This window comes from Lysinibacillus sp. NPDC097868 (assembly GCF_044761135.1).
Lineage (GTDB): Bacteria > Bacillota > Bacilli > Bacillales_A > Planococcaceae > Lysinibacillus.
This window is the reverse complement of the sequence record NZ_JBIWBS010000003.1, coordinates 274,922-389,065: the sequence shown is the minus strand read 5'-3', so window position 1 is coordinate 389,065 and position 114,144 is coordinate 274,922. Positions and strand designations below refer to the sequence as shown.

Here is a 114,144-nt window from a genome sequence, read left to right as displayed (position 1 = left end):
CCCACGAATGGACGGCTACATACTATTTAAATGTTAGCAAAAAGATTAGGCTTTCGATTTTTTAATGGATTCGTTTGTTCAATCGCATAGCCTACGTTTAGGATACGGCCTTCGTTAAATGCTGGTCCAATAATTTGTAAGCCGATTGGCAAATTCCCTTTAAATCCACATGGAACAGAAAGTGCTGGTAATCCAGTTAAGTTACTTGGTCCAGTGAAGCGAATAATATTGTCAATTAAGTCGACCTTTTCGCCGTTTAGCTCTGCAAAGTTATCACCAATTGTATTCGCAACAATTGGTAATGTCGGTGAAATTAAGACATCAACTTGATTGAATATTTGCGTAAACTCTTGTTTAATTTGTCTACGTACTTGTTGAGCTTGTAAATAATCAACAGCTGAAGGTAATTCACCTAGCTCAAATAACAGACGAATATCATCACCGAAATCTTGTGGTCTCTTTTGTAAATCTGAGTGATGGATAGCAGACGCTTCAGATAGGGAAGTAACGAGCTCTGCCCATTCTGCATATTGCAAGGATGGGATTTTGACTACCTCCACCTTTGCTCCTTGGTCTACTAGATTTTGAATACTTGCGCGAACCGCACGTTCAACGTCTGAGTCAACGCGGTTAAAGAAATAATCCTCATTAACACCAATGACTAAATCTTTCACATTGCCAGAAAGCTGATTTAAATAATTATCTACGGGTACATCTACACATGTAGGGTCTCGATGATCGAAGCCTGAAATAATCTCGAGCATAGCTGCGGCGTCTTTTACCGTTTTTGTCATAGGTCCAATATGATCTAAACTCCAAGCAAGCGGGTAACAACCAAATTTACTTACACGACCATGAGTAGGTTTTAAGCCAACAATACCACACGCTGAAGAAGGGATGCGGATAGAACCTGCTGTATCTGTTCCTAATGAAGCTACACTTGCACCTGCCGCTACGGCTGCTCCTGAACCACCACTTGAGCCGCCAGGAATTTTATCAAGATCCCATGGGTTACGTACAGGTCCGTAATGAGGATTATTATTTGTAATGCCCCATGCGTATTCATGCATACTTAATTTCCCTGTGAAAATAACACCTGCATCCCGAAGCTTTTCAACAACGGTCGCATCATAATTTGAGACGAAATCTTTATGGATTTTTGAAGACATCGTCGTTATTTTATCTTTAAAGTATAAATTATCTTTTAGTGCCATCGGAATTCCATGGTACATTCCTCGGTAATCTCCATTTAAAATTTCCTGCTCTGCCAATTTGGCATTCTCGATAGCCTCTTCGTGGTAAAAGGCCATGTAAGAATTAATTTTTGGCTGGCTTTCTTCAGCAAAGTTTAAAATTTCTTTCGTCAATTCGACAGGAGAAAGTGTTTTATTTTCGATTAATGGCGCCAGTTCTTCTACAGATTTTAAATGTAAATCAGTTTTCAATGTGGTCACCTCCAGGTATATTGCGAATAGCAATATCCGCATCGTCAATTGCAATTCCTTCTAAATTGCTGCGAAGTGATTGCATACTTTCCCACCGTGTTTTTAGTAGTTCAAGGTGTTCAGATTTTGCTGTAATTCCTTTGTTCTCCAATAGTTGTTGAATAGACAAGCTCATTAACATGATCCTCCCTTGAAAAATAATTTATCTTAATAGGTTGTCCTATAAAGACCTAAGAAAAAAATCTACTAGCAAACTATAATTTTCAGAAAAGAAAGAAAAATGCTGCTACTATAATCATAAATTATCAAAAAAATTTGTCAATTAAAAAGAGGGTGCCAGTCACTCAAACAATTCAGAATTTTGACAGTGCGAAAGTGCCAGTCACTCAAACAATTTGCCCGCGGAAAGCGAAGTCCATTTTTACGATGCCTGAAAATCAACTTTGTTCTTTTTACAACAACTTCACAGCACATTTACAAAGAAAGCTTACAATAGAACTAATAACCAATTTAAGAGGTGTGAAATGGAGTCTGCTGTGAGACAAAACGTAAAAACAAACAGTTTCTTTTTATATTTAAATCATTTATATGAACAGCATCAAAACAATACTTTATATATAAAACGTTTAAAAACATTGAAAAAAATTATAGAGACAAAAGATTTACATACCTATTTTCAACCAATTCTGAACTTACAAACGAAAGAAACAATGGGATTTGAGGCGCTGAATCGTCCGACGCCTTCCAACTTATTTAGTAGTGTCGACCAATTTTATGAATTTGTAGGGCAAACAGATTGCGTGTTTTTATTTGAATGCTTTTGTCGTAACCTTTCATTGCAACGTTTCAAAGAGCGTCTTCATGGAGAAATGCTGAATAAAGATTTTATGCTCTTTCTCAATATCCATCCGAACGTATTACTAGATAAGAAATATAATAGTGGTGAGACATTACAATTATTAAAAGAACTAGGCATTAAGCCGCAGCAAGTAGTGTTTGAGTTAACAGAGCGCAGTGCTGTGTTAGATTTTGTGGAGTTTGAACGAGTATTATCACATTATCGTTCACAGGGCTATCGTATTGCGGTGGATGATATGGGTTCTGGCTACAATAGCTTAAAAACACTTATTTATTTAAAGCCCGAATTTATTAAGTTGGATCGCTCATTAATTCAATTTATCGATAAAAACAGTGAGCAACAACAGCTTGTTACCTTACTTATGACATACGCTGAGCAAGCAGAAACGAAAATTATTGCAGAAGGCATTGAACGGCAAGAGGAGCTCGATTATTTACAAGACATTGGCATCCATTATGCACAGGGATATGCAATAGGGAAGCCATCAAAAGACATACATTTTGGGGAAATAAGGGTGGATGACTATGCAGATAGGGGAAGTCATAGAAAACGTTCTTAGTATTGATGAATTTGTAAAAAACAAAGAAGTAGATCTACTTTTTACGAGCAATCCATCATTGCGCAGTGTTGTTGTTGTAAGAGATGGCAAACCAATTGGACATATTACACGCACACATTTCTATCAAAAAATTGGTACACGTTATGGTTATAATTTATTTATGGGTCGGCAAAATCAACTTATTATGAAAGAAAATCCGTTAATTGTAGATTGTAGTACACCTATTATTGAAGTGAGTACAGAGGCGATGGACCGACGAGCAGAAGACCTATATGATGATGTCATTGTTATTCAAAAAGGTTTATATTTGGGTGTTGTTAGTATTAGAGAACTACTGTTAAAGCTGGTAGAGACACAAGTAGCTATTGCAAGCTTTTTAAATCCTCTTACAAGCTTACCTGGCAATAAATTAATTGAAGAAAAACTAGAAAAGGCACTACAGCTTGAAAAATATAGCCTAATTTATTTTGATTTGGATCATTTTAAAACTTATAATGACACCTATGGTTTTAATAGAGGAGATAAGATTTTGCTCTATTTAACAGATATCCTTAATAGAAACATTACAGGAATAGAAGATTTTTTAGGACATATAGGTGGCGATGATTTTGTTGCAATTCTCCCACATTATGAAGTAGCAAGCATTTGCCAAACGATTATTGAAGAGTTTGATGCCCAAATAATTGACTTTTATGAGCTTGAAGATTTGTTGCAATTACAAGTCCCGAACAGAGTTGGGAAATTAGAGCGTTTTACATGTACATCGTTGTCCATTGCTATTATTACAAATGAGTATCAGCAATTTATTTCAGTTGATCAATTGTCAGATGCAGTAACACGTTTAAAAAAAGAATGTAAAAAAATATATGGAAGCTGTTATTTAATGAATGATAAAAAAACCTACCTCGTTCACTAAACGAAGTAGGTTTTTATTATGAGGTACTATTTTAATAGAAATCTTAATAAGCGCTCCAACCAGCATCAGCAGCTAAAGCCACACCATTAATAAGAGCAGAATCTTCAGAAGCTAAAAATAGAGCAATATTTGCAATGTCTGAAACCTGACCTGCTTTAGGCATAAGTTGAACGCCACGCACAGATTGTTGCATACCAAATGGGTCTACATTAGTCATCGTTGCTGCAAAACCTGTTTCTACATGTGCTGGTGCAATCGCGTTGCAACGGATGTTTTGTGATCCGTAGTGAGAAGCAATATTTTTTGTCATACCAACAACTGCATGTTTAGCAGTTGTATATGCTAGTCCACCGCGACCGCCCGTTAATCCAGCGATAGAAGCCATATTAACAATCGTTCCTCCACCATTTTCAATAAAAGTTGGTAATACATGTCGAATTGCACGCATTACACCGCTCACATTAATATCCATGACACGTTGCCATACAGCATCTTCAACATTTGCTGCTGCCTGCATATTGTCACCAACTCCAGCGTTATTGACTAAAATATCTATACGACCAAAATGAGCTACGGTATTAGTAATCATTTTTTGGATATCCTCTTCTATAGCAACATTTACTTTGACACCAAATGCCTCAAACCCAGCATGATTAAATTCCGTAACGGTTGCATTTAATGCATCCTCATTGAAGTCAGCAATAACAACCTTTGCACCTTCTTGTGCATATTTACGCGCTATTTCTTTACCGATTCCTGCTCCACTACCTGTAATAATCGCCACTTTACCTTGTAATTTTCCCATGAATATTATCCTCCCGGAAATCAGTTTACTTTTAAACTAATTTGATTGTATTCCTTTTCAGCCGTTTAATCAAAATAAATAAACCGCTTACATTTATAAAATTATTAATCTTAATAAAACATACTTGAATAATAGGGATTATAGGTATATAATTCGGTTTACATTATTATAAAACATCTTAGGAGGCCTTCTATTGTCAACTTTACAAGTTATTCTTAACGTAGCGCTGTTACTTGTGTGCGTTGGGATTTTAGTTATTATGAACAAAAAACACGTGAAATTTTCAAATCGTGTTTTTGCTGGTCTAGGTTTAGGTATTGCACTTGGTCTAGGACTTCAATTATTTTATGGTATTGATTCGGAAGTTTTAGCCGAAACAACGCCATGGTACAACATCATCGGTACGGGTTATGTAAAACTGCTACAAATGGTGGCAATGCCATTAGTGTTTATTTCTATTTTGATTGCCTTTACGAAAATGACAATCGGCAAAAACTTTGGGAAAATGGCTGCATTAATTTTAGCAATTTTAATTGGTACTACAGCTGTATCTGCAGCAGTAGGGATTCTTTCGGCAACAATATTTGATTTAGATGCTACTCAAATTATGCAAGGGGATGCTGAAACAGAGCGTGGAGCATACCTAGAAGAAAAAACAACGGGAATGGCTGCACCAGATTTACCAACACAAATTATTGAATTATTCCCAGCGAATCCATTCCTTGATTTAACGGGTGCTCGTTCTACATCTACAATTGCAGTTGTAATATTCGCAGCATTTTTAGGTTTTGCCTATTTACGTGTCGCGCGCAAAGATGGAGAGATGGCAGCTACCATTAAAAAAGGTATAGATGCTATACACGCGTTAATAATGGGTGTTGTTACAATTGTTTTACGTTTAACACCTTATGGTATTTTAGCAATTATGGCACGTACAGTAGCAACATCGGATTTTGGGGCAATTTACAACTTAGGTAAATTTGTTATTGCTTCTTATGTTGCATTAATTATTATGTTCCTTGTTCATTTACTAATTCTTTCATTAAGTGGTTTAAATCCATTTACGTACTTAAAAAAATCGCTTGAAACATTATTATTTGCCTTCACTTCACGTTCAAGTGCGGGAACTTTACCGATGAATATTAAAACGCAAACAGGTAGACTTGGTGTGCCAGAAGGTATAGCGAACTTCGCAGGCTCATTCGGTTTATCGATTGGTCAAAATGGCTGTGCGGGTGTTTATCCAGCAATGTTAGCTATAATGATTGCACCAACTGTTGGCATTAATCCACTAGATCCTGTTTTCATCATTACTGTAATTGCAGTAGTAGCGATTAGCTCGTTCGGTGTAGCAGGTGTTGGTGGTGGTGCGACATTTGCAGCGATTCTTGTGCTATCAGCGCTTCACTTACCCGTTGCACTTGCAGGTATTTTAATTTCAGTTGAGCCATTAATCGATATGGGTCGTACTGCACTAAATGTAAGTGGTTCAATGACGGCAGGTGTCACTACTGCGCGAGTAACGAAAGAATTAGATACAGAAGTGTATAATAATAAAGCAGTTAGTGCACAAGTTGCTGATTTATAGTTTTTTATAAGTGGAAAAAGTATGCTAAGTTGATTCTTAGCATACTTTTTTTTGTAGAATTAAATTGCAAGGAAAGTAGGGAGGGGCTTAAGCAATTTCTATAATGCGAACCGTCTAAAGATATTTGTGGTTTTCTAAAGCGTAAAAATCCACTGCGCTGTCCGCGGGCAAGTTGTAAGACGCAACCGTCGCTGTTGCGCAGTCTGATTCGTCTTATGTTACGTGCGTTCTCGAAGGAGTCTTCGTGGATTTTTACTTAGTTATGACCTAGCTGTGCTATAAGATTCTAAATTGTTTGAGTGACTGGCACTATAGTATAGACACCTAACAGAATATCGGCTTCTCAAAGCGTAAAAATACATAAAATTGTGTGAGTGACTGGCACTTGTAAGGCGCTAGGTGCGTTTCTGTGGCATTCTCCATACGCACCCGATAAAAAGTATCATTATTGCCTTATAAAGCGTCCCTGGGCTTGAAATTAACAGCTAGGTAAGAAAAGAGAGTACGGGAACGTTATTACGTTCTCGTACTCTCTATTTTTTCAAAACACCTTAATAAGTATTTTTTATATTTTCGGTGCTCTTAGCTGTATCATTAATGTATTTTGCGATGCTATGGTTATCAGCTGTGATGTTTTCAATCGATGCATTCATTTGTTGTAATGTTGCAGTTGCTTCCTCGATAATCGCAGCAAAATCATTTGTCGACGTGTCGACATTTTGGCTGTTAACAGCTACCTCGTTTGATAAATGCTCAAATTCATTAAATTTAGTTTTTAATGAATGTAAAATTTCACTTAATTGTATAAAGTTTGTGTTTACTAGCTTTGTAGACTCTACACTTTGATGTAATGTATCACTACTTTTATTCATGTTTATTTGAGCTAATTTATTCGTTGTATTGACATCAGTTAAATTCTCTGTGATTTTGACAGTAATATTATTCGTTAAATCTGCTAAATTTCTTATTTCTTGGGCTACAACAGAGAATCCTTTTCCAGCATCCCCGGCCCGAGCCGCCTCGATAGAAGCATTCAAGGCTAATAAATTTGTTTGTTCAGTTATTTGTTGAATATCATTGGCAAACTGATTTGTTTCTTCTATTTTCCCAGTTAAAGTTTTGAAGTTATCACTTAAGTTCGAAATAACATCTTGAAGACTATTCATTTCAGTTGTAAGATGATTGATTTTATTTTGGCCTTCATCTGCTAGGGTGCTAGATTGAACAGAGTCATCTATTAAACGGGCAGTTATTTCATTCATTGAATGGATTGCCGTTAAGTTATTTTGTGCACTGTCTGCTATTTTAGAAATTTGTTCACTTTGTATCATACTACCTGTTGAAACTTCATTCATAGCTATTTGAATTTCTTCTTGCGATCTTAAATTTAACTGAACTTTATCGTTAATTTTACTAATACTTTCAGCAATCACGCCAATTTCACGTTCCAAATGAATTTTATGTTCTTCTTTTGTTTTAGCATCAGCTTCTGCAATTTCACTGTACTCTTGTAGTTTTTTAAACTGGTTTTGATTCATACGAATTAATATTGTTAACAAGAAACCAGTGAAGAGATAAATGATAACAAATGAACTTATATTTCCAGAATAATACTCAAAGGAAGGAGAAGGGAAAAGATAAACTAAAATAAGCGTTACTAACCCTAAAATATACCCAATACCAAAGATTTTGTTATTAAATTGAACAGCAGAAAATACAGCAAAGAAAAATATAGAAAGAGCAGTGGATAGGTCCCCACCATAAATCATTACTAAACATATGTTAAAGATATTCATAATGATAACTATTAAATACGGGAAAGCAATTTCTTTCTTATAACGGTTACTAACTATGTATATCAAAGGATAAAAAATGATTTGCACGCTATAAAAAAGGATAATCCAAAAATCAGGTTTTAAAGATATTGAGCCTACTAAACCTAGAATCGTGGAAGCTAAATAAGTGAAAAGCATTAGTTTATTTTTATTTTTCAAGTCCATTAACTTTAATTGCTCAATCATGTTGCACTAAAGACCTCCTATAAATTTATTATTTTAAAATAGTTATTAATCACTAATAAAGGAAATGATTTCCCGTTAAACTAATGATTAAGATTGATTATATTAATTTTAGTAGGAAGTAGTAAAGACTTATTTTTGAATTTCGCTGATGTTAGTTAGAACTACCTAGTAAAAAATAGCAAAAAAAAGGGCGGAAAATAAAACCTAAAAAATTCAAAAAAAGGTTTTGTCAAGTGTTTTTTAATTAATAAATAAATATTCTGTGAAATTAATTAATTTAATATTAAACAGTTTAGTGTTAAAATAAATTGCAGGTCACAAAAGTTTCACAATTATTGGAGGTGTTTATGTGGGGAGAAAGCAAGATAAAGTCTAATGTAGCGCGGTTTTAAAGGTTAAATGATCGACTGCGAAATTGCTTGCAGAAATGTCAAAAGTAAGCTACCGCAGATCTAAATAAAAAGAGTGTAGGAGCATTTTGAGATAGTCAGTGCGCAAGGATTCCACTTCATTTAATCAATTTAAAGGAAGCCGTAAATTCTTTTTATAAAGTAGATCTTACTTAAATGTTGTGCATATAGCTTAGTCTAATGGTACAAGTTAAGTAATGTAAATATACAACAAATTATCTATCGTATCATTGCATAAACGCCAAATTATAACCGAAAGGCGAAATTTGTAGTTTTATGTAAAATAAAGTCTTTTAAATAAAAGGAGAAATAGGGAAATGAGTGCTAATAAGAAAAAGTTTCACTTTGCATGGCTAGTTTTACTAGGTTTATGTATTACAGTTGGTTTAGCTAAGTCTGGACTAAACAGTTCAGCAGGACTATTCTTACCATCAGTATCGGAAGACATTGGTGTAGGTCTAGGAAATTTAACGTTATATCTAAGTATTTCATCAATCGTGACGATGATCTTCTTACCAATTGGCGGGAAGTTAATGGCCAAGTATGATACTCGTATTTTACTTGTTGTTGCGATTATTTTACAAGCAGGTTCATTTGCTCTATTCGGTATGATGAGCTCTGTGTGGGGCTGGTATATCCTTGCGATTCCTCTAGCTGTTGGTGGTGTATTAATCACAGTTTTAGCAGGTCCGGTATTAATCAATCAATGGTTTAAACAACGCAGTGGATTAGCTTTAGGTATTATTACTGCGTCAGGTGGTTTAATTGGAGCTTTCTCATCTCCGATAATTGGTAACTTAATTGCTAATCAAGGGTGGAGAAGTGCTTATATTATGGTAGGTGTTGCAGCTATCGTAATTATTGTTCCGACAATTATTTTCTTTTTAAGAAAATCACCTCAAGAAAAAGGTTTATTACCTTATGGTGCTGATGACAATATCAATAGTGAGAAAAAAGTAGAAAAAGATACTAGCAATTCTGGTATTTCATTCGCAGATGCTAAAAAATCATTATCATTTGCATTATTACTTTTGTTCTTCTTTATTATTACGTCTGTTGCAAGTTTTTCAATTCACATTCCAACATACCTTGTGAATCAAGGATTTAGTGTGAAATTTGCTGGTAATGTTATGTCTGCTTTAATGGTCGGCGTACTTTTAGGTTCTATTCTCTTTGGTTATTTAATTGATAAAATTGGTGCTAAAAGCACGACAATTATCGCTATGTTAATCGGATTAGTTGCTATGTTATTATTACTATTCTTTGTACAAAGTACAATTGCAATTGTGGCAGCTGTTGGCCTATTTGGTTTCGTATCAGCTTGTATCGGAACATTAGCTCCTGCTATTACTTCTGCATTATTTGGTAATAAAGATTACAGTCAAATCTATTCTACAGTTTCTATCGGCTTGGCAGTAGCAGGTATTATCGCACTACCAGCATATGGCTATATTTTTGACTTTACAGGAAGCTACACACCTGTGTTATACATCATTGTAGTCATGTTAATTATTAATATTATTGCTGTATTAGTTGCTTTCGGTAATAAAGAAAAAATGGTGAAAGCCGGCTTGTGGAAATAAGTTCTATCATCATTAAGTGAATAAATTGTTCTAAAACTACACCTCACTTGTTGGACAAGGAGAGGTGTAGTTTTTACTTTTGGAAGACTAGTTTTAAGAAAAATTGACTCATAGGTTACTTTTTATGCATAGCATAGGACTACGACTTCCTATATAGTAAAACTTCGCTATGTTTTCCGCTGGAACAGTGTAAGCCGCAGGAGTTTACGTAGATGTTTACTTGGAGAATTCAAAATTGTTTGAGTGCCTGGCACTTAAAAGGCACTTAAATAATTTTTACGTAAAAATCTTTACCATTTATAATGTCCGTTAATTCAATATCGTAATGAGCTTTATAGTAGTCATAAATATTACGTGCTAAACCGGAGTGTCCATTTAAATAAGTTCCCTTTTTAATCTCTTTACGTGGATTATGGAAATCAAAATATAAGCGTGAATCGTGGCACATTGCATTTAAAATGGCGTTGAACTCTTGTTCCTCAATATGAATCCCCCGCGTATATTGGCACTCGCGACGATACGTATCGTGTGAAATATTCACAGGAGAAGGCTCTAGAATCATTTCGATTTTTCTATTCAAATGTCAACAGCTCCTTTCATAATTACAAGTACTATTCCTTCTATTATAAAATTGTCAGAAAATTATATCAATATTTATTATATTAAAGGTTTTTGTATATCTAACTTGTAGGGGGAGATATTCGATTATCTACCAATCCTGCTGTTGCTGTTGTATTTCCTCTGCTATTACCTGAAGATCGAAGGAGTTGATTGTTAGAATAGTATAGTCGTGATTTTCCATATATTTTTCGGCTAAACGCTTCATATATTTCGGAGAGCCCTCATTTTCTTCATCATAAACTAGTAGCAAGCCGTCTGTGTTTTGAATAATAAATTTATCTTTTTCAGTAAACTGCCAAGGAGCCTCATACGGCTTTTTTGTCACACTTGTTACAAAGTCTGCCTGAGCAACTAGTGACTGGTATTTTTCTTGTTTTATTTCTTGCCAGTTCTTTTCTTGTTCTAAAAATGGTGTGATGATTGCATATTTTAAATTAGGAAATTCCTCTTTTAACGTTAAGACAACCTCTGCACCCCATGTTTCAACACCTTGCTGACCACTAATAATGACCCATTCCAAACCTTCATCCAATAAGGCTCTTAAGCGGCTTTCTAAAGCTTTTTTAATAATGGGGATACCGGGATGCTTGTCGTTAAAAATACCAAGTTCGTGTGGTTTATAGCCTGTAATAATAATTCGCTGTAACACTAAAACGCCCCCTAAGCTTTTTTATGTATCAACAGTATACAGCAGAGGGCGAATGAAAACGAATAGAATAAGGCAATGAAACGCGATAGATTATTACGAATAGTATTAGTGTACAAATACAAAAAAATGCGAAAAAATTTATTGAATTTGCATAATGGAACAGTTAATGTCAGTTCGCATGTGCGAATGGTTCCGTCTTTGTTTTCAATTTTAAAACCAATAAAAGAGTTTAAGGTATTTGTAGAAGGGGTCATGTTTATTGCATTTAACCGTTGCGATTTTAGCGACTTATTTATCTATGCTTTGCAGAAACCTCTGGAAATGCCCAATGTAAAACCCCGATTAGTTATACTAATCGGGGTTTTTATATGGTTATTTTATTTTTTGCATTGTTCTGATGGCTGACCCATTTTCACATAGCGCCACAGATTATTGGCAATATCGCGTGCTTCAGCTGCATGTTCGGTTCCGACAAAAGCTTTTCTGAAAGGAGTAAGAAGAGATTCAATAATAAAAAGTTTTGGCTTCGGATTTTGAAGTTCTTCTAGAAGGAATGTTGCAAATTCAAAACCTTCCATCGTTTCTTCCTCTGTTAGCCCCTTTGTAAAGCCTAACAATTGCTCAATCACGACATCTTTACTTATTTGTTGATAATTTATTACGTTTTGTATAGCGTTAAACATTTCAGCGGTAATAATGACTTCTTTTGATTCAAGCATGGCAGGTATAATTATGCTTATATTGCGTAATGCTACCCGTACAATTGCTTCGCGGTTTATATATTTATAGTCAGCTATTAAAACTGCACGTAAGGAAAGGTTAACCATCCCGAGTGTTTGTACAGCACATTCATAGCTCATCGGTCTAATTTCTTCACCAAAAACCTGTACAAGTCGATTTGCAAGCCATTCCAATTCTTGTAAGTGATAATTCAAAAGGATTTTCTTAAGTTCACTGTCACGTGAATGGAAAATTGATTCGAAAATTTGTACTAGGTTATGCTCACGGTTAACATGCATCAATACAGCAACTTGCTGTGTTAATATTTCTAAATCGGTAGGGTCTTTTCCATAAAGAAGCTCATGTCGACGATTGCTAGCTTCTTCACGCCCCTCATCTAAAATGGCAATTAAGCAGTCATTTTTGGAAATAAAATGATTATAAAAAGTCCCCTTTGAAACTTTGGCTGCACTAATAATATCGTTAATGGATGTATCTAAAAATCCTTTTTCTATAAAAAGCTCCCGAGCTGCAGTGATAATTTGTCGTTTTTTTTTGTTCATGACCTCACCTTTTTAAATTATTATACTCGTATTCTACAATGTAAACGCTTATATATCAACGTTTTAAAATTTTTTAATCTTAATTCTTGAAAAAAGTAGACTGCGAGTATAAAATAAGTTTTATCGCAAAACAACAAGAAAGAATAGAGGGATATAAATGAATAATGACTTAACAATGAAAAAGCCCCCTTATGGCATGATTGCTATTTTGTTCGTGGGTGCTTTTGTTGCTTTTCTTAACAACACATTGTTAAATGTTGCGTTGCCAACAATCATGAAAGATTTTGGTATTACGTATGCAAAGGTACAATGGCTTGCAACTGGTTATATGCTTGTAAGTGGTATTTTAGTACCTGCTTCAGCATTCTTTGTGACACGCTTTAAAAATAGACATTTATTTATTACTGCCATGTCTATTTTTACAATAGGTACTATTATGGCTGGCTTTGCTCCAAACTTTAGTATGTTACTTGCAGGACGTATGGTGCAAGCAGCAGGGGCTGCTAGTATGTCACCATTATTAATGAACGTAATGCTGACTAGCTTCCCGAAAGAAAAACGTGGAGCAGCAATGGGTATTTTCGGTTTAGTTATGATTGCTGCACCGGCGATTGGCCCGACTTTATCGGGTTATATCGTGGAACATCATGATTGGCGTATGCTGTTCCAAATGATTATACCATTTGCGATTATTAGTCTGCTATTTGGTATTTGGAAATTAGATAATGTTATGGAAACACGTAAAGTGCACTTAGATGTTCCTTCCGTACTATTATCAACAGTAGCATTTGGTGGTATTTTATACGGTTTCAGTACTGCAGGTGACAAAGGATGGTCTAGTCCTTGGGTTTACGGTACGATTTCAGTCGGGTTTATTTCCTTACTTATCTTCATCTTTAAACAATTACGTATGGATCAGCCTTTACTAGAGTTACGTATTTACAAATATCCGATGTTTGCATTAGGTTCTGCTATCTCAGTAATCATTTCAATGGCGATGTTCTCTGGGATGATTTTAACACCTGCGTATGTGCAATCAATTCGTGGTATTGAACCATTTGAAGCTGGTTTAATGATGCTTCCTGGGGCACTTGTAATGGGGATTATGTCACCTATTACTGGTAAACTTTTCGATAAATTCGGACCACGTATCTTGGCAATCATTGGTTTAACAATTACAACAATCGCAACATTTGGATTAACAAAATTAGCACTTGATTCTAGCTATACATTCATCGTATCGATGTATACAATTCGTATGTTCGGTATGTCAATGGTTATGATGCCTATTATGACAAATGGTTTAAATCAATTACCACAAATGATGAATCCACATGGTACTGCGATTAATAATACATTACAACAAGTAGCAGGAGCTATTGGTAGTGCTGTATTAGTTACATTTATGAATAACCGTACAAAATCAACAGCTGCAGACTTAATTGCAGATGCTAAGGCACAAGCAGCGCAATCAGGTGCTGTACCTACAGCAGAGCAAATGCAACAAATGCAAGATCAAATTATGCAAACAGCATTATTAGATGGTATTACACATTCGTTCTTAATCGCGGCATTCGTTACCGTTCTCGCATTAATACTTGCGTTCTTCTTAAAACGTGTAAAAGTTGAAAGTGCAGCTGCTACAATGGATTTAAAAAAACCAACAAACTCATAACATAAAAAAGAATCCCACCAATAAGCTATTCCAGAGCTTGTCGGTGGGATTTGTACTGTAGACTAAACTCAAATGTCTATAGTCTTTTTTTTATGAAAAATTAATATAGGTGACTGTTGCTATTCATTTCTTCTACATGCGGATATGCGGTCTACTGTCCGCGTAGCGTGCTGGGCGACCTTCCTAAAGCGGAAAAATCCACTGCGCTTTCTGGCGGGCACGTTGTAAGCCAAAACAATCTCTAGCGCGCCGTTTGTTGCGTATAACGTCCTGTGCGTCCCGCAGGAGTCTACGTGGATTTTTCCTTATGTCGTAGTAAACAGGAACGAGTTAATAGTTTTAGCAACTTGCAAGGAAAAGGTAGTATGCTATGGATAACGTTAAGAGGGCTAAAAATTTTTCAAGTAGGCAATGCAAATTGCAATTAACAAAAAAACGACTACTTGAATATGGCAAGTAGCTTAATAGAGAGGCAATGCCTGAAAAGTACATTTAATATAGTAGGGAATGCTCTTTTCTAATTATAAAAATAACAAAAGGCATCAAGATTGATGCCTTTTGTAAAATCATTTAAAGAGTTAATTCCCTTTTTTAAATAGGGCTCCTGGCCAAAATGCATATTTGCCAAGCACTGTTGTAATGGCTGGTACAAGTAAAGGTCGCACGATAAACGTATCGAGCAATATACCAATAGCCGTCACAACCCCAAACTGTACAAGTACTTGAATTGGTAGTGTAGCAAGCACTGCGAACGTACCTGCTAAAATAAGCCCTGCAGATGTAATGACACTACCTGTATGCACAACGCCTTCTTCTACCGCTGTTAAATGATCCTTCGTTTTTCGTTTCTTCCAAATCTCTGAAATCATGAAGATATTATAATCCTCACCAAGTGCTACTAAAAATACAAAGGCATATAGCGGAATAGAGCCTGCAATCGCATCTGCCCCCATGACATAATGCAAAATAAGCCAACCTGCACCAAGTGCACCGAAATAAGAAATAATGACTGTAGCAAGCAGATATACAGTTGCTGTTACTGAACGTAAATAGACAAATAATAATAAAGCTATTAAAGCAATCATTGTCGGCATGATGACAGATTCATCACGCTCAGTAACTTGTTTTGTATCATATTGACTTGCTGTTTCTCCACCAATCCATACGTGCGTATCAGCGTCTTTAATACCAGTGTCTTTAAGTAACTGAACTACTTCAGCCTTCAATTCTGGAATATGTTCTAAAGACTCTTTTGCATAAGGATTTGCATTTAATGATAATTCATATAATTGAATAGAGTTATTTTTCGTACCAATTTGTACATCAGAAACATTATCAATATATGAAATGTTTGCAAGCTGTTGTTGTAAATTGATATCAGCACCTTGCGTGTCGATGACTAGCTGAACAGGTGCCAGCTCACCAGGCGAAAAATTTTCTTCTATTAAAGTGAAGCCTTCACGTGACGGCATATCTTCTGGGAATGAAGACAATAAGTCAAATGTATATTGAATGCGTGGTACAAATGATGCTAATCCGCCAAGAAGCAGGAGAGTGATAGCAATAACAATCCATGGCTTATGTGTTACAAAACGTCCAATTTTATGACTAACTTTATGTGAAGATTTATGTTGTTTTTTGCCTTTTTTCTTTGCCATTTCCTCTGTGCGTGGAGTGAATGGGAAAAAGGCAACTCGCCCTATAACAACGAGAATCGCTGGCAATACAACAAGTGCAGCAATTCCCATTACTAACACGCCAAAGCTAAATGGAACTGCGAAGCGTTGGAAAGAGCCATAATGGGCAAGACTAAGGGTAGCTAAACCTATAACAACCGTTAGGGCACTCATCATAATAGCGCCACCCGATTCCTTAACAGCGAGCTTCATCGCTGCAGCTTTATCCTCAACTTCAAATAAAATTTCACGGTATTTTGAAATTAAAAATAAGCAATAATCTGTTCCTGCACCAAATAATAAAACTGTCATAATCGATACAGCTTGTGAATCTTTATCAATCCATCCTTGTTCTGCAAAGAAACCAAGTGTGGGGCTAATTACACCGTAAGCAAGCCCAACAACAATTAGTGGGATGATGGCAAGTAATGGAGAACGATAAATTAAAATTAGTAACACTAATACAAGAAGCACTGTCGCTATCATTAATTTCACATCAGCTTGTGAGAATAAACTAACAGCATCTGTTGCAATACCAACAGGACCAGAATAACGAACATGGAGAGCGTCACTTGTTAGGTCTTTATCCAATTGCACATTATTTGAGTCCATTGTTTTCGTTAAGGAATCTAGGCTCTCTTGTAACATATCTGTTGCAACACCTTTTTCAAAGAACACAGGTGTGACAATAGTGGAGCCATTGTCAGATGTAGATGCAGAAAAAGCCTGTGGAGGCATTGCATCATAAGGTGGTATGAGCGTTTGATGCTCTAAAGGATTTGTTTTAAGCTCTGCGTAAACCTTTTGGATAGCTGCAAAATCATCATTTGTTAGGCCGTTTTCTCTATGCCAAACGAGTAATAATGGTGTTCCTGCATCATTAGGAAATTCTTCAGCAATAATTGCTGCTGCTTGCTCAGACATCTCAGTATCAGGTAAATTTTTACCCGATTCACTTTCAATACTGTTGATTTGTGGCCAAGCAAACGAGAGGACAACAACAAGTAAAACCCAGCATCCGAGTGCTAAAAATCGCCCTTTTTTACTTGCTACCATTGAGCCCCATTGCTCAAGAGGGTGTTTTTTCATGAGAAAACCTCCGTTTCGTGTAATTGTTATTAATTATATATACTAGAAGGTTAATTAATCAATAAAGAAGTTTCGATATGTTATAATATGTTTAAAAGAACACATTATAAGGAGGCGATCTTGTTGAAACAATCACCGCGTGTTCTAGGAAGACCTCGCCATGATGATAAGTCTAAACCTACAAAAGATATTGTCTTAGAAACAGCAACGATGCTATTTATTAAAGAGGGATACAAAAATGTATCCATGGATGATGTTGCGAAAGCCTGTAATGTTACGAAAGCAACGATCTATTACTATTACCCAACTAAAGGGGATTTATATACATCGGCATTAGTTGAAATGATGCATAGAATTAGGCTGCATATTGAACGAATTTTAGAACAGCCGATTTCCTTCAAAATGCGATTAGAACAACTAATTGAAGTACATTTATCGGCAACTGTTGATATTGATATGAAGAATTTTATGCGCGAAGCTACAATTAATTTATCAAATACTCAATTAAAAGAGGTCCATACATCAGAAAATGAAATGTATAAAACGATTGAGCACTCGATGCAAAAGGAAATGGAAAAAGGGACGATTCGCAACGGGAATGCTGAATTTTTTGCTCATACATTTATGGCATTGATGTCAGTGGGCTATTTTAAAGATGGTGAAGGAAAAAGATTATTTCAAACTGTGCCTTTAGCTGCGAAAGAGATAATTGATTTCTTTTGGTTATCTGTCGAAAAGTGAGAATATTTGTAGGCAATAACATATTTTATAGGGTATTGGTTTTTAAAGGGGATTTATTTTTTGGATTTTTTTACTAAAACAAACAAATAAAGAGCGCGGATAACTAAAAATGGTTTACAAATAAACTATTTTTTAAAGATTGTGCTGTAGTTGATTGAAATAATGCGTAAACAGTCTTATAATGGATGTTGTAATATCACCAAGATAAGAGATAAGGATGGAATTGTGATGCGCTTTGTGCAAAATGCAGTAAATATTGTAATAATAGATCATGAAACTCGCTTTCCAGCCCTTGTGACTGGTGTGTAAGATATCCGCTGTAAGGACTGTTAAGAAGATCGCTTAATGGTCTTTTTTACATGGATGCAATATAAAAAAATAGTATTAGTGACGGCAAAGGAGAGTTCAAAATGTCAGAAACGAATAACCAAGCACAGTCTGAACAATTAACTGTGAGTCAAGAGCAACTAGATGTACTAGACCAACTATTAAAGCCTGAGGTGCAAGAATCTCTAACAACTTTAGTTGAGCAGTTACCAAAGCTAACTGAAATGATGACGTTATTAACTAAATCATATGAGTTTGCTCAAGCTGTTGCAACAGATGATGTACTAAAAAGTGATACTGTTGGCGCTGTAACAGAAATGGCTGCACCAGTAGTAGGATCAGCTAAACAACTTGCTGCAACTGCTATTGAAGCAAAAGATCGTGCTTCTGAAAGCAATGAAGTAATTGGTTTATTTGGTCTTGTAAAAATGATCAAAGACCCACAAGTTCAAAATGTTTTCCGTTTTGTAAATGCATTTTTACAAGTAAACGCTGAACGTAAATCTAAATAAGGCCGAGATATATTCAATTCGTAAGGACGGAGGATTAATTAATCATGTCAAAAGAAATCGTCATCTTAGGTGCTGGTTACGCGGGTGTATTAACTGCATTAACAGCACGTAAGTATTTATCAGCTGATGAAGCTAAAATCACTGTAGTAAACCAATTCCCAACTCACCAAATCATCACTGAACTTCACCGTTTAGCTGGTGGTACTATTGCAGAAGGTGCAGTAGCTTTACCGCTTAAAAAAATCTTTAAAGGTTTAGATATTGATTTACAAATCGCTAAAGTAACTAAATTCAATGTGGATACTAAAAAGGTTGATCTAGATAATGGTTACACTTTATCTTATGATACATTAGTTGTTTCTTTAGGTAGCCAAACAGGATTCTTCGGTATCCCAGGATTAGAAGAAAATTCAATGGTACTTAAATCAGTTAACGATGCAAACAAAATTAACCGACACATTGAAGATCGTATTAAAGCGTATTCACAGTCAAAAGACGAAGCAGATGCAACGATCGTTATCGGTGGCGGCGGTTTAACAGGTGTTGAGCTTGTTGGTGAAATCGTGGACAACTTCCCGAAAATCGCAGCTAAACACGGCGTAAACTTTGCAGATCTAAAAATTAAACTAGTTGAAGCTGGTCCTAAAATTTTACCAGTACTTCCAGATGTACTTATTGAACGTGCAACTGAAAGTTTAGCAAAACGTGGTGTTGAGTTCATTACTGGTACTCCAGTAACAGGTGTTGAAGGTAACGTTATTTCACTTAAAGACCGTGAGCCAATCGTTGCTAATACATTTATCTGGACTGGTGGAGTAGCTGCACTTCCAATGGTAGCTGAATCAGGTCTTGCTGCTGATCGTGGCAAAGCAACAATCAATGAATTCCTACAATCTACATCACATGAAGATGTATTTGTAATTGGGGATGCTTCTGTTGCATTACCAGGTGATGGTGGACGTCCACTTTACGCTCCAACTGCACAAGTTGCTTGGCAAATGGGCGAGTGCGCTGGTTACAACTTATTCGCACAATACAAAAACCAAGAGATGAAAACATTCTCTGCGGTTAACTCTGGTACTCTTGCAAGCTTAGGCCGTAAAGATGCAGTTGCTACTATCGGTGCTAGCAACACACAACTTAAAGGTCTTCCTGCAACACTTATGAAAGAAGCGTCTAACATTCGCTATCTTACACACATCAAAGCGCTATTCGGCTTAGTGTATTAATTTTCAATAAATAACTAAATTAATGCCCCGTAGATGTTAATGTGAAAACGAACATTTAACGGGGTGTTTTTATTGCTAAGTTTGCCCAAAAAGCTACTTTTAAACGAATGTCTCGTTTTAAAGTAGCTTTTTTTAAAATGGAAAAATGAAAGATTAGTTTTGAAGATAAGTTTTGAGAGCTGTTAATATAGTCTGACAGGTGAAAATGGATTCTAACGTATTGTTCGCTATTTCGAGTGAGTGGTTTGCATTTGCTGCTATAGTAAGCTGATGGGAAGGTAGCTGATTCAGCCTTTCATGGGTGAAATGTGGGTCATCAGTTCCGATAGCTATAAAGCTATGTCGATCTACTAAATTTTGCATGATATGTTCAAAGGATAGTGGAGGTGTTAATAGAATATAGCGAGAAGGAATAATGGCTTCCTGTTGCATATAATAGTCGATGATTGGAAATACTCCGAGTGACTTTCCAATGAAAACAGCTTCGTTGTAAGCATTTGAGCGTAAATAATATGTAACGATAGATTCAACACTGTTATAAACCATTTCTGAAATAGCTTCCGGTGGCTGATCGAACTGATGTTGCTCAAATGTATAACAAACTTGGACAACATCATAGCCTAAGTCAAGCATTAGTGAAGTAGCGTAATGTAGTAGCGGTTTATCATAGTTATAGCCTGTACCCGAGAACATAAAGCAAATTTTATTACTATTCATATCAAAAAAATTGTAAGCGATATCGTTGTAAGTTTCTTTACTAGGTTTGATTGACATCATAATCCCCCTTAAATAAGTAAAATGTAAATATGTAACTTTTTTATATGAAGTTAGTTATAATTTTACTATAACAGGAAGGAGGTAAATTATGAAGGTTGTTACAATAAATGAATTTGGGCCGCCATCCGTACTAACACTTGTGGACTGTCCAAAACCGATGATTGCAAAAGGGGAAGTTCTAATACGTACATCTTATACAAGTGTAAATTTTGCTGATGTTAAAAACAGAACTGGAAATAAAGCGAAAGCTAATTTTCCTATGATACTTGGTTTAGATGTAGCTGGTATTATAGAAGAGGTTTTTGATAATAGCAGTGATTTTAAAAAAGGAGACCACGTTATTGCTTTTCCAAAGAACGGTGCATATGCACAATATGTTGTAGCAAATGAACAGCTAGTCTTTCGCATTCCGAATGGTGTACCTCTTGAAAAGGTAGCCGCTATACCGACTGTTTTATTTTTATCCTATATGTTAACACATCAAATTACACAAATAGGGACAGAGGATAGCGTTTTAATTCATGCCACGTCAGGTGGAGTAGGGACAATGCTTATACAAATGGCAAAGAAGTGTGGCGTCAAAAAAATTATAGGTACTGTTAGCTCTATCGAAAAGGCAACCATTGCTTATGAGTTAGGCGCACATCATGTTGTGACATATGAAAAATTTAGTGCCGAAGTTAATGAATTTACGGACGGACTTGGTGTCGATGTTGTTTTCGACTCGATTGCAGGAACGATTACAGAAGAAAGTTTAAAATGTTTAGCGCCATACGGTACTCTTGTGCAGTTTGGTAATAGTAGCGGTAAAGCAGGCAATATTAAAACATCTGATTTACATAGTAGTTGCCGCAATGTAAAAGGCTTTAGCTTAGGAACGACTCGGGCGTTAAAGCCGGAACTATTACAACAAGTAGCTCCAGATATTTTTACAATATTACAGGATGAAAGTTTCCAAGTGCCGATTGCAGCAGTGTTTGACTTAGAGGACATAGAAAAGGCGCATGAGTTGATGGAGAGCCGCCAGCATCAAGGGAAGATATTAATTAAAATTGTGTGAGTGACTGGCACTTAGCTACGCAGCACATTGTAAGCCGCAACCGTCGCTGTCGCGCCGCCTGTTGCGGCTTACATTACGTGCGTTTCCTCAGGTGAATATAAATTGTTTGAGAATTGTGTGAGTGACTGGCACTACTTTAGTTTTTCGTATATTCTTCTTTTTCGGTAAAGCATGATTCCTGTTTCTGCTACATCTTGCATCATGCCTTTGTTAGCGTATGCTCCGAAAATCATACCTGCTATCGGAACCATTTGGAAAAGCTTTTTCCAGCCCATTTGATCACGATATGTGAAGAAAACTTCCTGCCAACCTTGAAGCTGTGAAATCATCTTTTCCGATACGTTATTATTGTCGTGCATGGATGAAATTTCTTCTAAAATAGCTTCTTTACCTACAATATCAGCGGAGGTAAATTGTAGGCACTTCACAATGAAAATACGTTCCATTTTATCATTAGGATCAAAACCATGAATAATTGCAATTTCTTGCAGCGTTTTTAAAGCCATTCCTAATATAATTGGGATATCAATCGCCAATGTGAAAATACCTCCAAAACCAGTAGAAGCACCTTGAACTGTTGCCAATTTCACGCGTTCTTTTTGAAGCTTATCACTTAGAGCAATCATCTCCTCTAAAGGAATGTTACCGATATCTGAGATGGCAAAAATATTTTGATACGAAGAATGGTTACGGATTTTTTGAATCATCGTTTGCTCATTGATTAAATATTTACCACCTGATTGAACATAGCTCCCAAGCTCATCAACAAGTAAAGCTAGTTTTTGTTGAATAAAGGTAGGGGTCATCTTATCTAAAATTTTAAAAGGAATACGCCCTAATCTTTCCCAAAACCATAATCCTTTTTGGTCTTTTTCCCACGCTTCAATTTCTTGTAAATAAGTTTGTAATTGCTCCTGATTCTCCATTTATCTATTCCCCTTGTGAGTGCATTTAGTTACAATACGTAAACTAATTTAAAAAGTTTCAAGTTCATACATGTCTATTGCCACACAGAAGCAAGTAAGGTAATGCCCTCATCAATTTGATCCAGTGATAATCCTCCATAACCAATGATAATCATGCCATGTTCAGTTGGGTGTTGAAATGAAGTAGAACAAGGATAGACATTGACTCCTACTGCATGAGCAAGCTGGATAGCATCATGCTCTGACAATCTTTTTGGTAATTTCACAATAATATGTAGTCCTGCATTTTCGCCGATAATTTCAAATTCCTCAGAGAAATGACTACGAATAGCTGCTAGTAGTGTTTGTTGCTTTTTTCGATAAATGGTGCGCATCTTTGCTAAATGTTTATCGAACAATCCTTGCGCAAGAAAGTCTGCTAACACAAGCTGCTGCATTTTTGAGACGACTGATTTTTGTTCCTGATGAAAGAAAGTAAAATCCTCCACTAGTGACTTAGGCAAAATCATATAGCTAACACGTAGAGAAGAAAGCAATGTTTTTGAAAAGGTACCAAAATAAATAACCCGCTGTAACTGATCTATGTTCGCAAGAGAGGGGATGGGGAGGCCCTTATAACGAAACTCTGAATCATAATCATCCTCTATAATAAATGCCTCACTTAAGGCCGCCCATTGTAACAGTGCTGCACGACGTTCAATCGACATTACCATTCCAAGTGGAAATTGATGTGCTGGTGTTGTGTATAACATGTGAATAGCTTTTTTAGGTATGGTAACACCTGAGTTATCAACAGGAATAGGGTGGGATGGTAAACCGCATTGCTGTAACGTAGCCCTTACTCGTTTAAAGCCTGGTTCTTCTAAACCAACTTGAGTTTGTGGCCCGAAGTAATGGCATAGAGCTTGCAGCTGACTTTGTGTACCGCTATAGACAAATACTTGGGATGCGTCACATTTTACCCCTCGAGAGCGTCCTACATACTTGGCAATTTCCTGCCGTAAAGCAACCTCTCCCTGCCATGGACTTGTTGATAAAATGTTTATAGTAAAATGCTTTTTCATCAACTTATGAAAGGTTTGAAGTGGGAAAGTAGCTTTATCCACATGACCGATGTAAAAATCAATTTTCACCGTATGGTCGTTCGTGGGAAAGGAAATTGTATCTTCTGTTTGAACCTGCTGCAGCCATTCAAACTCAAATGGCGCAATATAGTAGCCTGAGCGTTCTTTACTATAAATATAACCTTCTGCAAGCAATTGCTCATAGGCTACTTTAATTGTATGAACGCTGACATTTAATGTTGTTGCAAGCAGACGTTTTGAAGGTAATTGTTCATGTGCTAAAAGTTTCTGCAAAAGGATAGCTTGTTTAATGCTTTCATAAACCTGTACATATTTAGGAATATGTCCTGTGAACGAAATTGCAAGTTCCATCATTCATCAACTCCTTGGTATGGTCTAAATTTTAGAAATTGGTTATGTTCATCATATCAAAATTACCGTTTAATAATGAAAAAGGAGTGAAGGTCAATGAATTTCAGTGCTTTAGAAAATGAAGTCGTATTATTAAAACCACTAGAAAAAGAGGATGTACAAGGGCTACTTGCAGCAGGTAGTTATCCAGAGATTTGGGCGTATCTGTCCACAACGATTGAAGATGAAAGGGATGTGCATAACTTTGTGGAAAAGGCATTGTCTAGCAAAATGCAAAAGGAGGAGTTTCCATTTGTCATTGTGGATAAACGTTCGGGACAGATTATAGGCTCAACAAGGTATATGGACATTGAAAGCAAGCATAAACGTCTAGAAATAGGCAATACATGGCTTACCCCTACCTTTTGGCGTACTGCTGTGAATACAAATTGTAAATATTTGTTACTTAGCTATTGTTTTGAAGTAATCGGTCTACAACGGGTCCAAATTAAAACAGATCATGAAAATACACGCTCTCAAAAGGCAATCGAACGTATAGGGGCAACAAAAGAGGGAGTTCTACGCAATCATATGGTACGTAAAGACGGTTCTACTCGTCATACGGTGATGTATAGTATTACGATAGAAGAATGGCCCGAAGTAAAAGCTCGAATCGAACAGTTATTGGTATTGGACTAATTAAAGGTTTCTCTCCATTAGCTTTACTTACTAAAAACAAGTAAAAAAATGGTTATTTTTTAGTCTTATAATCTAGTTTTTGTCAAATTATGTGTGATTACTGGCATTCAGGGGTAGATAACTTAAAATCTATTTTTGAAAAGTGGGGGAAAAGTATGTTAAAGCCGAAATTAACATTACGACAAATTTACGGAGATAATGCTGTGTATACACCTCGTACACCATATAGCGATAACCCGTGGATGATGGATGACTGTCATAAACTAGATGCATTAACCGCAAGGGAAGTCGCCATCGCGGATATTCCTGTTTTAGTGCACCGTGCGACACAAACGGCGAAGGCTAAAAAAATACATGAATTAGCGGGTTTAACATGGGTAGAGCAGCCGTATACGTATGAAACACAAGAAGAATATTTAGCGCAACTAGATGCATGGTGTGAAGAAGGGAAAACGATTGTTTGTCAGTATTTACATGACGCAGAGCATATGAACCGTAACTGCTATTGGATGGATGCCGCCAAATTTAATGAGCTAAATACAAAAGCATATATTGATCATTTAATTGATAGTAAATATGTACCAAGCCGTTTGAATATCGAACTATATAGATTATCGGATGCAATGAAAAATTGGAAGCCACCTGTTGTCCTCAAGCCTGGAGATGATTCGCCCACTTCTGGTGGATATGGCGTCATCATATGCCAAAATCAAGATGAGTTAACAGAGGGTTTACGTCAATTTCGTATGAATGGAACGGAAAGTATTATTATTGAAGAGTTATTACAGGCAAAAGATAATTATAGTTGTCAGTTCGTTTATTCTGAAGAGCTTGGTATACAGTATTTAGGTGCTTCTCAACAAATGACAGATGACAATGGAATTTATGAGGGGAATGTCATTGTAGAAAAAGTACCTGATAAAGTGATTGAAGTAGGTCGCCATATAATGGAGCGTGGTGTGGCAGAAGGCTTTGTTGGTGTAGCGGGGTTTGATTTAATTGTAACAGAGGCAGGAGATGTGCAGGCGATTGATTTAAACTTCCGCCAAAACGGCTCTACCTCTATGTTAATGTTTCATGAAGCATTAGGTAAACCTGTTAATAAATTTGCTTCCTATGCATCAAAAGGTGTTGAGGATAATGAAGCATTTTATCAAAAGATTGAACAATTTATAAAACAAGAAGTTCTATTCCCATTAGCTTATTATGATGGGGAATATTTTGAAAACAAAGTAGCATCGCGATTTGTTGGTATTTGGTATGCGGATACATTAGAAGAAATCGAAGAACTTGAACAACAATTGCTTTAATGTTAGGAAAGAGTGGTCGTTACTTTGCATTTAATTGTCGTTGATGTTCGCTTCGGGCGGGCGCTTTCCGTTGCAATCAACTAGTATAATTGTTTGAGTGCCTGTCACTTTTTAACTACGCTTTCTGCGGGCACTCTGTAAGCCGCAACCCTTGCTGTCGAAATGATCAAGTTGCGTCTTACTCTGCGTGCGTTTTAAGCAGGAGGCTATGGGGATTCTTCCATGACAAATTATAAACTGCATGACTTGTGTGGAAATTGTTTGAGTGCCTGTCACCCTGTACTACACTATATGCTTATTAATCTACCATTCTTTTTTTATAAACAAATCCAGTAACAATCCAAGCTGCTGCTGACCAAGCAATAATCGTAACGATAGGAATAATGTAATCCATAGCTGAGTAGTTACCTTCCAAAGCCTCTGCTAGAAGTACTAGTTGTGCGCTTGGAAGCCACTTTGCAATTTCTAACACTGGATAGACAGAAGCTAAAGTTAAGGCAAACGGTCCAAATGAGAAAATAAACATAACAGGCAACACGATAATAGATGCTTCCATAATTGTTTTTGCAAATAATCCACATAATGTTCCTAAGGCGATGTAGAATACGATAGAAAGTAATAGGGCGATAGCTAATATGAAAAGATTTGCTGGCTCGTAACCAACAAGGAAAATCGACAAACCTACCACAACAATCGTCACAATGGAGACGAACAAGCTTTTACCTATTAAAATATCTCCAAGTGAAGCAGGAGAAAGCATTAAACTCCGGAGTGTATTTTTCTCCTTTTCTTCTGCAATTAAACAACATTGTACATAGGCAGTAACAACTGCAAATACTAAATTTATTGGTAAAAAATAAGCGTCGATACTATTTGTTCCGATTTTATTATAAGCAAAAGCTAAAATAAGGGGTAAAAAAATCATAACAGATACTGCGTAATTTCTTGAAAATTCTTTGTAGTCCTTCATAAAAATAGCTTGAATACGTGTTATTGATATGTTCATATTAGATCACTCCCTGTTATTTGCATAAAAATATCGCCTAAAGTTGGCTCGTTTGTGTATATACGTGCAACTGCATTTTTTTGCATCCAATGAAATAGTTTCTGCGCATCCTGATCGCCATTTTGAATCGTTTCAGATTGGCCATTTTTCAATTCTACAGTAATCGTTTCATCTCCAAATTCTTTTTTTAATTGCTTCGGTGAACCGATTGCGCGAATTTTTCCTTGATGTAAAAAGGCAACACGATCACAAAGTATTTCTGCCTCACTCATATCGTGTGTTGTTAGAAAGATTGTTGTTCCCAGTTCATTTAATTTCCGTAAGCCGTTATAAATATGCTGCGTGTTCACTGGGTCAAGAGCAGATGTTGGCTCATCTAAAAATAACAATTCAGGTTTATGCATAATGGCACGAGCTAGTGTGACACGTTGAATCATGCCTTTAGATAGCTGACTAACTTTCTTTTTACGTTCTGCATAAAGATTAACAAAATCTAATGCCTCTTTTACTGCTGTATTAGGTAATTGATACAAATTACTGTATAGTAATAAATTCTCTTCAACTGAAAGCCGTGTATACAGCCCGCTATTATCCGTTAAGATACCAAAGCGCTGACGATTTTGGCTATATTTCATTTCACTGGCAGGACGATTAAATAATAATACATCTCCCGCAGTTTTTTCTGTTTGTGCGGTTAATATTTTAATAGTAGTTGTTTTACCCGAGCCGCTTGGACCAAGGAAACCAAATATTTCTCCTTTTTTAATAGTGAAGGAAACATCCTGTAATGCAGCCTCACTATTAAAGACCTTTTTTAAATGTTGAACATCAATTACTGTCTCCATGTGTAAACCTCCTGTGGTTGTTGATACCCTAACTTTAAAGCTCAATGGAGATGTAAACATTAAATTACAGGTGAATGGCGGAAAAATGAGCTTCAATGGAGTAATATTTAGCTGACAGGAGTCGTTTATTTCCTGGGAAATCTACTATATTCCGAGTATTTCTTTTAAATCTGCTAGTTTGTTTTTCGACAAGGGTACAATTGTTTTTTCATTGCTATTTAAAGCAAGACTGTAGCTATTACGGGTCCAAGTAATAATCTCACGTACTTTTTGCAGGTTAACGATATAAGAGCGATGACTTCTAAAAAAGCCGAATGGTGTCAATTTTTGTTCTAAATCATTCAGGGACAATGTGCATGGATAGGCTTCATTAGCAACATAAACGCTCACAACACCTTCCACACTTTCAATGTAATCTATTTCTGGTGGATTAAATAAAATGATTTTGTCATTTTTCTTTGTTGGGATTTTATCAAGTCGTATAGGTGCATTTTCGTTAGGTGTGGGAACTGTTTCGATTTCATCCTCTTTTACATCGAGTGCATGCAAACCTAATGCATCTAATCTATATATTTCGTCGCACGAAATAATTAAATCCTCTAAATTGTTTGAAAGTAAAACAACGGATTTTTCTTGTTTTTGAAGTGCCATCAAAAGCTTGAGAACATTTTGTTTTGAAAATTCATCTAAGTTTTGAAGGGGTTCTTCGATTATTTGAGTAGGTGCTAAATTTAGATATGTATGTAACAATTTTAAACGCTGTTTTTCCCCATGTTGAAGTTTAAGTATTTTATTATTCCTTTGATCAGACAAAGAAAACAGCTTTAAAATTTCCTCTTTATTGTGTAAAGGCGCTGTAAAAAGTTTCATAGAAAAATGGATATACTCGCCTACTGTCAGTCGTTCGTATAATGCACTTTCACGAATATGCGTATATGTCTTTTCTTGCTTTGTGAACCATTGCATCAAAGTATTGATCTTCGTTACATCTGTGTAGATGCCTATAATAGCTCCTATATTTAATGGAAGTTGAAAGCTTGGGTAAATGACATTTCCTGATTCCGTGTAAGGGTCGATTTCTAAAAGCTGTTGTTGATTCAAAGTGATAGCCTCCACCTCATAAAAGATTTATAAAAATTGTTTTATATACGTCTGCGCCAGCATAGCACTTTCTTGATGAAATGAAGCGTTATAACGATCCATAAATCCATGTTTCCCTGGAAATTGAATAGTTTGTACAAAGTATCGATGCTTTAGTGCATGATTCAATTCTTCGACATTGAAACTCACCTCATGAATAGGTAGAAGAATCAGTGTCGGGCAATTTGGTTGCAAGTCAAGATATTGGCGAATACGTGAGCCGTAAACGCAAACAACACGATATAACGGCAGCGTAGCAAGTCGCCAAGCAAGGGTTGCGCCTACACTATAACCGATTACAATAACTTTTTCATATTGTTGTATGGCAGCACTTAGTAGTGTGAAAAGTATTTCCAAAGGAGTATCGAAGCCAATTTCATTAGTGAAATACTGGTAAGCTTCTTTTTCCTGATGATAAGTAAAGCTTATTTCATCTCTGTAAAGTTGAACACATTCTACCTCGGTTTGCTTATCCATAAAGGCACATGCCTGTTCTCGAATAAAATCATTTACTCCATAAATTTCATGTAAAATAAATATTTTTCTATTTTTCCTATTCAATTGAGACTCCTTTTCTGCTTTTTCAAATAGTGTATCAAAAAGTAATTATATCGTACATTTAATCCATTAAAAGTAAATTAATGGTTTGGTAATTCATGTAATAAAAAATTTTATATCTATAAGTAAATTTCTCACATGACCTAAATGTTTATAGTTGGAAATGTAATTAATAGCAATTGTTTTAATGCATTTAGGGAATGGAAAATTGGGAAAAATAATGGATTTTAATTATTTCAAAATAATATTTTGTGATAAAAGTTAGAGAGTGTTTTTCAAATGCAGGTTTAAAAAAAGAGTAACGTAAGTGTTAGTATAAGAAAATTTTTTTGACTTTTTTGAAATAACAATGTAAAAATAACTTTATCTTTATTCGGCGAATGTTTAGGTGAGGAGATGGGTGAAAGTTCACCTTCACAACGGGATTCAGAACGCCGCATGATTTATATGAGGAGGATGATGGAAATGGAATACCAAACAATTGAAGTGAATGGTAGTGCATTACATTTTGCAGATTATCCAGGTGAGAAAGGGACTATTATTGCCGTACACGGTTTAACCGGCAACCATATGCAAATGCATTATTATGCTGAGCTTTTGAAAGGCGACTATCGTTTTATTTCGGTTGACTTAAAAGGGCGTGGTAATAGTGCACCAGCACCTGCAAATACAGGTATTGAGTTACATACACAAGATATATTAGCTTTGCTTGATGCGTTAAACATTGATAGCCCGATATTAATGGGTTACTCAATGGGGGCATTTATCATGGCAAATGTTGCTAGTAAACGAAACGATGTAAAAGGGGTTATTTTACTTGATGGAGCAGCAACTTGTACAGATCATCAACGCCAAATTGTTGAACCATCACTAGGTCGAATTAGCAAGCCGTATGAATCAGCAGACGCGTACATCGAGGAAATAAAAGCAATTTATGGTCGTCTAGGCGTTGAATGGACAGATCATTTAGCAGGTGTAGGTCGTTATGAAATTGCAATACAAGATGAGCATTGGGAAAATAAGTCTGACGAAGATAAAATTCGTTTGGATTTCCAAAGTTTTTATGACTACAAGCCTGCAGAGGTTTTTGAAAAAGTGGAATGTCCAATACTTTTAATTCATTCAACTGGTGGTATTGGAGCAATGCCCGCATTATTTTTAGCAGAATCTTATACAGAAACACTTAAATATGCCAAAAATATTTGGAAATTCACATCAAATAGTAATCATTACACTTTGGTTTTTGAAGAAAGAAAAGATGTTAACCGAGTAATACTGCGTTTTTTAGAGAGTTTCTAAAAAAAGAGTTGCAGTTTTTAAATTTTTATGCGAATAATTAAATAACAAATATTAAATGCCTATCAAGCAGCTTTAGAAAAACGACCTTTTTCTACTTTCCCTGCTTGACTGTTGGCTACACTTTTCTAAACGTACGGTACATGCCGTCTTTTGGGGAAGTGTGGCCTTTTTTTATTCAAATTTAACAAAAAGGGGATTTATTGGATGTCTACAGGATTAGAGTATTTTAAAAAAGTTTATGATGTAGTACCTGAATGGGTGCAAAAAATGCATGATTATAATCCAGCAATGCTAGACCACTATACAGCACTTCGTGGAGCAGCAATGGCACCCGGTGTACTTTCTGTAAAGGACAAGGACATATTGTTGGTTGGCATGAATGCTGCAAGACATTATGCACGTAGCATGGTGTACCATACAAAAGGCGCCATGGATGGTGGTGCTACACTCGAAGAATTGATTGAGTACTTACTCGTAGCATTTAACTATGGTGGGGAAAAAGCATTACAGATTGGCTTACAGTCTTTTGAATATGCGTTAGAGCTAACGAATACGAGTGCTGACAAAATTTCACATGATGCTTCAGCAAGTGATATTGTGCGCTATTACAGTACGTTTGCTTCGACCGATAAAAGTAAGGCGCATTTTGAGAAATTGTTAAGTTTCATTGATGCAAAAGATGAAAACGCTTTAAAAGTTGCTTTGCTTGATAGCAATGTTGTATCAACGCAAATGAAACATATCCTGATGACAGGAATTTACACAACAGTATTGAAAAATGAGGAAACAGATTATTGGGCTAAACAATCACGTGAAATAGGTGTTGCAGAAGCAGAATTGGCAGAGCTAGGCTATATTTGCCTATTAACAGCTGGCATTCCTTCTTGGTTTGAAATTAGCGATGCGCTTATCCAAAAATAATGGAGTGAATACAATGAAAATTTATGAATCTGTAGAACAGGCTTTATCTTGCGTTGAAAGTGGTCAAACGATAATGGTCGGTGGCTTTGGTTTAGTAGGGGGGCCACTCACTTTAATAGATGCACTAGTAGAGTTAGATGTTAATGACCTAACAATCATTAGCAATAACTTAGGAGAAAAAGGTAAGGGTCTTGGTAAATTGCTAGAGCAAAAGAAAGTAAAAAAGGCAATTGGCTCTTACTTTACTGGCAATCGAGATGTTGGCGAAGCATTTCAACGTGGAGAACTTGAAATTGAATTATTACCCCAAGGTACATTAGCTGAATCGATTCGAGCTGGTGGTGCAGGGATTGGTGGTTATTATACAAAAACTTCTTTTGGAACAGACTTGGCGAAAGGTAAAGAAACAAAAATTATTAATGGTGAAGAATACGTTTTTGAGGAAGCGTTAAAGGCAGATGTTGCAATTATTCGTGCATATAAAGCAGATAGACTTGGAAATTTAGTGTATTACAAAACTGCGCGGAATTTTAATCCGATTATGGCAACTGCGGCGAAGACAGTCATTGTTGAGGTAGATGAAATTGTAGAAGCAGGCGAGCTAAGCAGTGATGATATCATTACTCCGCATTTATTCATTGATCGAGTGATTGTAGCACAGAAGATTTTAACGAAAGAAGGCGTTGTGGATCATGGCTAATCCAATTCAGGAGCTAATAGCAAAAAGAGCTGCAAAAGAAGTTGCAAATGGACAAATTATTAATTTAGGAATTGGTATCCCTACACTTGTTGCAAAGTATGTAGAAAATGACAATGTTCACTTTCATACAGAGAACGGCATGCTCGGAGTAGTAGGTGTAGATGAGGAGGATATTGATCCGAATGTAGTGAATGCTGGAAAAATGCCAGTTGGAGAAGCCATTGGATCATCCTTTTTTAATAGTGCAGAATCATTTGGCATGATTCGAGGGGGTCATGTGGATGTAGCCATTTTAGGCGTACTACAAGTAGATGAGCAAGCGCGTATCGCCAATTGGGCAGTACCAGGGAAAAATATTATTGGTGTTGGCGGTGCAATGGATTTATTAATTGGTGCACAAAAGGTCATTGTCACGATGACGCATACATCAAAAGATGGAAAAAGTAAGATTATAAAAAATTGCACTTATCCAATTACCTCAACACGTAGCGTGGATACGATTATTACTGAATTGGCTGTTTTTAACTTTGTAGATGGACAGTTACATTTGGTTGAATTAATGCCTGAAGTTACATTACAGCAAGTAGAGGCTAGCACCGAAGCAAGTTTTGTCAATGCGTTGAAATAGGAGGGAAATAGCATGAAAGAAGTAGTTATTGTAGAAGGTGTTCGAACAGCTATAGGTAAGTTAGGGGGCTCATTAATCAATGAGACAGCAGATATTCTTGGTTCAACAGTTATACGTGAACTCCTAAATCGTACACAGCTGGATCCCACTCTAATTGATGAAGTGATTTTGGGACAAGCAAAACAAAGTGCAGATCAATCCAATGTTGCACGCCTTGCATCTCTACGTGCCGAGCTACCAATTACCGTTCCAGGTTATACAGTACATCGTCAATGTGGTTCGGGACTACAATCCATTAATAATGCGGCACAGCAAATTGCTCTTGGCTATAGCGATATTATTATCGCAGGGGGAACAGAATCCATGAGTACAGCCCCATATTACTTACGAAATGCTCGTTATGGATATGGCGTTGGAAATGCTGTCATGTTAGACCCGAATACAGAAAGTCAACCAGGTTCACAACCGTTTGAAGTTTATGGCATTTCAACGATGGGTGAAACAGCAGAAAATTTAGCCGAAAAATATTCAATTTCTCGTGAAGAGCAAGATGTATTTGCGCATCTTAGTCAAGAACGTACAGCAAAGGCCATACAAGAAGGTTATTTTGACAAACAAATTGTACCTTACGAAGTGAAAAAACGAAAATCAATAGAAATTTTTGAAAAAGATGAGCATCCATTTTTAACGAGTAAAGAGAAGTTAAGTACGTTAAAGCCTGTATTTCGTAAAGGTGGAACAGTAACAGCAGGCAATAGTAGTGGGCGTAATGACGGTGCGGCTGCATTGTTAGTCATGTCGAATGAAAAAGCTTTAGAACTAGGCTATAAGCCTAAGGTGAAAATACTTGCTCAAGCAGCCGCAGGTGTAGATCCATCTATAATGGGAATCGGTCCAGTTCCAGCTACATTAAAAGCATTGAAGCAGGCAAATTTATCAATTCAAGATATTGATGTTATTGAGCTAAATGAAGCCTTTGCAGCCCAATCTATCGCAGTTATCAATGAACTTGGGTTAGATATAAATCGAGTAAATCCAAACGGTGGTGCTATTGCAATGGGCCATCCTATTGGGGCAACTGGTGCCATTTTAATGACAAAACTTATTCATGAGCTTGAACGAACAGGCAAGCGTTATGGCTTAGTAACATTATGTATCGCAGGGGGACTTGGTGTTTCAACTATTGTTGAAAACTGCCAAGCATAGTGAACACCGAGTACATGACTCGGTGAAGGTGCTTAGCTATCTTTTTGAATTTTTTCAAGGTATCTTTTTTGCGCAGACTTTAGAGCTACTACGACTGAACCACTTGATGGGGCATAATAGTGCTCATCTACACGAGCAATTAATTCATCAATATTGGCCGTAAGATCAAAGCCAATCAGCATACGTTTAAAGAAATCTTGTGCAAGATCAGTAACGAATGTAAATTCTGCATCAATAATTTTATGACTTTGTTGATCGATTTCTAACACAATACCAGCATGTTTGTACATCTCGTACATAGACGTGCCTTGGGGTGCCTTAGCATAAGCGGTCACTAAAATACTAGTTAATTTTTGCAAGAAAATGCCCTCCAACATGTAAAGATTGTGATTATATTTTATCATGTTTACACGTTAAAGAGCTAATTCCAAAAATTACTTAGGAGAACACATCAAGGGGGAAATTGTATGGAAAAGTTAACGAATTTTTTCACAAATGTAATGAAAAAATATTTACCAGATCCATTTGTATTTGCAATTGGACTTACATTATTAACGTTTGTATTGGCTCTACTAATTGAAGATATTAGTTTTGTGGACCTAACAACTGCCTGGGGTGGTGGCTTTTGGGATTTACTAGCATTTACAACACAAATGGCCGTTATTCTTGCAATGGGTTATGTATTAGCTACAGCACCTATAACTGATAAGTTATTAAATAAAATAGCAAGTATGGTTCATACGCCAAAAATGGCAATTATCGTGGCAACACTTGTTGGGGGTATCGGTAGTTATTTAAACTGGGGATTTGGTTTAGTAATTGGTGGGATTATCGCCAAAAAACTAGCGTTAAAAGTTAAAGGGGTCCATTATCCGCTAATCATTGCAGCTGCATATTCTGGATTCACTTTTTATGGATTAGGTTTATCTGCTTCTATTCCAATTTTAATTTCAACTCCAGGTCACTTCTTAGAAGATGCTATGGGATTAGTTACATTATCAGAAACAATTTTTAGCTTACCAATGATTATTACAACAGTTGTTTTGTTAATTACATTACCTTTATTTAATGCGATGCTACATCCAAAAGATCCTAAAAATGTTGTGGAGATTGATCCAGCATTATATGCAGACAAACCAAAAGCAAAATTAAACCTTTTGGAAGACAATACATTAGCAAGTAAATTAAATAACAGCCGCATTCTAGCTTACGCAATTGGTGTGTTAGGGCTGATTTATATAGTAATCTATTTCACAAATGGTAATTCATTAAACTTAAATATTTTAAACTTTATTATTTTATTCGTAGGAATTATTTTACTAGGCACACCTGCACGTTATGCTGAGCACTTAGCTGACGGGGTTAAAACAATTTCAGGAATCATACTGCAATTTCCATTCTACGCGGGGATTATGGCTATCATGGCCGCTTCTGGTTTAGTGGACACAATTGCCAAAATATTCGTTGACTTATCAAACGAGCATACCCTACCGTTTTGGGGGTTAATTAGCTCCTTCTTCATTAACTTCTTTGCACCATCTGCAGGAGGACACTGGACAGTACAAGGTCCATTTATGATTGAGGCAGCAAAAGAATTAGGTGCTTCTTTATCAGAAACATCAATGTCCGTTATGTTAGGGAATGCCTGGAACGATTTAGTACAACCATTCTGGATTTTACCAGCTCTGGCACTCTCTCGCTTAAAGTTAAAAGATATTATGGGCTTCCTTGTTATGATCATGTTCTTCGTGGGTGTTATTTATATTATTGCAACATTAGCTTGGTCATTTTTACTTTAGAAATTAAAGAGTAAGGATTAAAGGATTTCAGCAAAAAATTCGCTAAACTTCTGTGGAAAAGCGAGCCAAGCGAGCCTCCGCAGATGCTTTAGCATTTGAGAGGATTGCGGTTCGTCCATAGAAAGAGAGCGAATTTTTTGCATTAATAGAAGCTCATGAATCACCGGTAAGACAGTGAAAATCGCCGGTAAACCTTCGGAAAGCACCCGCCATAGCGGACAGCAACGTATGTCAAATAGTCATCCTTTTATATACAAGGGGGAAATATAAATGTCCAGCATGTATCAAGCACTTCTAGCAGAAGGTACTTTAGCCAAAAGAGAAAAAACATTGTTACTTGTAGGTTTATTTGCAGCAAGACGTGAGGAAAAACAAATGCTTTATTTCGTAAGGCAAGCAGTTGAAGCGGGCAATTCCGTCGCAGAAATTGCAGAACTAATTGCATCAGCCATTATTTCTAGAGGTATTCCTACTTGGTTATCTGGGATAGAAGCTATTTCTTACGCAATTCAGCTATCAGGAGAAGCACAGGCCATTGAAATGGGGAAAGAGGTTGATACATTTTCTTCACAGCAGGAATGTATTGATTATTATCAAGGCGAGTTTGATGTATTACCTACATGGATTCAATATTTAGTAGATTATGCACCGGATACTTTATTAAAATATAGCAATTTGCGAACAACTTCTTTACGGGATGGGTCAGTGTCTAGATTACTAAAGGAATTATTACTGTATGCTATAAACGTTTGTGATGCCTATGAAAAAGGCATTCTAATTCATAAAGGAAATGCCATTTCACTTGGAGCAAGTGTTGATGTTTTAGTTGAGGTGAAAGCATTATGTATTTATGCAGTAGGCATACAAGTAATTTGGAATGATGAGGATGGTAAAGCTTAAAGAAGGAGAACTAACAATGCAAAAAGTACTAATAATAGGCGGAGGCTTTATGGGATCGGCTATCGCGAAATATTTAAACCAATATAACGTGAATGTCTATTTATATGAGCCTAATATAGAAAGATTACAGCAATTGAAGGAGCAATCAGATTTACAACAAATCACTTTTTTACAGCAACTAGAACAAATTGATGGTTTAACATTTGTCTTTGAAGCGATTGTTGAAAATTTGCAAGCTAAACAAGCTTTATTCGAACAACTGGATTCATTTTATGAAAAAGAAGTTACGTTTTGTACCAATACATCGAGTTATCTAATTAGCGATATTGCAGTAAAAATGTTGCATAAAGAACGCTTAATCGGGACACATTTCTTTTCTCCCGCACATATTACCCCTTTAATAGAAGTAGTTCCTAGCACTTTTACATCACAGGAACGAGCAAATGCTACTATGGAATTTTTACAAAGTGTTTGTAAAAAGCCTATCTTATTGAAACGGGAAATCGAGGGCTTTGTAGCAAACAGATTGCAAAGTGCACTTGCAAGAGAAGCGATGTCTTTAGTTGAGAAGGGAATTGTAACGGCTGAAGAGTTAGACTTTATTGCTAAAATGAGTCTAGGTGTGCGATTAGCCAATACAGGGCCACTTGAGCAACGGGATATAAATGGTTTAGATACGCATTATGCCATTGTCGATCATGTATACCCAACTTTAGAGAATGGTACGAAACCACTTGCGATACATCATGCGAAAATAGAAGCAAAACAATATGGTATGAAAACCAATCAAGGCTTTTACGATTGGTCATCCATCGATAAACAACAATATTTAGCGCAAAAAGAAAAGACTTTAATAGATATTATTAAATTGGTTCAGTAGAGGGTCAATTTAAAGGCAGCAAATATGAAATGAGAATAGGAGTAGATATAGCGATGGAATATCAAGCATTAGTAAAGTGTTCAACAAAGAAACACGATGTTCAGTTTAAAACCTATTCTGTCCCTGAGTTAAATAGTAATGAATGTTTACTAAAGGTAAATGCCGTTGGTATTTGTGGGAGCGACTTGCATATGTATGATGGGCATGGTGGCTATGACTGGGTCACTTACCCACTTGTGCTGGGGCATGAAGTAACTGGAACAGTAATAGCTATGGGGACTGCCGGTGATCAAGCATTTTTAAATAAAAGAGTGGTTATTAACCCATATAAAAGCTGTGGTGTATGTGATTATTGTCAACGTGGCGAAACGAATTGCTGTGATTTTAATGATTATAAATTGATAAAAACACCGACGGAGGCCCTTCGATATGGATTTCGTGAGGCCGGTGGCATGGCACAGTATATGGTAGTCGATGTTAATAATATTATTGAAATTGACGACGCCGTAAGTGATGAAGTGGCAGCTATTTCAGAAGCTTTAGCAGTGAGTTATACGGCAGTTTTAAAAGTAGCTGATTACAAGAAAAAGTCTATTTTAGTAATTGGGCCTGGACCAATAGGGTTAGGGGTAGCTGCAATCTTAGTAGGGGCAGGTAATGAAGAAACACATATGCTAGGAGTCCCACAAGATCAAAGTCGTTTGCAGTTAGCAAAAGAGATAGGTGTACATGCTACATTTGTTGCTACGGAGGAACTTATCCACGATAATTTTTCAGGCTATGATGCAATTATTGACTGCTCTGGACATCCAACTATTCCGAAAGAAGCTATTCGTTTACTGAAACGTGGTGGTCAGCTTGTATTAGTCGGTATCAATTCTGCTGAGTTTACTGTTCCAATGGATCAAATTGTACGTGGTGAAATAATGATTAAAGGCAGTTATGGCATTACACAGGCTAATTATGAAGCGGTTTTACAAATGGCTGCGGATACAAAATATCCATTTAATAAGTTAATCGCACATACGGTCCCATTTAAAGATAGTCTTCATGGTTTTGAAAGTGCGCTTAATAAAGTAAATGGAAAAGTTGTGATTCATTTTAAGGAGGAAAAATAAATGAAAATTATTGATTTAACATTAGAAATTTATGATGGCTTAGTTTCTTATACATCACATCCACCGATTGCTATACAAGAAGAATCCACTTTTGATAATTCCGGTCATCGTTACGTAGCACCATGTGAAGGATTTGAATCTCGCTTTTTACGTATGTCCGATCATAGCGGGACACATATTGACGCGCCACTTCACTTTATAAGAGGTGGGGAATCTACGGCTGAAATGGATTTAACAAAAACTTATGGAGATGCTGTCTTACTTGATGTATCCCCTTTCAAAGATCCGTTTGAACCTGTTACAGCAGAGATGCTTTCACTGGCTGAGCAAGGACAAGGAATCACTGTACAGCAAGGTGATATTGTATTAGTACGAACACGCACAGCAAAGTGGGGACAAGGGGACTTTTTTGAAGAGCACGCTTTTGCTACTTGTGCAGGTGATTGGTTATTTGAGAAACAAGTAAAATGCATTGGTCTTGATTTAGCGAATATAGATGTTCATGACAATATGAAACGCGAAGTGCATCTAAAGCTGCTAAGTGTTCCTATTTATATAGTAGAAAACCTAGTCAACCTTGAACAGCTACCTTTAAATGACCGTTTTACTTTTATGGCACTGCCGCTTAAATTGAAAAACTCCACTGCATCTCCAGTAAGAGCTGTCGCATATGTGAAGTAACGTGAATAACAGGAAGAGAGGGCATATAAGCCTTCTCTTTTTTTGTGTGATCTAAAACTATTCAAATTTCAAAAACTAGACTCCTGCTCCTAAAAAGCCTAAGCTGCGGTGAGTTTAATATCAATATTCCTGGTTTTAACCATAAAAATAGTAAAAGAACATTGCCTCGAAATTTCTTCTAGTGTTAAATTATTTGAGCAGTAAGAAGACATCTGCATGTCACTTAAAATATGTATATTTTTACATGAGCAAAATCTAACATAGCTTTTTCTTTTTTGGACAACCTAATTTAGAAATAATAGCATGAGGTGATGATCATGATTGTGGAGAGGTCGTCCGATTGGCAAGAAGGCTTTTTAAATAGGCTAGAAAATCATGAAAAATGGCATAGTTGGACTTTGTACAAAATGAACTATGAAATTGTAAAAATGAATTTAATTCCGGAATTTACTGGTTTACAAGCACCTAAAGTTTTACCGAAGCTAACACCACTTGCCCATCAGCTAGAAGCAGCGCAAACCGTTATAGAACGAATGAACGGGAAAGCGATACTTGCCGATGAGGTGGGGCTTGGTAAAACAATTGAAGCAGGCTTAATACTAAAGGAATACATGATAAGAGGGCTTGTGAAAAAAGCTCTGATTTTAGCACCTGCTTCTCTTATCAATCAATGGATTGAAGAATTGAATCAAAAATTTCACATTCCAGCTGTAGCGTATAAAAAAAATTGCCCGATAGAGCGTTACGATATTGTTATTATGAGCATGGATACGGCAAAAAAAAGCCCACATAAAGAACTAATTTATGCGCAAAATTATGACATGATTATTATTGACGAGGCACATAAATTAAAAAACCATAAAACACAAATTTATGAATTTGTGCAAGGACTAAAGAAGAAGTTTTGCTTATTATTAACGGCTACACCGATTCAAAATGATGTTTTTGAGCTTTATTATCTTATTTCTTTACTGAAGCCAGGTCACCTTGGCAATTATGAGACATTCCAATCTGCGTTTTCAGCAAGCAAGCACGATTTACAGCACGATGACTATTTAAAAGAACTAGTCAACCAGGTGATGGTAAGAAATCGAAGAGAGGACACAGGCATTGAGTGGACCAATAGACGTGTTCAAATTGTCCCTATCCATTTTAGCCCTGAGGAAATGGAGGTTTATCATTTACTTGGTTCGCTTACGTCTACAGGTTCCTTTTCATTAATTACTTTGCAAAAAGAAATGTGTAGCAGCAAAGAGGCAACGGCTTTAACACTGTCTAAAATGCTAGAAAATAGTTCGGAACGCGATGAGCTAGAAGCAATTCTAGCAAAGGTTATGGCTTTAGAAGTGAATTCTAAGGCTGAGAAGACGCTTGAAATTATTGAACAGGCTAAAGACAAAGTCATTATTTTTACTGAATACCGTGCAACTCAAATTTATTTACAATGGTATTTACATTCGCATGGTATTACGAGTGTTTTGTTTAATGGTAAGTTCAATAAAAATAAGCGCGATTACATGAAGCATATATTTAAGGAAAAAGCACAAGTATTGATTGCAACAGAGGCAGGCGGAGAAGGGATCAACCTTCAATTTTGCCATCATGTTATTAACTACGATTTGCCTTGGAATCCAATGAAGCTTGAGCAACGCATAGGTCGTGTTCACCGTTTAGGACAAGAACATGATGTTCATATTTATAATCTTGCTGTAGAAGATACGATTGAAAAGGATATTCTGGCACTACTGCATACAAAAATTGATGTCTTTGAAAAGGTAGTAGGAGACTTAGATGCAATCTTAACGAATTTCAAAAAATCTGTTTAACCTGCTTCAGTAAAAAACCTTAATTAAGTTAAATGTTGCAGCGGATGACACAGATTTTAAGAGGAGCTTTTCGAGCAGGCATGGAAAAATGTGGACGCCATTACGCTGAGGTGTAATTGATATTGAAAGGGGAGTGGGGCATGTATCCACAACAGGTTCACAGTTATTTACGACAATTTTTCTTTGAAAATGAATGCGATATAGTAGGTGATAGTGACCATTACCTAACAGTACAATTAACGATTGCTATTGATAAAAGAATTATGAATCGCCCCTTTTACTGGCAATACGTAGAAGCAACGAATGGCGAACCTAACCCTGCACAAGTTACCTTTATAACAGATCAAAGTGCACTATCAGAAAAAATAATCGGGGAGGTCGTGCATTTTGGTTCTCCAAGGCTAAATCAATTGTTTCAAGCTACGAGAGAGCTAGGAACTTTTGTTCAAATGTTTCAAAAAATAGATGCAGGTACAGGGCAAGTCATGCTTACGCCTTGGCTTGGGGTAAATTATAAAGTATCGTATTGTTGCGATCGAACGAAAGAAATGATGTACTCTTTTGGGATTAATTTACTGACAGGGACGATAAATGATAATTTCCATGAAACAATAAATCATATTGACTGGGATATTACGCAGTCAGAAGATGCCTTTTATGTACAATATATAATTAAGCCTTTACGGGCACTTCAACGCTTGGATGAAGCTATTGATGCAATTATCCAACAGGATGATCATACATGGGCTGAGCAAGCAAAAAAGAGATGGCAACGAGATCAACGTGTATTAGATTATTTTTATGAAGATGTGGAAGAAAAGCCAGAGTGTTATGAAGTTGAGAAAAAAGCTTTAGAAGAACAATACGATGCAAAAATTAAGATTGAAATTATAAATGGTGGATTATTTTATATGAGATAAGAAAGTAAGCCGCAACGATTGCTAATGCAAATTGTTGCGGCCTATTTTTGCTGCTGTCATAGAAATTGTGCTAGTCTTTTTCAATAATGTTTTGTAATTGTGCCAGCTTATTATCCCAAAATAAATGAAAGTATTGTAACCAATCTTCAATTTCTTTTAAGCGATTGATGTGTAAAGTGTAAATTTTTTCCCGGCCTTTCTTTTGGGCTGATACTAGCTTGGCTTGTTCTAATATGTGTAAATGTTTAACGACAGCAGTTCTGCTAATCGTAAAATGCTCTGAAATAACAGCAATTGGTTTATCGCTTTCGGCTAGCAGTTGTAGTACATGACGTCTTGTTGGATCAGCAATTGCTTGGAAAACATCATACTGTTCTGCAAGCTGTGTCATTGTGTTTCTACAATCTCTTTTAATTTTTTACCAACAAGCATTGTCCAACCGCCATCCATATTTTGACGAACAGCTTCCGCAGGCATATTAGCTTTTGGAATAATATGAGATGCTTCTTTCCAGCCACCATGAGTTAATGTAAATTCTGTTTGCTCCCCAGCTTGCTTTAACTCAAATGTGACAAACCAACCATCAGTATCCCATGCAAAACGTACAAAATGAGGTGCATCTACCTTTTCCACTTTACATGGCGATGGTCCAAATGGAGATTGTAGTGTAAATTCATGCCCTTCCACTGGTTTAAAATCATTTGGCATAAACCACGAGCCAAGCTTTTCGGCATTTGTAACCGTTTCCCATGCCTTCTCGATAGGCGCATTAAGTGTAACTGTTTTAACAATATTTTGTAATTGCTCAAGCATTTTATAGTCTCCTCTTTTTTAAAAATATAACCATAAGGTGTTATGAATATATAACACCTTATGGTTATATGTCAATCGTAAAGGATATGGAAAGTTTTTTTAAGTGGTATCTTTTTCAGACCGGTTACGTATGGTAGAATTATTTTTATAATTTTCAGACGAATTGGAGGCGATTGGCATGGAGAATATTCCGATGTTTTTATTGATGTGTATTTTATTAATCATTTTACCTGGACCCGATACTGCGATAGCGACGAAAAATACTTTAACAGTTAATAAAAAGGGTGGCTTACAAACAATACTTGGCTCATGCTGCGGATTATTTATTCATACATTAGCTGCGGTTATCGGACTCTCTGCAATTATTGTAAAGTCAGCCTATATATTTGCTATTTTAAAATACGTTGGAGCGGTGTATTTATGCTATTTAGGTGTGAAGACATTATGGACTTTAAAAACAATTCGCACGCAGTCTCCAGTCGTAAATGATGACACTCAAATTGACATTAAGTATGGGAATCAATCATGCTTTAAGCAAGGATTCTTAACAAATGTTTCAAATCCAAAGGTAGCAGTGTTTTTTTTAACGTTCTTACCACAATTTGTAGATGGCTCAAACAGTACATTTTTCCCTTTTCTGCTGATGGGACTTATTTATACCGCCTTAACGGCTTTATGGTTTATCTTCTATGTATATTTATTAGATAAAATTAGTGCTTTTATGAAGAAGCCTATGACGAAAGCAGTAATCGAGGGCCTAACAGGAACAGTTCTAATTGGCTTTGGCATTAAATTAGCGTTAGAGAAGGCTTAGGTGCCAGGCACTCAAACAATTTCCTACGCAAATGATGCATTCTATAACTATCCAAGGAAAAATCCACGAAGACTCCTGCGGGAACAGCACATTGTAAGACGCAACAGACCGCGCGATAGCGAGGGTTGCGGCTTACAATGTGCCCGCGGAAAGCGAAGTGGATTTTTCTGATTTAGGACCAGTATTATGCGAAGTATTTTTGCGAGGTGTCAGGCACTCAAACAATTTATTTAAAAAAAAGACTGCAGACAGTTCCAAATTTCTTTGGAGTTTATCTACAGCCTGAGACAACGAGAATATAAGTCTCGATATCTTTATTAACATTTTAATACTAATTGTACGTGCAAACCTTTTTAATCAGCTAAAAAGGTTATTATTTTTGTTGGTTTGCAGCCCAAACATTTGTATCTGCAATAGTTGGGTTAGCAATGTAATGGCCACCTTCAATTTGAAGAGTTTGACCAGTCATAAATTTAGATTCATCAGAAGCTAAGAATACTACTGCGTAACCGATATCATCTGCTTCACCATTGTATGGTAGGGCATTGTATTTTGTGAAAATTTCTAGTAAATCTTTTGGTAAATTGTTTTTAGCTGCAGGAGTTAAAATTAATCCTGGTGCTACAGCATTACAACGGATTTTATCTTTACCGTATTGAGTTGCAATATATTTAGTTAAGTGAACTACGCCAGCTTTTGTTGTACCGTAAGCTGTACGAATTTGGTCACTTGCAAATCCACCCATAGAAGCAGTGTTAATGATAGAACCACCACCAGCTTTTTGCATATGTGGAATAGCGAAACGGCTACCAAGTAATACTGATTTTAAGTTGATATTTACTAGGCGATCAAATTCTTCTAAATCCATGTTTACTACATCTAAATCTTTTTGTAAGTTTGTTGAACCTACATTGTTATATAGTACTGTTAAAGAACCGAATTGCTCAACAGTGAATTCTACTGCTGCTTTGATTGAATCAGCATCGCCAGCATCTAAAAATACTGCAGCTGCTTCATAGCCTTCTTTTACTAATGCTGCAGCAATCTCTTTTGCCCCTTCAAGATTATAGTCAGCAATAACAACTTTTGCTCCTTCTTTCGCTAACAAAGTTGCTGCTGATAAACCGATACCTGACGCTCCGCCAGTAACAAGTGCTACTTTATTTTCAACACGTTTCATAATAATATTCCTCCTAGTTTGAGTGATAAACTGAGTATTGACAGTTAAACATAAATCATACTCATTACTACTTCATTTAATTGACAATAGATAGTTTACCACTAAACTAAAAAGATTTGAAATAAAAAGCATAGATTGTTCTCTTTTTTTCGCTTATGTAGAAGGGCTAAAATTAGAATTAGGCCTAGCGCGAGTATCATCTTACGTTAAATTCCGCGTATGTTATGTAGTATAGAAATATTATTTTATAGTTGCTTAGAATTCGTAAAAATAAGCTTTTTTAATCGTTCCTCCATAATCTTTTTCTTTTCTAGGCGGTCCTTTCTGATATAAAACATTCTTCGTAACAAGAATACTCCTAATATAATGGCACAAAAAATAATTAAAAAAATTAGCATCCGTAAAATCCTTCTTTATTTTATTTAATAGAACAGTGGCGCTAGTGTGATAGCAGTTATCTCCTAACTTTTATGGAATTGCGACAAAATACTTATATGTTAATAGTAAGATAAAGTCTTAAAAGCGCCCAACTAGTCAAATATATAGATTTTTGAAGGAATTATCCATAAATAAATCTTTTGAATGAAACAAAATTCCTGCATTGATGTTTCCGATTTTCATTGCGAAATGCTAAAAGGCTATATCGGTTTGAAGGATTCATATGAAAACCTTCACGTTCTTAGTTTTATTGGGTTGCGTTTTCAAAGAAGGATTAAAGGATTATTAAGAGAATTTATTACTAATTAATACTTTAATGAATTTTTCCATAACAAATTAGAATAAATAAGGGGTTTTCATATGGAGCTACGAGATTTAAAGGCGTTTATGGCAGTAGTAGAACATGGAAGTTTTACGAAAGCAGCGAGTGAAAGTTTTGTATCACAGCCCTCATTAAGTAAAAGCATTAAAAAATTAGAAGATAATCTACATGTTGAGTTATTAAATCGTTCTACACGACATGTTGAGTTAACGGATGCTGGCAATATCGTTTATCAACAAGGTCAAAAAATTATGCGTTCTGTCCATGATTTGCACATATTGCTAGACGATTTAGTAAACATCAAAACGGGGTCTATTAAATTGGGCATCCCTCCGCTAATTGGCACTTTGTTTTTCCCTGAAATTGCCCGTAAGTTTCATCAACAATATCCAAATGTCCATTTAGAGCTAGTCGAGCGTGGAGCAAAATTAGTTGGTACTTTAGTGGAAAGTGGAGAAGTGGATATGGGCATAGTTGTGTTACCTACCGACGAGCGGAAATTTATTGTCCAATCTTTCGTTGAAGATCAATTTTTTGTTTTCATTAATGAACAACACCCATTAGCGAAGCAAGATCACATTTTATTGCAAGAGTTAAAAAATGAATCATTTATTATTTTTACAGAGGAATTTTCATTACATGATTATGTTATTAAATCATGTAAAAGTGCAGGGTTTACACCAATAATTGGTTACAAAAGCTCTCAATGGGATTTAATTGTTGAGCTAGTATCCTCAAATTTAGGCGTGACCCTTTTGCCTTATTCTATTGCAGCAAAGCAAACTAATCGGAATGTGAAGATTATTCCATTACTGAACTTTTATATGCCGTGGCGTCTCGGTGTAATTACGAAAAAAAATACATATCAATCTTATGCTTTAAAGCAATTATTAAAGACAATTCGAACGGAAGAAGATTAGCATCCTTTGATTTATGCAGAATAAGCATAAATGCCATTCCAATTAATTCCTTTACTTATAAAACAAGAATGATGTAGAATTTTCCTTAATAAACGAGCAATTTTAGGGGGTTTCGATATGAGGAACGGGAAAGTATGGAATTCGTTTGAGGAAGCCGTTGCGGATATAAATGATGGTGCTACGTTAGCAGTAGGGGGATTCGGTTTAAGTGGTATTCCTGAAAAGGCTATTGCCGCGTTACAACAAAAGGGAACAAAGGATTTAACCGTGATTAGTAATAACTGCGGTGTAGATAATTGGGGATTAGGGTTATTACTAGCGAATAAACAAATAAAAAAAATGATCGCTTCCTATGTTGGAGAAAATAAAATTTTTGAACAGCAATTTTTAAGTGGTGAGCTAGAAGTTGAACTTGCACCACAAGGAACATTGGCAGAGCGTTTGCGAGCTGGAGGAGCGGGTATTCCAGGTTTTTATACAGCTACAGGGGTTGGAACGCCAATTGCTGAAGGCAAAGAAGTAAAAGTTTTCGATGGCAAGGAATATATTTTAGAAGAAGGAATTGTTGCAGACTTTGCTCTTGTCAAAGCGTGGAAGGCAGACAAGCTAGGCAATTTAATTTATCGAAAAACATCGCGTAATTTTAATCCGTTAGCAGCAATGGCAGGCAAAATTACAATTGCGGAAGTGGAAGAAATTGTAGAAGTGGGCGAACTAGATCCAGATCATATCCACACACCAGGTGTCTTCGTGCAACGTGTTTTACTCGGTGAAAACTATGAAAAACGTATTGAACGTTTGACTGTTAAAAAGGAGGAAGCATGATGGTGGATACAAGATATAAAATTGTGAATAGAGCTGTCCGAGAAATTCAAAATGGCATGAATGTCAATTTAGGTATCGGTATTCCAACACTTATTGCGAATGCCATTCCTGCTAATTATGAGGTGCTTTTACAATCCGAAAATGGCCTCCTTGGAATTGGCCCTTATCCAGAGGAAAGCGCAGTAGATGCTGACCTCATAAATGCTGGGAAAGAAACAGTGACAGCTGTTCCAGGAGCATCCTTTTTTGATAGCGCTGAGTCCTTTGCAATGATTCGTGGTGGGCATATTGATCTTGCTATTTTAGGTGGTATGGAAGTTTCCGAAACAGGTGATCTTGCCAATTGGATGATTCCAGGGAAAATGGTGAAGGGCATGGGAGGCGCCATGGATCTTGTTGTCGGCGCGAAAAGAGTTATTGTTGTGATGGAGCATGTGAACAAAAACGGAGAGTCAAAAATTAAAAAGCAGTGTGAGTTACCGTTAACAGGTAAAGGTGTTGTGCACAGATTAATAACGGACTTAGCTGTTTTTGATTTTACAGCTACAGGAATGCAACTAATCGAATTAGCAGAGGGTGTAACATTGGAGGAAGTAAAGGCAAAAACTGCTGCTTCATTTGATGTTGCGTTATCCTAATAATTTAAAAGAGACCAGTTTACTTTGTGGGAAGTAAGCTGGTTACTTTTAATTTTACAGTATCGTTTAGGAGAGTGGGAAATTGCTTGGGATGCATCAGTTTTTAACCGAAATAATAAAACAGTTTAATAGTCCAGATAGAGAAGAAAGACCATTCATTGTTGCAATTGATGGATTAGGTGGGGCAGGAAAAACAACCTTTGTAAATAAGCTAGCTAGCGCATTGGAAAATGATTGCATGATTAATGTTCTGCAAATAGATGATTACATTGTAGAAAGTGAAAAACGATACAATACAGGCAATGAAGAATGGTTTGAATATTATTATTTACAATGGGATATAAAATTCATAAAACAATGCTTTTTAAAAATACATAATGGTCATCAAGAGTTAATACTCCCTTTTTATAATCGCGCAATGAATACAGTCATAAATATTAAAAAGCTACTTGTACCAAATAGTATTCTTTTAATAGAAGGAGTCTTTCTGCAGCGCAAAGAATGGAGGGGATTTTATGATTATACGATATTTTTAGAATGTCCAAGACATGTTAGGGAAGACAGAGTTTTAAAGCGTGATTCGTATATAGGGGATGTATCAGCAATAAGGAAGAAGTATGAAAACAGATATTGGGTAGCGGAAGAGTATTACTTAAAAAAGGAAGTACCATTACAAAAAGCGGATATAATATGGCACGCGCAATAGAACTCAGACTATTGACTGTTCTCCTCTCAGGTTTTCCCATTATATAATCGACCTAGAAGGAGAGATGGCGATGAAAGAACAATGGGCAAAGGAAGTTGTACAAGTTCGTATTGCAAGACCGACTCATCAATTAAAGGCAATAGAAAGGTTTTATTGTGAGGGTGTAGGTTTAGACAAAATAGGCTCATTTAAAGGGCATCGTGGCTACGATGGGATTATGATTGGTCTGCCGAATGCAAATTATCATTTGGAATTTACTGAGCACGTTGATGGAAGCCCATGTCCTGCACCGACAAAAGATAATCTTTTTGTGCTTTACATGCCAAACATTGAAGCAATCCAACGCATTGGGCAACGACTGTCGCAGATGGGCTATCCAGCAGTAGAGCCAGAAAATCTTTATTGGGCAGAAAAAGGTGTAACAATTGAAGACCCGGATGGCTGGCGTCTCGTATTAATGAATACTGAGGGCATATAAATTTTATATTGGTAAAGAACAACATGTGTCATCTTTACTTTAATATCGAGGGAAGCCATACATATATCGACTATTAAAAGAAGTTGGGACAGTAGGAAAAAGCGATAGATTGACTGCCATCAATCTATCGCTTTATGCTCTACCGTTGTTGTCCGCTCCGGCGGTCGCTTTCCGTGGGCACAACGTAAGCCGCAACCCTCGCTAACGCGCGGCCTGTTGCGTCTTACGTTTTGTGCGTTCCCGCAGGAGTCGCCGCCTCCGCTCCCAACAACTAGGGCTCTCTTCTAAATTTTAATTTTTGCAAAAGAAAGAAAATCTAGCTTTCATTTTACATGGCGAAAATTTACAAATACCTTTGTCCCAATATCTCTTTGATTTGTTAATCTCCTAAAGCTGGGTTTTCTTTATATTCAGTGGCAATGGATTCTATATTTAATTGTGAATAGTCGGCCCAATTGACGGTTCTAAAATCTTCTTCATCAAAATAAACGCTTAATACTTTCGTCATTTCTTCATTACTATTAGCACCTGTTAATGGGGCAAACCAAATAATCGAAGGTGTTTTCACATTTTTTAGTTTCGAAAGCTCAGCAAATATTCTCCCAGAATCTTTCAGCATCTGATTTTTCGACCCTTCTCGTACATCTGTATCTTGAATCGATATAGTAACAATTCCTTTTGTTTCTTCTACAGTGAATTTATTTTTAACCACTGCCCCCACGATATCCTTTATAGATGTGTCTTGATCGACTGCTACTTCCTTCGGTTCTGCATTTTTCCCACAGGCTGATAGTAATAATGTGAATAATACTAAGAAATAAAGTAGTTTTTTCATGTTCATGCCTCCCTTGTTACTCCATATATGTTCAAATTGCGTATGAATTATACAAGGGGAAAGGGAGTTAGATTATTTTTTCTAACGAATGAAAGAAAATCATCTTCCGTGCATTGCTAACTACCCGAAAGTGAAAGGCATGCGTAACGTATGTTATCCATTTCTTATTAATTGGACAATAAATAAAACAATAAATAATAAACACATCGCTATGCCCATATACAAACATTTGTAAAAAGCTTTATTGTCCGTTCCTTTGTAATCAAAACCACGATTTAATATGACGAGTCCAAAAAGGACCATGATTAAATTTAAAAATAGTGGATTGAATCCAGCAGGAACGACAAGTGAAAACATCGAAATTATTAACATGAGATGTATGTACTTTCTTATAGGATGGATAAATTTAATCTTTTTAAAAGGTTTCAAAATATCACTCCTTAAAAAACATAAGATTTAGCATAAATAGATAGAGATACAACAAAAATTATACAATATTATTTAACTCTTATACTAAAAACGAAAGACGAACTTCCTTTGTCCCATCTGCTGGAAACAGAGTAAATATAGATACCTTTTTCTTGAGGTGCAGAAAAAACATCGCCTTCTACTTTTACTAGTGGACTCTCGCTATTATTCATCCATTTTTCTACTTCTATTTCATCAATGGGTGGCTTTTTAAAATGGATTTTTATTTGGCTATTAGGGGGCACAGAAATGGGCGTGATTTTTTTATTTTCTAGTAGTTCTGGAGGCGAAATTTTATCAACACATTCATATCCAACGATCTTATTCCAACAATATGAACCTTGTACTAGTGTTATTTTTTTCCCCTCTGCCGATACAATTGGCTTAGCAGGACCGGAGTTAAGTGAAATAATCATTAATGTAATTCCAACAATAAATAGGATGCTTATTATTCCCTTTAAACTTCTAATAGTAATTCCTCCTGACTTGTATGGACATCTATTATGACAATCGGACATAAATAAAAATAATATCAACCGAAAACAAAAGGATGTTGTTTCTAGTTGATATTATTTCATCAAGTTCTATTTATTTGCTTACTACATCAAGGCACCAGGAGAAATTATCCCATGCTGAATACCAACCGTTGAAAACTTCTGATGAATCATCCCAACGAACTTCGAACTTTTTATGACCTTCGATATCTAGTAAATATAAAGCTAACGTATCATCCGCTTTAGAGACAGCTATTTTCATACCGTTTTGAAGTTCTTCTTCAGTGAATGGTACATCCGAAACCGAACGTAGTTGCGCTTGTTCAAATACTTGTTTGTTAATAATTCTGTAATTCATAATAAACCTCCAATAAAACTTTCTTGAATTTTAAATTTAAATTTTACGTGCCAATAACAGGACTATAAAAGTATATCCTATATTCATTCAGTAAAGAAAACAAAATAATAATTAACCAGGCTTTTTTTTGTCTAAATTGTTGCTTATAGTGTATCAGTGATTGAATGAAGAAACCTAAAAACAATTTGTTCTTAATCCAATGTTACAAGGAGCCAATAAAAAAGTCCAGAGACTCACAAAATCGAGCAGTCCTGGACTTATTTATCATATAAAGTTACTTTGAGATAGTATTTTGGTAAAAATCATTGAAAGGAACGGATACCTTACTTATTTTTTATTTGGATACGTACCCTTTAAAGTGTACTCTGCTAAAACGTGCCCATCAATAGCATGATACAGTTCATTCATTAAAAATCCATTTTTTAAATCGACGGTAGTATCCAATGCATAGACATGAATCTCATAAGTATGAGGTTTATCAGGAGGAGCCATTCCCCCATAAAAGCTAGAGAGTTCTACACTTTGACTGCCCCCTTGAGGACTTATCCAACTATTTACGCCTTGGACAAAATCAGTCGCTGTTTGACTTTCATTTTCTTTTAGCTCATCTTTTTGAATATTTGCTGCTGTCCAATGAATCCAAGAGAATCCTTGACTAATAGGGAAAGCGTCTTTATCTTCTAACACTAACGCATAGGATACAGTTCCTTCAGGTGCATGTTCAAATTTTAATGGCAATGAATAAGTAGGCATGCCATGCTCATTAAACGAATCTCCCAATTGCCCGTACTTATCTTGAATAACCCCATTTACTATACCTGTACTTGTTACGACAAATGTTTTTTCCTTTGTTGCTTTTGTAGTGTTTTCATTTTGATTACTACATCCTGCTATTACACCTATAGCTAGCAGTGAAATAATTGATAGGAATAATAAAAATTTTTTCTTCATAGTTATTACCTCCATCTTTTGTTCTTGAGGTCATAATAACATGGAGAAAAAATAATCGTAAATTACCCACTTTTTTGTAAGGGTACTACATTTGTTTTATTCCTATTATTTGTTTCTCCTCTATATATTGGATTCCTAATTGTTGCAAAATCTCTAAAGATTTCAGAACCTCTTTTCCCTTTGGACTAAGTCTATATTCTACTCGAAGTGGATATGTGGAAAGGTATTCTTCTTTATTTACTAATTGAAATTCCATTAGCTCTTTTAATTGTTCTAACAACATTTTTTCAGTTATTCCTTTAATATCACGTCTAAGTTTTGATGGAGATGTGGGACCAAGCCGTAATCGCCAAATTATAATACATTTCCATTTTCCTTTGATCATGTCTTGAACTAGCTCCAACGGACAAGTATATTCTTCTCGTAATTTGATGATAATCTCCTCCTGCTCTGGTCTTTTTTTAGTTTTATACCACAAACATAAAAAATGGACAACTGTTGTAGTTTTTCTAAATCGGAAGAATTAATTTATTCATCTATGCAGAATATGCCCCAAAAATAGAGATATAAAAGGGCGATTATTCAATGAGAGCAATCGTCTCTTTAAATTTTATTAAAATAAATGAAACGATTTTGAGAAATAAAAGTCAAATTTAGAAAAAGGAGGATGCACATTGAAAAAGTTATTTGTAATGGTTGTTGGCTTGATTGCGCTTTTAATAGCGGGTTGTTCGAATGATGTAAATAAAACTCACCACGAAGCAGAGCACAATAAGGAAAGTTTCCCTCCAACTTATGCAGGCTGGATTCATGTTAATGGGAAGAAGTATGAAATGGAAGCGGGCGGTTATCAATGGGAAAGGAAAAAAGGGCTAACAACTGAGACTGTTCAAACTGATCATGCATCTCCAAACCAAGTAGCTGAAAAACTACAGGCGATTCAGTTAGAACCAAATATGAACATGGGTATTAAGGTTGAAGAAAATCCAGAAATCTTTGTTTATCTTTGGAATGAACACGGAAGAGATAAGGAAATTATGTTAAAAAACAATGAGATGGCGGCGCCAACAAACAAAGGTCGATATATCTTTGAAGTATTAGCTCGATGGACAAATGGTGAGGTATCTTACACATTTGTAGTTGAAGTTAACTAATTGGTCAACGGCATTTCATTGTAGTGATTGAATCTAAGGTTGGGAAGTTAGATTAATTAAAAATTGACAACGTTCAAAAAGACTTTTATTATTATGTAGACCGTTCGTTATAATTTTTTTAAGGGAGGTAATCCTATGTCTAATAAAAAAACATCGCGAGAGAAAATCTTAGAAGCTGCAACAGAGCTTTTTCATTTAAAAGGATATCACGCTACAGGCTTGAGTCAAATAATTCAAGAGAGTGGCGCGCCAAAAGGTTCTTTATATTATCATTTTCCTGATGGTAAGGAACAATTAGCTGTTGAAGCGATCAACTTATCAGCAAATAGAATTGCAGCAGAAATTGAGCAAAATCTAGCGGCTTACGAAGATCCAGCTAAGGCATTCCAATATCATATAGAAAATATTTCGGGAATTTTTCATGACATAGATCCAATATCAAAATTAAAAAACGTTCCAATGGGATTACTCGCAATGGAAACAGCATTTGTAAATGAGAATTTACGTCAGGCTTGTGAAGAAACCTTTGAAATATGGGGAAATCTTTACTTTGAGAAATTAAGAATTAGTGGTTATAGTGAAGAACGAGCTTACTTAATTAGCAAAACAATAAGTGCATTAATTGAAGGTGGGATTACATTAAGTGTAACCAAAAAATCAAGTGAGCCTTTAATTCAAATTAACAAAATGATTCCTTTATTGCTTTCTAAGTAAATAGGGGCTTCATTTTTATGCTTATTATATAGACCGGTCTAATTAATCATAGAGAAAGAAAGGAAGTATTTTATTTATGGCTTCATCTTTGCAAGTTGTGCCAGTACGAAAACCTAAAAGCATGGCTTTTGTGCTTATGTTTGCAGCATTTATAGGGCTGTTTAGTGAGACTGCTTTAAATATGGCTCTGACAAATATTATGTCCGATTTCACTGTTTCAGCTGGGACAGCACAGTGGCTTACTACAGGCTATCTATTAACAATAGGTATTTTAGTGCCTGTTTCATCTCTTCTAATTCAATGGTTTACGACAAAACAGTTAGTTGTTGGATCATTAGTATTTTCGATTGTAGGAACGATTTTAGCAGCTTTAGCACCAAGCTTTCCGATTTTACTGCTAGGTCGTATCATTCAAGCGTTTGGAACGGGTATTATTTTACCGCTCATGATGAATGTAATTTTATTAATTTTCCCGATTCAAAAGCGTGGGGCGGTAATGGGGTTAATGGGGCTTGTTATTACGACAGCTCCTGCGATTGGGCCAACATTGGCAGGCTTAATAGTGGACTCGTTGGATTGGTCGTTTATTTTCTGGATAAGCCTTGTCTTTTATGCAGGATTAGTCGTAGCGGGGCTTAAACAAATCGATAATGTATCTACTATAACGAAGCCAGCTATTGATGTTGTTTCAATTATTTTATCGACGCTTGGCTTTGGCGGCTTTATTTACAGTTTAAGCACTATTGCCGAAAAATCCTTTGCTTCTGCAGGGGTATATATTCCATTTATTGTTGGCTTAGTTTCGATTGCGTTATTTGTAATTCGTCAATTTAAAATGGCGCAGCCTATGATTAATTTACGAACGTTTAAATATCCTATGTTTACGTTAGGGACGGTATTGTTATTTAGCGGTATGCTTTTAATTTTATCAACAGCTATACTATTACCTATGTACTTAAAAGGTTCTTTACTATTCAGTGCTACAGTTGCAGGTCTTATTCTTTTGCCTGGTAGTGCCATGAATGCTGTTTTATCACCAGTAGTAGGAAAGATGTTCGATCAATTTGGAGCAAAGAAATTTTTACCCCTGGGTTTTCTTTTTACATTAATTGCAAGTTTACTTTTTGTCTTTACGATTTCCGCACATACACCCGTTTGGCAGATTATTTTAGCTAACACAATATTCTTTATAGGGATTTCTATGATTATTATGCCTGCGCAAACAAATGGTTTAAATCAGTTGCCACGTGAATTATACGCAGATGGTGCAGCTGTTATGAGTACATTACAACAAATTGCAGGTGGGACAGGGACAGCATTGGCTATTACATTAATGGTCAGTGGACAAAACAAGCATTTCGAGAAATTCCAAAATGCTTTACCATTTGAGTTAATTGCTGAAGGAACAAAGTATGCATTCTTCTTTATTTCAGCCCTTGCTCTTATTGGGCTTGTGTTATCAGTTTTTGTTAACGGAAAACGTGTTGAGAACAATTAAGTTGGGTCTATTTAAATAGCTGAAACAACAAAATAATGACACCCCAATCGTTAGTGTTTAGACTACTTTTGGGGTGTCGTTTCATTTTTAGTGACTGTTCTTTTTTATTTAGTAATTTTTACATTATTAAATCTGTAATCAGTCCAGTTAGCACGAATTAAAATGTTTATTGAATCCGAATCAACAGGTGCATAGAAAATAACATCTTGCGCAGTGACACCAGGCTCAATATATGTATCAGCGTGAGGGACATTTTCTTTTTTATACCATCTTTTGAAATTAAAATCTGAACTATAGCTGTATTGTTTACCATTTGCCACTATTTTAGATAAATCGCTGCCGTTACTAATTTTATCATTTGTATTATTAATATATGTTACATAAATTTTTAGCGAATCAGAATCTTGCACTACTTTATCGATTGTAACAGTTACGTTTTTTATTGTTTTTGAAAGTTGATCCTCGGTTGTTTCTTTATTTTGATTCGTATTAGAGAGGGCCTTTACTTTTTCTTCTAATGATTTGATTTTTTCATTCAGTTCTTTAATCTTTTGGTCTTTTTCCTTTAATTGCTTTTTTAAAATAGTGACTTCATCTTCTTTAGTAGTTGCTATTGATACAGTTGGGCTATAAGAGTAGACGGATATTGCAAATATAGAAATTAAAAATACATAAAAGAGTTTCTTCATCGTGTTCCTCCATTCTTAATTTCCTTAATTATACTATTATTATATCGATTTGAAAGTTTTACATTTCGACACTAATCGACTAATACTGCAAATTAGTTTGATAAAAAAACTAGCCCTTTGCTGACTAGCATCGGTAAGAAGAAGAATTTTGGCCAGAGCATTACATCAAATATAGAAAAATTTTTGCGTATTAAGGAAAATGAAAAACTCGTATGTTGATTTATGTTTTATCAACATGCGAGTTTTCCCTTATCTATTGGATATTCTATATTCTCGGCAACAGTCGTTGTAATTTTGACTGTTAAATGTCATTTGAGCAATGTAAGAGTCGTTGCGATTGCATTGTCAATAAAAGAACGTTGAGGGCGAGATTTCATCATTACCGTTAGACCGATTAATGCGACAATAAGTGCTTGTGCTAAAGATTTTGCGTCTGTGTTGGCTTCCAGCTCACCTGATTGTATTCCCTGTTCAATCGTTTCTTGAAAGATGACAGTTAAATACATTTGATGTTCTCTAGTCAAGATTTCAAATCTCTCATCATGAGGTGCTAGTTCAACCATTGTATTAATACAAAAACAACCTTTACTAAGTTCTTCTGCGTATTCGTCATTGATGACATCCGTAAAGAAAATAGCAAATGCCTTTTTTACAGAGGCGTGTCTTTGAAGTCTAGTGCGAATATCGGATGCCCGAGACATTGTATATTTTCGAAGGGCAGCTTCGAATAATGCCTTCTTATCGCCAAAAGTTGAATAAATACTAGGGCGTTGAATACCCATTCTAGAAGTAAGATCACTCAACGAAGTAGCCTCATATCCCTTTTCCCAAAATAACTGCATTGCAGCATCTAAAACTTTATCCTCATCAAATTCACGGGTTCGAGCCATTAAGATTTCTCCCTTCAAATTTTAATTTTTATTAATTACATTATGACATGTATGTAGGTAATTGCAATTATTTTTTACTTATCGGTATTTAATTTTCATATTATTAGCCATTTTAGTAGTCAAAATGTAAAAGTTATTTCGTGTTAAATTTACAGTGATAAAAATATTAAGTTGACATTACAATTATTTTTAAGTTATATTTAGCAACAATTATAATGTACCATTCGGTATGTTATTATTAATAATCAAAGGGATTGGAGATTAAGATGTGTACAAAGCAGATTCGAATCTAGAAAATGACCCACTTTATTCTAAGGTGAATAGTCCATCTCCTGAAACTAAACCTCATGGGCATCAGCATTCATCCATGTCTCGCTCTTTGACATTATTGTTTGCGACTGCCTGTGGAATGTCAGTGGCCAATATTTATTTTGCCCAGCCATTGCTCGATCGATTATCGAATGATTTTGGTATTGATCATTCTGTTATTGGTGTAGTAATAACTATCACACAAATTTTTTATGGATTGGGTTTATTACTACTCGTTCCGCTTGGAGATTTATTAAATCAACGGCGTCTTATTGTCGGTCAGATGCTATTATCCACAATAGCTTTGATTATTGTGGGGACAGCTTTCTCTAGCGTTGTACTTTTCATAGGTATGGCTTTAGTAGGTCTTCTTGCAGTTGTGACCCAAACGCTTGTGGCTTTTGCAGCAAATATCGCTTCTCCTACAGAACGAGGGCGTGTAGTTGGTATTGTAACAAGTGGAATAGTTATCGGCATACTGCTCGCACGGACTTTTGCCGGTATACTAACTGATCTAGCAGGTTGGCGTTCCGTATATATTGTCTCTGCAGCACTCATGCTTTTGCTAGCTAGTTTGTTTTTTAAAGTACTGCCAGTTGTTGAGCGCGAGGTGAAATCAATAACTTATCTCCAGTTGATTAGGTCAACGCTTACATTATTTATTCAAGAGCGAACTTTACGCGTTCGTTCAGTTTTAGCACTCTTGATTTTTGCTGATTTTAGTATTTTATGGACTTCGCTAGTTTTACCACTTAGCGCACCCCCGTTTGCTTTATCTTATAGTGCAATTGGAGCTTTCGGTCTTGTTGGTGTAGCAGGAGCATTAGCTGCAGCAAGTGCAGGAAAACTTGCAGATCGAGGGTACGGGCAACGGACGACTGGTATTGCTTTATTATTATTGTTAATCTCATGGTTGTTTATCAGTTATCTACAACAAACATTTGTTGCATTAGTTGTCGGTATTGTTCTACTTGATTTGGCTGTACAGGCAATACATGTCACGAATCAAACGATGATTCTTCCGTTGCATCCAGAAGCAAGGAGTCGACTTACTGCTGGATATATGATGTTCTATTCTATCGGCAGTGCGAGTGGTTCAATTGCCTCGACTCAAATATATGCACATTTCGGCTGGGGAGGCGTTTCTTTGCTTGGCGCTTCGGTCAGTGCTTTTGCTCTGCTGTTTTGGGCTTTAAGTATTCGAGTAAAGATTTCAAAATAACTTCGTGATAGTACTACTACGAGTAACACCATATTTATTCTTATAATTTAATTGGACTAGGAGAGATTTAAATGGAAATAGGTAGTACATCTTTTGTAGAAACGAAACCGGATGTTTATAATGGCGAAGTGATTAGTCATGCCCAACGTCTACGTGAAGTGGTCGAAGAAATTATCCTTGCTGATCAAGTAGGGCTGGATGTGTTTGGAGTTGGTGAACATCATAGGAAGGATTATGCAGCATCATCTCCAGCGATGGTTCTCTCAGCGGCTGCACCCCAAACGAAAAGTATACGACTTACAAGCGCGGTAACTGTGCTTTCTTCAGCTGATCCTGTGCGCGTTTTTCAAGATTTTTCTACACTAGATGGGATTTCAAATGGACGTGCGGAAATAATGGCGGGGCGAGGTTCTTTTATCGAGTCATTTCCGTTGTTTGGCTATAATTTAAATGACTATGACGCACTGTTTGAAGAACATTTGGAGTTGCTGCTTAAAATTCGTCAATCGGAAAATGTAATGTGGGAGGGCAGACATCGACCAGCAATAAATAATTTAGGTGTCTATCCAAGACCTGTTCAAGATTCTTTACCTATATGGGTCGGTAGTGGTGGAAATCAGGATTCTGCTATTCGTGCAGGCCTGCTGGGATTGCCACTGATGCTGGCGATAATTGGTGGTAGCCCGATGCAATTTGCACCAATTGTACAGTTATATAAAAAAGCAGCGGCTCATGCAGGTCATGATGTCTCAAAACTGAAGGTGGGATCTCATTCGATAGGTTTTGTAGGGGAGAATAGGGAACTGGCAGCAGATACATTTTTCCCACCCACTCAAGCGGGTATGAATAAACTTGGCAAGGAGCGGGGCTGGGCTTATTATGATCGTTCAAGCTTTGATGCTGCAAGAAGTTTTGAAGGGGCATTGTATGTTGGTGATCCAGATACAGTCGCTGAAAAAATCATCCATTTGCGTAAGCATGTAGGGATTACACGTTTTATGTTGTATGTGCCGTTAAGTACAATGCCACATAATCAAGTGATGCGTGCCATTGAATTGCTTGGGAAAGAAGTTGCCCCTCGTGTTAGAGAGGAAATTGCTAAATGGGAAGCTAATGGTGAACGGGATATATGATGATTTAGGAACTAGAAATCTAGTTTAAGTTTCTTAATAAGGTGATATGACATATTTAATGAAAAAAGACTAGCTGTTTTAGCTAGTCTTTTTCTTCATCTTTATAGATAAGAAAAATCCCGATAATTATGAGATTAATACTGTTAAATGTTAAAAAATAGTTGGCACCATACCGCCATCCAAAAAAAGGCGTTTTGGAAGAGAAGCATTATTTCGATCTTGTATATAGACTAGCTGATGATATTTAGGAATTTATTGACCGAAATCCAAATCGTTAATACGTTAAGTTATAACGGTAATTAGCATTAATTTTTGCATCAAATTTGCATCAACGCTTGTTTTTAATAAAAAAACTCACCCTCCAATAAATGAAGGGTGAGTCGCTTTGAAGCCTTAAGGCTCTAATGTAAAATTTAAAAGCCGCGTATGCCGTATTTCTTATAGAAAGTTTTAAACCACCACTCCTCAAATGAGTTGTCGAAGGTAATTTATTTATAAATAATCACAATAAATGTTGTTATTCAAAGCTTTTGTAAATGTTATTATCATCCATTATCATTAATTGCTATTATTTATAAACAATTTTAACCCCAGTTTAACCCCAATTTGACCCCAGGGGTTAAGATTGTTTTTTCACTCTAAAGAACCCATCCAGCTTATCAGCAGCAGCACGATCAGCAGACTTGAAAGCATGACCATAAGTATTCATTGTTACTGATATATCAGAGTGTCCTAGACGTTCACTAATTAGTTTAGCATGTACGCCTTGTGCAATTAATAATGATGCTGATGTATGACGTAAATCATGAAGGCGAATGTATTTAAATTTATGTTCATTAATAAATTTGTGCCAATGTTTTGAAGGGCTTGTTGGATAGAGGTGTGTACCATCAAATGAATGGAATAACCATTCTCTATCTTGTTCAATCCATTTATCACCTTTTTTCAACTTCTCCTTAGCCCAATGTATACGATATGCTTTTAATTCTTCCATAACAGATTCAGGTAATGTTACATAGCGTTTCGATTTTCTTGTTTTTGTAGATTTAATATGTGGGCCTTGTTTAGTTAAAACGATTGATTGGTGAATGTATATTTGTTGGTTTTCAAAGTCTACATCTTTCCACTCTAAACCTAAAAGTTCGCCTTTTCTTAATCCAGCAGCTAATGCTAAAGTGAACATAATTCTCCATAACTCTGTTTCGCTTTGTAACATACGCATTAACGTTTCAATTTCATCTTCTTCATAGATTTGCATTTCCTTACCCACATCATCAGTATCACTTGGGCGTGGCTTTTCAATTCCGTCCATTGGATTGTTAGATAATACACCCCATTTTACAGCGTACTTAAATATACTTTTAAGAGTTCTATATACATCTTGCTTGCTATGATAAGTAACAGGATCGTCTTTGCCATCATAACGCTTCATATCACGTACGACAGTCATCAGATGGAATTGATTTATTTGATCCATACGCATGTGGCCAATAACAGGGATAATATGCAATTCCAACTTTCGTTGGTGATTCCCAAATGTCGTTAGGGCAAGAGTAGATGCAAAATCCTTTTCCCATTGTTCGGCAAAATCTTTAAAAAGTATTCTTTCAGTTTGCACATAGTTACCTGATAAGACTTCATCCTTAAATTTTAGATATTCACGATCCAAAAATTCCTTTAGTTGCTTTGGTGACATTTTTTCTTCAATAATTATTGATTTGCGTTTTTTAGGATATTTCCCTTGAGCATCTTTAGGTAAATAAACAGTAAAACGAAATGAATTTTCTCCACGCTTTTCAATGTTAGCCATTATAAACTTCTCCTTTCGATATGGAGGATTTCCACCGTCTAAATTTAACTATCACCACCTTTAATGGGAATGTATGTACTTTTTAGGGTAAAATTTTTTTACCATCTACGCTTTTTAAAGAAAGTAGCTCAATCGGAACTCCTTTTTCTTCTATAGCATCATAGATGGTAAAACCTGAACAACATTGTTCAGTAAATAATTCATCAGGTAACAATAACTCGACAGCGAATGTATTCGCTTCTATTTCTAACTTATCTGTAGAAAATAATGTATTTTTCTTTAGAAATACAGTATTCGCTTCTGGATGTTGAACAACGTGTCCGAGTTCATGAGCAGCGGTTAATAGTTGTTTTTTAGATGGTAAATTCTCATTGATATGAATTACTTTTGTACGGTGGGATCTACTATAATAGCCGTATATAGACCCTAATGGCTCGTAAATAATAACTACACCTAGTAGATCAGCCAACTTAAAAGGATCCCTTGTATCGTATTTTTCAACTAACTGTGCCACAATCTTTTTAATATCCACCACAAACACCACCGTACTTTAATCTCTATATTTTTTAGGTGTAAATTTCTGTTTCGCTATACGTTTAGTTAAGCGTAAAGTATTTTCCCATGAAGCGATTAATAACTCTCTGTCTTCTTCATCTAAATCTTCTAAAACTCTCCCATCAAAGGCTGCGAATGCATTATCTACGTCCTCACCATTAATTCTTTTTTTAAGTTCTCTTTGTATAGTAAGTTCGTCTTTTTCAGTTAGGTCATAGTAACGTCTTTTATCAGTACGACCTAATAGGTAGTCAGTGCTAACATCGAAATAATTAGCTACTTTTTCTACATTTTCTATTTTAGGTGAAGACGTATCCCATCTTCGGATTTGTCCATTAGAAATGCCAACTTTCCTTTCAACTTCAGCAAAAGTAATTTTTCTCTCATTACACAGATATTTTATTCTTTCCACTAAACTCACTTATATCAACCTTTCTGAAGCCTATGAAAAAATACTTTAGCATTTACGCTATTTTATAGTTGACTAATAGTGTAAATATTAATATACTGTGTTCATAAGCTAATTAATTGGCTAAAAAGACAATAAAAAATACGACCTATTTATAAACATTTTTCGTTGGGGAACGGTTTAAATGTTGGTTTAAAGGCTTTTAAAAAGTCTTATTTAGCTATGCGTTTATAATAGCATGTACGCTAATTTAGGTCAACATATTAGCGAATAATTTAGCTTAAATTTTTCCAATTCAGTAAAGTGCTGTGATACCGAGCCAATGACGGTATGGATTTTCAAAGAAATGAGGTGTCCTTATGGAAGGGGATTTAGCGGTAAGAGTTCGATCTGAGCTTTTTAAAAGAAAGATGAACCAAAAGAAATTAGCTGAAATGGTGGGGATTTCAAATGCCTATCTATCAGACATAATTCGTGGCCGAAAAGATGGTCCGAAAGCCCAGGAACATATAAAGCATATCCGAAAAATTTTAAATATTTAAGTTGAGGTGATTCATATGGCGAAAATGACAATGTCAGTAGATGAGGTTGCAAATGAATTAGGTGTTAGTAAAACAACTATTTACACAATGGCACGCCAGAAAGAAATTCCTCATACGAAAGTTAGAGGGCGCATTTTATTCCACCGACCTACAATTGAGCATTGGTTAATCACTAATACCGAAGGTGGTGAATTAAATTGAACATTAAACCAGTACCAGTTGTATTAGTTGGTGAAGCCTTAGCAAGTATTACGCCATTGTATGAGCTACACCAAATTGCTTGCGAGTTACCAATATCAGTTTTAGTAGATGTTAAGCAGCGTATAGGTGACTGGCTAGCATGTGGTGGGAAAGAAACTGATCCATACATTAAGCAACAATTAGCTTATGCTCAGAAAGTTTACGAGGCAATGAAAGATGGTGATAGAGGATGAAACTACAACCTGCAGATGAAATGAAAAAAGTTGCTGGAAGTAATTTTAGTAAGTTGAAAGCAGATGCATTGGAAAGCGAAGAATTTAAAAAACTTATTAAAGGAATTGAAACGCAAGCTGAAAAAGGGCTTTGTGAGTACACATATTACCACAACACAGACAAGCAAATTGTATCAATTTTCCAATCGGTGCTACTAGAGAATGGATATGATGCAAGAACACATTTATCAGGACTTGGATTAAATATTAAATGGTAGGAGGAAATCAAATGAAATCAACAGGTATTGTACGCAAAATTGACGATTTAGGTCGTGTAGTAATTCCAAAGGAAATACGTAGAACACTTGGTATCGAAGAAGGAGATTCATTAGAAATTTACACTAACGGTAATCAAGTGGTCCTTCAAAAATATCAGCCAAATACTGAAAAAGATGAGGTTGTTGCTTCTCTGAAAATGATGGCTGCTAGTGCTAAAAATCCTAATGTACTCGAGACAATTAATCGTGCAATTAAATTAATTCGGTAGGTGATTATTTCATAAAACACAACTTGGCCAATAAGGGTTGGCAATTTCACGAGTTTGTTGCTGAGTGGCAGCGCGGAACTATTGTAATGGAAAAGAGGTGAGTATCATGTCTAGAAATCCTTATGATTTTTACATTACAGATGAAGAATATGCATTGGCATTAAGTAATGGGATAAGTCGCAAAACTTTAGAATATCGCATTAGGAATTCAGGATGGCCGAAACTAAAAGCAATTACTGAACCAGTATTGAAACAACGTAAATATCCTGAATGGGCGCTTGAATTAGCTAATATGAATGGTATTTCCTACGGAACGTTTAAAGATCGTATTCATAGAGGATGGGATTTTAAGAAGGCTGCAACTGTGAGTGTAAAAAAAGGGCCTAAAAGAAAGCGGAAATATCCAATTGAAGTTATTCAAATGGCTCAAAAAAACGGGATACCTTACAAAACATTTCAAGCAAGAGTTACTCGTTCAAAATGGTGTTTAATTCAAGCAGCTACAACACCTCTTATTCCAAATGATGAAGTGTTAACAAGAGCACGTGAAAAAAGTTCTTTTAAGCTTGGGATTGAAACATTTTGGAAAATAAAAAAGGCCACTCTGCAAAGTGACCTAAATGTTAACCGAAATCTTATTTAAACCATTATAGCATGAAATTAATTAAACAGTAATGGAGGAAATGAAAAGTGGAAATTAAATTCAATCAATTAACCTTGCAGAATTTTAAAAGCCACAAGGATCTTGTAGTTAAGTTTGGCGACATGACTAAGATCCTCGCGGATAATGCAAAAGGTAAAAGCTCCATTGGTGAAGCAATTACATTCTTATTATATGGTACTGATCTGGTGGGGAGCAAACTTGATCCATCACCAGTAACGTACCAGGCAGAGAATACACTGGTGACATTGTTATTAAGTGTTGAAGATGGAGAGCTGCTACTTGGCCGTGAGATTGTTAAAGGGCGCAATAAGTTCTATGTAAATGAAGTACCTTCTAAAGCTACTGAGTTTAATGAGGTAATTGATAAGCTTTTTGATAAAGATTTATTCTTATCACTCTTTAATCCAAGCTATTTTTTCACATTGCATTGGGAAAAGCAGCGTCAAATGATTTTACAATATACAACTGCACCTGCTAATAAAGAGGTTTTAAAAGAGTTACCTAAACCACAATCGGACAAGTTGGCCACATTAGTTAAAAAACATTCTTTAGAGGATTTAGATAAAATCCATCGATCTAATAAAACCAAGCTTGATAAGCAGTATATAGCTGCTATGAGCCGCGCCAAGACGTTAAGAGAGCAGTTAGAACAAAATGCTCCAACAGTTCCATTAGACTCACTAAATGTGGAACTGAAACAGCTTGTTAAGGAAAGAAACGCTATAGAAGAAGTGACTGACAAAGCTCAAACGGTGAATGGAAGAATTAATATACTAAACAACCAAATTAATATTTTGTCACAAGAACGTGACGACATTAAAGACCATTTTAATCAGCTCAAAGGAGAGCAAATTCAAGACACTTGCCGCGTTTGTAATCAAACACTACAAAATGAAGCTATCGATGCTGTAAAGGCAGAAAAAGATCAGCGTATTCAACAGGTTAAAGTGAAGTTCCAACAAGCTGTAGATAAACGAATAATGTTAGAAGAAGAACTTAAAACGCTTGAATATGTGGACGTATCTGAACAACTGGATAAAGCGCGTTTACTTCAAGAAAAGATAAATCCAATAGAATATGAGATTTCAAAGCATAAGCAGTTTGAAGGATTGAGAGAGCAAGTTGTTGCTGCAGAAGCTAATGAAAAAGAAACACTTGAATCACTTAATGAATCAATCTTTATCCTGGATGCTATTAAGGATTTCAAGGCAAAAGAAGCAGAATTACAAGTCAAAAAGGTTCAAGACTTGTTCAAAAATTTATCAATAAAACTCTTTGAAGAAGTAAAAACAACAGGTGAAAGTAAACCAACTTTCATTGTCCAAATGGATGGTAAAGACTATATGAAACTTTCATTTAGTGAGCAAACTAGAGCAGGGCTTGAAATTCGTGATGTGTTGTCAGAGCAAAGTGATCTTATCGTTCCTTGTTTTGTGGACAATGCTGAAACAATTACTAAGTTTAAAGAACCTAATGGACAATTAATAATTAGCCGTGTTGTTGCAGATAAAGAATTGGAGGTTGTTGCTGAATGAGCGTTAAAGAAATCACAGTTGGTTACACATATACAAAAAATCTAGGAAACTTTGAAAACGTGAAAGTTGATGCTGCAGTAACTATATCTGTAGAGCCTGGGCAAAACGAAGAAGAACTATATAACAAAGCATTTGAAAGTATGAAAAAACAGGTCAAAAATGGCCTTAATAAATTTACGGAGGCACGTTAATTATGAATGGAAACCTACCAACTTTAACACCTGAAATTACAGAAGCTTTTCAACCTGCAGTATTAGAGGTCATTCGCAACTCAATTGCACCTACAGCTAATGACCAAGAATTTCTTTTATTCGCTCACAAGGCAGCATCTTATGGCTTAGATCCATTCAAAAATGAAATTTTCTTTATCAAATATGGTAGCCAGGCACGTATTCAATTTGCAGCTGAGGCTTATCTTTCAAAAGCGCGCGAACAAGAAGGCTTTATTCCACCAGATACACAAATGGTGCACGAAAATGATGAATTTAAAATAGCTATGAACAAAGAAACAAAGCAAATGGAAGTGGTACAACACGAAATAGGGTTCCCACGTGGAAAGATAATTGGAGCTTATTCAGTTGCATACCGCGAAGGCTATCCACCTGTAACAGTCATTATGGACATTGATGAAGTTGCTCATATGTTCACAGGGCAAAATAAGGATAACTGGAACAAATGGACAAGTGACATGTTCGGGAAACATGTTCAGCAACGTGCATTGAAAAAACAATACGGATTGTCATTTGATGATGAAACAATTACCCATCAACAGGGTGGTGTAGTTCCTGAGAATCAACCAAAGGAACGAAAAGACATAACACCACACCAAGAGACAATTGAGGCACCTAAACCAACTGATAATATGCAGCCGAGTCCTACAGATAAATTACGCAATGAAATAAATACAAAATTTAAGGCATTGGGCATTACTACTAGTGAAGCAGTTAAAGAGTACCTGATTAAAAATGCACCAAATATTGATCCTGCTACAGCAACCGAAGCTGAAATGATTGGCTTGATTGAGCTACTAAATATGAATATCGAAATGCTGGCTTCACAACCAATCAATGATGGCGATTCACTTGAATAACAACTATGAAACTACCACAAACAATAGTTTATGAGCGCAATAAGGACTGTGAGCTATGTGGAGAAGAAATGAACAGAAATGATTACAACTTATACCGTGGGTTAGAAATATGCCCACGGTGCCATAAGGAGTTGGAGGTTAGAAAATGAAAGTTGACATCTTAGCGAGTGGTTCAAGTGGAAACTGTATAGCTTTAACAACCAATGAAACTACCATCCTAATCGATGCAGGTATTGCTAAAACAAAAATAGAGAAACGGCTGTTGGAAGTTGGGATCACACCAAATAGCGTAAAAGCAATCTTTGTCACACATGCCCATAGTGACCACATTAAAGGTCTACCATTGGCCAATAAATACAAAATTCCTGTTTATGCTGGTGAACGTGAATGGAAAAACATCACCACCGTTGAAGATGAATTAATTAGACCAATTGGAGTTGGAGGCCTTTTCGGTTGTGGCCACTTCATAGTAAACGCCTTTAATGTTCATCACGACGCAATAGATCCGAGGGGTTATGTTGTAAGGACGTTAGACAATTTAAAAGTTTCCATCTGTTTAGACACTGGCCAGGTAGATAAAAGCATGTTAAATGAAATGAGGAATAGCAATATTTATATCATTGAAGCCAACCATGAACCACGAATGGTTGAAGCCTCTGATTATCCTAATAGCGTTAAGGCGAGAATATTGAGTCATGTTGGCCACTTATCAAATGAACAAACAGCAACAGCCCTAAAAGAGCTTGTAAGAGGCAAAGGCGAACGAATCTATCTAACTCATTTAAGCAGCAAAAACAACCTTCCTACGCTTGCAGAAATGACCGTTAAAAGAGAGTTATTGAAGAAAGGTTTCCATGCAGGTAATCACTATGAATTGGAGGTAGTTTAATGCATCCATATACTTTAATTTTAGCTGCTTTTGAATTGCTGAAAAAAGAAAACGCCGAGCTAAAACAACAGATAGAAATCATGAAGCTACAAAATATTTCACCTACTGTTGCAAATCAAATTGATGAATGGTTAAGCAGACCTTACCAGGGCGCAGATGAACGTCAGGACATTGAAATATTTGCAAAGGAAATTGTTAAGTACATCCACGGCCAAATGAAAGCATGAATAGGGTGAGTAATCATGGCAAGTCCACAACTCAAAAATGGGCATACACGGATTGCCAATGAAATCTTCGATCATATCATGAAGACCAATCTCAATGGCACACAATTCCGTATAGTGTTGGCCATTTGGAGATATACGTATGGTTTTCAGCGTAAAACGAATGAAATGTCTACAAGCTTTTTAACAAACGCAATTAATGCTAATAGGACTCAAATAAATAGAGAACTAACAACATTGATTGATAGAAACATAATCTCAGTTATTGGAATTGGTTCAAAAGGAGCGAAAATAATGGGGTTTAATAAAAATTACAAAGAGTGGGATGAACAGACGCCATCTAATGAGGTAGATTCTGAAATCTCTGCTCCAACTAAACAAGCAAAAAAACTAAAATACGACGAAGAAAACAGCTATTACAAAATGGCAGTCTACTTTCATGAAAAAGTTGCTGCAGTTGCAAATGAGGCTGGAATATCTCATTTAATTAAAAAGTCTAACATGCAAACATGGGCCGATTATATGCGAAAGCTAATTGAAATAGATCAGGTTGATAAGCACTTGGCCAAACAAGTTATGGATTGGGTAACACAGGATTCATTTTGGCGCACCAATGTTTTATCAGCAAAAAAACTTAGAGATAAGTTTATGGAATTGGCCATAAAAATGAATGCTGAAATGAAACCAGTACAACCAAAGCAAAAGCCACATTATGATCCAAGAGATAAAGAAATAGAGTTCCAACGTTGGGTACAAGATGGGAATGATCCAAATGGCTTTGATTGGAGCAACTAACTATGAACTTGATGCAGAAATGTCGGTTTTGGGTGCTATATTCCTTGAACCTGACGTAATTAATGACATTGTTTTTTTAGAAGCTAGAGACTTCATTAGTGCACGCCACCAACAAATTTTTAGAGTAATGAAATGGTTGGATGATAAAAACCAGCCAATAGACATTACAACAGTTATTGAGCTGTATATGCAGCATAACAAGATGGACGAGGTAAGCATTTCTTATTTAACCGAATTAGCTGTATCTTGTCCAACTGCATCTAATGTTGTGCATTATGCAAATATTGTTCGTTCAAGAGCCATTCGGAGACGGGGAACAGATATTGGGCAAAAAATTATGAATCTTGTACATGAGGATTATGAAACGGATGATGATTATTTTGCAGAAATTGAAAGACTAGCCTCAGAAGTAAGACCCCAAAATGATGGGAAAATGCAAAGTTTGAAAGACACAAGGCAAGGATATTTCGAACATCTATTAAAGCGCGCTGAATTTATTCCTACTGGATTTAATTCATATGACAAATGGGCTCATGGTCTTTGGAGAGGGTGGTTGTTTGTTAGTGCTGGACGTCCTAGCGTTGGTAAAACTGCTATGCTGCTTCAAAGGATTATGGGAGTTGCCAAAAGTGGGCCAGTGATTGTTTTCAGTCAGGAAATGGACAAATACCAGCTATATGATCGTATGATTGCAAGCTCAACAGGCATTGCTTATGGTCGTATAAAAAACAAAGAACTAAAAGTGGAAGAATTAGGGGTAATTGAGTATGCGTATAAAGAGCTGGAGAAGCTACCTATTTTCGTACAAGATTCAAGTGGTGTCACGATAGAGGAAGTGAGAGCCACAGCAAGACGCTTTAAAAAACGCTATGGACAAATAGCAATGATTGCTGTTGACTACTTACAAATTATGAGCATTCCACAACGTAAAAACGAGACAAGGGCGCAAGCAATCGGAAATGTAACTACCACAGCCAAGCAGATAGCACGCGACATGAATTGTTGTTTTATGATGTTATCGCAAATGACCAGGGAAAGCGACAATGTTAAAAAGCCGCAGCTATCACACTTGAAAGAATCATCATCCATCGAACAAGACGCAGATGTTGTTGAGTTTTTATGGCATGATCCAGCTGACAAAATGCAACAAGGCAAGGTCATACAGCAGTTTTTTGCAAAAGGCCGAGACATCGGCATGAATGAGTTTAAATTGCTTTTTATGGGGTGGAAACAGAAGTTTATTGAACTGGATAAACAGTAGGGGGATTTTGCTAAGAGAAGAAAGGTGGATGGCATGAAAATTCCTTGGCATAAAAGAATTTACGCTTTATATAAAGGTGAACAGTTTATTACAGAAGGAACGATACGAGAAATTAGTAAAGCAACAGGTAAAACAATTGATTTCTTGAAATATATGACTTATCCAATTTATGAGAAAAGAAGCGAAAACGGTAAACGTCGATTGAAAATGATTTCGCTAGATGATTGAAAAATTAGGCGAAACAAAAGATTTGGGGGGCATTATGAGATTCATCGGTTTAGATCCATCAACTAAAACAGGATTTGTTGCAATAGATGAAAATGGACAGGTGCTTAGAGCCAAAGAATTAACAGGCATAGGCGATAAAGATCCTTTTCGAATGATTACCCTTATTGATGAAGTGATGGCCCATATGCAAAAAGGTGACATCATTGTGATAGAAGGATTTGGATTTGCAACACAGCAAGGAATACAACTTGGTGGTATTGGTTGGGGTATGCGAATGTCTCTAACTAGACGAGGGTTTAAGTATTATGAAGTTGCACCTAATGCTGTTAAGAAGTTTGTAAATGTTACTGGCTTTACTGGTGAAGTAGGAAACAAAAATCGTCTTGCTGGTGCAGAAAAGAAAAAGGCTGTTATGAATGCAGTTAAAGATCATTATGGCTTTTCACATAAAAGCGACAACGTTGTTGATGCATATATATTAGCTCAAATTGCAAGAATCATGTACCAGTTTAATAGACCTGAATTTATTGGTTGTCCTGTCTATCAAGCAGAAGTAGTTAAATCGATATTAGGAAATAAAACAATTGAAATGGAGTGTGTGAAGAATGGGTAAAGTTGAATTAGATGTCCTTTTTAAAAAGATACAAAAGGATGATAAAAAGGAAGTTTTAGAGTTTCATATCCTGGGTGATGATGTTAAATATAAATCAGAATTAATCGGTATGGCAGGCAGCATTGTATTAATTGAAATTGGTGATGTTAAATTATCAGCAGAATTTAAATCTATTCAGCGTGATAGCAAGAAAGTCGTACTCAAATTTGAAGCTAAAGGCGATAGTGAAGAAAAAACTATTCAACTGTATCCAAAGGCTGGTTTTAACATCAAATTATTGCTTGAACAAAGCCAAATGAGTATTGAGGACCTTGATGATGGGGAAGGTCATGAGGGCGTTAAATATACCGTAAACGGTGACGGTACTACCGAAGTGGTAGAGCAATTGAACATGGAAGACATTGCTCAAGACAAAAATGGGGATGACCTACTAGATTAATATATACTGCCCTAGTTAATTCTAGGGCATTCCTTTTGAACAGAAGGAGGAAAGACTTTGGCATTTGAATTACCTGAATTAGATAGAAAAGCAACGCAAGCAGCTGTTGAGCGTGAACTAGTAAGATACCGTATATTTAAATACTTAACATTTGAGGAAAAGGAAGCTGCAACTACTTCCAAATTAGATGACATAGGTGGTGGCAAGAGCAATTTAACAAGTGACCAAACAGGTTCAGTTGCCATTTACAACGTGGATGAACAAAGTGAGAGACGCAAATATTGTGATCGTGTAGAACGTGCTGTAAAAAGATTGCCACCAATGGAACGCTTCTTAATTGAAACCAGGTACATGGCTGATGATGCCGAATACTTAACAGACATGAAAGTCTATTGCTTTAAGTTTCAACCACCAATCTCACCACCTACTTACGATAAAATACGGTGGAAAGCCTTTTACAAACTAGCTTTAGATTTAAATATTGCACGTACAATGTAGAAAATATTTTAAAAAGAATTTCAAAGTGTTTTCAAAGCATTTTTAAGCATTTGGTTTTATACATGTTAAAGTAATATCATCGGGAATTGATTAAGGGAAACCTTAGTTGATTCCTTTTTCATTTTCACGATGTAGACTGTCGCGGATTAGCGTCACCTCTTATGTCGCTAATTAGCGTCAGTTTTGTCGCGGATTAGCGTCTAGTAATGTCGCTAATTAGCGTCTAGTGAAACGAGTTCCTTCATATAATGCAAAATCTCTAAAGAAAACAATAAAGAAAACAATAAAGAAAACTAACTAGCAAATGCTTTTTGCTAGGAAGAAATCAATTTTTAAGATTAGAAAGATAAGAAAAGGTTTCTATAAAAGGAGAATGTTTGTTCCAGAATGTTTGTTTGTGTTAAAGTTGTTATATTAATGCAAATGGGGTGGGGCAATGAGTTTTGTTTCTTTATTTTTAACAAGGGATTTTATCGTTGTAACTAGCGATGGGCAATTAACTAATATGGAAACAATGAAAGCAGAAAACAATAATTTTAAAAAGTTTGAACAACTAACACCTTATCAGTATTTAGCATTTACAGGTGATCTGGCTTTAGCAAAAATAGTATTTAATCGTTGTAAAAAGAAAATTAGAAATAACAGTACCTATTGTAATCTTAAAGAATTATCAATATTTATTAAAAGAATTTTAGATAATTACAAAGAGGAAGCACAATGTTGTTTTGCATTATGTGGATTTGATAAAAAAAATAACCCAGAATATTATATTATTCATTCTTCTGCCAGTCATATTGATAGTCAAATTTTATATAATGATAAATTTATAGGTAGAGTTTTAACCAGCGACTATTTAAATATTGAAACGCATGAAATTTCGATGGATTTGTATACCTATTTTGAGAAGGAAGATTTCAAAAATCAAGAAATCGTAATCACAAAACTTAATGATACTAATTCTTTAGTATCTCAACATGATACTACCGTAAACGATACGTTTTACTATCATGTATTTAATAGAAAGTATAGTTTGAAAGAAGTTATTTTAGATCTAATCGACAAGTTAAGAAAAGATATAGCTAAGTCACGCTCATTCTGAGATGTGGCTTTTTATTATGGCCAAAAGGTGGTGAGTACATTGCTAAAGAGTTGCACTTATTGTGGTGGTATTCATAAGCGTGGTCAACGATGTACATCTAAGCCAGTAGCTAATAAGAATACTACATACATTGATAGATTCAGATGGAGTAGAGCATGGAAGAATAAGCGAGCACACATTGCAAATCGTGACAAACATCTATGCCAAGTATGTTTGCTTAACTTATACAATACTCAGATGCAATATAACTTCACAGACTTAGAGGTGCATCACATAGAACGTATAGCAGATGCCTGGGATAAGAGGCTAGATGATTGCAATCTCATATCATTGTGTCGTTATCATCATGAGCTAGCAGAGAAGGGGACAATACCTGCAAAAGAATTAAAAAATATTATTTTGGAGAGCACCCCCCTGGTATTCGGTGAAAAATCTTGAGATTCCTGTACACCGACTGCCCCCATTTGCTCTAAAAAAATTCCCTAAATGAAAATTTTTAAGGAGGTGAGGAAGTTGGCTAGACCGTCAAAAAGTGTGAAAACAATGAGTAAGAATTTAACGAAAGAAGAAATCTCTATTCGTTCTCAAACAGAAGAAAAATTAAAAGGTGCTGCCGATGAAATCTTGCCTCCTACACACTTGAATGCAAGGCAAAAGAAAATTTTCAATTTCATTGTGAAGGAGTTACAGGCAAGTGGGATTCTTGGGAATCTCGATATTTATATTCTAAGCACCTGTGCGGTAGCTATTGACCGCGTGCAACAAATTGAACGAATTATTAACAGGGATATTGAAAGGCTTTTAGATCGGAACTTATTGAGTGCTAAAGATAAGTATTCAAAAGAGTTTTTCCGTTGCTGTAATGAATTAAGCCTGTCGCCTCAAAGTCGAGCAAAGTTAGGAAATATTAATTTTCAAGTTCGAGTTGAAGAAGATGATCCGCTGTTAAAAGTATTGAGTGGTGGTAAAAAATGATATTTGAAAAGGCGGTAAATTACGCTGAAAGAGTTGTAAAAGGCAAAGAAATTACAACAAAAGAGGTCATTATTCAGTGTAATTGGTTTTTAAGAGACCTAGAAAAGCAGTATGAAGATGATTTTGATTACTATTTTGACATGGACGAAATAGAAAAGATCGAAGGACTATTGGAATTACTTAATTTTGCTACAGGTTTAGGTGTTTCAGGCAAAACAATATTAGAGGGCTTGGAAGGATTCCAGGCTTTTTTTCTTGTCAATATATTCGGTTGGCGCTTTAAAAACGATAAAGAAAAGTTTAGATACCGTGATATTACATTGTTCATTCCACGTAAGAATGCAAAGACGTTCATTTGTGCCTTAATCATCATTATCTTAATGCTTACAGAGGATGATTATTCAGAGTTTTATTCTATTTGTTTGGATCGTGAGCTTGCAGGTGAAGTTAAAAAGGCTATGACGCAAATTATCATGGCAAGCCCTGGTGTAGCTAAATACTTTGTTATTCCAAAAACATTGAGTGGCCGTATCGTCTGCACATTAACAAATAGTTTTTACCAGGCACGTACTGCAGAGGCAAATAGAAACAACTCAATTCGTCCATCTGCTTTTATCGCTGATGAAGTGGGAGCCTTTAAGGATTACAAGAATATAAACGCCATGAAATCAGGGCAATTAAATGTTAAAAATCCATTGCGTTTTAAATTAACAACTGCCTACGCTGAGGATAAATCGATTATGTTGGAAGAATTGGCGTATGCAAAGAAAGTCTTTAATGGATTTATTGAAGATGATCGCATGTTTGCGCTGCTTTATTATGCTGAGGACGAGCATTTATGGGATGATACAGGGCTATTACAAGCGAATCCGTTGAGAGTTGAGGAAAACTATAACGAGATACGAGACAGCCGTAAATCAGCCATAGAAAAGCCCTCAGAGCGTGAAGAATATCTTTGTAAACATATGAATCACTTTTTACCTTCTAATAGTGGTGAGGCTTATGTAAATGTGGAAAACTTGCGGAAATGTAAAATGGATAATTTCGATTGGTCGGGCCGTCAAGTATGGCTAGGTTTAGACTTGGCCATGACAAATGATAACTGTTCATTCTCGATGGTGACAGAGGAAGACATGCAAATATATGCTGATTCCTACGCGTTTGTACCGACTGAGCGTATCCCTGATAAAAACCGTGTGGAAAAGATTAATTACTACGATCACATTAAGTCAGGGAAATGTTTTTCTTGTGGTGATATGACTGTTGATTATGGCTTTATCGAACAAATGATATTGGAAGTAGAAGAAAAATTCGGTGTTATTGTAATGGGTGTAGCGTATGACCGTTATAACTGCCTTTCTACTGCTCAGAAACTAGAAAAAGAGGGTTTAGTCACAGTGGAAGTAAAACAGCATTCAAGCGTATTACACCCAGCTACAAAGCTATTACGTGAAAAGATTATGAACAAGGAATTTCACTATACCGAAAATGAATTGCTAGAAGAAAACTTTCAAAACGCCAAAGTCACTGAGGACACAAATAAAAACATTTACGTTAATAAGAAAAAATCAACTGGCAAGGTTGATATGGTTGTAAGTCTAATCAATGCAATCTATTTACTGCAGCATGATGTCATCTTTAATCCTGATGCTGATTGGGGCGCACAAGTCATTTAAGGAGGTGAGATTGTGGGATTAATTAAAGAATGGCGTGAATGGCGTGATTATAGACGTATTCAGGAGTTTCGCGAGAGCGGAATGGATGAATTGTTGCTGCAAGCAGGTTTAACAAGTGCAGTTTTAACAAAAGAAGAAGCGCTAAGTATACCTAGTGTTGGCACCTGTGTAGATTTGATTTCTGATATTATTGCAACTTTACCTATCAAATTGCACAAAGAAACCAACGGTAAAGTCGAAGAAGTAGAAGATGATAGACGTGTTTTTCTACTTAATGACGAGACACTAGATACGTTAGACGGCTTCCAGTTTAAAAAGGCCCTAGTAACTGATTACTTGATGGAGGGTGCAGGGTATGCATATATCAACCGAAGAAGAAACAATGTCGAAAGTATTCACTATGTAGAAAATCGAAACGTATCGGTGCTAGTTGGTATTGATCCGATATTTAAAAGCTATGATATATCCGTTAACGGTGTGAATTATCGAGAATTTGAGTTTATTAAAATTGCTAGAAATTCAAAGGATGGCGTAACAGGTAATGGAATCATAAAAGATCACAATAAAATTTTATCGGTTGCGTACAATACGCTTGTTTTTGAGGAATCACTTGTTAAAACTGGCGGTAATAAAAAAGGTTTCTTAAAGTCATTGGGCCGATTGTCAAAGGATGCGATTGCGGAATTAAAAACAGCCTGGAACAATTTATACAAGAACAATACAGAGAATATTGTTGTATTAAATAATGGCTTAGATTTCAAAGAGGCGTCGAGTACATCGGTTGAAATGCAGCTGAATGAAAACAAAAAGTCCAATTCAAGCGAAATAAATAAACTCTTTAAAGTACCTGATAGCATTTTGGATGGCTCGGCCAATGAAGAAGTGCATACAAACTTTATTAAAAATTGCATACTGCCGATTATTCGAGCAATTGAAACGGCATTGAACAAGGACTTGCTTCTTCCATCGGAAAAAGATCAGTCTTTTTATTTTGCTTTTGATATGAAGGAGCTAATCAAAGGTGACATTGAAAAACGCTATAAAGCTTATGAAATTGCCATTAAAACTGGTTGGATGCAGATAGACGAGGTTCGATATTTAGAAGATCAACCACCACTTGGTTTAGATTTCATTAAGCTGGGCTTGCAAGATGTCTTATATGATCCAAAAACTAAGACGATTTATACGCCAAATACAAATAAAACCGCTGATATTTCAGAAGGTGGCCAGGTATCCGAGAAAGGAGGTGAAGAAATTGAGGATTGAAATTAGAGAAAATCAAGTGTTGCTTGATGGTTATGTAAATGCTGTTGAGCGTGAAAGTCGTGTTTTACCTTCACCAAGAGGCCGTTTTAAAGAAAAAATTCGTGCTAAAACGTTCGAAAGAGCTTTGGATAAGGCTGAAAACGTTGATCTATTATTCAATCACGACAAAAACCGTAAGCTTGGATCATTACAAGAGGGCAATTTGCAACTGTATGAGGATAACATCGGTTTACGTGCTATTGCTCATGTATCTGATGAAGAAATCATTCAAAAGGCGAAAGACGGCAAACTAAAAGGCTGGTCATTTGGTTTTGTTGATAACAAACCATCGTGGGAAGACGGAGAAGATGGCATTCAGAAACGTACTTTAGAAGACATCGAGCTTTTAGAGGTGTCTATTTTAGATAAAACGCCAGCTTATGTTGCTACTTCAATTGAAGCTCGCGGGGAAGAACAGGCGATTTCAGAAACTCGCGGAGCAGATTTTAAAGCCGAAATTGAAAATCGTTCAGAAGAAACACGTTCTAAAAAAGATATTGATTACTCATTGTATGAAAAACAAATTGAGCTTTTAAAATTGAAAGGTGGAAACTAACATGAAAAAAGATATTAAGAAATTTATTGAAACGCGATCTATGCCAACACTAGTTGAGCAACGAAACAATTTGTTAGATGAAATGGACAATTTACTAAAGGGTGCTAAAGAAGAAACGCGCGCACTAACTGACCAAGAATCAACTCGTTTTGATGAAATCAAAAGCCAAATTGCAGGACTAGATAAAACAATCGCTGCATTGGATGAAGCACGTTCTTTAGATAAAAAATTACCTGCTAAACAGGCTGAAACGCGTACACAGGAAGAAGCTGAAACACGTGCATTTGATAATTATATCCGTGGGTTAGTGGAAGAACGAGCAGATGTAAATTTAACTGTAGGTGCAAACGGGGCCGTAATTCCTTCTAGTATCGCCAACAAGATCATTCAAAAGGTAAAAGATATTTCGCCGATTTATCAATTAGCAACTCGATATAATGTCGGTGGTACGTTAAATATTCCATACTATGACGAATCTGCAGGAACAATTGAAATGGCGTATGCTGATGAATTTGCAGAACTGGAATCTACTAGCGGTAAACTAGGTTCAATTGAGTTAAAAGGTTTCTTGGCTGGTGCATTAAGCAAAGTATCTAAATCACTTGTTAATAATTCACAATTCGATATAGTTTCATTCGTAGTTACTAAAATGGCAGAAGCAATTTCTACATGGATTGAAAGAGAATTATTAAATGGTACGTTAAATAAAGTCGAGGGGCTTTCTACTGTAAAACAAACTGTAATTGCAGCAGCGACAGAAGTTTTAACAGCTGATGAATTGATCGATGTACAAGAAGAAGTACCCGATGTTTTCCAGGGTAACGCCATTTGGATCATGAATAAAACAACACGTAAAGCTATTCGAAAATTAAAAGATGGACAAGGCAACTACCTATTAAACCGAGATGCAACAGCGCGTTGGGGCTACACGTTGTTAGGTAAAGATGTGTACACATCTGACAATATGTCAGGAATGAAGGCAGGTAAAACAGCTATTTATTATGGTGATATGTCTGGCCTTGCGGTAAAACTTGCAGAAGATGTTTCTATTCAAATTCTACGCGAAAAATTCGCTACTCAACACGCAATCGGTGTAGTTGGCTGGATTGAAATTGATTCTAAGATTGAAAATGCTCAAAAAATCTCTAAATTAGTAATGAAATCAGCGTAGGGGCTATACTCTACGCTTCTTTTATTGGAGGTGACAAGATGAAAGTAAAAGCACTTGTAAGCTTTTCGGGTAGCGTCACAATGTCTAAAGATGAAGTTAAAGTGTTATCTAAAGAAGTTGCTGAGGACTTGTTACAGGCTGGCCATGTTGAGGAAGTTGTTACGAAAAAGCAGGTGAAAACTGATGCAGGTTAGTGCAATTACACCAGGAGAACTGGCAAAATATGCGCGAGAGGATGAAACTGATTCAGATGTCCTTTCAACTTTTACACTTATTTTATCTGCTGTAAAAGCTTATATAAAAGGCTATACAGGGTTATCAGATGAACAACTGGACACCAAAGAGGATATTTCAATAGCTGTATTTGTTCTTGCGAATGAAATGTATGAAAATCGGATCTTTACGGTGAAGGATAACAACGTAAATAAGGTTGTTCAAACCATTTTAGATATGCACTCTATTAATTTAATTTGAGGTGGATTTATGAATCCTGGAGATTTAAGACACAGAATTGAAATCCTCAATAATCAAAAGGCAAAAAACGAATTGGAAGAAACCATTTATAAATTTCTACCTGTAAAAAAAGTATGGGCAGCAATCATTCCTCAAACTGGCTCATTACAAAAACAGGTTGCTGACACAATCCTAACTAATGTCACCCACAAAATCATGGTGCGATATAACGCTGGCAAAGACATCACGAAGGATATGCGTATCAAATATAAGGATCATGAATTTGAAATCAAATATGTTCTCAATCCTTACTTTAAGAATGAAACTCTTGAAATCTTTGTCCAGGAGGTGTTGAAGTGAGTATTCAAATGAATGGTTTAACCGACTTCCAACGTGATTTATTTGATGTAGCAACGAAAGATTTGCCTAATGAAGCTCCAAAACTGATGCGTAAAATTGGTTCAAAAGCAAGAACTAACGTAGCTAAGAAATCTCGAAGCCTGGTAAAAAAGAAAACAGGTGGGTATCACAAGAAGTGGAAACGAGGAAAAGTCTTTGTTGGTTTTCATGGTGAATTAGTTGTTCGTGTTTATAATTCTTCACCGCATGCACATTTAGTTGAGGATGGCCATTGGATGGTTGACAAAGATGGCAATAAAACAGGCGATTTTGTCCAAGGTAAAAAGCCATTAGATAAGGGGATGCGTGAATTTGAATCATCGGGAGATGTAGAAAAAGAAACGGTAAAATGGCTAGATGAATTGTTGAGGAAAAAGAAATTATGATTACGTTTAAGCAAATTAAAGCGACAATAAACAAGAAATTACAAACGAAATTTATTGATATTGATGTTTCTAGTAAATCAGCAAATGAAGGCTTTACAAGGCCGTCATTCAAAGTGGAATTAGATAATGTGAAGCGTGAGGGCTATTTAACACAAGTTGAAAAGTCGTGCACGGTTCGCATTTTTTATTTTCCTACAGATGAAAATGATAACGCGGTTGAATTGTTAGATGTTCAAGATGCACTAGGTAATTTATTTGATATTAAATTTCCTATAGAAGACCGCCACTTAGATGTAGTCGAACCAAATTTCGATGAAATAGATGGTGTGCTGCAATTTGAATTTGACCTTCAATTCTTTGATGGTCGTGAATATGGTGAAGGCAGTTCAGGCAATAACATCGAAGATGAAATTAAAAATGGCAAAGAATTTTATGAAAAATATCCAATTGAGCTTATGGGTGTATTGGATGACGAGGAAGGGGATTAAACAATGGGCCTACCGCAAATTATTATTGAGTTTAATGGGAAAGCAGTTACAGCTATTAAGCGAAGCCAGCTAGGTATTGTTGCATTGATTTTAAAGGATGATGTGCAAACGAATGATACAGTGATTTACAAAAGCATCGAGGATGTGCCAACAGATGGATGGTCACCTGCTAACTTAGATTATATTCAAAAAACGTTTATGGGTACACCAAGCAAAATCATTATTGAACGTTTGCCAAATGATACAGTTGATTACAATGCAGCATTAACACGCTTAAATAACAAGCGATTTAATTACTTGGCCATTCCAGGTATTGAAGATAAAGACACAACAATTATTGCATCCTGGATTAAGACTAAGCGTGACAATAATAAGAAAACATTTAAGGCAGTTTTACCAAACTGTGATGCAGATCATGAAGGAATCATTAATTTCACAACAACAGGAATTAAAGTTGGCGAGAAGGATTATAAAACTGCAGAATACACAGCGCGGATTGCTGGCATCCTGGCAGGGTTGCCGTTTACCCGTTCATCTACTTATTACGAGTTGAACGAGATTGATGCTATTACAGAAATTGAAGATCCTGACACAGCTGTTGATAATGGTGAACTAATCCTTATTAATGATGGTGAAAACATTAAAATTGGCCGTGGTGTTAACAGCTTAACGACAACAACAGGCAAAAAGACTGAGGACTTTAAATCAATTCGCATCATGGAAGTACAGGATATGATAAAAGACGATATTCGGACAACTTTTGATAAGCATTATATTGGTAAACACAACAATATCTATGATAATCAAGTTTTGTTTATACGATCAGTCAATGCTTACTTTGATGGTTTAGAAGATGAAGAAATACTTGATCCAAATTATGATAATAAATCGGAAATTAATGTCCGAAAACAACGATTAGCGTGGGAAGGTATCGGACAAGATACGTCAGATTGGGACGATCAAAAAGTAAAAGAAATGTCCTTTAAACGCAATGTTTTTGTAGGTGGCAACATTAAGATTGTTGATGCTATTGAGGACTTAGATATGGATATTGCAATTTAAGGAGGGATTGACACATGCCGAAATTAAAATCTAATCGAGTTATTAACGGCACTTATGGCAGCGTGTGGGTGAACAATGAAAAATGGCTAGATATTGAGGAATTCGAAGCTAAAGTAACCATTGATTATGAAGATGTAAATATGGCCGAAGATCCAGCGACACACAAAAAGCAGACAGGTTGGTCTGGTGAAGGAAATTTGAAAACAAAAAAAGTATATAGCCGAGGGGCAAAGCTATTAGCAGAAGCAGTTAAAAAGGGAATTACACCTGAAGTTAGTATTGTGGGAAAATTAGCCGATCCAGATGCATTTGGCGCTGAACGAATGGCTATTAGTGAAGTAACATTCAACGAATTTATGTTAATGCAATTCGCACAAAAGACTATTGGAACAGAGGAATTACCATTCAATTTTGCTGATTATGATTTCATCGATTATATTTCAGCCTAAAACTTATAATATGGAGGGAAATTTAAATGGCTAATAAAGAAACTAAACGTTTATCAGTTGCAGATTTAATGAAAGAGAAAGAAAAATATCAGGTGAAAGATGATGTCACTGAGTCAGTGATTGTAGAGAGATTAAATGCTGAGGTTGTTATTCGTAAACCTGAAAAATCTCTTTGTGTAGATACAATGAAAATGGCACGTGATGAAAATAACGATACTGATGCAGATGAATATATGGTTTATAACACGGTTGTTGAACCAAATTTAAAAGATAAAGAATTACAAAAAGAATTTGGCTGTAAATTACCAACAGACATTGTAGCGAAAATTTTTGAGCCTGGTGAAATTGCTCAATTATCCGAAGTAGCATTCGAGCTTGCTGGATATAAAAAAGGCGGAGTTAAGGCTATAAAAAACTAATTGATAGTGATGATGATTTTTACTTGCTTCATCACTATATTCAACGTGGTTTTAATCCTGAATATCTTCTTAATCTTGACTATGATACAAAGCTATTAATGATGGCCAGCATAGAAAAATATTTTGAGGAAAAAGATAAAGAAATGGAAATGAAAGCTAGAGCGCGAATGCTTTAGCTTTTTTCTTTTGTATAGGCGGTGAGGAGTTGGGAAAACGGGTTATATCCGCAGTCTTATCATTACAAGATCGTGATTTTTCGCGCAATTTAAGGCGTGCTGGTGAACGTTCAGATGATTTTGGCCGAGGCATTGTTAGAGTAGGAAATCAGATAGAACGATTTGGAAAAGGTGCTACTAGAGTCTTTAAATCGGTTGCAAAAGGTGTTGGTGCAATAGGTGCTGTAGGCGTGGCTGCCTTAGGTGCAGGAGTTGCGAAAACCATCTTTGATATGGATGATGCTTTTTCTATGTTACAAGCCCAAACAGGTGCAACAGCCTCAGAAATGGAACAGTACGGAAGTGCCGCAAAAGAAGTATTTACTAAAGGGTACGGCGAAAACATCGATGAAGTAACAAATGCTTTAGCACGTGTAAAACAAAACATGAAGAATATTGATAACGGAGAACTAAGCAAAGTTACTTCTAATGCAATGTTTTTAGCTAAAACTTTTGATGGTGATGTTAACGAAGTCACACGTGGCACGAATAACATGATGGAAGCTTTCGGTATCTCTGCAGACAAGGCCTTTGATTTATTTACTGCAGGTGGACAACGAGGACTAAACTTTTCAAATGAAATGTTTGATAATGTCGCTGAGTATTCGTCCTTATTTGGCACAATGGGCTATAGTGCAGAAGAATATTTCGGTATCTTGGAAAGAGGCGCAAAAGCTGGCGTTTATAACTTAGATTATGTAAATGATGTGATGAAAGAGTTCCAAATTCGTGTGAAAGACGGCTCGAAAGGCACAAGCGATGCTATGGGCGATCTATCACAAGGTACTCAGAAAGTTTGGAAAGATTTTTTAGATGGAAAAGGAACAGTTTCAGATGTCGCAAGCCAAGTTGTTGGTGAATTAAAAGGGATGGAAGACCAGGTAGCAGCTAATCAAATTGGTGTGGGGCTATTCGGTACAAAATGGGAAGACCTTGAATCGGGAGCTATGTACGCAATGCTTGGTTCTAAAGAGGCTATGAAAGATTTTGAAGGAGCAACGGATGCTGCTTCTTCTAAAGTGGAAGGTAGCCTTAAAAATAGATTAATTTCATCTTGGAGAGAGCTACAAGTTGGTATTGCTGACGTTGTAAACGGTGCAGGAGCGCAGGAATTTTTACAAGCTGTTGCTCAAAAAGCTGATGAATTAGTGCCTAAAATTCAAGGTATTGTGGAAAAGGCCTTTGAGTTTGGTAATACAGTGAGAGAGAATTGGGGGCCAATTAAAGAAATTCTCATTGGAGTGGGTACAGCTGCAGGAGTTTTGGCAGTTGGAATGGGCGTTTTAAAAGTAATTTCCGTAGTTACCACAATGGTGCACGGTTTTAGAACGGCTATGGCACTTGCTACAGCTGGACAATGGGCAATGAATACGGCCATGCTTGCGAATCCTCTTACTTGGGTAGTAGTAGGAATCGCTGCAGTAGTTGCTGGAGCTGTTTTATTGTATCGAAATTGGGATCTCGTAAAACAAAAAGCAAGTGAATTATGGCAGAGATTACTCGACAATCCATTGCTGGCCCTTGTAGCTGGCCCATTCGGAGCAATCATTGCTGCAGGAATAACGTTATACAAGCATTTTGACGATGTAAAAAGAGTGTTTAATAATTTTAAAGATGCAATTACAAGCTTTAAAGTACCAGGATGGGTTTCGAAAATTGGCGGTGCAATCAGTAATGCAGCTGGTGCAGTGGGGAATTTCATTTCAGGTTCACATGCTAGTGGTTTAAATCGCGTTCCTTTCGATGGCTATATTGCTGAATTGCATAAAGATGAAATGGTTATTCCTGCCCGACAGTCTGAAAGGATTCGTGCAGCTGGTGGATCAATCGACAATGTGGATCAAATGGTGCAATCAACACCTGTTGCTGTAACTACACCAACCTCTGCAGGAAGTTCACCTCAGCCGTCTACTGCTAATAACGGTAGTGTACAAGTAATAATTCAAAACTTAAATGCTAAAGGTGTTACAGCAATGGAAGTGGCGAATGAACTTGTGCCTATGCTGCAATTACGATTGGCCAATTTATAGGAGGTTGAATAAATGGATATATTTCTAAGCACGATGGATCGTAAACAGATTATTCAACTACCTATAGTGCCATCTGATTTTAAAATACCTAGTCCTGTGAATAATGAAGTGTTTACAACGATTAATCAAGGCGATATTAAGTTACTTGGTCATAGAGGTTTGAAATCAATTTCAATTGACTCTTTCTTCCCCTCTAAGGCTTATTCATTTTCAAGAAATAATAAATACTTTGGATGGGAGTATTACGAAATCATTGAGGGGTGGATAGACAAACGAATGCCAATTAGACTAATTATGTCTAACACACCTATTAATATACTAATGACAATCGAAAGTTTTGAGGCTGGGCTACAAGACGGTTCAGGTGATGTTTATTATTCACTGGCCTTATCTGAGTTTAAAGAGATTATTTTAGAGACAAAGAAGGTGAAATGAATGGCACATGAATTATGGCTAATTAAAGGTGAAAACATGACCAATATAACCCCTTTGCTTGGAACATTAACCTGGCGTAGTAACATGGAGGAATTAGGGGATGAAATTAATTTCAGTATTGCTTTTAATGATACGAATTACTTCCCAAAAAATCCATGTGATATAGGCGATATGGTGGCTCTAAACAACAATGGCAAAGAAATAACGCGTGCTATTATAGTGGATGAGGTGAAAAACGGCTTTTCTCCAATTGCCTACATTGCTTTCGATTTTGCCTTTTATCTAAATAAATCAACAGCTGTATATCAGTTTAACAAACTATCTGCAGATGCTTGTATTAAGAAAATAGCTAAAGACTTTAATATCTCAATTGGTAATATCGTTCCCATTTCTAAAGCTATTACAAAAATATTCAATGATAAAAAGGTAAGTGAAATTATCAAAGAAATCCTAACTACCGCAGAACAATCATTAGGTGTGAAATACCTCATGGAAATGCGTCAGGGTAAGCTATACATCGAAAAACAGGGTGATGTAGTGGTAACTGGTACATTTCAATTGTTTGAAGGCGGTACAGAGTATGATATTCATTCAGCCCTTATGAATCCTTCTAAAAGGCGGAGCATTACAGAAATGGCCAATACAATTCAGGTTGTTGGGAACAATGACAAAATAGTTTTAACTAAGTCTGACAATAAAATGGCTGAAAAATACGGACGTATTACTAAAGTGGTAAAGTTAGATCAGAATGAAAAGAAAAGCGCTAAACAGGTGGCTGAAAACGAATTAAAACAGCTTTCAAAAGTGACAGAGGAAAACAGCGTGGATTTGATGGGCCATGATGATTTTAGGGCTGGTCGATTGTTTAAATTAGAAGAACCAATCACTGGTATTAACGGTACTTTCCTGATTAAAGATGTGTTGCACACAATTAGTAAAGGCATTCACACAATGAAGCCAAGTTTAGAGGTGAAGTAAATGGATGCAATAACAAATCTCGCAAAAATGCTTCATGAAAACAAAAATCCTAAACCAGTATCAATGTCGACAGGTATTGTTATTTCTCCACCGCCTAATGCTCAAATACGGTTAAATGAAACAATTATTCTATACAATAATCAATTAGTATTTGCAGCACATGTACTTGATGATTATGAACGTGAAATGGAGCTAGAAGGAGAAATAAGATTTAGTGATAGTCCATTTCAGTCTTATGAGGCAAAAGAAGTAAAAGCAAAAACAAAAGATACACTCAAAGAAGGTGACGAAGTAATATTGTTACCGACTGCAGATGAACAATTATATTTTGTTGTAGGTAAGGCGGTGAGGTTCGAATAATGTTACCTAAGATTACCCAACTAGAATTTGATACGCAGGAAATTAAAACGGACTTACCGCCACTTGGTAAGTCTTTTTTGTATGACTTTGTTAAAGGTGATTTTGTCATTAAAAACGGAAAAATGGTTGAGGTTCATGGACTCGAAACATTGAAACAATGGATCTTAAAAGTACTTAAAACTGAGCGCTTTAGATTTAGGATTTACAAAGACATTCCTTATGGGGTGACGTTGGAGGATTTAATCGGCTCTAGCTTACCACGTGCTTTTATTGAGGCAGAAATAAAACGAGAAGTCTCAGCCTCCTTAATGGAGCATACACACATTCAAGAAATTCAGGAATGGCAGTTTAGCCATGATGGAAAATGGATGCGTATAAAATTTAGAGTCGTCACTGTAGAAGGTGCATTCGATATTGACGAGCCATTGAAAGGGGGGGCGTAGATGGAAAATGAAAAAATCATTCATGAACGAATGATGGTCAACATTAGCAATGATTACGATAAATCAAAAGGTAACTTTGTCTATGATGTTACGAAGCCAGTTGCGGTAGAATTTGCCGAACAACAAAAGAAGATTGCTGTAGTACAAGAAAAGTTAGATGTTGAAAAATTAACAGGTGACGAGCTAACAAGAACAGTTTATCAGCGCACAGGGCAAGTAAGAAAACCTGCTACGCAAGCCACAACAACGGTCATTGTTTCGGGCACAGCGAATACACCTGTTAAAGTTGGTGAGCTAGTAGGCACCGATACGATTTTATACACAGTCATTGAAGAAGCTGTGCTTAATGAAAGTGGACTTGCTCATGTTCGTGTGCAATGTAATGAGTTTGGCCAAATAGGAAACGTGCCAGCCAACGCAATTATAAATTTCCCTGCATCTATCAATGGCCTTGTGAATGTGTACAATCCTGAGCCTGTTACCGATGGCTACGATGAAGAAACAGATAACGATTTACGCCAGCGCTATTATGATAAATTACAGCGTCCAGGTAAATCAGGAAATGCATATCATTACCGTGAATGGGCCTTAGAGGTCACAGGAACAGGCGATGCAAAAATATTTAAAAGATATAACGGCCCATTAACAATGAAGATCGTTGTTATCGATGCGAATAAACTGCCTGCACCGAATGAGCTAGTAGAAGATGTTAGAAAGCATATTGAACAGGAAATGCCATTTGGCGTTGAGGATCTGCTTGTTATGTCTGCAGTAGCGTTATTACTTAATTTATCAGTGGCCCTTACATTAATGCCTGGTTACACAGAGGAAGTAGTCAAAACAAATATTAAAAAGAACATTACAACGCATTTGAAAGAAATTGCCTTTAAAACATCATTTGTAAGCTTTGCAAAGATTGGAGCGCTCATTATCGATAGTGATGGGGTTTTAGATTATCAGGATCTCTTAATTAATGGATCAACTGCTAATGTGGTTATTCCTGATGATGGGGTGCCTGTAATGGGAGGTATAAACGAATGAATCACATGACAGTATATTTAAAAAATAAGGTTCTAACAGACAATTTAAGAACAATGCCAGTCTTTGTTGCCTTGTTTAATGGTGACATAGAAGTAAATGCAGCAAGCTATTCGCGACAATCTGCAAGCTTTACAGCGCCAACGGATGGCCAAACGTCAAATAGCGCTGATATTCTGTTTCCTATTGCTGCAGAGGCATGGGGAGATATTACACACATTGGAATCTATGATGCAAAATCAGGAGGTAATTTGCTTTTTAAATCGCAAGCAGAATTTACAAAGAATATCGATATATCAAGCCAATACAAGATTCCTAAAAACTATTTAATTGTCCGTTTAAGGTAGGTGAGGACAAGTGCATGCAATACAACAATCTGAGTGGGGCCAGGTATCAGTCTTTACCTGGGGAGAGCTAACACCGCACCAATGGGAATGTTTTCGACTTGCATTGATGATTACCGATACAGAGCTGCAGACGCAAGGCGTTTCAATTGCTTCAACAGGTGCAAATAATGAGGTAATCACTGAGCAGCTTTCACACGGTGTGAAGGTAGTACAATCACCTATCGTCATGCAAACAAGAGCTGAAATGATTACAAGCATTGTAGTTTCAACAAAAGATTACCTATCAGACATGATGAAGTATTTGCCCTTGTATGAGCGTAAATCCAATACCTTTAGAACGATATTAACAGCTGATGATAGGGAGCTACGGAATACAGAGCAACAACTTGAAATTGTTGATCGTAACATTTTTATCGATACGGCCATTGAAGCCCTACCTATTTACGAACGAGATCTTGGTATTAAATCAAATGGAACACTACGTTATGACCAACGTAGAGAACAAATAGCTTCACGAAATCGAGCAAGCTTTGACCAAACAACAAAAGAAACAATAAAGGCTGTAACAGCTGCTTATAGTAATGGTGAAGTAGAAATAAATAAAACAAATACACCTGGTGTATATGAAATCAAATTTATTGGTACTAAGGGTATTCCTAATAATTTGGATGGCCTCATGCAAGCGATAGAAATTATTGTGCCCGCCCATTTAGAGTTTGGCTATGCCTATAGCTTTAACGTTTGGGAATTTGTAAGCAATAGAACGTGGGGAAGTGTAACCAATATTACTTGGGATGATATACGAATATGGAATGAGGTGAGCTAATGGAACATACACCAAATTTTGGCCTGAAAAAGCCAGGATTAACAGATAATATTTTAATCTCAGACATTAACGAAAATATGGATGTCTTAGATGCTGCAGTTAGTGAACTAAAGGAAGGTACAGCATCTATTCCTGATTTAGAGACAGTAGATAAAACATTGGCAGGGGCCATTAATGAGGTCAAACAAGAATCAAGCGCAGTGAAACAAGAACTTGATACACATTCGGGAGATATGGCCAAACATAATCAATTCATTGAAGGAAATAAAAAATATCAAGTAATTCTAGGTTGGGATACAACTTCAAATTGCCCAACTATGGATTATGTGGAGGTGGTCGAATAATGCCTTATAAGTTGCCGAGTTTTGAAATACAAGCACTGATAAAAACGGCTGTTGATTCAATTAAAACAGTAGTGGATAGTATCAAAACTACTACTGACTCAACAAAGACAAGTGTGGATCAAGTTAAGCAGGATGTAGCTAACGTCAGCACACAAATAGCAAATAAAAACGCAAGCAAAGTTTTAAAGTCAAAAGTTTATACAACAAATGGCACTTTCACAGTACCAGCAGGCGTTACTGAAGTTTATATTACTGGCGGTGGTGCTGGTGGCGGGGGCGGCGGTGCTGGTAACGCAGGTGGGAACTCTGGGAGTGCTGGCGGTGTCTCTAGTTTTGGTAACTTGCTGACACTCAATGGAGGGAGTGGAGGCTATGCTGTCGGAGGGGGAGGCAACCCTTTGTCTACACCATCGGGTGGCCCTGGTGGAAGTTGGGGTTCCAATGCTTTTAACAGCTCACATCCCCCAAATGGCGGTAATGGTGGGTGGTTCTCTGGTGGGTATGGGAGCGGTAGTGGTTCTGGTACAAACATAAAAGCTGGTGACGGGGCTTACTGCTCTGGTGGTGGTGCAGCAGGTGCTAATGGAGGAGGCGCTGGTGATTTCATTATCAAAAAAGAAATTACTGTGACACCAAATACGTCATATATCATATCAGTTGGTATTGGAGGGAAAGGCGGTGTGGGAAATAGTTCTGGGGGAGCACTGTCTACTGGGGGCAACGGTGGAAATGGCTTACTAATTATAGAATGGTGGGTGTGATTAGATGAAATTCGCACAAATCTTATACGATAAAGCACATTGGATTTTTGAAGCAGACGAAAAACCCGAGTTTGCACCAAATATTATTTTAGTTGATATTACAGAAAAGAACGAAGTACAAGAAGGTTGGGATTACAATAGCAAAACAGGCGAGTTTACAGCACCTAACATTCCAGAGCCTATTCCTGTAGAACCTCAACCAACGTTAGAAGAAATGCAGGCACAAACGTTATTAAATACTGAAATGCTATTACTACAAAAAGAAATTGGATTATAGGAGGAATATACATGATTTACAAGGCAGCGAAAATTGTTATTAACTCAGGTAACTATATTTACGAATCGTTAGAGTCGGATTTAAGTTTATTTTTGATGATGAAGAAAATTTCACAAGAAGAATATGTGGAACTAATTAGCATAATGGACGCACAGAAAACGCAAGCATAGGCTTAGCGTTATTTTTATGCCTTCCACTTTGTGGAGGGCTTTTATTTTAGCGAAAGCAGGTGTTCTATGAGTATAGAAATGTCCTTGTTGTTTGGCGCTATCGGTACTATATTAGGGGTGCTTGGCGCAATTATAACAATGAAAAGGGATAGTAAAAATCAAGGTGCATCGGAAGCCAGCATTACATCTAAAGTCGATTACATAGCGCGCGGTGTCGATGATATTAAACTTGATTTTAAAGACCAGGCACGAAAAATTGAATCACAAAACGAGCGATTAATACGTGTTGAAGAATCAGCAAAACAAGCGCATAAACGAATTGATAAAGTGGAGGGAAACAGTCATGAAGATTAATTGGAAAGTACGTTTACAACATAAGCAATTTTGGGTGTCGCTAATTGCATTACTACTTGTGCTTGCGAATCAGATCGCAGGCATTTTTTATTTCGATATTACAATTTACAACGATCAAATTACGGCTATTTCTGAAACGATTCTAAGTATTTTAGGTTTGCTTGGTATTATCATTGATCCAACTACAAAAGGGGCGTCAGATAGCACGCAGGCTATGAATTACGATAAACCAAAGGATGGTGTACAGTAATGGTAACAGTACGTAAAAAGCTAGTATCAGATTCGCAAGCAGCGAAAGTTACAAACGGTAAAGGTAACACTAAAAAATTTATTGTGGTACACGAAACAGACAATATGCGTTCGGGTGCCGATGCTGATGCTCACGCTCGCTTACAAGCAAATGGGAATAGCAGAGCCGCAAGTTGGCAATGGACAGTAGATGATAAAGAAGCTGTGCAATCATTTGAGCATACTTGGAAATGTTGGGCTGCTGGAACTGCTAATGGTAACAATCAAGGTATCCATATTGAAATGTGTGTTAATTCAGATGGTAATTATGCAAAGGCTGTACAAAATACAGCAGAGTTAGTTGCAAAGATTATGAAAGATGAAGGAATTCCAATTACAAATGTGGTTCAACACAATTATTTTAGCGGTAAAAATTGCCCTCGAAATGTGCGTGATGGGAAAATTAGTTGGAGCCTGTTTCTTGAAAAAGTTTCAGCATGTCAAGGAACTGCACAGCAACCAGGTATTATTACTGACACAAACAAATACCGTGTAATGACAGGCACCTACAGCACTTTGCAGGCTGCTGAAAATGTCTTAGATGTATTAAAACACCGTTTTGGTTGGGTTGCTTACATTGAACAAGACGGCACATCATGGCGTGTGAAAACAGGTACATTTACAGGAATGGATGCTGCACAAGCAGGAGTAAATAAAATAAAGACAGCTAAACTAGCACAAGTTGCAAATGTTGTAGCTGCATAACGACAAAGACCAGGTTTCACTTAATGTGAGCCTGGTCTTTTTTTGTTTCCAAAAATTATTACTTGTTAAAATGCAAACGTTCGTTCTATAATTATACAAACGAATGTTCTTATTGAGAGGTGCAGAATGATGAGGGAACAACTGATAAAAGCAATGCAGCGTAACCAATTTTTAAATATGATGTACTTAGCCAAAGACGGCACAGTGTCAAAAAGGCGTATCAAGATTATTAAAATTGTTGGTAATTCGTTTGAAGCATATTGTTTTAAAAGGAAAGCCAAACGTATATTTATGATTGATAGTGTATTGGCGGTTGTTCCAGTCATTCAAAGTGAGCGTTCAGTTGTATGATAAGTTTTGAACAAAGGCGACTACTTCATAAATACGTAGTTTATGATATGGCAGTACAGACATTACAGCGTGATTATAAAGTGATTGAAAGTCTTAAAATGAGTAAGGTATATTTGCCAATACTCGATAAGCTTTTAGACGACATTTCGCAAGAATGTTACAACTCTAAAAGATTGTTGGCAAAAGATAAAATAAGAGTAATACGGTGGGAAAAGACTAATGAATATTTTAGCGATTTAATTGTTGCCACAGCTGGTGAGGATTTAGTCTTAACTTATGCAAATATGGCTTTGAAAACACAGGTTGAAAAATTATTATTAAGTCACCAAAATAAAGACCAGGCGCTCACATGAGTACCTGGTCTTTATCGTCTATTCATCATATGGTCTATACTTTGATTGAAGTCCTTTAGCTGTATCTTTTCGACTTTCAATGTCTTCTTTTAAGAATAATCGATCGCGACTTAATTCCTTTACAGGAACTAACTTACCGCGCTTTACAAGTGAATTTAATGCCTGGCGAGATATTTGCAATTCCTCTATAACCTCTGAGGTATTTAATATTTCTGATTGTACCAATTTAATAAATTCTTCTTTATTCGCTGCTTTGTATTCAGTCAATCCACTAACCTCTTTTCTTTTTAAAAAATACAATGATATTAATAATAACCAAGATAAAGCATATTGAGTAAATGACTATCATTGAGTAATCAAAAAACTTTGGTTCTTTCCAGTTAACCATGTCCGTTAAAATGTACAAGGCAAATACCAACGCAACAATATATCCGATGTTTTTCATAATTATTAGGATATGATAAGATTATAGGGAAGGAGGCGCTAACCTCCTTCTAAGAGTTACTTGCGACGTTTTCCTTTGGTAGAGGGGCGTCGCTTTTCTTTTTTCTTACTTTTCATATCGCTTATGTTTTTCGCTGAACTTGTAAGTAAGTTTGCGATTGTTGCGATAGCTACTAAGTAAGCAAGAACCTTATCATAATCCATTTTGTTCACCTCCTTTCTATACTTTTATTATACTATATCTATTTACTAACGTCAACAGATTTAATTAATTTATTTACTCTTTTGTTAAATCTTTTTATAAAAAAAGCCACTCATTTTGAGTGACTAGATTCCTAATAATTGCTTTTTCTTCGCGTCAAATTCTTCTTGTGTTAGTATTCCATCATCTAATAAATCCTTTAATTCTCGAATTTCATCGGCAACATTAAACATATCTTTTTCCTCTTTAGCTACAGGAATAGATGCTGTTTTAGACAACGTTTTTAGGTTCTCGATGCCTGCTTTAATTTCAAGTGCAATATGGGCTGGTACATCATCAATGATAGCCTTATTACCAGTAGATACTATTTCAATGGTAGAGTAAACAAGCTTATTAGAAATGTTGATACTACTAATAGAGGCTAAAGGAATGCTTCTTTCATCATTGGAAACAATGCCTTTGATTTCATGTAGAATGATACGATTATCAGTTACATAAAGCTGTTTCGTACCTTTTACAGATGCACATACAGCTAGAAGTGTTTCACCTTGGTCGGTTAGTCTATCATCAAACATTTGAATCTGTTTAGCCATTGCTTTTTTCTTTCCAAAGCCTGCAAATTTTATAGTTTCCGCGATTGTATCCATATCATGCCCTCCTTAGATAATTGTAATTACATTCTATAGAAAATCCTTCCAATAGTACATATAAAAAAGCAGATAACCCTTTAGTTATCTGCTTTATCTATCACTCTGACTTCAATTTTTAGTGTAGAATTAATAACATTTTTCTTTTTTGTGGTAGCAGTATCATATTTGATTTCTAAATCATCTAAAGAATAGCCTTCATTTAATCGATATTGAATAGCTTCTTTAATAGCCTTATTCTGCTTAGCGGCTATTTTTCTTATTAAATCTTTAACTTCCATTTTTAACACCCCACAATTAGTTATCAGTTTTAAATCTTTCGACCATCTTCTAATACAAAATTAGCCTCATATTTCACTTCCAACACTTGTGCAATGTGAGTTAATTCATTTTCGTTGAAATTGTCACGTTTTAGTTTGTTAGAAAGGTTAGGTTGAGAGGTACCCATTTTTTCAGCAAGTTCGGAAATCGTTAAATCCTTTTCAACCATAAGTATTTTGATTTTTTTCGCCATTCCCATATAAACACCATCTTTCGTTTTTCTTCTTATAACTATAATACACCAAATGATAATTAAAAATAAATAAAATATCACTAAAAAATTATAAAATACTTTACAATATAATTTTAGTGGTATATATTATCATTAATTAGTTATAAAAATAATGAAAGTGAGGCGAAAACGATGGCATTTGAATACTTAGCAACTTACAAAACATTTGATTCAATAGCAGATATGGACACAGCTGTAGAAGAACACATGGCAGCACATTATTATGATTTGACTGAATCAGAACGTGCCATCGTTTTCAAACTTGCTAGTCATGCTTTGGAGCATCCAGGAGCTTGTCATTTGAAAGCTGCTACAATTGCTGCAGCATTGGAGATCAGCACAAAGACAGTTTATCGAGCAATTACAAAACTGGAATCCTTGGAAATCATTAAGAAAGAAACAACAGTAAAAAGCAAAGGTGGACAAGGAGCAAGTATTTATATCATTAGGCCTTACAATGTCTCACCGTCAATGTCTGAGCGTGTAAATGATGAAAAGCCTTGTGAGAGTAAGATTGATGCGCAACAATCTGAAAACCTATCTTTAAACTCTTTTAATCTTTTAAGTTCTAAACAAGCAATTAATATTATGAGTCTTGAAAATGAATTGGCTTTGCAAGCTGAAAAGAAAAAAGAATATATGAACGAGTATCAAGTGATGCTATTCGATTTCATGCATTCATTGCCATTACATGATGAATTAAAAGACCAACTGCATAATTGCATATTAGCAACAGAAATTAACGATATACGTGATTTTGTGAACGTTAAAGATGTTTTAGCTAACATAATCCGTGATATTGCCAACGGTACATTGACTATTACTAGTACATTAAGAGCTGTATTTGTAGGAGCATACAATAAGGCTATTGAACGTTTAAAAAGCAAGTCGAGTAGATCATCTACTTTAGAAGAAACTGCTAACAGAGAACGTCCAGTACCTTTTTATAACTGGCTAAATGAACGTGATGTTCGTACACAAATAAATAGCAAACCGAATATAAATAATTGGTTGGTAAGGTAGAGAGAAAGTGGAAAGTAGGTGTTCACATAGTTATTACTAAATCCTCACACATTAAATTTAATAAAGATTGGAGGTTCTATAATGAAATTCATTTTTAAAAGTTTTTTTCTTTTATTAACCTTAGTTTTATCCTTTTCAACATTAATTCATGCAGAAGAAAATAAACAAGAAAAAGAAGAAAAAAATGAAGGAACGGTAATATATCATGTTAAATACGATTATGAGGCAATATGTAATTTCTTAGGGATGAGCATGGAGGAATATAATCACAATTGGAATGAAGGTCTTTCTATATCTGAAATGGCCAAGAAAAAAGGTATTGAAAGAAAAGAGGTGGAAGGATATTTTTATAATTTCCATTATGAAGAAATGCAAATATGGAGAAAAAAAGGCGTTATGACAGAGAGGGATTATTTCGATCTTGTATATAGACTAGCTGATGAAATTGAGGAATTTATTGATCGAAATCCCAATCGTTAATCAATATTTGTAAAATGACTACCTATGGGTGGTCTTTTGTTGTTTGTTAAATCATCTCTTTGAGAATTCTGGGTACTAAAATAATAATCAGATTGGAAGTAAGAGGTATTTATCTATTTGACAAAAAAACAAGAATGCAGTTAAATCAACATTCTTGTTTTTATAGAAGTATTTTATTGGCAGGTAGAACTAAAAATGTTTATATTAGATAAGTTGTAATTGTTTACCTTTTTTTTTACGCTCAGCTGCTCTTTTTTGATATTGGTTGTAGGACTCCATGAATTCAGGAGTGATTTCAGGTTCAGGAGGCATACTCTCAGAAACACTTTTGATGAATTGTTCATCTTTAAGTTTCTTAACCATATTACCGAATACATTGACCATATTATCTCCCCCTAAATTATAGTTAATATTAATATACCCATTAAATCAAAAAAAAGACATCCTTTTTTGAATTAAATTAAAAAAAAGACAACTTTTTTGTAAAAAAGGTGTCTTTTGATAAAGTTTTAACAAAAAATGGAGGTAAACTAAGAATTTACTTTTTGGATAAACAATTTATATTCGTCGAAACTAACAGGCTTTAATGCTCTATGCTCTTTTATTGCGAAGGGAATAATGTCCTTATTTGCATGAAACTCTTTAGAATTATTGAACATGATTGCTTCGTCAAACCGTGGAAATAACTTGTGAAAAGTTTTGGCTGAGTCTACATTGGTTAGTTTTATTACATCCTCTGGTACAGCACGTCCAGTCTTCAGCGCACGTGTTATTGCTCTTCTTAAAGCAATATTAACATCTATATCAACGTATAAGGCACTAATATTAAATTGAGAATCCTTTAATTTAGTAATTAATTTGTCATATCTATCATAGTTGGACATTGTACCATCATATATAAAAGAATAGTTTTTGGAGACACAAAATTCTAAAAGCGAATCAGCAATATGCCCACTTTCCTTGTGAACAATATCTGCAGCATCTAAATTCTTTTCTTTCACAGCTTCTACATATTCAGGTAATTCTTCTTTTATATTATCAGAGTCTATTAAAACATAGTCTTCATCTGATGAATTCAAGAATAGCTTTTCTATAAAATGGGATTTACCAGCGCCAGACCCTCCAGCTGTTAAAACAGCAGATGCAGGGTATTTGGATATGCGATCTTCTGTTTTCTTACAAATTATTAAGTTATGACGATTTTTTCTCTCCTGAACATATTCAGAATTTATTTGATACATTGCTGCAGTAGTGATTAGATTCATAATTTATATTTTAACCTCCATGTTCGTACGAATATTTATTATTTATAGATTATAACATGTAAATCATGGAATGTTAGGAAACAAAAATGCGAAAAAACATTCATCTAAAATATTTAGCAAATAATTACTAGAACTTATCCGTAAACACGGTTTATTATTATTTATCATCATTTACAAAGAAGTTTAACCCCAATTTAACCCCATCGGTTATTTTGGTATGAAAAAAGCACCTTAACCAAATTGGCTAAGATGCTATATAAAGCTTGATATAACAACATTTAAAGTAAAAGCCGCGTATGCCGTATGTCTTATAGAAAGTTTTAAACCACCACTCCTCAAAGTGGGTGTTCGCAGAAGTTTTCCTGCTTATCCTCATGCACCTAGGTGTGAGGCCCGTCATTCCAACTCCAATAATAAAACTCCCTTTTACAGCTTAAAGGTTAAAACTTAATATTATACGAACAATGCAGCCTTTAAGGATATAATACGGCATGATAAACAAACTTGCAAGCAAGATGGTTTATGAAAAAAAGTCAATGGGCACATGCTATAAAACATGGAATTTATACATATAAAACGCTTGGATTATATGGAATAGCTTCATATATTTTTCACAAATACGAACAAAAAATGCGAACAACCTTTGCGAAATTATAGTAAGTGTGTAAAGATAGGAGCGTAATCATTTACCTAACGAAAATTAAAGGGAGGAAGCGGAAATGGCAACATATCCAAATTGTCCGAAATGTAATTCTGAATACACATATGAGGATGGCGCAAACTTTGTATGTCCAGAATGTGCGCATGAATGGAGCAATAGTGCAACAGAGCAGGAGTCAGATGCACTTATCGTAAAAGATGCAAATGGTAACTTGTTAGCAGATGGTGATGCAGTAACAGTTATTAAAGACTTAAAAGTAAAGGGAAGCTCTTCGACTTTAAAAATTGGCACAAAGGTTAAAAGTATTCGCCTTGTTGAAGGTGACCACAATATTGATTGTAAAATTGACGGCTTCGGTGCAATGAAACTAAAATCAGAGTTCGTGAAAAAAGCCTAATAGCTGGAATGATAAGGAGCATCTTTCATACGAGAGATGCTTTTTCATTTAAAACCTTCGTAAAATAATAGCAAAGGCAGAGCCAAGCAAGGCGAAAATCGTATGTAATAGAGCTATATAGCTAGCGCCAATGATAAGTGCACTTATATCCATAAAGGAGAGGCCCTGAATATAGAGTGGATTGCTAAAATTATTAATGATTGCCCATACAAAAACAGGTATAGAGCTTATTGCGAAGACTATCCAAATGTTTTTATAGAATAGATAAGTAAGACAGCCAAAAAGGGCGTATAACGCGACAAAGCTTTTATGATCACCAAGTAAGGATGAGTTGAGTGCAAACATAAAAGATAGCACGATAAAAACGAGGTGGAAAAATGTTAATGTACTTTTCATTGATAAGTTTTGATTAGATGAAAGCTTCGTTGCGGCCAATTGCTGACAGTATTTACATGTAGCTAAATGCTGTTCAACAAATTCAGTTGTATCTGCTTGTAGACCTTTAGTTTTATATAAAGGTAGTAGATCTTCTACTATTGAACATTCATGTGACAAAATTTTCCCTCCCATCACTCCTATTATACGACTTTTTTTAGGAAATAAAAAAAGCCTTCCGTCGATCAATTCATCGGAAAACTTGTACATGCACGTTATTTGTTTGTGTTTAATACTTCATTCGTTAGCGTTTGAATATCAATATGTGTTTTCTCCTTAACAGCATCTTTCAATATTTCAGTACGGAAATATTGGACTGTTGCTGGAAGGGGAATAGCTAAAAGCTTCGACAGCGCTGTTTGGTACATATAGACGAATTCCATATCAGTATTACCGCGCTTTAATTCTGCAAATGCTTCATAAAATTGATCTAGTTTATCTGCGAATTCAAGCAAACGTCCTTCTAGTGTTGCATCTTTGCCTTCTTTCATACGCTCGAAAAAGATGTCCTGGAAATCTTTTGGGATTTCATTAATAATGAATTTTTCCATCATTTTTTCTTCCACATGTGCGAGCATTTGTTTAAGCTCAGGACTAGCATGCTTAACAGGAGTTTTTATATCACCGATAAATACTTCAGCGAAATCATGATTGATGGTTTTTTCATATAACGACTTCCAGTTTACTGTAGCGCCATTCATTTCTTCAAGTGTAGCAAAAAACATGGCATATTGTGAAACTTTCCAAGAATGGGCAGCTACATTATGCTCTTCGAATTTGAAGCGGCCAGGGCAACGAATAATACGTTCTAGATCATTAAGACTTGTAAAAAATTGATGAATTCCTATAAGAATCACTCCTTTTTGTTCTATAAGTGCATGTTACTATAATCAATACCCTCATTGTGTAGATTTCAAACAATTTTACAATGATTCACGCTACGTTTACAAAGGATTCACATTTAGAATGAGAGAACATAATGAGGAATGCTATAATTAGTAAGACTTATTAAAGGGAGAGTATGCATTATGATATCGATTTATACACTTCTTCTATATATACATATTTTAAGTGCTATCCTTTCGATTGGGCCATTGTTCGTAGTTTTAGCAATAGTAAAGAAAATGCGTACAGCTGCGCATGAGGAAATGCCACCGTATATCCAAGTATTTCAGGGTGCGATTACGATTGTTAAACATGCTGGACATGTTCTAGTTGCCTCGGGCATTTTATTAATGTGGCGTGGAGGATATCCATGGACAACATCTTGGGTACTTTTAACATTTCTTGTTATGGCAGGTTCCATCGTCTTTTTGGCGCGAGCGTTTAAACCGACGATTAGAACATTTAATACGCCAGCATACAATCAGCAAAAATTTTCCTCACTGTTACATCGAAAGGCATGGATGTATATTGTATTACTGCTCATTATGCTATGGCTAATGGTAGCTAAGCCCGTAATATGGTAATCGATGCATACAAAATAACAGCCTGTTAAATCGTAAAAATTGTGTGAGTGCCTGTCACTTCGCTTCTGAAATCGTAAAAATCCACTGCGCTTTCCGCGGGGACACCGTAAGCCGCAATCGTCGCTGTTGCGCCGCCTATAGCGTCTTACGTTTTGTGCTATTCCCGCAGGAGACTCCGTGGATTTTTCTTTGATTAAACATAAATTGTGTGAGTGCCTGTCACTATTTTGGGATGTTGAAGGTGATTGTTGTGCCTTCATTCGGTGTACTTTTAATTTGCAACCTTTGCCCATAAATTCTTTTAAGGCGTAGGTCAGTATTGCGTAAGCCAATGCCTCTACTTGTTGTATTAGTATCGGAAAGCAATTGTGCTAATGTACTGGCTTCTATACCAATACCGTCATCAATAACACTTACGGCTACATAATCTGAATACTCTTTGATTCGAATACAAACAGTCCCGCCGTTCTTTTGTTTCAATACGCCATGGCGTAAAGCATTTTCTACTAAAGTTTGCAATGAAATAGGGGGTATCTCAATTTGAATTTGTTCATCGATATCCCATTCAATTTGTAATAGCTCCCCAAAACGTTCCTGTTCGATATATAGGTACGAACGGACGAGTTCTAGTTCATCACCAAGTGGTACAACTCTTTGTAAATTCCTCACATCAAAACTCGCATGTAGATACTTACCAAAATGGTGCATTAAGTCAATCATTCGATTTGGATCAATTGTACTAAGTGAGGCAATTGTATTAAGCGTATTATATAAAAAATGAGGCTGTATTTGTGCCTGAAGCCAAGCGGTTTCCAAATGTAGTTGCTGATTAATGCTGTATTTTAAATCGATTAAAGCCAGACACCGTACTTTTAGTTCCAGCGCATTAATAGGTTTTGTTACATAATCATTTGCACCGTGAGCAAATCCAGTATAAACATCTTCGGGATTACTTCTAGCAGTTAACAATAATATTGGTAGCTCGAGTAAGGAATAATGCTCGCGAATATTTTCGATTAAAGCATACCCAGAAATATAAGGTAGCATAGCATCAATAATAACTAAATCCCACCTTTTCGTAGGCAACAATTCCATTACCTTTTCGCTACTTGTGATTGTTGTAATGTCATATTCTATAGCGGAAAATAAACTTCGCATCATTGTTAAATTAACAGGATCATCATCAACCATTAAAATTTTAAACTGTTTTTCAGAAGGTGTGGCATCTAAGTTTGTAGTACTTGCTGATAAAAGTATCTTCTCTTGTTGTTCATCATTCATCTGTTCCTCATTTTCCGTCTCATCGGCAATTGGTATGGTGAAAAATAAATCAAAGCCTTTATTCGGACTAGAATAGATTAGTAATGACCCTCCATGTAAATCAATTAGTTGCTTAGAAACCAGTAAACTTAGATGCATTCTATCATTATCTTCCTTCCCTGGATCAGAAGAAAATAGATAATCCTGAAGTATCATATCCTTTTTTTCTATTCCAGAGCCTGTATCTTTAATATGAATAACGGCCATATTTTTTTCAATTGTTGCGCTAATTTCTATTAAGTCAGCGTTCGTATATTTAATAGCGCTGTGTAGGAGATTGAAAAGTATTTGAATTAGTCGTTTTTCATCCGCTAGTACACGAGGGAAGTCCCGTGCAATGGCAGAAGTCATTTGAATTTGTTTTCCAGCTGAGATAAAACGTAGCATATCAAAAATACCTGAAACAATTCCTTGAATACGCACATTTTTCTTATGGAGATGTAAATTCCCATCTTTTAAGCGTGTATAATCCAATATATCATTTAGCGTAAACGACATGCTTCGTCCAATATCAATTAAATATTTTAAATTCTGCTTATCCTCTGTGACGAAACTATTGTTTGGATTATCATAGATTGTTTGCCCTAGGGTAATCATTTTATTCATAGGATCCCATAATTTCTGTGCATTGCTTAATAGAAATTCATCCTTTAATTCCCCGTCTCTTTGCAATTGAGCAACTAATAGATTAATTTGTTGTTGGTTTTCATAAAAACGTTTAAACCAATAACCTGAAAAGCCAAGTGCAATCATTAAATAGTCGAACGGATAGAACGGAATAGTTAATACAAAATACAGTTTTATAAGGCCCCAGATAATACCGTTTGTTGTGCCAATGGCTGTAAACGCGATAAAAGCTGAACTTTCCTGATTACCTATGTACTCCTTCAAGGCAAGTGTTAAGACATATAAAAAGGAAACAATATAGAGCATAAAAAACACTAGGTTTGCTGTGTATAGCCATTGATTAGGCAATAGCACAATGAGAAGTGCTCCTATGGTATATAACATTGAGAACAATTGAAAATATTTTGCTTGTTGATATTTAACTAACAAGATGCGAATAAATTGCACAAAGAAAAATGAAGCACCGAGATAAATAATATTTGATAGCTTCATTGACCATACATAATCTAAGTGAAACCAATCCAGAATTGAACGGTTGTTTGTAATGAGTTCATCAGCCAAAGGTAAAAGAAAGCCTACTGTAAACAGCAATACTATTTTTTTGCGATAAATAAAGAGAAAGACAAGAATGCTAAACAATGCAAATAAAATAAGTAACATTGAAATCGCTACGAGTGATAATTCCGTAATGAGTTGATAGTGCGTCATAGCTGATGCTGAACTAAATGAAATTCGTTTCGTTATAAGTACATTCGATGGCGTATCAAAATTGGATACTTGTAAAATGACATCAATTTCGGGCTGCTCTTCTGTAAAATATACAGTGTAAGGAGCGGCCTGCCCTTTATGCTTACTAGCATTTGTTGATACTTCGCCTGACTGTCCTACAAGTTTGCCGTTAATATACAATGCTGAGGCTGTTGAGATTTCTGGAACTTGAATTGCATATCGGTAATCTGAACCTTCATAAGCATTTAACAAAATTTTTAAACGATAAGTGCCATAGTGTTGTGTCTCTACTGCTGTCTCTTGCATAGGAATAGTTCTAATAGTTTGTTCTAGATGAGGGGTGTTAGTCGTATCTAACAATACGTCAGGATAATAAATCCATTCCCCATTCATTTGAAAAACTTCATTTTCTGATAAAGAGTAGTTGCGCATATCTAAAATACCAGCTTGTGCAGTTGGTTGGTCATTAGAAGGCATAAAATATACTAGCCAAAGTATGCGGAAGATAGTAAGGACGATAAAAATCAAAGCGATAATTAGTAAATGGCGTACGATGGTTTTTTTCAACGCTACATAGAGCCTCCTGTAAGCAAAATAATTTATTGTATTGTTTTACCATGCCATGGAATTAACAAAAAGAAAACGTACTTTTCTATAAAAGAAAACTTTATGTAACTAAAAAGAAGTTTTTTAGTTCTTTTTGAGTAATTAACTTCTTCGGAAACAGGTTAAAACTATTAGTTGTTAAGTATTTTTTAAGAGGTATGACGTATGATGATAAATAAAAACTTTTAATATTGAAATCGTATATAGCTTTTGCAAAATATCATCTCAATGGGAGAAATGATCTATTGTGGAGAAACTCAAGTTAAATTTATCGTTTGTCATTATTAGTATGATGATTATTGTTGTACTCGTTACATCTAGTATCAGTATTTGGATTAGTTATCAAGGCTTTAACGAAATGCTCGTACAATCTAAACTTGCCATGCAGGAAGAGTATATAGCAGAAGTTTCGGATATAGCTGAAAAATATGTACAAGAGAGATTACAAAATGCTGAAACAGAAGCTTTAACAAAAGACAAGTTTAAACAAGCCGTAAATCAGGTGCAAAAGGAAGAAGTTAACTCTATAAGTATGTTCTTAAAAAAAGTATTATTGCCTTTAATATTAATGTTTGTAATCGTTTTCATATTGGTATTGTGGCTAACTTTGAAAATTACCCGACCTCTACATGAAATTTCTAAAAGCGGACGGAATGGTAATAAAATCAGCTCTTTACAATCAGTTGATGACTGGTATGTAGAGGCGAGTAACCTGAAAAATGTCATGTTAAAATCAATAGCAGACTCACAAAATACAATTGATGAATTGACAGACCAGTTGAAATTAGATTCATTAACTGGGATTCCAAATCGTCGAAGTATGGATCATGTATTAAACAAATTGATTACAGAAAAAGTGCCACATGCCATAATATTAATTGATTTAGATGATTTTAAAAATGTGAACGATACATATGGTCATACAGTGGGCGATGAAGTTTTAAAAGCATTTGCAAGCAAAATGAAGGAAAGTGTGCATCAGCAGGGGAGCTGTTTTAGATATGGAGGAGAGGAGTTTATGGTTATTTTACCGAATACTGCAATCGAAGATGCTGTCAATTTAGCAGAAGATTTACGGATTAAACAAGCGTTAGCAGAAAATCCTAGCGGACGCCCGGTTACTTTATCTGCAGGAGTAACAGTTTTTGCTTCCACTTTTAGCAGCCCAAATCAGTTAATTGCTATTGCTGACCAAGCATTATATGAAGCAAAACAATCAGGAAGAAATTGTATACGTATAGTTGAAGATTTATCGAATGTTGTTAATCAATGAACTCAAAAGAAATGTAGCTGACTCTGAAAAACGATTGTTTGGAGGCAGCTACATCATTTTTATTCTTGCGCTATAGTATCATATAACGCAATTGTCTCTGGATTGGGTAGAATACCAAGGTCTGCATACAGGTTTTTCTTAAAGGTATTGTATACTCTTACTGCATTTGCCCGATTATCTTCTTCAATATAGTGTTGAATAAGCTGTTGGATAGTATTATCAGCATAAGGATTATAATCGATCATCAATAATAAAGTTTGCTCTCTTTTTTTTGCATTATGTTTTGTTGTATAATGCTCGACTAAATAACTAAGTAAAAGTGTCAGTTGGTTATGAATAAAATTTGCTTTACTATGAATCCAAGAGTAATCTAGTGTCGCCATGTACTCTCCGTGATAATTTTGAATAAATAATTCTGCTTTTTCTATATCAAGTTCCCCAAACGCTTCTTTGTTTTTTAACAGTTGCTCCAATTCCAGAACATCACAATGGAAATTTTCTAATTGTAAAATATAACACCCATTTGCATATTGCAATACGTTGAAATAGCCTAAAGATGAAAGCGTTGTGCGTAAATAAGAAACCGTTGTATGCAGTTGTACTCTAGCTTTTTTGTATTCTGTTTCAGCCCATAAGGCGTCAATGATTGTATCACGTGGTATATGACTGTTGAGATTAGATAAGAGAAAGGCAAATAACTCTTTTGTTTTAACAGTTCTCCAATGTACGATGTTCTTGTTGTGGAAGACGGTGAATCCACCTAAGCAATGGATGCTAAGGGAAGGCTCAATCTGTTGTACTTGTTTTGAGACTGTTGTTTCTATTTGGAAGAGTTCCTGTATTCTATTAATAGTAGTCTCAAGGCGAGATTTAGAAATGGGCTTTAATAAATAGTCCAGAGAATTAATCTCAAAAGCCTGAACAGCATAATCTCGATACGCGGTCACAAATACAATACGGACATCCTTTTTCCATTTTTTTAATATTTGAGCAATCTCCAAACCGTTCATACCTGGCATTTCCACATCTAAAAAGGCAACATGAAAATCTAATGTCGGTGCCTCATCCAACAAGTCGTGAATCGTTGAATATGCTTTAACAACTTCTACTGAATCAAATTCTTCTAACTTTTTTTCCATGTTTAAAAGAGCTAACGGCTCATCGTCTGCTATAATTACCCGAATCAAAGAAGGACACCAACTTTCAGATTAGTATACATATACAACCTCACTATGTTGCACTGTAGATATTACTAACAATATTTGATTTGTTATTATTAGGTTAATTAATATTTATTTTACAATTATAGAGATATTAAAAACTATAAGTATGTTTAGCAACATAATTGACCAACTTCCTATTCTCCGTTTAGTACTAGCTGTACTACCCCATAAGCAATTTCTACTTTATAAGATTGAATCTATTAGATATCCCCTTTACTTTATTATCGGTTAAATAAGCTGTATTTCCATTATATAAAATATGCAAATGGTTAGTAGTAATACGAGCTATATTTTCCATTTAAATGTTTAATTTGCTAAAAAAATGATTGGATTTGTATAAAATCTTGTTTAAATAGTAATAATTTGTAATATCAGGTCCGATGTCCTGTGAAATTTAGAAACATTCTACAATATTGCGTGCATATTTAAGAGCCTAATTCTCTAGTGTGCTAGCAACAGAATGCAGAAAAATTAAACAACTGGAGGTATTACTTATTATGAAGAAAAAAGCGATAGCATTAGCTGTAGCATTGACTCTTGGCATGGGGATGTTCGGGAGTACCACTTCCGCTAAGGCAGCATATACTGGTCAGATTGGCGAGACACTGTGGGGATTACCCAATATTTTTAATCTGAGTTTAGCCGATTTGAAGGAATTAGATGAAATTGATTCCATATGGGTTGATCCAGAACAAACCTTGAGTATCGAAAGGATTCTAAAAGAGGATACGGCCGACGAGACGCATCATATTGAGGCTGGAGACACATTATTCAGCCTTGCAAAAGTTTATAATGTGAAAGTTGAAGATTTACAAGAATGGAATAACCTTTCAACTGATCTAATTTTAGTTGGAGACACTTTAGCTGTTAAGGCATCAGCAGCAAAACCTAAAACAGAAAAGAGTGTAGCAAGTACTTCGAGTTCTTCGAGTACTGTGAAGAAAACTACACCAAAACCGGTAACAACAGCTGCGAGTGCGCCATCTAACCAAGATGGCCAAACATATACTATGCGTGCTACAGCTTATACGGCTTATTGTACAGGTTGCTCAGGTATTACAGCGAACGGTACTGATATACGCTCTAATCCAAATTTAAAAGTAATTGCTGTTGACCCACGAGTTATTCCACTTGGAACAAAGGTATGGGTTGAAGGTTATGGTGAAGCGATTGCTGCTGATACTGGCGGTGCAATAAAAGGTAATAAAATTGATGTTTTTATTCCCTCAGACGGACAAGCCCGTAATTGGGGTGTAAGAACAGTTACAGTGAAAATTTTAAATTAATTAAAATAGGGATTTCTCAGTGTTTTTTCTGAGAAATCCCTATTTTTGCTATGAGGATAAATGCCTAGTTATTAGTTGCACAAGTATTTAGACAGGTGATAAACTATAAAAAAAGGAGGTAATTTAATGAAACTGACAACTTTATTGATTATTTCTTTAGGTGTATTTTTGGTTGGATGTGCTAGTAATAAGGAGGAAGCTAACGCCCCTTTAACAGCAAAAGCAAAAGTAATAGGCTCTAATAATGAAAGCTATGGAGATGCCTATTTTGAAGAGCAGGATAATGGTGTTAAGGTGACATTAAATTTAAGTGGTTTTCCTGCAGAGGCAAAAGGATTACATGGCATGCATATACATGAAACTGGAAAATGTGAAGGTCCAGATTTTGGAACAGCCGGTGGCCACTTCAACCCAACTTTTAAAGAGCATGGGAAGGATAATCCGAACGGACACCACCTTGGAGACTTGCCGAATTTAGAAATAGCTGAGGATGGCACGGCTAAAATGACTGTTATGGCAGAAGGTGTCACTTTAAAAAAAGATGCAGAGTATTCTTTACTAGATGGAGAGGGCACTGCGATCGTTATTCATGAATCAGCGGACGACTACATGACTGATCCTACTGGTGAATCTGGTGGAAGAATTGCTTGTGGCGTAATTCAATCATAATAGAGAAGGACTATATCTTATATAGATATAGTCCTTTTTCATTGAAAATAACAGCTGCCGTTGATTTCCGAAAATCACTCTGTCAGTAGCAACCCTCGCTAGCACGTGCTTTGTTTTTAGAGCAATGCCTGCTATAAAGGGAGCGACTTGAACAGTAATCATCGGAGTAGCATTACTTAATACAAAGCCATTTAGATGCAGAAGTTATTATATTACCTTTTGATAAGTGATGAGAAATCACCAATACATATTGCATAAGTAGTGGGTGAGATGGGTACCATCAGAAATAGAGGAGGTAATAACATGAAAAAAATATCTATATTAATTATTTCTTTGACCGTATTTGTCGGAGGATGCAGCTTCTTTGATAAAAAAGAGGATAAAGTAGCGGTAAACGCTACAAAATCATCTTTAACGGCAACTGCAAAAGTAATTGGTTCTAACAACGAAAGCTATGGAAATGCCTATTTTGAAGAAGAGGACAATGGGGTCAAAGTGACATTAGCTTTAAGTGGCATACCAGCAGGAACACATGGTATTCATATTCATTCTGTAGGAAAGTGTGAACCACCAACGTTTGAATCAGCGGGTCCTCACTTTAATCCGACAAATAAAGAGCATGGTACATTAAATCCAAAGGGCTATCACTTAGGTGACTTACCAAATTTAGAAATTGGGGAAGATGGTACTGTAGATTTAAATTTCGTAGCTGAAGGTGTCTCTTTACAAAAAAATGTAGAAAATTCCTTACTTGATGGAGAGGGTACAGCGTTAGTTATTCATGAATCGGCGGACGACTATAAAACAGATCCTTCTGGTAATTCTGGTGCAAGAATTGCATGTGGCGTTATTGAATAAGAGAGCTAGAAAGACTGTATCTATGGGAAATATAGATACAGTCTTTTCTTTGTAATAATGACCATTGGAAAGGGGTGTAATGTTACTTTTATACAGAATGTATACATTTTAAATTAATTGTATTTTCTGATAAAATATAATTTAATAGTTTATTAGAGAAAAATAAAGGGTAAATAAGAAGTTGTTTGAAAATAGTGATTATTGAAGAATGGGACGAAAAGTATAAATATAATTATCTGAATTTACTATAAATAGATTGACATAATTATACTTAATTTGATAATTTTAAATAGATTCTTATAATATTTCCGAAGGGGGAAGATTAATATGAAGAAAAAGAAATTTAAACTATTAATGCTATTAAGTGCCATTGCGTTATTAATTTTAGCTGCCTGTGGAACTGATAGTGGTACTGGCTCGAATGATAAGGAAAATACGAATGGTGATGCAGCTAGCTCTGAAAAGCCAAAATTTTTAAGTTTATTAACAGGTGGAACGCAAGGTACTTACTATGCATTAGGTGGTACATTTGCTGATTTAATAACAACAGAAACAGGCATTAAAACAACTGCTGAAGTTTCTCAAGCATCTGCAGCTAACATGACTGCCTTGCAAGAGGGTAAAGGTGAGATTGCGTTTGTACAAACGGATATTGCTTACTATGCAACTGAAGGAAAATTAATGTTTGATGGTAAAAAAATTGATACGATTGCCGCTTTAGGTGCACTTTACCCAGAGACTGTGCAATTAGTAACAACTGAAGCTTCAGGTATTAAAACATATGCTGACTTAAAAGGTAAAAAAGTTTCTGTAGGTGCTCCTGGTTCTGGTACTTATGCGAATGCTGAACAATTACTTGAAATTCATGGTTTAACAATGGATGACATTAAAGCACAAAATCTTGATTTTGGTGAGTCTACTGATGGTCTTCAATCAGGACAAATTGATGCTGCATTTATAACTGCCGGTACACCAACAGGAGCTGTAGAGGCGTTAAATGCAACAACAAAAGTAAATATTATTGGTGTAGATGCTGGTAAAGCGGATGAGCTCATTGCCAAATACCCTTACTATGCAAAAGACACAGTAAAAGCTGGTACTTACGGTATTGCCAATGATACAGAGACAGTTTCTGTACTTGCAATGTTAGCAGTAAATAAAGATCTTTCAGACGATGTTGTTTACGAAATGACGAAAGCTATTTATGACAACACGAATAAGATTTCACATGCAAAAGGTGCATTTATTAAAAAGGAAACAGCTTTAGATGGTATTAGCATTGATATTCACCCAGGTGCACAAAAATACTTTGATGAAAAGAAATAAAAAACGCAAGTTCCAAGCTAATGAGGAATTTCTAGTTGGACTATGTGATGTGAATATTTTAGAAATTGAATAACCATTTTCCTAAACAGACAAAGGGGCTCGGATTGCGTAAAGCTTCGTGCCCTTTTTGTTTCGTTTAGGTAAAGTGAAAAAGCGGATAGTTTTTAAAGTGGGGGAACAGATGTGATGCGAAAGAGGAAAATCGTTTTTGTTATAGCCGTATGTTGTATATGTTTTGGCATAATTATTTTTCTTCCTCTTCAAAAGGTATTCGCATTTACAGAAACACGTATAGACAATCCGAAAGTGCATTATATACCATTCGCTGCTGATGATGCTTTCCGTATAAGGTACACACATTCAATCCATAAATCTGATGTGCTTGAATATTATCGATGCGTAGAGGAGAAGCGTATTCAAATGTTAGGAATGGAGTATGAAGACTTAGCGATTGGCATGCCGGGTTACGCGGAAGAAAATCAAACATTAACACAACGAGATGGTAAATATTTTCTACAATTTGACAAGGAAGTCATTGATAATTTCACAATTTTTATTGGGGATTTAGACTTAGATCTTGTGTTTGTTTACAAAAATGATGAATATGATTTAAAAAAAGATTTACAAAGGGGTAAATCCTATTTATTTGAGGTGAAGCGAATATCTCTTTATGAAAGATGGAAAGGAGTTAGGTTAAAATGACAAAACTGAAGGAACGCAACAATGAAGTAAAAGAAGAATTTGAACAAATATCGGCAGAAGAGCAACAAGCAATACTTGAAAAGTACGATATTGAATCAAATGTGCGTACGATTTCAGGAATCATGAAGCATGTAATTTTCTTTGGATTATTAGCATTTTCATTGTTTCAATTATATACTGCTATTTTCGGGCAATTTACAGCACCGATTCAAAGGACTGTCCACTTAGGGTTTGGGTTAGCACTTATTTTCTTATTATTCCCAGCTCGAAGAAAAGCGCCAAAGCATAAAATTGCATGGTTTGATTATATTTTATCGTTATTATCTGTAGTTGTAGGTTCGTATTGGGCATTGAATTATACGGAGCTTGTTAATCGTAATGGTACTATCACACAGTTGGACTTTTTAGTAGGTTTAATTGCTGTTGTTCTCGTGCTTGAGGCTGCTCGTCGAGCGGTAGGTTTGCCTATTATGATTATCGCAACATGTTTCTTAATTTATGCTTATTTTGGTCCTTATTTCCCTGCCTTTATGGCGCATAGAGGGCAAGATTTTGAAAGCATTGTTAATCTTATGTATTTCACAACAGATGGTATTTTAGGAACACCGATTAGTGTATCGGCTACGTTTATTTTTGTGTTCTTATTATTTGGTGCATTCCTAGTAAAAACAGGGGTTGGGCAGTATTTTAATGATTTAGCCGTAGCTTTCGCTGGAAAATTAATTGGTGGTCCAGCAAAAGTAGCTGTTTTCTCAAGTGCTCTACAAGGGATGATTTCAGGAAGTTCTGTAGCCAATGTTGTAACATCAGGTTCGTACACAATCCCGATGATGAAAAAGCTTGGATATCGTAAAGAATTTGCTGGCGCAGTAGAAGCAGCTGCTTCTACTGGTGGTCAGTTAATGCCTCCGATTATGGGTGCCGCGGCGTTTCTAATGGTAGAATTTATAGGACGCGGCATTACATATTGGGATATTGCAAAAGCAGCCGCAATTCCTGCGTTGCTTTATTTTACAGGCATTTGGATTATGACGCATTTTGAAGCAAAACGGGTCGGCTTAAGAGGCTTACGTGATGATCAAATGCCTAATCGTAAAGAAGTATTCAAGAAGATATATTTGTTACTACCTATTATTGCTATTATTGTCTTGATGTTAACTGGAACACCTGTTATGCATGCAGCACTTTACGGAATTGTTATTTCAATTGCTGTAACAATGTTCAACAAAGATACTCGTTTAAAGCCAAAAGATATTGTTGATGCTTTAGTGGAGGGCGCTCGTACGGCATTAGGTGTTGTAGCAGCAACAGCTTGTGCAGGTATTATTGTCGGAGTAGTTGTCAAAACAGGACTAGGCTTAAGTTTAGCTAATAGTTTAGTAGCATTAGCTGGAGGAAGCATTATTTTAACGCTTGTTTTCGTTATGATTGCATCACTAATTTTAGGAATGGGTGCCCCAACAACTGCAAACTACGTTATTACGTCAACGATAGCAGCACCTGCAATTGTGGCATTATTATCACCAAATACACCACAAGACTTAGTGCCTGTTGTTATTTTATTATCGGCACATTTCTTTGTATTCTACTTTGGTATCATTGCCGATATTACACCACCTGTAGCACTCGCCGCATTTGCTGCTTCTGGTATTTCAGGTGGAGATCCAATAAAGACTGGCGTTAACTCTGCAAAGCTTGCTATTGCAGCATTTATTATTCCATATATGATTGTTTTCTCACCTGCTTTATTAATGATTGATACGACGATACCGCAAATTTTATGGGTAGTATTTACCGCTGTTACGGGAATGGTTGCAATCGGTGCAGGTGTAATAGGGTTCTGGTACCGTAAAGTTTTATGGATTGAGCGTTTATTTGCTATCATAGCTGGTCTATTGCTTATCTATCCTGAAAAGTTTTCAGATTGGGCAGGTCTTGGAATTTTTATTGTACTTGTAGTGATTCAAATTTTAACACAGCACAAATATGGTGGAAATGGTGCTGATAATGACAACAGTCATAATAAAAGTGTGACTGCTTAATTAAAATAATAAAATTTCGACCAGTATTATAAAATAAAAGCAAAAGTCCATGGTAGCGAAGGCGAGTGACTCCTGCGGGAACAGCACAAGACGAAAGCCACAACAGGCGGCGCGACAGCGACCCGTTGTGGCTTACGATGTGCCCGCGGAAAGCCTGCGCCATAGCGGACATCAAGACGTGGCGAAAAAGTGTTGGATTAATGGCATTTTTCCGCTATGAAATAAAAATGA

Annotated in this window: 134 protein-coding genes and 1 other RNA gene; 94 read left to right on the top strand and 41 right to left on the bottom strand. The window is 36.0% G+C overall.

All coding sequences use genetic code 11. The annotated features are described in order from the left end of the window. Positions 1-26: 26 nt before the first annotated feature. Together ACIQXJ_RS18770 and ACIQXJ_RS18765 are read right to left on the bottom strand one after the other, a co-directional pair. The gene (locus tag ACIQXJ_RS18770; RefSeq protein WP_403055628.1) at positions 27-1,445 is read right to left on the bottom strand and encodes an amidase; all 1,419 of its coding nucleotides are present in this window, start codon (positions 1,443-1,445) and stop codon (positions 27-29) included. Continuing rightward, entirely contained in the window at positions 1,435-1,620 is a 186-nt protein-coding gene (locus tag ACIQXJ_RS18765) for a hypothetical protein (protein WP_139860532.1), read from the bottom strand. Before ACIQXJ_RS18765 ends, ACIQXJ_RS18770 begins: the two co-directional genes overlap by 11 nt. 349 nt (positions 1,621-1,969) lie before the next feature. Here ACIQXJ_RS18765 and ACIQXJ_RS18760 point away from each other — a divergent pair, with 349 nt between their 5' ends. After that, complete coding sequence (locus ACIQXJ_RS18760; protein ID WP_403055630.1) at positions 1,970-2,863, top strand: EAL domain-containing protein; 894 nt, start codon at positions 1,970-1,972, stop codon at positions 2,861-2,863. Continuing rightward, the gene (locus ACIQXJ_RS18755; RefSeq protein ID WP_403055632.1) at positions 2,829-3,779 is read left to right on the top strand and encodes a GGDEF domain-containing protein; all 951 of its coding nucleotides are present in this window, start codon (positions 2,829-2,831) and stop codon (positions 3,777-3,779) included. The genes ACIQXJ_RS18760 and ACIQXJ_RS18755 overlap by 35 nt, the downstream gene beginning before the upstream one ends. Positions 3,780-3,822: 43 nt before the next feature. Here ACIQXJ_RS18755 and ACIQXJ_RS18750 read toward each other — a convergent pair whose 3' ends face one another. Next, positions 3,823-4,584 carry a glucose 1-dehydrogenase gene (locus ACIQXJ_RS18750; protein ID WP_403055634.1) on the bottom strand — a complete coding sequence of 254 codons (762 nt, stop codon included), beginning with the start codon at positions 4,582-4,584 and terminating at the stop codon, positions 3,823-3,825. A gap of 193 nt (positions 4,585-4,777) precedes the next feature. Here ACIQXJ_RS18750 and ACIQXJ_RS18745 point away from each other — a divergent pair, with 193 nt between their 5' ends. Then, on the top strand, positions 4,778-6,172 hold the full coding sequence (locus ACIQXJ_RS18745) for an L-cystine transporter (RefSeq protein WP_403055636.1): 1,395 nt from the start codon (positions 4,778-4,780) through the stop codon (positions 6,170-6,172). Between the two features lie 551 nt (positions 6,173-6,723). On the opposite strand, the gene ACIQXJ_RS18740 is transcribed toward ACIQXJ_RS18745, so the two are convergent. Then, positions 6,724-8,193: a methyl-accepting chemotaxis protein gene (locus ACIQXJ_RS18740; protein WP_403055638.1), complete on the bottom strand. Its 1,470-nt coding sequence runs from the start codon at positions 8,191-8,193 to the stop codon at positions 6,724-6,726. A 727-nt stretch (positions 8,194-8,920) separates the two neighbouring features. Between ACIQXJ_RS18740 and ACIQXJ_RS18735 the strand changes: the two genes are divergently transcribed. Further along, a complete protein-coding gene (locus ACIQXJ_RS18735) occupies positions 8,921-10,186 on the top strand; it encodes an MFS transporter (RefSeq protein ID WP_403055640.1) in 1,266 nt (421 codons plus the stop codon). Positions 10,187-10,451: 265 nt separating this feature from the next. Here ACIQXJ_RS18735 and ACIQXJ_RS18730 read toward each other — a convergent pair whose 3' ends face one another. The 3 genes from ACIQXJ_RS18730 to ACIQXJ_RS18720 form a co-directional block, all read right to left on the bottom strand. Then, complete coding sequence (locus ACIQXJ_RS18730) at positions 10,452-10,766, bottom strand: hypothetical protein (protein WP_401011190.1); 315 nt, start codon at positions 10,764-10,766, stop codon at positions 10,452-10,454. 129 nt (positions 10,767-10,895) lie between these two features. Continuing rightward, complete coding sequence (locus ACIQXJ_RS18725) at positions 10,896-11,456, bottom strand: SLOG family protein (protein WP_403055642.1); 561 nt, start codon at positions 11,454-11,456, stop codon at positions 10,896-10,898. Between the two features lie 377 nt (positions 11,457-11,833). After that, complete coding sequence (locus ACIQXJ_RS18720) at positions 11,834-12,739, bottom strand: TetR/AcrR family transcriptional regulator (RefSeq protein WP_403055644.1); 906 nt, start codon at positions 12,737-12,739, stop codon at positions 11,834-11,836. Between the two features lie 157 nt (positions 12,740-12,896). Here ACIQXJ_RS18720 and ACIQXJ_RS18715 point away from each other — a divergent pair, with 157 nt between their 5' ends. After that, positions 12,897-14,414, top strand: coding sequence for an MDR family MFS transporter (locus ACIQXJ_RS18715; protein WP_403055646.1), 1,518 nt, complete (start codon positions 12,897-12,899; stop codon positions 14,412-14,414). Between the two features lie 578 nt (positions 14,415-14,992). On the opposite strand, the gene ACIQXJ_RS18710 is transcribed toward ACIQXJ_RS18715, so the two are convergent. Next, complete coding sequence (locus ACIQXJ_RS18710) at positions 14,993-17,179, bottom strand: MMPL family transporter (protein WP_403055648.1); 2,187 nt, start codon at positions 17,177-17,179, stop codon at positions 14,993-14,995. 123 nt (positions 17,180-17,302) lie between these two features. Here ACIQXJ_RS18710 and ACIQXJ_RS18705 point away from each other — a divergent pair, with 123 nt between their 5' ends. The 3 genes from ACIQXJ_RS18705 (at position 17,303) to ACIQXJ_RS18695 (ending at position 19,988) form a co-directional block, all read left to right on the top strand. Next, positions 17,303-17,920 (top strand): TetR/AcrR family transcriptional regulator, encoded by a 618-nt coding sequence (locus tag ACIQXJ_RS18705; protein ID WP_403055650.1) that lies wholly within the window; start codon positions 17,303-17,305, stop codon positions 17,918-17,920. Between the two features lie 410 nt (positions 17,921-18,330). Next, on the top strand, positions 18,331-18,759 hold the full coding sequence (locus ACIQXJ_RS18700; protein ID WP_173478809.1) for a helical membrane plugin domain-containing protein: 429 nt from the start codon (positions 18,331-18,333) through the stop codon (positions 18,757-18,759). Between the two features lie 44 nt (positions 18,760-18,803). Then, on the top strand, positions 18,804-19,988 hold the full coding sequence (locus ACIQXJ_RS18695) for an NAD(P)/FAD-dependent oxidoreductase (RefSeq protein WP_403055652.1): 1,185 nt from the start codon (positions 18,804-18,806) through the stop codon (positions 19,986-19,988). Positions 19,989-20,141: 153 nt separating this feature from the next. On the opposite strand, the gene ACIQXJ_RS18690 is transcribed toward ACIQXJ_RS18695, so the two are convergent. Continuing rightward, complete coding sequence (locus ACIQXJ_RS18690) at positions 20,142-20,762, bottom strand: hypothetical protein (protein WP_403055654.1); 621 nt, start codon at positions 20,760-20,762, stop codon at positions 20,142-20,144. A 91-nt stretch (positions 20,763-20,853) separates the two neighbouring features. On the opposite strand from ACIQXJ_RS18690, the gene ACIQXJ_RS18685 reads away from it, so the two are divergent. Next, positions 20,854-21,825: a quinone oxidoreductase family protein gene (locus ACIQXJ_RS18685; RefSeq protein ID WP_403055656.1), complete on the top strand. Its 972-nt coding sequence runs from the start codon at positions 20,854-20,856 to the stop codon at positions 21,823-21,825. A 131-nt stretch (positions 21,826-21,956) separates the two neighbouring features. Here ACIQXJ_RS18685 and ACIQXJ_RS18680 read toward each other — a convergent pair whose 3' ends face one another. Together ACIQXJ_RS18680 and pdxR are read right to left on the bottom strand one after the other, a co-directional pair. Further along, positions 21,957-22,751 (bottom strand): EcsC family protein, encoded by a 795-nt coding sequence (locus tag ACIQXJ_RS18680; RefSeq protein ID WP_403055658.1) that lies wholly within the window; start codon positions 22,749-22,751, stop codon positions 21,957-21,959. A 74-nt stretch (positions 22,752-22,825) separates the two neighbouring features. Then, positions 22,826-24,190 carry a MocR-like pyridoxine biosynthesis transcription factor PdxR gene (gene pdxR, locus ACIQXJ_RS18675; RefSeq protein WP_403055660.1) on the bottom strand — a complete coding sequence of 455 codons (1,365 nt, stop codon included), beginning with the start codon at positions 24,188-24,190 and terminating at the stop codon, positions 22,826-22,828. Between the two features lie 93 nt (positions 24,191-24,283). Here pdxR and ACIQXJ_RS18670 point away from each other — a divergent pair, with 93 nt between their 5' ends. Together ACIQXJ_RS18670 and ldmS are read left to right on the top strand one after the other, a co-directional pair. Next, complete coding sequence (locus ACIQXJ_RS18670; RefSeq protein ID WP_403055662.1) at positions 24,284-24,865, top strand: GNAT family N-acetyltransferase; 582 nt, start codon at positions 24,284-24,286, stop codon at positions 24,863-24,865. 155 nt (positions 24,866-25,020) lie between these two features. After that, positions 25,021-26,175, top strand: coding sequence for an L-aspartate--L-methionine ligase LdmS (gene ldmS / locus ACIQXJ_RS18665; protein WP_403055664.1), 1,155 nt, complete (start codon positions 25,021-25,023; stop codon positions 26,173-26,175). Positions 26,176-26,473: 298 nt separating this feature from the next. Here the strand turns inward: ldmS and ACIQXJ_RS18660 are convergent, their stop codons facing one another. The 4 genes from ACIQXJ_RS18660 to ACIQXJ_RS18645 all read right to left on the bottom strand — a co-directional run bounded on the left by ACIQXJ_RS18660 (position 26,474) and on the right by ACIQXJ_RS18645 (position 29,727). After that, positions 26,474-27,181: an ABC transporter permease gene (locus ACIQXJ_RS18660; protein ID WP_403055666.1), complete on the bottom strand. Its 708-nt coding sequence runs from the start codon at positions 27,179-27,181 to the stop codon at positions 26,474-26,476. Continuing rightward, positions 27,178-28,026 carry an ABC transporter ATP-binding protein gene (locus ACIQXJ_RS18655; protein ID WP_403055668.1) on the bottom strand — a complete coding sequence of 283 codons (849 nt, stop codon included), beginning with the start codon at positions 28,024-28,026 and terminating at the stop codon, positions 27,178-27,180. Before ACIQXJ_RS18655 ends, ACIQXJ_RS18660 begins: the two co-directional genes overlap by 4 nt. A gap of 144 nt (positions 28,027-28,170) precedes the next feature. Continuing rightward, complete coding sequence (locus tag ACIQXJ_RS18650) at positions 28,171-29,127, bottom strand: LytTR family transcriptional regulator DNA-binding domain-containing protein (RefSeq protein WP_403055670.1); 957 nt, start codon at positions 29,125-29,127, stop codon at positions 28,171-28,173. Positions 29,128-29,154: 27 nt separating this feature from the next. Further along, a complete protein-coding gene (locus tag ACIQXJ_RS18645; protein WP_403055672.1) occupies positions 29,155-29,727 on the bottom strand; it encodes a dienelactone hydrolase family protein in 573 nt (190 codons plus the stop codon). Between the two features lie 462 nt (positions 29,728-30,189). Between ACIQXJ_RS18645 and ACIQXJ_RS18640 the strand changes: the two genes are divergently transcribed. The 5 genes from ACIQXJ_RS18640 (at position 30,190) to ACIQXJ_RS18620 (ending at position 34,478) form a co-directional block, all read left to right on the top strand. Further along, entirely contained in the window at positions 30,190-31,023 is an 834-nt protein-coding gene (locus ACIQXJ_RS18640) for an alpha/beta fold hydrolase (RefSeq protein ID WP_403055674.1), read from the top strand. Between the two features lie 204 nt (positions 31,024-31,227). Next, positions 31,228-31,944, top strand: a complete 717-nt coding sequence (locus tag ACIQXJ_RS18635; RefSeq protein WP_403055676.1) for a carboxymuconolactone decarboxylase family protein — start codon at positions 31,228-31,230, stop codon at positions 31,942-31,944. Positions 31,945-31,957: 13 nt separating this feature from the next. After that, a complete protein-coding gene (locus ACIQXJ_RS18630) occupies positions 31,958-32,644 on the top strand; it encodes a CoA transferase subunit A (protein ID WP_403055678.1) in 687 nt (228 codons plus the stop codon). Next, positions 32,637-33,272 (top strand): 3-oxoacid CoA-transferase subunit B, encoded by a 636-nt coding sequence (locus ACIQXJ_RS18625; protein WP_403055680.1) that lies wholly within the window; start codon positions 32,637-32,639, stop codon positions 33,270-33,272. The genes ACIQXJ_RS18630 and ACIQXJ_RS18625 overlap by 8 nt, the downstream gene beginning before the upstream one ends. Positions 33,273-33,284: 12 nt before the next feature. Next, the gene (locus ACIQXJ_RS18620) at positions 33,285-34,478 is read left to right on the top strand and encodes a thiolase family protein (protein ID WP_403055682.1); all 1,194 of its coding nucleotides are present in this window, start codon (positions 33,285-33,287) and stop codon (positions 34,476-34,478) included. A 32-nt stretch (positions 34,479-34,510) separates the two neighbouring features. Here ACIQXJ_RS18620 and ACIQXJ_RS18615 read toward each other — a convergent pair whose 3' ends face one another. Next, positions 34,511-34,837: a DUF3870 domain-containing protein gene (locus tag ACIQXJ_RS18615; RefSeq protein WP_173478792.1), complete on the bottom strand. Its 327-nt coding sequence runs from the start codon at positions 34,835-34,837 to the stop codon at positions 34,511-34,513. A 108-nt stretch (positions 34,838-34,945) separates the two neighbouring features. Between ACIQXJ_RS18615 and ACIQXJ_RS18610 the strand changes: the two genes are divergently transcribed. The 7 genes from ACIQXJ_RS18610 (at position 34,946) to ACIQXJ_RS18580 (ending at position 42,602) form a co-directional block, all read left to right on the top strand. Beyond that, positions 34,946-36,277: a short-chain fatty acid transporter gene (locus ACIQXJ_RS18610; protein WP_403055684.1), complete on the top strand. Its 1,332-nt coding sequence runs from the start codon at positions 34,946-34,948 to the stop codon at positions 36,275-36,277. Between the two features lie 270 nt (positions 36,278-36,547). Then, positions 36,548-37,177, top strand: a complete 630-nt coding sequence (locus ACIQXJ_RS18605) for a carboxymuconolactone decarboxylase family protein (RefSeq protein WP_403055686.1) — start codon at positions 36,548-36,550, stop codon at positions 37,175-37,177. A 16-nt stretch (positions 37,178-37,193) separates the two neighbouring features. Further along, positions 37,194-38,057, top strand: a complete 864-nt coding sequence (locus ACIQXJ_RS18600; RefSeq protein ID WP_403055688.1) for a 3-hydroxyacyl-CoA dehydrogenase NAD-binding domain-containing protein — start codon at positions 37,194-37,196, stop codon at positions 38,055-38,057. Positions 38,058-38,110: 53 nt separating this feature from the next. Next, positions 38,111-39,175: a zinc-dependent alcohol dehydrogenase gene (locus tag ACIQXJ_RS18595; RefSeq protein WP_403055690.1), complete on the top strand. Its 1,065-nt coding sequence runs from the start codon at positions 38,111-38,113 to the stop codon at positions 39,173-39,175. Continuing rightward, positions 39,176-39,856, top strand: a complete 681-nt coding sequence (locus ACIQXJ_RS18590; protein WP_403055692.1) for a cyclase family protein — start codon at positions 39,176-39,178, stop codon at positions 39,854-39,856. 311 nt (positions 39,857-40,167) lie between these two features. Beyond that, positions 40,168-41,682: a DEAD/DEAH box helicase gene (locus tag ACIQXJ_RS18585; RefSeq protein WP_403055694.1), complete on the top strand. Its 1,515-nt coding sequence runs from the start codon at positions 40,168-40,170 to the stop codon at positions 41,680-41,682. 140 nt (positions 41,683-41,822) lie between these two features. Beyond that, complete coding sequence (locus ACIQXJ_RS18580) at positions 41,823-42,602, top strand: YqhG family protein (RefSeq protein ID WP_403055696.1); 780 nt, start codon at positions 41,823-41,825, stop codon at positions 42,600-42,602. 70 nt (positions 42,603-42,672) lie between these two features. On the opposite strand, the gene ACIQXJ_RS18575 is transcribed toward ACIQXJ_RS18580, so the two are convergent. Next, positions 42,673-42,993, bottom strand: coding sequence for an ArsR/SmtB family transcription factor (locus ACIQXJ_RS18575; RefSeq protein WP_403055698.1), 321 nt, complete (start codon positions 42,991-42,993; stop codon positions 42,673-42,675). After that, positions 42,990-43,415: an SRPBCC family protein gene (locus tag ACIQXJ_RS18570; RefSeq protein WP_403055700.1), complete on the bottom strand. Its 426-nt coding sequence runs from the start codon at positions 43,413-43,415 to the stop codon at positions 42,990-42,992. Before ACIQXJ_RS18570 ends, ACIQXJ_RS18575 begins: the two co-directional genes overlap by 4 nt. Positions 43,416-43,593: 178 nt before the next feature. Here ACIQXJ_RS18570 and ACIQXJ_RS18565 point away from each other — a divergent pair, with 178 nt between their 5' ends. Beyond that, positions 43,594-44,229 (top strand): LysE family translocator, encoded by a 636-nt coding sequence (locus ACIQXJ_RS18565; RefSeq protein WP_403055702.1) that lies wholly within the window; start codon positions 43,594-43,596, stop codon positions 44,227-44,229. A 373-nt stretch (positions 44,230-44,602) separates the two neighbouring features. On the opposite strand, the gene ACIQXJ_RS18560 is transcribed toward ACIQXJ_RS18565, so the two are convergent. Beyond that, on the bottom strand, positions 44,603-45,409 hold the full coding sequence (locus ACIQXJ_RS18560) for an SDR family NAD(P)-dependent oxidoreductase (RefSeq protein WP_403055704.1): 807 nt from the start codon (positions 45,407-45,409) through the stop codon (positions 44,603-44,605). Positions 45,410-46,207: 798 nt separating this feature from the next. Here ACIQXJ_RS18560 and ACIQXJ_RS18555 point away from each other — a divergent pair. From ACIQXJ_RS18555 to ACIQXJ_RS18535, 5 genes are all read left to right on the top strand, one after another. After that, a complete protein-coding gene (locus ACIQXJ_RS18555; RefSeq protein WP_403055706.1) occupies positions 46,208-47,089 on the top strand; it encodes a LysR family transcriptional regulator in 882 nt (293 codons plus the stop codon). A gap of 117 nt (positions 47,090-47,206) precedes the next feature. Then, positions 47,207-47,914 carry a CoA transferase subunit A gene (locus ACIQXJ_RS18550; RefSeq protein ID WP_403055708.1) on the top strand — a complete coding sequence of 236 codons (708 nt, stop codon included), beginning with the start codon at positions 47,207-47,209 and terminating at the stop codon, positions 47,912-47,914. Further along, on the top strand, positions 47,914-48,552 hold the full coding sequence (locus ACIQXJ_RS18545; protein WP_403055710.1) for a 3-oxoacid CoA-transferase subunit B: 639 nt from the start codon (positions 47,914-47,916) through the stop codon (positions 48,550-48,552). Before ACIQXJ_RS18550 ends, ACIQXJ_RS18545 begins: the two co-directional genes overlap by 1 nt. Before the next feature lie 91 nt (positions 48,553-48,643). Further along, positions 48,644-49,258 (top strand): kinase, encoded by a 615-nt coding sequence (locus ACIQXJ_RS18540; protein WP_403056411.1) that lies wholly within the window; start codon positions 48,644-48,646, stop codon positions 49,256-49,258. 70 nt (positions 49,259-49,328) lie between these two features. Then, positions 49,329-49,736 (top strand): VOC family protein, encoded by a 408-nt coding sequence (locus ACIQXJ_RS18535; protein WP_403055711.1) that lies wholly within the window; start codon positions 49,329-49,331, stop codon positions 49,734-49,736. 379 nt (positions 49,737-50,115) lie between these two features. On the opposite strand, the gene ACIQXJ_RS18530 is transcribed toward ACIQXJ_RS18535, so the two are convergent. From ACIQXJ_RS18530 to ACIQXJ_RS18510, 5 genes are all read right to left on the bottom strand, one after another. Beyond that, positions 50,116-50,571: a hypothetical protein gene (locus tag ACIQXJ_RS18530; RefSeq protein WP_403055713.1), complete on the bottom strand. Its 456-nt coding sequence runs from the start codon at positions 50,569-50,571 to the stop codon at positions 50,116-50,118. Between the two features lie 497 nt (positions 50,572-51,068). After that, positions 51,069-51,455 carry a hypothetical protein gene (locus ACIQXJ_RS18525; protein ID WP_403055715.1) on the bottom strand — a complete coding sequence of 129 codons (387 nt, stop codon included), beginning with the start codon at positions 51,453-51,455 and terminating at the stop codon, positions 51,069-51,071. Between the two features lie 172 nt (positions 51,456-51,627). Further along, the gene (locus ACIQXJ_RS18520) at positions 51,628-51,891 is read right to left on the bottom strand and encodes a hypothetical protein (RefSeq protein ID WP_173478775.1); all 264 of its coding nucleotides are present in this window, start codon (positions 51,889-51,891) and stop codon (positions 51,628-51,630) included. A 327-nt stretch (positions 51,892-52,218) separates the two neighbouring features. Then, a complete protein-coding gene (locus tag ACIQXJ_RS18515; RefSeq protein WP_403055717.1) occupies positions 52,219-52,842 on the bottom strand; it encodes a YbhB/YbcL family Raf kinase inhibitor-like protein in 624 nt (207 codons plus the stop codon). A gap of 85 nt (positions 52,843-52,927) precedes the next feature. Then, entirely contained in the window at positions 52,928-53,227 is a 300-nt protein-coding gene (locus tag ACIQXJ_RS18510; RefSeq protein WP_403055719.1) for a winged helix-turn-helix transcriptional regulator, read from the bottom strand. 289 nt (positions 53,228-53,516) lie between these two features. Here ACIQXJ_RS18510 and ACIQXJ_RS18505 point away from each other — a divergent pair, with 289 nt between their 5' ends. The 3 genes from ACIQXJ_RS18505 (at position 53,517) to ACIQXJ_RS18495 (ending at position 56,208) form a co-directional block, all read left to right on the top strand. Continuing rightward, entirely contained in the window at positions 53,517-53,996 is a 480-nt protein-coding gene (locus ACIQXJ_RS18505; RefSeq protein ID WP_403055721.1) for a hypothetical protein, read from the top strand. A 135-nt stretch (positions 53,997-54,131) separates the two neighbouring features. Then, complete coding sequence (locus ACIQXJ_RS18500; protein WP_401011117.1) at positions 54,132-54,710, top strand: TetR/AcrR family transcriptional regulator; 579 nt, start codon at positions 54,132-54,134, stop codon at positions 54,708-54,710. 76 nt (positions 54,711-54,786) lie between these two features. After that, the gene (locus ACIQXJ_RS18495) at positions 54,787-56,208 is read left to right on the top strand and encodes an MDR family MFS transporter (protein ID WP_403055723.1); all 1,422 of its coding nucleotides are present in this window, start codon (positions 54,787-54,789) and stop codon (positions 56,206-56,208) included. Positions 56,209-56,312: 104 nt separating this feature from the next. Here the strand turns inward: ACIQXJ_RS18495 and ACIQXJ_RS18490 are convergent, their stop codons facing one another. Beyond that, on the bottom strand, positions 56,313-56,897 hold the full coding sequence (locus ACIQXJ_RS18490; protein WP_403055725.1) for a hypothetical protein: 585 nt from the start codon (positions 56,895-56,897) through the stop codon (positions 56,313-56,315). 308 nt (positions 56,898-57,205) lie between these two features. Then, positions 57,206-57,787, bottom strand: a complete 582-nt coding sequence (locus ACIQXJ_RS18485) for a TetR/AcrR family transcriptional regulator (RefSeq protein ID WP_403055727.1) — start codon at positions 57,785-57,787, stop codon at positions 57,206-57,208. Between the two features lie 268 nt (positions 57,788-58,055). Between ACIQXJ_RS18485 and ACIQXJ_RS18480 the strand changes: the two genes are divergently transcribed. Next, positions 58,056-59,318: an MFS transporter gene (locus tag ACIQXJ_RS18480; protein WP_403055728.1), complete on the top strand. Its 1,263-nt coding sequence runs from the start codon at positions 58,056-58,058 to the stop codon at positions 59,316-59,318. A gap of 71 nt (positions 59,319-59,389) precedes the next feature. Further along, a complete protein-coding gene (locus ACIQXJ_RS18475) occupies positions 59,390-60,451 on the top strand; it encodes an LLM class flavin-dependent oxidoreductase (protein WP_403055730.1) in 1,062 nt (353 codons plus the stop codon). A gap of 619 nt (positions 60,452-61,070) precedes the next feature. Here the strand turns inward: ACIQXJ_RS18475 and ACIQXJ_RS18470 are convergent. The 3 genes from ACIQXJ_RS18470 to ACIQXJ_RS18460 all read right to left on the bottom strand — a co-directional run bounded on the left by ACIQXJ_RS18470 (position 61,071) and on the right by ACIQXJ_RS18460 (position 63,237). Continuing rightward, complete coding sequence (locus tag ACIQXJ_RS18470; RefSeq protein ID WP_403055732.1) at positions 61,071-62,261, bottom strand: tyrosine-type recombinase/integrase; 1,191 nt, start codon at positions 62,259-62,261, stop codon at positions 61,071-61,073. An 82-nt stretch (positions 62,262-62,343) separates the two neighbouring features. Then, entirely contained in the window at positions 62,344-62,793 is a 450-nt protein-coding gene (locus tag ACIQXJ_RS18465; RefSeq protein WP_340821239.1) for an ImmA/IrrE family metallo-endopeptidase, read from the bottom strand. Between the two features lie 18 nt (positions 62,794-62,811). Further along, positions 62,812-63,237, bottom strand: a complete 426-nt coding sequence (locus tag ACIQXJ_RS18460; protein ID WP_340821238.1) for a helix-turn-helix domain-containing protein — start codon at positions 63,235-63,237, stop codon at positions 62,812-62,814. Between the two features lie 347 nt (positions 63,238-63,584). On the opposite strand from ACIQXJ_RS18460, the gene ACIQXJ_RS18455 reads away from it, so the two are divergent. The 49 genes from ACIQXJ_RS18455 to ACIQXJ_RS18215 all read left to right on the top strand — a co-directional run bounded on the left by ACIQXJ_RS18455 (position 63,585) and on the right by ACIQXJ_RS18215 (position 93,676). Then, positions 63,585-63,767, top strand: coding sequence for a helix-turn-helix domain-containing protein (locus tag ACIQXJ_RS18455; RefSeq protein ID WP_403055735.1), 183 nt, complete (start codon positions 63,585-63,587; stop codon positions 63,765-63,767). Positions 63,768-63,782: 15 nt separating this feature from the next. Further along, positions 63,783-63,968 carry a helix-turn-helix domain-containing protein gene (locus ACIQXJ_RS18450; protein ID WP_340821236.1) on the top strand — a complete coding sequence of 62 codons (186 nt, stop codon included), beginning with the start codon at positions 63,783-63,785 and terminating at the stop codon, positions 63,966-63,968. Beyond that, positions 63,965-64,201, top strand: a complete 237-nt coding sequence (locus ACIQXJ_RS18445; protein ID WP_340821235.1) for a DUF6877 family protein — start codon at positions 63,965-63,967, stop codon at positions 64,199-64,201. Before ACIQXJ_RS18450 ends, ACIQXJ_RS18445 begins: the two co-directional genes overlap by 4 nt. Continuing rightward, positions 64,198-64,458: a hypothetical protein gene (locus tag ACIQXJ_RS18440; protein ID WP_403055738.1), complete on the top strand. Its 261-nt coding sequence runs from the start codon at positions 64,198-64,200 to the stop codon at positions 64,456-64,458. Before ACIQXJ_RS18445 ends, ACIQXJ_RS18440 begins: the two co-directional genes overlap by 4 nt. A gap of 11 nt (positions 64,459-64,469) precedes the next feature. Further along, entirely contained in the window at positions 64,470-64,727 is a 258-nt protein-coding gene (locus tag ACIQXJ_RS18435) for an AbrB/MazE/SpoVT family DNA-binding domain-containing protein (RefSeq protein ID WP_340821233.1), read from the top strand. 106 nt (positions 64,728-64,833) lie between these two features. After that, entirely contained in the window at positions 64,834-65,370 is a 537-nt protein-coding gene (locus ACIQXJ_RS18430) for a hypothetical protein (protein WP_403055740.1), read from the top strand. A 47-nt stretch (positions 65,371-65,417) separates the two neighbouring features. Next, a complete protein-coding gene (locus tag ACIQXJ_RS18425; protein ID WP_403055742.1) occupies positions 65,418-66,926 on the top strand; it encodes an AAA family ATPase in 1,509 nt (502 codons plus the stop codon). Further along, positions 66,923-67,117, top strand: a complete 195-nt coding sequence (locus tag ACIQXJ_RS18420; RefSeq protein WP_403055744.1) for a hypothetical protein — start codon at positions 66,923-66,925, stop codon at positions 67,115-67,117. Before ACIQXJ_RS18425 ends, ACIQXJ_RS18420 begins: the two co-directional genes overlap by 4 nt. 2 nt (positions 67,118-67,119) lie before the next feature. After that, positions 67,120-68,016, top strand: a complete 897-nt coding sequence (locus ACIQXJ_RS18415; protein ID WP_403055746.1) for a RecT family recombinase — start codon at positions 67,120-67,122, stop codon at positions 68,014-68,016. Between the two features lie 145 nt (positions 68,017-68,161). Then, positions 68,162-68,905, top strand: coding sequence for an MBL fold metallo-hydrolase (locus tag ACIQXJ_RS18410; protein WP_403055748.1), 744 nt, complete (start codon positions 68,162-68,164; stop codon positions 68,903-68,905). Next, positions 68,905-69,132: a hypothetical protein gene (locus ACIQXJ_RS18405; RefSeq protein ID WP_403055750.1), complete on the top strand. Its 228-nt coding sequence runs from the start codon at positions 68,905-68,907 to the stop codon at positions 69,130-69,132. Before ACIQXJ_RS18410 ends, ACIQXJ_RS18405 begins: the two co-directional genes overlap by 1 nt. 15 nt (positions 69,133-69,147) lie before the next feature. Next, positions 69,148-69,924: a replication protein gene (locus ACIQXJ_RS18400; RefSeq protein WP_403055752.1), complete on the top strand. Its 777-nt coding sequence runs from the start codon at positions 69,148-69,150 to the stop codon at positions 69,922-69,924. Then, positions 69,902-71,185 (top strand): replicative DNA helicase, encoded by a 1,284-nt coding sequence (locus tag ACIQXJ_RS18395; protein ID WP_403055754.1) that lies wholly within the window; start codon positions 69,902-69,904, stop codon positions 71,183-71,185. Before ACIQXJ_RS18400 ends, ACIQXJ_RS18395 begins: the two co-directional genes overlap by 23 nt. A 33-nt stretch (positions 71,186-71,218) precedes the next feature. Next, positions 71,219-71,413 carry a hypothetical protein gene (locus ACIQXJ_RS18390; RefSeq protein WP_403055756.1) on the top strand — a complete coding sequence of 65 codons (195 nt, stop codon included), beginning with the start codon at positions 71,219-71,221 and terminating at the stop codon, positions 71,411-71,413. Positions 71,414-71,447: 34 nt separating this feature from the next. Further along, the gene (locus ACIQXJ_RS18385; RefSeq protein ID WP_403055759.1) at positions 71,448-72,026 is read left to right on the top strand and encodes a hypothetical protein; all 579 of its coding nucleotides are present in this window, start codon (positions 71,448-71,450) and stop codon (positions 72,024-72,026) included. Then, complete coding sequence (locus ACIQXJ_RS18380; protein ID WP_403055762.1) at positions 72,019-72,465, top strand: hypothetical protein; 447 nt, start codon at positions 72,019-72,021, stop codon at positions 72,463-72,465. Before ACIQXJ_RS18385 ends, ACIQXJ_RS18380 begins: the two co-directional genes overlap by 8 nt. Before the next feature lie 57 nt (positions 72,466-72,522). Continuing rightward, entirely contained in the window at positions 72,523-72,963 is a 441-nt protein-coding gene (locus tag ACIQXJ_RS18375; protein ID WP_403055764.1) for an ArpU family phage packaging/lysis transcriptional regulator, read from the top strand. A 436-nt stretch (positions 72,964-73,399) separates the two neighbouring features. Next, on the top strand, positions 73,400-74,062 hold the full coding sequence (locus ACIQXJ_RS18370; protein WP_403055767.1) for an Ntn hydrolase family protein: 663 nt from the start codon (positions 73,400-73,402) through the stop codon (positions 74,060-74,062). A gap of 513 nt (positions 74,063-74,575) precedes the next feature. Continuing rightward, a complete protein-coding gene (locus ACIQXJ_RS18365) occupies positions 74,576-75,037 on the top strand; it encodes a P27 family phage terminase small subunit (protein ID WP_403055770.1) in 462 nt (153 codons plus the stop codon). Beyond that, complete coding sequence (locus tag ACIQXJ_RS18360; protein WP_403055773.1) at positions 75,034-76,713, top strand: terminase large subunit; 1,680 nt, start codon at positions 75,034-75,036, stop codon at positions 76,711-76,713. Before ACIQXJ_RS18365 ends, ACIQXJ_RS18360 begins: the two co-directional genes overlap by 4 nt. Before the next feature lie 12 nt (positions 76,714-76,725). Next, on the top strand, positions 76,726-77,979 hold the full coding sequence (locus ACIQXJ_RS18355; RefSeq protein ID WP_403055776.1) for a phage portal protein: 1,254 nt from the start codon (positions 76,726-76,728) through the stop codon (positions 77,977-77,979). Further along, the gene (locus ACIQXJ_RS18350; RefSeq protein ID WP_403055779.1) at positions 77,969-78,574 is read left to right on the top strand and encodes an HK97 family phage prohead protease; all 606 of its coding nucleotides are present in this window, start codon (positions 77,969-77,971) and stop codon (positions 78,572-78,574) included. Before ACIQXJ_RS18355 ends, ACIQXJ_RS18350 begins: the two co-directional genes overlap by 11 nt. Before the next feature lies 1 nt (position 78,575). Beyond that, on the top strand, positions 78,576-79,745 hold the full coding sequence (locus tag ACIQXJ_RS18345; RefSeq protein ID WP_403055782.1) for a phage major capsid protein: 1,170 nt from the start codon (positions 78,576-78,578) through the stop codon (positions 79,743-79,745). A gap of 38 nt (positions 79,746-79,783) precedes the next feature. Continuing rightward, the gene (locus ACIQXJ_RS18340) at positions 79,784-79,939 is read left to right on the top strand and encodes a hypothetical protein (RefSeq protein ID WP_158499503.1); all 156 of its coding nucleotides are present in this window, start codon (positions 79,784-79,786) and stop codon (positions 79,937-79,939) included. After that, a complete protein-coding gene (locus tag ACIQXJ_RS18335) occupies positions 79,929-80,219 on the top strand; it encodes a head-tail connector protein (RefSeq protein ID WP_403055785.1) in 291 nt (96 codons plus the stop codon). Before ACIQXJ_RS18340 ends, ACIQXJ_RS18335 begins: the two co-directional genes overlap by 11 nt. Before the next feature lie 9 nt (positions 80,220-80,228). Further along, on the top strand, positions 80,229-80,558 hold the full coding sequence (locus tag ACIQXJ_RS18330; RefSeq protein ID WP_403055788.1) for a phage head closure protein: 330 nt from the start codon (positions 80,229-80,231) through the stop codon (positions 80,556-80,558). Then, the gene (locus tag ACIQXJ_RS18325; RefSeq protein WP_403055791.1) at positions 80,555-80,983 is read left to right on the top strand and encodes an HK97 gp10 family phage protein; all 429 of its coding nucleotides are present in this window, start codon (positions 80,555-80,557) and stop codon (positions 80,981-80,983) included. Before ACIQXJ_RS18330 ends, ACIQXJ_RS18325 begins: the two co-directional genes overlap by 4 nt. Continuing rightward, positions 80,980-81,471, top strand: a complete 492-nt coding sequence (locus tag ACIQXJ_RS18320; RefSeq protein WP_403055793.1) for a phage tail terminator family protein — start codon at positions 80,980-80,982, stop codon at positions 81,469-81,471. Before ACIQXJ_RS18325 ends, ACIQXJ_RS18320 begins: the two co-directional genes overlap by 4 nt. A 3-nt stretch (positions 81,472-81,474) precedes the next feature. Next, positions 81,475-82,533 (top strand): phage tail sheath C-terminal domain-containing protein, encoded by a 1,059-nt coding sequence (locus ACIQXJ_RS18315; protein WP_403055796.1) that lies wholly within the window; start codon positions 81,475-81,477, stop codon positions 82,531-82,533. 14 nt (positions 82,534-82,547) lie between these two features. Next, positions 82,548-82,982: a phage tail tube protein gene (locus tag ACIQXJ_RS18310; protein ID WP_340821207.1), complete on the top strand. Its 435-nt coding sequence runs from the start codon at positions 82,548-82,550 to the stop codon at positions 82,980-82,982. Positions 82,983-83,008: 26 nt separating this feature from the next. After that, on the top strand, positions 83,009-83,401 hold the full coding sequence (locus ACIQXJ_RS18305) for a phage tail assembly chaperone (protein ID WP_340821206.1): 393 nt from the start codon (positions 83,009-83,011) through the stop codon (positions 83,399-83,401). Between the two features lie 23 nt (positions 83,402-83,424). Further along, positions 83,425-83,577 (top strand): hypothetical protein, encoded by a 153-nt coding sequence (locus ACIQXJ_RS18300; RefSeq protein ID WP_340821205.1) that lies wholly within the window; start codon positions 83,425-83,427, stop codon positions 83,575-83,577. 29 nt (positions 83,578-83,606) lie between these two features. Beyond that, on the top strand, positions 83,607-85,646 hold the full coding sequence (locus ACIQXJ_RS18295; RefSeq protein ID WP_403055800.1) for a phage tail tape measure protein: 2,040 nt from the start codon (positions 83,607-83,609) through the stop codon (positions 85,644-85,646). Between the two features lie 12 nt (positions 85,647-85,658). Next, positions 85,659-86,081, top strand: a complete 423-nt coding sequence (locus ACIQXJ_RS18290; RefSeq protein ID WP_403055803.1) for a hypothetical protein — start codon at positions 85,659-85,661, stop codon at positions 86,079-86,081. Continuing rightward, positions 86,082-87,059, top strand: a complete 978-nt coding sequence (locus ACIQXJ_RS18285) for an XkdQ/YqbQ family protein (RefSeq protein WP_403055806.1) — start codon at positions 86,082-86,084, stop codon at positions 87,057-87,059. After that, positions 87,060-87,419, top strand: a complete 360-nt coding sequence (locus ACIQXJ_RS18280) for a DUF2577 domain-containing protein (protein WP_403055809.1) — start codon at positions 87,060-87,062, stop codon at positions 87,417-87,419. Further along, on the top strand, positions 87,419-87,862 hold the full coding sequence (locus ACIQXJ_RS18275; protein WP_403055812.1) for a DUF2634 domain-containing protein: 444 nt from the start codon (positions 87,419-87,421) through the stop codon (positions 87,860-87,862). The genes ACIQXJ_RS18280 and ACIQXJ_RS18275 overlap by 1 nt, the downstream gene beginning before the upstream one ends. After that, positions 87,863-88,903 (top strand): baseplate J/gp47 family protein, encoded by a 1,041-nt coding sequence (locus ACIQXJ_RS18270; protein ID WP_403055815.1) that lies wholly within the window; start codon positions 87,863-87,865, stop codon positions 88,901-88,903. Next, positions 88,900-89,247: a phage tail fiber protein gene (locus ACIQXJ_RS18265; RefSeq protein ID WP_403055818.1), complete on the top strand. Its 348-nt coding sequence runs from the start codon at positions 88,900-88,902 to the stop codon at positions 89,245-89,247. Before ACIQXJ_RS18270 ends, ACIQXJ_RS18265 begins: the two co-directional genes overlap by 4 nt. Before the next feature lie 10 nt (positions 89,248-89,257). Continuing rightward, positions 89,258-90,073, top strand: coding sequence for a putative phage tail protein (locus ACIQXJ_RS18260; RefSeq protein WP_403055821.1), 816 nt, complete (start codon positions 89,258-89,260; stop codon positions 90,071-90,073). After that, positions 90,073-90,417: a hypothetical protein gene (locus ACIQXJ_RS18255; RefSeq protein WP_403055824.1), complete on the top strand. Its 345-nt coding sequence runs from the start codon at positions 90,073-90,075 to the stop codon at positions 90,415-90,417. The genes ACIQXJ_RS18260 and ACIQXJ_RS18255 overlap by 1 nt, the downstream gene beginning before the upstream one ends. Further along, positions 90,417-91,178: a hypothetical protein gene (locus tag ACIQXJ_RS18250; protein WP_403055827.1), complete on the top strand. Its 762-nt coding sequence runs from the start codon at positions 90,417-90,419 to the stop codon at positions 91,176-91,178. Before ACIQXJ_RS18255 ends, ACIQXJ_RS18250 begins: the two co-directional genes overlap by 1 nt. Positions 91,179-91,182: 4 nt before the next feature. Then, the gene (locus ACIQXJ_RS18245; RefSeq protein WP_403055830.1) at positions 91,183-91,455 is read left to right on the top strand and encodes a hypothetical protein; all 273 of its coding nucleotides are present in this window, start codon (positions 91,183-91,185) and stop codon (positions 91,453-91,455) included. An 11-nt stretch (positions 91,456-91,466) separates the two neighbouring features. Further along, positions 91,467-91,625, top strand: coding sequence for a hypothetical protein (locus tag ACIQXJ_RS18240; RefSeq protein ID WP_403055833.1), 159 nt, complete (start codon positions 91,467-91,469; stop codon positions 91,623-91,625). A gap of 66 nt (positions 91,626-91,691) precedes the next feature. Further along, positions 91,692-91,979, top strand: a complete 288-nt coding sequence (locus tag ACIQXJ_RS18235) for a hypothetical protein (RefSeq protein WP_403055836.1) — start codon at positions 91,692-91,694, stop codon at positions 91,977-91,979. Continuing rightward, positions 91,969-92,229, top strand: a complete 261-nt coding sequence (locus ACIQXJ_RS18230) for a phage holin (protein WP_403055839.1) — start codon at positions 91,969-91,971, stop codon at positions 92,227-92,229. Before ACIQXJ_RS18235 ends, ACIQXJ_RS18230 begins: the two co-directional genes overlap by 11 nt. Beyond that, complete coding sequence (locus tag ACIQXJ_RS18225; RefSeq protein WP_403055842.1) at positions 92,229-92,972, top strand: N-acetylmuramoyl-L-alanine amidase; 744 nt, start codon at positions 92,229-92,231, stop codon at positions 92,970-92,972. Before ACIQXJ_RS18230 ends, ACIQXJ_RS18225 begins: the two co-directional genes overlap by 1 nt. A 126-nt stretch (positions 92,973-93,098) precedes the next feature. Further along, complete coding sequence (locus ACIQXJ_RS18220; RefSeq protein WP_403055845.1) at positions 93,099-93,323, top strand: transcriptional regulator; 225 nt, start codon at positions 93,099-93,101, stop codon at positions 93,321-93,323. A 47-nt stretch (positions 93,324-93,370) separates the two neighbouring features. Next, complete coding sequence (locus ACIQXJ_RS18215) at positions 93,371-93,676, top strand: YhjD family protein (RefSeq protein WP_403055847.1); 306 nt, start codon at positions 93,371-93,373, stop codon at positions 93,674-93,676. Between the two features lie 18 nt (positions 93,677-93,694). Here the strand turns inward: ACIQXJ_RS18215 and ACIQXJ_RS18210 are convergent, their stop codons facing one another. The 5 genes from ACIQXJ_RS18210 to ACIQXJ_RS18190 form a co-directional block, all read right to left on the bottom strand. Next, positions 93,695-93,943 carry a helix-turn-helix domain-containing protein gene (locus ACIQXJ_RS18210; protein ID WP_403055850.1) on the bottom strand — a complete coding sequence of 83 codons (249 nt, stop codon included), beginning with the start codon at positions 93,941-93,943 and terminating at the stop codon, positions 93,695-93,697. Positions 93,944-94,177: 234 nt separating this feature from the next. Beyond that, positions 94,178-94,324, bottom strand: coding sequence for a hypothetical protein (locus ACIQXJ_RS18205; protein WP_403055852.1), 147 nt, complete (start codon positions 94,322-94,324; stop codon positions 94,178-94,180). Between the two features lie 123 nt (positions 94,325-94,447). Further along, positions 94,448-94,969 carry an SHOCT domain-containing protein gene (locus tag ACIQXJ_RS18200; protein WP_403055855.1) on the bottom strand — a complete coding sequence of 174 codons (522 nt, stop codon included), beginning with the start codon at positions 94,967-94,969 and terminating at the stop codon, positions 94,448-94,450. Between the two features lie 80 nt (positions 94,970-95,049). Beyond that, complete coding sequence (locus tag ACIQXJ_RS18195) at positions 95,050-95,250, bottom strand: hypothetical protein (protein ID WP_340821186.1); 201 nt, start codon at positions 95,248-95,250, stop codon at positions 95,050-95,052. A gap of 29 nt (positions 95,251-95,279) precedes the next feature. Then, the gene (locus tag ACIQXJ_RS18190) at positions 95,280-95,483 is read right to left on the bottom strand and encodes a helix-turn-helix domain-containing protein (protein ID WP_340821185.1); all 204 of its coding nucleotides are present in this window, start codon (positions 95,481-95,483) and stop codon (positions 95,280-95,282) included. Positions 95,484-95,654: 171 nt separating this feature from the next. Between ACIQXJ_RS18190 and ACIQXJ_RS18185 the strand changes: the two genes are divergently transcribed. Beyond that, the gene (locus ACIQXJ_RS18185) at positions 95,655-96,545 is read left to right on the top strand and encodes a helix-turn-helix domain-containing protein (protein ID WP_403055858.1); all 891 of its coding nucleotides are present in this window, start codon (positions 95,655-95,657) and stop codon (positions 96,543-96,545) included. 81 nt (positions 96,546-96,626) lie between these two features. Next, positions 96,627-97,025 carry a hypothetical protein gene (locus ACIQXJ_RS18180; protein WP_403055861.1) on the top strand — a complete coding sequence of 133 codons (399 nt, stop codon included), beginning with the start codon at positions 96,627-96,629 and terminating at the stop codon, positions 97,023-97,025. A gap of 204 nt (positions 97,026-97,229) precedes the next feature. Here the strand turns inward: ACIQXJ_RS18180 and ACIQXJ_RS18175 are convergent, their stop codons facing one another. The 3 genes from ACIQXJ_RS18175 to ssrS all read right to left on the bottom strand — a co-directional run bounded on the left by ACIQXJ_RS18175 (position 97,230) and on the right by ssrS (position 98,766). After that, positions 97,230-97,409: a hypothetical protein gene (locus ACIQXJ_RS18175; protein WP_340821182.1), complete on the bottom strand. Its 180-nt coding sequence runs from the start codon at positions 97,407-97,409 to the stop codon at positions 97,230-97,232. Between the two features lie 146 nt (positions 97,410-97,555). Continuing rightward, positions 97,556-98,290 carry a zeta toxin family protein gene (locus tag ACIQXJ_RS18170; protein WP_403055864.1) on the bottom strand — a complete coding sequence of 245 codons (735 nt, stop codon included), beginning with the start codon at positions 98,288-98,290 and terminating at the stop codon, positions 97,556-97,558. A 283-nt stretch (positions 98,291-98,573) separates the two neighbouring features. Further along, positions 98,574-98,766: non-coding RNA, 6S RNA (ssrS, locus tag ACIQXJ_RS18165), on the bottom strand. A 243-nt stretch (positions 98,767-99,009) separates the two neighbouring features. Here ssrS and ACIQXJ_RS18160 point away from each other — a divergent pair. After that, positions 99,010-99,348, top strand: a complete 339-nt coding sequence (locus tag ACIQXJ_RS18160; RefSeq protein ID WP_403055867.1) for a zinc ribbon domain-containing protein YjdM — start codon at positions 99,010-99,012, stop codon at positions 99,346-99,348. A gap of 48 nt (positions 99,349-99,396) precedes the next feature. Here the strand turns inward: ACIQXJ_RS18160 and ACIQXJ_RS18155 are convergent, their stop codons facing one another. Both ACIQXJ_RS18155 and ACIQXJ_RS18150 read right to left on the bottom strand, forming a co-directional pair. Next, positions 99,397-99,903, bottom strand: coding sequence for a zf-HC2 domain-containing protein (locus ACIQXJ_RS18155; RefSeq protein ID WP_403055870.1), 507 nt, complete (start codon positions 99,901-99,903; stop codon positions 99,397-99,399). 95 nt (positions 99,904-99,998) lie between these two features. Further along, positions 99,999-100,640: a YfbR-like 5'-deoxynucleotidase gene (locus ACIQXJ_RS18150; RefSeq protein WP_403055873.1), complete on the bottom strand. Its 642-nt coding sequence runs from the start codon at positions 100,638-100,640 to the stop codon at positions 99,999-100,001. A 171-nt stretch (positions 100,641-100,811) separates the two neighbouring features. Here ACIQXJ_RS18150 and ACIQXJ_RS18145 point away from each other — a divergent pair, with 171 nt between their 5' ends. Next, positions 100,812-101,252, top strand: coding sequence for a hypothetical protein (locus ACIQXJ_RS18145; RefSeq protein ID WP_403055876.1), 441 nt, complete (start codon positions 100,812-100,814; stop codon positions 101,250-101,252). 222 nt (positions 101,253-101,474) lie between these two features. Here the strand turns inward: ACIQXJ_RS18145 and ACIQXJ_RS18140 are convergent, their stop codons facing one another. Then, positions 101,475-104,495 carry a hybrid sensor histidine kinase/response regulator gene (locus ACIQXJ_RS18140; protein WP_403055879.1) on the bottom strand — a complete coding sequence of 1,007 codons (3,021 nt, stop codon included), beginning with the start codon at positions 104,493-104,495 and terminating at the stop codon, positions 101,475-101,477. Positions 104,496-104,781: 286 nt separating this feature from the next. Here ACIQXJ_RS18140 and ACIQXJ_RS18135 point away from each other — a divergent pair, with 286 nt between their 5' ends. Next, positions 104,782-105,807 carry a GGDEF domain-containing protein gene (locus ACIQXJ_RS18135; protein ID WP_403055881.1) on the top strand — a complete coding sequence of 342 codons (1,026 nt, stop codon included), beginning with the start codon at positions 104,782-104,784 and terminating at the stop codon, positions 105,805-105,807. A 59-nt stretch (positions 105,808-105,866) separates the two neighbouring features. On the opposite strand, the gene ACIQXJ_RS18130 is transcribed toward ACIQXJ_RS18135, so the two are convergent. Continuing rightward, a complete protein-coding gene (locus ACIQXJ_RS18130; protein ID WP_403055884.1) occupies positions 105,867-106,994 on the bottom strand; it encodes a response regulator in 1,128 nt (375 codons plus the stop codon). A gap of 533 nt (positions 106,995-107,527) precedes the next feature. Between ACIQXJ_RS18130 and ACIQXJ_RS18125 the strand changes: the two genes are divergently transcribed. The 6 genes from ACIQXJ_RS18125 to ACIQXJ_RS18100 all read left to right on the top strand — a co-directional run bounded on the left by ACIQXJ_RS18125 (position 107,528) and on the right by ACIQXJ_RS18100 (position 113,913). After that, positions 107,528-108,316 (top strand): 3D domain-containing protein, encoded by a 789-nt coding sequence (locus ACIQXJ_RS18125; RefSeq protein ID WP_403055887.1) that lies wholly within the window; start codon positions 107,528-107,530, stop codon positions 108,314-108,316. Between the two features lie 126 nt (positions 108,317-108,442). Beyond that, the gene (locus tag ACIQXJ_RS18120) at positions 108,443-108,985 is read left to right on the top strand and encodes a superoxide dismutase family protein (protein WP_403055889.1); all 543 of its coding nucleotides are present in this window, start codon (positions 108,443-108,445) and stop codon (positions 108,983-108,985) included. Between the two features lie 303 nt (positions 108,986-109,288). Next, a complete protein-coding gene (locus tag ACIQXJ_RS18115; RefSeq protein WP_403055892.1) occupies positions 109,289-109,843 on the top strand; it encodes a superoxide dismutase family protein in 555 nt (184 codons plus the stop codon). Between the two features lie 327 nt (positions 109,844-110,170). Continuing rightward, the gene (locus tag ACIQXJ_RS18110; RefSeq protein WP_403055895.1) at positions 110,171-111,169 is read left to right on the top strand and encodes a TAXI family TRAP transporter solute-binding subunit; all 999 of its coding nucleotides are present in this window, start codon (positions 110,171-110,173) and stop codon (positions 111,167-111,169) included. A gap of 186 nt (positions 111,170-111,355) precedes the next feature. Beyond that, the gene (locus tag ACIQXJ_RS18105) at positions 111,356-111,871 is read left to right on the top strand and encodes a DUF1850 domain-containing protein (RefSeq protein ID WP_403055898.1); all 516 of its coding nucleotides are present in this window, start codon (positions 111,356-111,358) and stop codon (positions 111,869-111,871) included. Then, a complete protein-coding gene (locus ACIQXJ_RS18100) occupies positions 111,868-113,913 on the top strand; it encodes a TRAP transporter permease (RefSeq protein ID WP_403055901.1) in 2,046 nt (681 codons plus the stop codon). Before ACIQXJ_RS18105 ends, ACIQXJ_RS18100 begins: the two co-directional genes overlap by 4 nt. Positions 113,914-114,144: the final 231 nt, after the last annotated feature.

Bases quoted from the DNA above. Each gene is read 5' to 3' on its own strand.
- ACIQXJ_RS18765 (WP_139860532.1), bottom strand. From the start codon at position 1,620: ATGAGCTTGTCTATTCAACAACTATTGGAGAACAAAGGAATTACAGCA.
- ACIQXJ_RS18760 (WP_403055630.1), top strand. From the start codon at position 1,970: ATGGAGTCTGCTGTGAGACAAAACGTAAAAACAAACAGTTTCTTTTTA.
- ACIQXJ_RS18755 (WP_403055632.1), top strand. From the start codon at position 2,829: ATGCAGATAGGGGAAGTCATAGAAAACGTTCTTAGTATTGATGAATTT.
- ACIQXJ_RS18750 (WP_403055634.1), bottom strand. From the start codon at position 4,584: ATGGGAAAATTACAAGGTAAAGTGGCGATTATTACAGGTAGTGGAGCA.
- ACIQXJ_RS18740 (WP_403055638.1), bottom strand. From the start codon at position 8,193: ATGATTGAGCAATTAAAGTTAATGGACTTGAAAAATAAAAATAAACTA.
- ACIQXJ_RS18735 (WP_403055640.1), top strand. From the start codon at position 8,921: ATGAGTGCTAATAAGAAAAAGTTTCACTTTGCATGGCTAGTTTTACTA.
- ACIQXJ_RS18720 (WP_403055644.1), bottom strand. From the start codon at position 12,739: ATGAACAAAAAAAAACGACAAATTATCACTGCAGCTCGGGAGCTTTTT.
- ACIQXJ_RS18715 (WP_403055646.1), top strand. From the start codon at position 12,897: ATGAATAATGACTTAACAATGAAAAAGCCCCCTTATGGCATGATTGCT.
- ACIQXJ_RS18710 (WP_403055648.1), bottom strand. From the start codon at position 17,179: ATGAAAAAACACCCTCTTGAGCAATGGGGCTCAATGGTAGCAAGTAAA.
- ACIQXJ_RS18700 (WP_173478809.1), top strand. From the start codon at position 18,331: ATGTCAGAAACGAATAACCAAGCACAGTCTGAACAATTAACTGTGAGT.
- ACIQXJ_RS18695 (WP_403055652.1), top strand. From the start codon at position 18,804: ATGTCAAAAGAAATCGTCATCTTAGGTGCTGGTTACGCGGGTGTATTA.
- ACIQXJ_RS18690 (WP_403055654.1), bottom strand. From the start codon at position 20,762: ATGTCAATCAAACCTAGTAAAGAAACTTACAACGATATCGCTTACAAT.
- ACIQXJ_RS18685 (WP_403055656.1), top strand. From the start codon at position 20,854: ATGAAGGTTGTTACAATAAATGAATTTGGGCCGCCATCCGTACTAACA.
- ACIQXJ_RS18680 (WP_403055658.1), bottom strand. From the start codon at position 22,751: ATGGAGAATCAGGAGCAATTACAAACTTATTTACAAGAAATTGAAGCG.
- pdxR (WP_403055660.1), bottom strand. From the start codon at position 24,190: ATGATGGAACTTGCAATTTCGTTCACAGGACATATTCCTAAATATGTA.
- ACIQXJ_RS18670 (WP_403055662.1), top strand. From the start codon at position 24,284: ATGAATTTCAGTGCTTTAGAAAATGAAGTCGTATTATTAAAACCACTA.
- ldmS (WP_403055664.1), top strand. From the start codon at position 25,021: ATGTTAAAGCCGAAATTAACATTACGACAAATTTACGGAGATAATGCT.
- ACIQXJ_RS18660 (WP_403055666.1), bottom strand. From the start codon at position 27,181: ATGAACATATCAATAACACGTATTCAAGCTATTTTTATGAAGGACTAC.
- ACIQXJ_RS18655 (WP_403055668.1), bottom strand. From the start codon at position 28,026: ATGGAGACAGTAATTGATGTTCAACATTTAAAAAAGGTCTTTAATAGT.
- ACIQXJ_RS18640 (WP_403055674.1), top strand. From the start codon at position 30,190: ATGGAATACCAAACAATTGAAGTGAATGGTAGTGCATTACATTTTGCA.
- ACIQXJ_RS18635 (WP_403055676.1), top strand. From the start codon at position 31,228: ATGTCTACAGGATTAGAGTATTTTAAAAAAGTTTATGATGTAGTACCT.
- ACIQXJ_RS18630 (WP_403055678.1), top strand. From the start codon at position 31,958: ATGAAAATTTATGAATCTGTAGAACAGGCTTTATCTTGCGTTGAAAGT.
- ACIQXJ_RS18625 (WP_403055680.1), top strand. From the start codon at position 32,637: ATGGCTAATCCAATTCAGGAGCTAATAGCAAAAAGAGCTGCAAAAGAA.
- ACIQXJ_RS18620 (WP_403055682.1), top strand. From the start codon at position 33,285: ATGAAAGAAGTAGTTATTGTAGAAGGTGTTCGAACAGCTATAGGTAAG.
- ACIQXJ_RS18610 (WP_403055684.1), top strand. From the start codon at position 34,946: ATGGAAAAGTTAACGAATTTTTTCACAAATGTAATGAAAAAATATTTA.
- ACIQXJ_RS18605 (WP_403055686.1), top strand. From the start codon at position 36,548: ATGTCCAGCATGTATCAAGCACTTCTAGCAGAAGGTACTTTAGCCAAA.
- ACIQXJ_RS18600 (WP_403055688.1), top strand. From the start codon at position 37,194: ATGCAAAAAGTACTAATAATAGGCGGAGGCTTTATGGGATCGGCTATC.
- ACIQXJ_RS18595 (WP_403055690.1), top strand. From the start codon at position 38,111: ATGGAATATCAAGCATTAGTAAAGTGTTCAACAAAGAAACACGATGTT.
- ACIQXJ_RS18590 (WP_403055692.1), top strand. From the start codon at position 39,176: ATGAAAATTATTGATTTAACATTAGAAATTTATGATGGCTTAGTTTCT.
- ACIQXJ_RS18585 (WP_403055694.1), top strand. From the start codon at position 40,168: ATGATCATGATTGTGGAGAGGTCGTCCGATTGGCAAGAAGGCTTTTTA.
- ACIQXJ_RS18580 (WP_403055696.1), top strand. From the start codon at position 41,823: ATGTATCCACAACAGGTTCACAGTTATTTACGACAATTTTTCTTTGAA.
- ACIQXJ_RS18575 (WP_403055698.1), bottom strand. From the start codon at position 42,993: ATGACACAGCTTGCAGAACAGTATGATGTTTTCCAAGCAATTGCTGAT.
- ACIQXJ_RS18570 (WP_403055700.1), bottom strand. From the start codon at position 43,415: ATGCTTGAGCAATTACAAAATATTGTTAAAACAGTTACACTTAATGCG.
- ACIQXJ_RS18565 (WP_403055702.1), top strand. From the start codon at position 43,594: ATGGAGAATATTCCGATGTTTTTATTGATGTGTATTTTATTAATCATT.
- ACIQXJ_RS18560 (WP_403055704.1), bottom strand. From the start codon at position 45,409: ATGAAACGTGTTGAAAATAAAGTAGCACTTGTTACTGGCGGAGCGTCA.
- ACIQXJ_RS18555 (WP_403055706.1), top strand. From the start codon at position 46,208: ATGGAGCTACGAGATTTAAAGGCGTTTATGGCAGTAGTAGAACATGGA.
- ACIQXJ_RS18550 (WP_403055708.1), top strand. From the start codon at position 47,207: ATGAGGAACGGGAAAGTATGGAATTCGTTTGAGGAAGCCGTTGCGGAT.
- ACIQXJ_RS18545 (WP_403055710.1), top strand. From the start codon at position 47,914: ATGGTGGATACAAGATATAAAATTGTGAATAGAGCTGTCCGAGAAATT.
- ACIQXJ_RS18540 (WP_403056411.1), top strand. From the start codon at position 48,644: ATGCATCAGTTTTTAACCGAAATAATAAAACAGTTTAATAGTCCAGAT.
- ACIQXJ_RS18535 (WP_403055711.1), top strand. From the start codon at position 49,329: ATGAAAGAACAATGGGCAAAGGAAGTTGTACAAGTTCGTATTGCAAGA.
- ACIQXJ_RS18530 (WP_403055713.1), bottom strand. From the start codon at position 50,571: ATGAAAAAACTACTTTATTTCTTAGTATTATTCACATTATTACTATCA.
- ACIQXJ_RS18525 (WP_403055715.1), bottom strand. From the start codon at position 51,455: ATGATTATTTCACTTAACTCCGGTCCTGCTAAGCCAATTGTATCGGCA.
- ACIQXJ_RS18520 (WP_173478775.1), bottom strand. From the start codon at position 51,891: ATGAATTACAGAATTATTAACAAACAAGTATTTGAACAAGCGCAACTA.
- ACIQXJ_RS18515 (WP_403055717.1), bottom strand. From the start codon at position 52,842: ATGAAGAAAAAATTTTTATTATTCCTATCAATTATTTCACTGCTAGCT.
- ACIQXJ_RS18510 (WP_403055719.1), bottom strand. From the start codon at position 53,227: ATGATCAAAGGAAAATGGAAATGTATTATAATTTGGCGATTACGGCTT.
- ACIQXJ_RS18500 (WP_401011117.1), top strand. From the start codon at position 54,132: ATGTCTAATAAAAAAACATCGCGAGAGAAAATCTTAGAAGCTGCAACA.
- ACIQXJ_RS18495 (WP_403055723.1), top strand. From the start codon at position 54,787: ATGGCTTCATCTTTGCAAGTTGTGCCAGTACGAAAACCTAAAAGCATG.
- ACIQXJ_RS18490 (WP_403055725.1), bottom strand. From the start codon at position 56,897: ATGAAGAAACTCTTTTATGTATTTTTAATTTCTATATTTGCAATATCC.
- ACIQXJ_RS18485 (WP_403055727.1), bottom strand. From the start codon at position 57,787: ATGGCTCGAACCCGTGAATTTGATGAGGATAAAGTTTTAGATGCTGCA.
- ACIQXJ_RS18475 (WP_403055730.1), top strand. From the start codon at position 59,390: ATGGAAATAGGTAGTACATCTTTTGTAGAAACGAAACCGGATGTTTAT.
- ACIQXJ_RS18470 (WP_403055732.1), bottom strand. From the start codon at position 62,261: ATGGCTAACATTGAAAAGCGTGGAGAAAATTCATTTCGTTTTACTGTT.
- ACIQXJ_RS18455 (WP_403055735.1), top strand. From the start codon at position 63,585: ATGGAAGGGGATTTAGCGGTAAGAGTTCGATCTGAGCTTTTTAAAAGA.
- ACIQXJ_RS18450 (WP_340821236.1), top strand. From the start codon at position 63,783: ATGGCGAAAATGACAATGTCAGTAGATGAGGTTGCAAATGAATTAGGT.
- ACIQXJ_RS18440 (WP_403055738.1), top strand. From the start codon at position 64,198: ATGAAACTACAACCTGCAGATGAAATGAAAAAAGTTGCTGGAAGTAAT.
- ACIQXJ_RS18435 (WP_340821233.1), top strand. From the start codon at position 64,470: ATGAAATCAACAGGTATTGTACGCAAAATTGACGATTTAGGTCGTGTA.
- ACIQXJ_RS18430 (WP_403055740.1), top strand. From the start codon at position 64,834: ATGTCTAGAAATCCTTATGATTTTTACATTACAGATGAAGAATATGCA.
- ACIQXJ_RS18420 (WP_403055744.1), top strand. From the start codon at position 66,923: ATGAGCGTTAAAGAAATCACAGTTGGTTACACATATACAAAAAATCTA.
- ACIQXJ_RS18415 (WP_403055746.1), top strand. From the start codon at position 67,120: ATGAATGGAAACCTACCAACTTTAACACCTGAAATTACAGAAGCTTTT.
- ACIQXJ_RS18410 (WP_403055748.1), top strand. From the start codon at position 68,162: ATGAAAGTTGACATCTTAGCGAGTGGTTCAAGTGGAAACTGTATAGCT.
- ACIQXJ_RS18405 (WP_403055750.1), top strand. From the start codon at position 68,905: ATGCATCCATATACTTTAATTTTAGCTGCTTTTGAATTGCTGAAAAAA.
- ACIQXJ_RS18400 (WP_403055752.1), top strand. From the start codon at position 69,148: ATGGCAAGTCCACAACTCAAAAATGGGCATACACGGATTGCCAATGAA.
- ACIQXJ_RS18395 (WP_403055754.1), top strand. From the start codon at position 69,902: ATGGCTTTGATTGGAGCAACTAACTATGAACTTGATGCAGAAATGTCG.
- ACIQXJ_RS18390 (WP_403055756.1), top strand. From the start codon at position 71,219: ATGAAAATTCCTTGGCATAAAAGAATTTACGCTTTATATAAAGGTGAA.
- ACIQXJ_RS18385 (WP_403055759.1), top strand. From the start codon at position 71,448: ATGAGATTCATCGGTTTAGATCCATCAACTAAAACAGGATTTGTTGCA.
- ACIQXJ_RS18380 (WP_403055762.1), top strand. From the start codon at position 72,019: ATGGGTAAAGTTGAATTAGATGTCCTTTTTAAAAAGATACAAAAGGAT.
- ACIQXJ_RS18370 (WP_403055767.1), top strand. From the start codon at position 73,400: ATGAGTTTTGTTTCTTTATTTTTAACAAGGGATTTTATCGTTGTAACT.
- ACIQXJ_RS18360 (WP_403055773.1), top strand. From the start codon at position 75,034: ATGATATTTGAAAAGGCGGTAAATTACGCTGAAAGAGTTGTAAAAGGC.
- ACIQXJ_RS18345 (WP_403055782.1), top strand. From the start codon at position 78,576: ATGAAAAAAGATATTAAGAAATTTATTGAAACGCGATCTATGCCAACA.
- ACIQXJ_RS18340 (WP_158499503.1), top strand. From the start codon at position 79,784: ATGAAAGTAAAAGCACTTGTAAGCTTTTCGGGTAGCGTCACAATGTCT.
- ACIQXJ_RS18335 (WP_403055785.1), top strand. From the start codon at position 79,929: ATGCAGGTTAGTGCAATTACACCAGGAGAACTGGCAAAATATGCGCGA.
- ACIQXJ_RS18330 (WP_403055788.1), top strand. From the start codon at position 80,229: ATGAATCCTGGAGATTTAAGACACAGAATTGAAATCCTCAATAATCAA.
- ACIQXJ_RS18320 (WP_403055793.1), top strand. From the start codon at position 80,980: ATGATTACGTTTAAGCAAATTAAAGCGACAATAAACAAGAAATTACAA.
- ACIQXJ_RS18315 (WP_403055796.1), top strand. From the start codon at position 81,475: ATGGGCCTACCGCAAATTATTATTGAGTTTAATGGGAAAGCAGTTACA.
- ACIQXJ_RS18310 (WP_340821207.1), top strand. From the start codon at position 82,548: ATGCCGAAATTAAAATCTAATCGAGTTATTAACGGCACTTATGGCAGC.
- ACIQXJ_RS18305 (WP_340821206.1), top strand. From the start codon at position 83,009: ATGGCTAATAAAGAAACTAAACGTTTATCAGTTGCAGATTTAATGAAA.
- ACIQXJ_RS18290 (WP_403055803.1), top strand. From the start codon at position 85,659: ATGGATATATTTCTAAGCACGATGGATCGTAAACAGATTATTCAACTA.
- ACIQXJ_RS18285 (WP_403055806.1), top strand. From the start codon at position 86,082: ATGGCACATGAATTATGGCTAATTAAAGGTGAAAACATGACCAATATA.
- ACIQXJ_RS18280 (WP_403055809.1), top strand. From the start codon at position 87,060: ATGGATGCAATAACAAATCTCGCAAAAATGCTTCATGAAAACAAAAAT.
- ACIQXJ_RS18275 (WP_403055812.1), top strand. From the start codon at position 87,419: ATGTTACCTAAGATTACCCAACTAGAATTTGATACGCAGGAAATTAAA.
- ACIQXJ_RS18270 (WP_403055815.1), top strand. From the start codon at position 87,863: ATGGAAAATGAAAAAATCATTCATGAACGAATGATGGTCAACATTAGC.
- ACIQXJ_RS18265 (WP_403055818.1), top strand. From the start codon at position 88,900: ATGAATCACATGACAGTATATTTAAAAAATAAGGTTCTAACAGACAAT.
- ACIQXJ_RS18255 (WP_403055824.1), top strand. From the start codon at position 90,073: ATGGAACATACACCAAATTTTGGCCTGAAAAAGCCAGGATTAACAGAT.
- ACIQXJ_RS18250 (WP_403055827.1), top strand. From the start codon at position 90,417: ATGCCTTATAAGTTGCCGAGTTTTGAAATACAAGCACTGATAAAAACG.
- ACIQXJ_RS18245 (WP_403055830.1), top strand. From the start codon at position 91,183: ATGAAATTCGCACAAATCTTATACGATAAAGCACATTGGATTTTTGAA.
- ACIQXJ_RS18240 (WP_403055833.1), top strand. From the start codon at position 91,467: ATGATTTACAAGGCAGCGAAAATTGTTATTAACTCAGGTAACTATATT.
- ACIQXJ_RS18235 (WP_403055836.1), top strand. From the start codon at position 91,692: ATGAGTATAGAAATGTCCTTGTTGTTTGGCGCTATCGGTACTATATTA.
- ACIQXJ_RS18230 (WP_403055839.1), top strand. From the start codon at position 91,969: ATGAAGATTAATTGGAAAGTACGTTTACAACATAAGCAATTTTGGGTG.
- ACIQXJ_RS18225 (WP_403055842.1), top strand. From the start codon at position 92,229: ATGGTAACAGTACGTAAAAAGCTAGTATCAGATTCGCAAGCAGCGAAA.
- ACIQXJ_RS18220 (WP_403055845.1), top strand. From the start codon at position 93,099: ATGATGAGGGAACAACTGATAAAAGCAATGCAGCGTAACCAATTTTTA.
- ACIQXJ_RS18215 (WP_403055847.1), top strand. From the start codon at position 93,371: ATGGCAGTACAGACATTACAGCGTGATTATAAAGTGATTGAAAGTCTT.
- ACIQXJ_RS18205 (WP_403055852.1), bottom strand. From the start codon at position 94,324: ATGGATTATGATAAGGTTCTTGCTTACTTAGTAGCTATCGCAACAATC.
- ACIQXJ_RS18200 (WP_403055855.1), bottom strand. From the start codon at position 94,969: ATGGATACAATCGCGGAAACTATAAAATTTGCAGGCTTTGGAAAGAAA.
- ACIQXJ_RS18195 (WP_340821186.1), bottom strand. From the start codon at position 95,250: ATGGAAGTTAAAGATTTAATAAGAAAAATAGCCGCTAAGCAGAATAAG.
- ACIQXJ_RS18190 (WP_340821185.1), bottom strand. From the start codon at position 95,483: ATGGCGAAAAAAATCAAAATACTTATGGTTGAAAAGGATTTAACGATT.
- ACIQXJ_RS18185 (WP_403055858.1), top strand. From the start codon at position 95,655: ATGGCATTTGAATACTTAGCAACTTACAAAACATTTGATTCAATAGCA.
- ACIQXJ_RS18180 (WP_403055861.1), top strand. From the start codon at position 96,627: ATGAAATTCATTTTTAAAAGTTTTTTTCTTTTATTAACCTTAGTTTTA.
- ACIQXJ_RS18175 (WP_340821182.1), bottom strand. From the start codon at position 97,409: ATGGTCAATGTATTCGGTAATATGGTTAAGAAACTTAAAGATGAACAA.
- ACIQXJ_RS18170 (WP_403055864.1), bottom strand. From the start codon at position 98,290: ATGAATCTAATCACTACTGCAGCAATGTATCAAATAAATTCTGAATAT.
- ACIQXJ_RS18160 (WP_403055867.1), top strand. From the start codon at position 99,010: ATGGCAACATATCCAAATTGTCCGAAATGTAATTCTGAATACACATAT.
- ACIQXJ_RS18145 (WP_403055876.1), top strand. From the start codon at position 100,812: ATGATATCGATTTATACACTTCTTCTATATATACATATTTTAAGTGCT.
- ACIQXJ_RS18125 (WP_403055887.1), top strand. From the start codon at position 107,528: ATGAAGAAAAAAGCGATAGCATTAGCTGTAGCATTGACTCTTGGCATG.
- ACIQXJ_RS18120 (WP_403055889.1), top strand. From the start codon at position 108,443: ATGAAACTGACAACTTTATTGATTATTTCTTTAGGTGTATTTTTGGTT.
- ACIQXJ_RS18115 (WP_403055892.1), top strand. From the start codon at position 109,289: ATGAAAAAAATATCTATATTAATTATTTCTTTGACCGTATTTGTCGGA.
- ACIQXJ_RS18110 (WP_403055895.1), top strand. From the start codon at position 110,171: ATGAAGAAAAAGAAATTTAAACTATTAATGCTATTAAGTGCCATTGCG.
- ACIQXJ_RS18105 (WP_403055898.1), top strand. From the start codon at position 111,356: ATGCGAAAGAGGAAAATCGTTTTTGTTATAGCCGTATGTTGTATATGT.
- ACIQXJ_RS18100 (WP_403055901.1), top strand. From the start codon at position 111,868: ATGACAAAACTGAAGGAACGCAACAATGAAGTAAAAGAAGAATTTGAA.